The organism is Providencia sp. PROV209 (assembly GCF_028479485.1).
Lineage (GTDB): Bacteria > Pseudomonadota > Gammaproteobacteria > Enterobacterales > Enterobacteriaceae > Providencia > Providencia alcalifaciens.
On sequence record NZ_JAMPNR010000006.1, the window covers coordinates 1 to 115,343 of the forward strand.

General features: G+C 42.8%; 99 protein-coding genes and 1 pseudogene. 65 read left to right on the top strand and 35 right to left on the bottom strand.

The window, feature by feature from the left end; all coding sequences use genetic code 11:
• From PR795_RS06040 to PR795_RS06070, 7 genes are all read left to right on the top strand, one after another.
• Window positions 1-510 (top strand): WYL domain-containing protein (locus PR795_RS06040; RefSeq protein ID WP_272516725.1); only part of this gene is annotated, 510 nt, incomplete at its 5' end.
• Window positions 511-687: 177 nt separating this feature from the next.
• Window positions 688-1,161 (top strand): hypothetical protein, encoded by a 474-nt coding sequence (locus PR795_RS06045; RefSeq protein ID WP_272516726.1) that lies wholly within the window; start codon window positions 688-690, stop codon window positions 1,159-1,161.
• 150 nt (window positions 1,162-1,311) lie between these two features.
• Entirely contained in the window at window positions 1,312-1,800 is a 489-nt protein-coding gene (locus tag PR795_RS06050; RefSeq protein ID WP_272516727.1) for a hypothetical protein, read from the top strand.
• 64 nt (window positions 1,801-1,864) lie between these two features.
• Window positions 1,865-2,317 (top strand): IrmA family protein, encoded by a 453-nt coding sequence (locus PR795_RS06055; protein WP_272516728.1) that lies wholly within the window; start codon window positions 1,865-1,867, stop codon window positions 2,315-2,317.
• A 360-nt stretch (window positions 2,318-2,677) separates the two neighbouring features.
• Window positions 2,678-3,397: an HNH endonuclease gene (locus PR795_RS06060; RefSeq protein ID WP_272516729.1), complete on the top strand. Its 720-nt coding sequence runs from the start codon at window positions 2,678-2,680 to the stop codon at window positions 3,395-3,397.
• 309 nt (window positions 3,398-3,706) lie between these two features.
• Window positions 3,707-4,375 carry a hypothetical protein gene (locus PR795_RS06065; RefSeq protein WP_272516730.1) on the top strand — a complete coding sequence of 223 codons (669 nt, stop codon included), beginning with the start codon at window positions 3,707-3,709 and terminating at the stop codon, window positions 4,373-4,375.
• A 302-nt stretch (window positions 4,376-4,677) separates the two neighbouring features.
• Window positions 4,678-5,595: a hypothetical protein gene (locus tag PR795_RS06070; protein WP_272516731.1), complete on the top strand. Its 918-nt coding sequence runs from the start codon at window positions 4,678-4,680 to the stop codon at window positions 5,593-5,595.
• 882 nt (window positions 5,596-6,477) lie between these two features.
• Here PR795_RS06070 and PR795_RS06075 read toward each other — a convergent pair.
• From PR795_RS06075 to PR795_RS06090, 4 genes are all read right to left on the bottom strand, one after another.
• On the bottom strand, window positions 6,478-6,822 hold the full coding sequence (locus PR795_RS06075; RefSeq protein ID WP_006662462.1) for a cell envelope integrity protein TolA: 345 nt from the start codon (window positions 6,820-6,822) through the stop codon (window positions 6,478-6,480).
• Between the two features lie 354 nt (window positions 6,823-7,176).
• Window positions 7,177-8,430 carry a DUF4225 domain-containing protein gene (locus tag PR795_RS06080; protein ID WP_181480343.1) on the bottom strand — a complete coding sequence of 418 codons (1,254 nt, stop codon included), beginning with the start codon at window positions 8,428-8,430 and terminating at the stop codon, window positions 7,177-7,179.
• Between the two features lie 97 nt (window positions 8,431-8,527).
• On the bottom strand, window positions 8,528-8,929 hold the full coding sequence (locus tag PR795_RS06085) for a (deoxy)nucleoside triphosphate pyrophosphohydrolase (RefSeq protein WP_006662465.1): 402 nt from the start codon (window positions 8,927-8,929) through the stop codon (window positions 8,528-8,530).
• A complete protein-coding gene (locus PR795_RS06090) occupies window positions 8,926-9,762 on the bottom strand; it encodes an HNH endonuclease (protein WP_220128206.1) in 837 nt (278 codons plus the stop codon). The genes PR795_RS06085 and PR795_RS06090 overlap by 4 nt, the downstream gene beginning before the upstream one ends.
• 449 nt (window positions 9,763-10,211) lie before the next feature.
• Here PR795_RS06090 and PR795_RS18095 point away from each other — a divergent pair, with 449 nt between their 5' ends.
• Together PR795_RS18095 and PR795_RS06095 are read left to right on the top strand one after the other, a co-directional pair.
• Window positions 10,212-10,508 (top strand): ankyrin repeat domain-containing protein, encoded by a 297-nt coding sequence (locus tag PR795_RS18095; RefSeq protein ID WP_071992055.1) that lies wholly within the window; start codon window positions 10,212-10,214, stop codon window positions 10,506-10,508.
• A gap of 32 nt (window positions 10,509-10,540) precedes the next feature.
• A complete protein-coding gene (locus tag PR795_RS06095; protein WP_181480342.1) occupies window positions 10,541-10,852 on the top strand; it encodes a hypothetical protein in 312 nt (103 codons plus the stop codon).
• 131 nt (window positions 10,853-10,983) lie between these two features.
• Here PR795_RS06095 and PR795_RS06100 read toward each other — a convergent pair whose 3' ends face one another.
• Entirely contained in the window at window positions 10,984-12,387 is a 1,404-nt protein-coding gene (locus PR795_RS06100; RefSeq protein WP_181480341.1) for a cytochrome c peroxidase, read from the bottom strand.
• 687 nt (window positions 12,388-13,074) lie between these two features.
• Between PR795_RS06100 and PR795_RS06105 the strand changes: the two genes are divergently transcribed.
• The 13 genes and pseudogenes from PR795_RS06105 (at window position 13,075) to PR795_RS06165 (ending at window position 28,588) form a co-directional block, all read left to right on the top strand.
• Window positions 13,075-13,692 (top strand): 4Fe-4S dicluster domain-containing protein, encoded by a 618-nt coding sequence (locus PR795_RS06105; RefSeq protein ID WP_272516732.1) that lies wholly within the window; start codon window positions 13,075-13,077, stop codon window positions 13,690-13,692.
• Between the two features lies 1 nt (window position 13,693).
• A complete protein-coding gene (hyfB, locus tag PR795_RS06110; protein ID WP_181480340.1) occupies window positions 13,694-15,709 on the top strand; it encodes a hydrogenase 4 subunit B in 2,016 nt (671 codons plus the stop codon).
• Between the two features lie 11 nt (window positions 15,710-15,720).
• Window positions 15,721-16,671 (top strand): respiratory chain complex I subunit 1 family protein, encoded by a 951-nt coding sequence (locus PR795_RS06115; RefSeq protein ID WP_269749723.1) that lies wholly within the window; start codon window positions 15,721-15,723, stop codon window positions 16,669-16,671.
• Window positions 16,672-16,684: 13 nt separating this feature from the next.
• Window positions 16,685-18,127 carry a hydrogenase 4 subunit D gene (locus PR795_RS06120; RefSeq protein ID WP_006658443.1) on the top strand — a complete coding sequence of 481 codons (1,443 nt, stop codon included), beginning with the start codon at window positions 16,685-16,687 and terminating at the stop codon, window positions 18,125-18,127.
• A gap of 12 nt (window positions 18,128-18,139) precedes the next feature.
• Complete coding sequence (gene hyfE / locus PR795_RS06125) at window positions 18,140-18,790, top strand: hydrogenase 4 membrane subunit (protein WP_006658444.1); 651 nt, start codon at window positions 18,140-18,142, stop codon at window positions 18,788-18,790.
• A 4-nt stretch (window positions 18,791-18,794) separates the two neighbouring features.
• A complete protein-coding gene (locus tag PR795_RS06130) occupies window positions 18,795-20,375 on the top strand; it encodes a hydrogenase 4 subunit F (RefSeq protein ID WP_036976190.1) in 1,581 nt (526 codons plus the stop codon).
• A gap of 1 nt (window position 20,376) precedes the next feature.
• Complete coding sequence (locus PR795_RS06135) at window positions 20,377-22,110, top strand: hydrogenase large subunit (RefSeq protein WP_006658446.1); 1,734 nt, start codon at window positions 20,377-20,379, stop codon at window positions 22,108-22,110.
• 12 nt (window positions 22,111-22,122) lie between these two features.
• The gene (gene hyfH, locus PR795_RS06140; protein ID WP_006658447.1) at window positions 22,123-22,674 is read left to right on the top strand and encodes a hydrogenase 4 subunit H; all 552 of its coding nucleotides are present in this window, start codon (window positions 22,123-22,125) and stop codon (window positions 22,672-22,674) included.
• A complete protein-coding gene (locus PR795_RS06145) occupies window positions 22,671-23,453 on the top strand; it encodes an NADH-quinone oxidoreductase subunit B family protein (RefSeq protein ID WP_006658448.1) in 783 nt (260 codons plus the stop codon). The genes hyfH and PR795_RS06145 overlap by 4 nt, the downstream gene beginning before the upstream one ends.
• A pseudogene (locus PR795_RS06150) lies at window positions 23,446-23,850 on the top strand (formate hydrogenlyase maturation HycH family protein); the annotation flags it as partial. The gene PR795_RS06145 and the pseudogene PR795_RS06150, both read left to right, overlap by 8 nt.
• 120 nt (window positions 23,851-23,970) lie before the next feature.
• Complete coding sequence (gene hycI, locus PR795_RS06155) at window positions 23,971-24,423, top strand: hydrogenase maturation peptidase HycI (RefSeq protein ID WP_226890348.1); 453 nt, start codon at window positions 23,971-23,973, stop codon at window positions 24,421-24,423.
• Window positions 24,424-25,303: 880 nt separating this feature from the next.
• Window positions 25,304-26,752: a class II fumarate hydratase gene (fumC, locus tag PR795_RS06160; protein ID WP_006662476.1), complete on the top strand. Its 1,449-nt coding sequence runs from the start codon at window positions 25,304-25,306 to the stop codon at window positions 26,750-26,752.
• Window positions 26,753-26,794: 42 nt separating this feature from the next.
• Window positions 26,795-28,588, top strand: coding sequence for an NAD-dependent malic enzyme (locus PR795_RS06165; RefSeq protein WP_181480339.1), 1,794 nt, complete (start codon window positions 26,795-26,797; stop codon window positions 28,586-28,588).
• Between the two features lie 127 nt (window positions 28,589-28,715).
• Here the strand turns inward: PR795_RS06165 and hybG are convergent, their stop codons facing one another.
• Genes hybG through hydN form a run of 3 tightly spaced genes read right to left on the bottom strand, consistent with a single transcriptional unit; the run spans window position 28,716 to window position 29,907 of the window.
• Window positions 28,716-28,988: a hydrogenase maturation factor HybG gene (gene hybG / locus PR795_RS06170; RefSeq protein ID WP_006658452.1), complete on the bottom strand. Its 273-nt coding sequence runs from the start codon at window positions 28,986-28,988 to the stop codon at window positions 28,716-28,718.
• Window positions 28,989-29,006: 18 nt separating this feature from the next.
• Window positions 29,007-29,348, bottom strand: coding sequence for a hydrogenase maturation nickel metallochaperone HypA (gene hypA, locus PR795_RS06175; RefSeq protein WP_006658453.1), 342 nt, complete (start codon window positions 29,346-29,348; stop codon window positions 29,007-29,009).
• Window positions 29,349-29,358: 10 nt separating this feature from the next.
• Window positions 29,359-29,907: an electron transport protein HydN gene (gene hydN, locus PR795_RS06180; RefSeq protein ID WP_181480935.1), complete on the bottom strand. Its 549-nt coding sequence runs from the start codon at window positions 29,905-29,907 to the stop codon at window positions 29,359-29,361.
• 511 nt (window positions 29,908-30,418) lie between these two features.
• Here hydN and PR795_RS06185 point away from each other — a divergent pair.
• On the top strand, window positions 30,419-32,014 hold the full coding sequence (locus tag PR795_RS06185) for a sigma 54-interacting transcriptional regulator (protein WP_272516733.1): 1,596 nt from the start codon (window positions 30,419-30,421) through the stop codon (window positions 32,012-32,014).
• Window positions 32,015-32,387: 373 nt separating this feature from the next.
• Here the strand turns inward: PR795_RS06185 and fdhF are convergent, their stop codons facing one another.
• Complete coding sequence (gene fdhF / locus PR795_RS06190) at window positions 32,388-34,535, bottom strand: formate dehydrogenase subunit alpha (protein ID WP_181480337.1); 2,148 nt, start codon at window positions 34,533-34,535, stop codon at window positions 32,388-32,390.
• A 305-nt stretch (window positions 34,536-34,840) separates the two neighbouring features.
• Between fdhF and PR795_RS06195 the strand changes: the two genes are divergently transcribed.
• The 4 genes from PR795_RS06195 (at window position 34,841) to PR795_RS06210 (ending at window position 40,197) form a co-directional block, all read left to right on the top strand.
• Complete coding sequence (locus PR795_RS06195; RefSeq protein ID WP_272516734.1) at window positions 34,841-36,562, top strand: lysophospholipid acyltransferase family protein; 1,722 nt, start codon at window positions 34,841-34,843, stop codon at window positions 36,560-36,562.
• A gap of 171 nt (window positions 36,563-36,733) precedes the next feature.
• A complete protein-coding gene (locus PR795_RS06200) occupies window positions 36,734-37,486 on the top strand; it encodes an ABC transporter ATP-binding protein (RefSeq protein WP_006662482.1) in 753 nt (250 codons plus the stop codon).
• 14 nt (window positions 37,487-37,500) lie between these two features.
• Window positions 37,501-38,481, top strand: coding sequence for an ABC transporter substrate-binding protein (locus PR795_RS06205; protein ID WP_409372368.1), 981 nt, complete (start codon window positions 37,501-37,503; stop codon window positions 38,479-38,481).
• A 30-nt stretch (window positions 38,482-38,511) separates the two neighbouring features.
• The gene (locus tag PR795_RS06210; RefSeq protein WP_232373733.1) at window positions 38,512-40,197 is read left to right on the top strand and encodes an ABC transporter permease; all 1,686 of its coding nucleotides are present in this window, start codon (window positions 38,512-38,514) and stop codon (window positions 40,195-40,197) included.
• 42 nt (window positions 40,198-40,239) lie between these two features.
• On the opposite strand, the gene PR795_RS06215 is transcribed toward PR795_RS06210, so the two are convergent.
• Entirely contained in the window at window positions 40,240-40,716 is a 477-nt protein-coding gene (locus tag PR795_RS06215; protein WP_272516735.1) for a carboxymuconolactone decarboxylase family protein, read from the bottom strand.
• A 58-nt stretch (window positions 40,717-40,774) separates the two neighbouring features.
• On the opposite strand from PR795_RS06215, the gene PR795_RS06220 reads away from it, so the two are divergent.
• The 3 genes from PR795_RS06220 (at window position 40,775) to PR795_RS06230 (ending at window position 42,330) form a co-directional block, all read left to right on the top strand.
• A complete protein-coding gene (locus PR795_RS06220; RefSeq protein WP_036967549.1) occupies window positions 40,775-41,260 on the top strand; it encodes a MarR family winged helix-turn-helix transcriptional regulator in 486 nt (161 codons plus the stop codon).
• Window positions 41,261-41,300: 40 nt separating this feature from the next.
• Window positions 41,301-41,684 carry a VOC family protein gene (locus PR795_RS06225; protein WP_181480335.1) on the top strand — a complete coding sequence of 128 codons (384 nt, stop codon included), beginning with the start codon at window positions 41,301-41,303 and terminating at the stop codon, window positions 41,682-41,684.
• Window positions 41,685-41,772: 88 nt separating this feature from the next.
• Window positions 41,773-42,330 carry a DUF6630 family protein gene (locus tag PR795_RS06230; RefSeq protein WP_154601370.1) on the top strand — a complete coding sequence of 186 codons (558 nt, stop codon included), beginning with the start codon at window positions 41,773-41,775 and terminating at the stop codon, window positions 42,328-42,330.
• Window positions 42,331-42,436: 106 nt separating this feature from the next.
• On the opposite strand, the gene glgP is transcribed toward PR795_RS06230, so the two are convergent.
• The 6 genes from glgP to PR795_RS06260 all read right to left on the bottom strand — a co-directional run bounded on the left by glgP (window position 42,437) and on the right by PR795_RS06260 (window position 53,568).
• Window positions 42,437-44,881, bottom strand: coding sequence for a glycogen/starch/alpha-glucan family phosphorylase (glgP, locus tag PR795_RS06235; protein WP_036963323.1), 2,445 nt, complete (start codon window positions 44,879-44,881; stop codon window positions 42,437-42,439).
• Window positions 44,874-46,361, bottom strand: a complete 1,488-nt coding sequence (glgA, locus tag PR795_RS06240) for a glycogen synthase GlgA (RefSeq protein ID WP_272516736.1) — start codon at window positions 46,359-46,361, stop codon at window positions 44,874-44,876. The genes glgP and glgA overlap by 8 nt, the downstream gene beginning before the upstream one ends.
• A 10-nt stretch (window positions 46,362-46,371) precedes the next feature.
• Window positions 46,372-47,682 carry a glucose-1-phosphate adenylyltransferase gene (gene glgC, locus PR795_RS06245; RefSeq protein WP_272516737.1) on the bottom strand — a complete coding sequence of 437 codons (1,311 nt, stop codon included), beginning with the start codon at window positions 47,680-47,682 and terminating at the stop codon, window positions 46,372-46,374.
• A gap of 9 nt (window positions 47,683-47,691) precedes the next feature.
• Entirely contained in the window at window positions 47,692-49,623 is a 1,932-nt protein-coding gene (gene glgX / locus PR795_RS06250) for a glycogen debranching protein GlgX (RefSeq protein WP_272516738.1), read from the bottom strand.
• Entirely contained in the window at window positions 49,610-51,616 is a 2,007-nt protein-coding gene (glgB, locus tag PR795_RS06255; protein WP_442959998.1) for a 1,4-alpha-glucan branching protein GlgB, read from the bottom strand. The genes glgX and glgB overlap by 14 nt, the downstream gene beginning before the upstream one ends.
• A gap of 278 nt (window positions 51,617-51,894) precedes the next feature.
• Entirely contained in the window at window positions 51,895-53,568 is a 1,674-nt protein-coding gene (locus PR795_RS06260) for an alpha-glucosidase (RefSeq protein WP_272516739.1), read from the bottom strand.
• A gap of 204 nt (window positions 53,569-53,772) precedes the next feature.
• Between PR795_RS06260 and PR795_RS06265 the strand changes: the two genes are divergently transcribed.
• Genes PR795_RS06265 through PR795_RS06280 form a run of 4 tightly spaced genes read left to right on the top strand, consistent with a single transcriptional unit; the run spans window position 53,773 to window position 57,464 of the window.
• Window positions 53,773-54,771: a siderophore ABC transporter substrate-binding protein gene (locus PR795_RS06265; protein WP_006658470.1), complete on the top strand. Its 999-nt coding sequence runs from the start codon at window positions 53,773-53,775 to the stop codon at window positions 54,769-54,771.
• Between the two features lie 3 nt (window positions 54,772-54,774).
• Complete coding sequence (locus PR795_RS06270) at window positions 54,775-55,737, top strand: ABC transporter permease (RefSeq protein WP_006658471.1); 963 nt, start codon at window positions 54,775-54,777, stop codon at window positions 55,735-55,737.
• Window positions 55,724-56,707, top strand: a complete 984-nt coding sequence (locus PR795_RS06275; protein ID WP_006658472.1) for an iron chelate uptake ABC transporter family permease subunit — start codon at window positions 55,724-55,726, stop codon at window positions 56,705-56,707. Before PR795_RS06270 ends, PR795_RS06275 begins: the two co-directional genes overlap by 14 nt.
• 1 nt (window position 56,708) lies before the next feature.
• Window positions 56,709-57,464 (top strand): iron ABC transporter ATP-binding protein, encoded by a 756-nt coding sequence (locus tag PR795_RS06280; RefSeq protein ID WP_006658473.1) that lies wholly within the window; start codon window positions 56,709-56,711, stop codon window positions 57,462-57,464.
• Window positions 57,465-57,501: 37 nt separating this feature from the next.
• Here PR795_RS06280 and PR795_RS06285 read toward each other — a convergent pair whose 3' ends face one another.
• The 10 genes from PR795_RS06285 to PR795_RS06330 form a co-directional block, all read right to left on the bottom strand.
• Window positions 57,502-58,968, bottom strand: coding sequence for a hypothetical protein (locus tag PR795_RS06285; RefSeq protein ID WP_006658474.1), 1,467 nt, complete (start codon window positions 58,966-58,968; stop codon window positions 57,502-57,504).
• 195 nt (window positions 58,969-59,163) lie between these two features.
• A complete protein-coding gene (locus PR795_RS06290; protein ID WP_006658475.1) occupies window positions 59,164-59,667 on the bottom strand; it encodes a RidA family protein in 504 nt (167 codons plus the stop codon).
• An 84-nt stretch (window positions 59,668-59,751) separates the two neighbouring features.
• Window positions 59,752-61,170, bottom strand: a complete 1,419-nt coding sequence (locus PR795_RS06295; RefSeq protein ID WP_006658476.1) for an NAD(P)/FAD-dependent oxidoreductase — start codon at window positions 61,168-61,170, stop codon at window positions 59,752-59,754.
• Between the two features lie 987 nt (window positions 61,171-62,157).
• Window positions 62,158-63,630, bottom strand: coding sequence for an FGGY-family carbohydrate kinase (locus PR795_RS06300; protein ID WP_181480331.1), 1,473 nt, complete (start codon window positions 63,628-63,630; stop codon window positions 62,158-62,160).
• Window positions 63,631-63,640: 10 nt separating this feature from the next.
• Complete coding sequence (locus PR795_RS06305) at window positions 63,641-64,510, bottom strand: L-ribulose-5-phosphate 3-epimerase (protein ID WP_006658479.1); 870 nt, start codon at window positions 64,508-64,510, stop codon at window positions 63,641-63,643.
• Between the two features lie 16 nt (window positions 64,511-64,526).
• Window positions 64,527-65,561 (bottom strand): ABC transporter permease, encoded by a 1,035-nt coding sequence (locus PR795_RS06310; RefSeq protein WP_006658480.1) that lies wholly within the window; start codon window positions 65,559-65,561, stop codon window positions 64,527-64,529.
• Window positions 65,562-65,574: 13 nt separating this feature from the next.
• Window positions 65,575-66,564: an ABC transporter permease gene (locus PR795_RS06315; protein ID WP_006658481.1), complete on the bottom strand. Its 990-nt coding sequence runs from the start codon at window positions 66,562-66,564 to the stop codon at window positions 65,575-65,577.
• Window positions 66,557-68,062 carry a sugar ABC transporter ATP-binding protein gene (locus PR795_RS06320; protein ID WP_006658482.1) on the bottom strand — a complete coding sequence of 502 codons (1,506 nt, stop codon included), beginning with the start codon at window positions 68,060-68,062 and terminating at the stop codon, window positions 66,557-66,559. The genes PR795_RS06315 and PR795_RS06320 overlap by 8 nt, the downstream gene beginning before the upstream one ends.
• A 152-nt stretch (window positions 68,063-68,214) precedes the next feature.
• Entirely contained in the window at window positions 68,215-69,207 is a 993-nt protein-coding gene (locus PR795_RS06325; protein WP_036963394.1) for a substrate-binding domain-containing protein, read from the bottom strand.
• 215 nt (window positions 69,208-69,422) lie between these two features.
• Entirely contained in the window at window positions 69,423-70,235 is an 813-nt protein-coding gene (locus PR795_RS06330) for a DeoR/GlpR family DNA-binding transcription regulator (protein ID WP_006662495.1), read from the bottom strand.
• A gap of 473 nt (window positions 70,236-70,708) precedes the next feature.
• On the opposite strand from PR795_RS06330, the gene araD reads away from it, so the two are divergent.
• Entirely contained in the window at window positions 70,709-71,407 is a 699-nt protein-coding gene (gene araD, locus PR795_RS06335; RefSeq protein ID WP_006658485.1) for an L-ribulose-5-phosphate 4-epimerase, read from the top strand.
• A gap of 240 nt (window positions 71,408-71,647) precedes the next feature.
• Entirely contained in the window at window positions 71,648-73,000 is a 1,353-nt protein-coding gene (locus PR795_RS06340) for a polysaccharide deacetylase family protein (RefSeq protein WP_181480330.1), read from the top strand.
• Between the two features lie 84 nt (window positions 73,001-73,084).
• Here the strand turns inward: PR795_RS06340 and PR795_RS06345 are convergent, their stop codons facing one another.
• Window positions 73,085-74,731, bottom strand: a complete 1,647-nt coding sequence (locus PR795_RS06345; RefSeq protein ID WP_006658489.1) for a fumarate hydratase — start codon at window positions 74,729-74,731, stop codon at window positions 73,085-73,087.
• Between the two features lie 814 nt (window positions 74,732-75,545).
• Here PR795_RS06345 and potA point away from each other — a divergent pair.
• From potA to potD, 4 genes are all read left to right on the top strand, one after another.
• Entirely contained in the window at window positions 75,546-76,655 is a 1,110-nt protein-coding gene (gene potA, locus PR795_RS06350; protein WP_181480329.1) for a spermidine/putrescine ABC transporter ATP-binding protein PotA, read from the top strand.
• Window positions 76,642-77,505, top strand: coding sequence for a spermidine/putrescine ABC transporter permease PotB (gene potB / locus PR795_RS06355; protein ID WP_006658492.1), 864 nt, complete (start codon window positions 76,642-76,644; stop codon window positions 77,503-77,505). The genes potA and potB overlap by 14 nt, the downstream gene beginning before the upstream one ends.
• The gene (gene potC / locus PR795_RS06360; RefSeq protein ID WP_006658493.1) at window positions 77,502-78,305 is read left to right on the top strand and encodes a spermidine/putrescine ABC transporter permease PotC; all 804 of its coding nucleotides are present in this window, start codon (window positions 77,502-77,504) and stop codon (window positions 78,303-78,305) included. The genes potB and potC overlap by 4 nt, the downstream gene beginning before the upstream one ends.
• 117 nt (window positions 78,306-78,422) lie before the next feature.
• Complete coding sequence (gene potD / locus PR795_RS06365; RefSeq protein WP_006658494.1) at window positions 78,423-79,472, top strand: spermidine/putrescine ABC transporter substrate-binding protein PotD; 1,050 nt, start codon at window positions 78,423-78,425, stop codon at window positions 79,470-79,472.
• A gap of 70 nt (window positions 79,473-79,542) precedes the next feature.
• On the opposite strand, the gene PR795_RS06370 is transcribed toward potD, so the two are convergent.
• Window positions 79,543-80,100, bottom strand: coding sequence for an NADPH-dependent FMN reductase (locus tag PR795_RS06370; protein WP_006658495.1), 558 nt, complete (start codon window positions 80,098-80,100; stop codon window positions 79,543-79,545).
• 315 nt (window positions 80,101-80,415) lie between these two features.
• Between PR795_RS06370 and PR795_RS06375 the strand changes: the two genes are divergently transcribed.
• The 18 genes from PR795_RS06375 to PR795_RS06460 all read left to right on the top strand — a co-directional run bounded on the left by PR795_RS06375 (window position 80,416) and on the right by PR795_RS06460 (window position 95,383).
• Window positions 80,416-80,988 (top strand): TetR/AcrR family transcriptional regulator, encoded by a 573-nt coding sequence (locus tag PR795_RS06375; protein ID WP_006662497.1) that lies wholly within the window; start codon window positions 80,416-80,418, stop codon window positions 80,986-80,988.
• Between the two features lie 42 nt (window positions 80,989-81,030).
• The gene (locus PR795_RS06380) at window positions 81,031-81,870 is read left to right on the top strand and encodes a transcriptional regulator (RefSeq protein ID WP_006658497.1); all 840 of its coding nucleotides are present in this window, start codon (window positions 81,031-81,033) and stop codon (window positions 81,868-81,870) included.
• Complete coding sequence (locus PR795_RS06385) at window positions 81,870-82,388, top strand: FidL-like protein (protein WP_006658498.1); 519 nt, start codon at window positions 81,870-81,872, stop codon at window positions 82,386-82,388. The genes PR795_RS06380 and PR795_RS06385 overlap by 1 nt, the downstream gene beginning before the upstream one ends.
• A 625-nt stretch (window positions 82,389-83,013) precedes the next feature.
• The gene (locus tag PR795_RS06390) at window positions 83,014-83,292 is read left to right on the top strand and encodes a BMC domain-containing protein (RefSeq protein WP_004249182.1); all 279 of its coding nucleotides are present in this window, start codon (window positions 83,014-83,016) and stop codon (window positions 83,290-83,292) included.
• Between the two features lie 17 nt (window positions 83,293-83,309).
• Window positions 83,310-83,594, top strand: coding sequence for a BMC domain-containing protein (locus tag PR795_RS06395; protein WP_006658500.1), 285 nt, complete (start codon window positions 83,310-83,312; stop codon window positions 83,592-83,594).
• Between the two features lie 15 nt (window positions 83,595-83,609).
• A complete protein-coding gene (locus tag PR795_RS06400) occupies window positions 83,610-83,888 on the top strand; it encodes a BMC domain-containing protein (protein WP_006658501.1) in 279 nt (92 codons plus the stop codon).
• Between the two features lie 69 nt (window positions 83,889-83,957).
• Window positions 83,958-85,589: an acetaldehyde dehydrogenase (acetylating) gene (locus PR795_RS06405; RefSeq protein WP_181480328.1), complete on the top strand. Its 1,632-nt coding sequence runs from the start codon at window positions 83,958-83,960 to the stop codon at window positions 85,587-85,589.
• 25 nt (window positions 85,590-85,614) lie between these two features.
• A complete protein-coding gene (locus PR795_RS06410; protein WP_006658503.1) occupies window positions 85,615-85,878 on the top strand; it encodes a EutN/CcmL family microcompartment protein in 264 nt (87 codons plus the stop codon).
• A 7-nt stretch (window positions 85,879-85,885) separates the two neighbouring features.
• Window positions 85,886-87,016, top strand: a complete 1,131-nt coding sequence (locus PR795_RS06415) for a 1-propanol dehydrogenase PduQ (protein ID WP_006662500.1) — start codon at window positions 85,886-85,888, stop codon at window positions 87,014-87,016.
• Window positions 87,017-87,075: 59 nt separating this feature from the next.
• On the top strand, window positions 87,076-90,507 hold the full coding sequence (cutC, locus tag PR795_RS06420; protein ID WP_112859995.1) for a choline trimethylamine-lyase: 3,432 nt from the start codon (window positions 87,076-87,078) through the stop codon (window positions 90,505-90,507).
• An 84-nt stretch (window positions 90,508-90,591) separates the two neighbouring features.
• Window positions 90,592-91,542, top strand: a complete 951-nt coding sequence (gene cutD / locus PR795_RS06425; protein ID WP_272516754.1) for a choline TMA-lyase-activating enzyme — start codon at window positions 90,592-90,594, stop codon at window positions 91,540-91,542.
• 13 nt (window positions 91,543-91,555) lie between these two features.
• Entirely contained in the window at window positions 91,556-91,948 is a 393-nt protein-coding gene (locus tag PR795_RS06430; protein ID WP_006658507.1) for a BMC domain-containing protein, read from the top strand.
• The gene (locus PR795_RS06435; RefSeq protein ID WP_006658508.1) at window positions 91,945-92,589 is read left to right on the top strand and encodes a phosphate propanoyltransferase; all 645 of its coding nucleotides are present in this window, start codon (window positions 91,945-91,947) and stop codon (window positions 92,587-92,589) included. The genes PR795_RS06430 and PR795_RS06435 overlap by 4 nt, the downstream gene beginning before the upstream one ends.
• Window positions 92,543-93,310 carry a hypothetical protein gene (locus PR795_RS06440; RefSeq protein WP_226890343.1) on the top strand — a complete coding sequence of 256 codons (768 nt, stop codon included), beginning with the start codon at window positions 92,543-92,545 and terminating at the stop codon, window positions 93,308-93,310. Before PR795_RS06435 ends, PR795_RS06440 begins: the two co-directional genes overlap by 47 nt.
• A gap of 52 nt (window positions 93,311-93,362) precedes the next feature.
• Window positions 93,363-93,776 carry a DMT family transporter gene (locus PR795_RS06445; protein ID WP_006658510.1) on the top strand — a complete coding sequence of 138 codons (414 nt, stop codon included), beginning with the start codon at window positions 93,363-93,365 and terminating at the stop codon, window positions 93,774-93,776.
• Between the two features lie 18 nt (window positions 93,777-93,794).
• Window positions 93,795-94,121 carry a DMT family transporter gene (locus tag PR795_RS06450; RefSeq protein WP_006658511.1) on the top strand — a complete coding sequence of 109 codons (327 nt, stop codon included), beginning with the start codon at window positions 93,795-93,797 and terminating at the stop codon, window positions 94,119-94,121.
• Window positions 94,122-94,281: 160 nt separating this feature from the next.
• Window positions 94,282-94,617, top strand: coding sequence for a tRNA-binding protein (locus tag PR795_RS06455; RefSeq protein WP_006658512.1), 336 nt, complete (start codon window positions 94,282-94,284; stop codon window positions 94,615-94,617).
• Window positions 94,618-94,687: 70 nt separating this feature from the next.
• Window positions 94,688-95,383: a helix-turn-helix transcriptional regulator gene (locus PR795_RS06460; protein WP_006658513.1), complete on the top strand. Its 696-nt coding sequence runs from the start codon at window positions 94,688-94,690 to the stop codon at window positions 95,381-95,383.
• A gap of 13 nt (window positions 95,384-95,396) precedes the next feature.
• Here PR795_RS06460 and PR795_RS06465 read toward each other — a convergent pair whose 3' ends face one another.
• The gene (locus tag PR795_RS06465) at window positions 95,397-95,765 is read right to left on the bottom strand and encodes a DUF1992 domain-containing protein (protein ID WP_006662505.1); all 369 of its coding nucleotides are present in this window, start codon (window positions 95,763-95,765) and stop codon (window positions 95,397-95,399) included.
• 455 nt (window positions 95,766-96,220) lie between these two features.
• Between PR795_RS06465 and PR795_RS06470 the strand changes: the two genes are divergently transcribed.
• From PR795_RS06470 to PR795_RS06500, 7 genes are all read left to right on the top strand, one after another.
• Window positions 96,221-97,792: an AbgT family transporter gene (locus PR795_RS06470; RefSeq protein ID WP_181480327.1), complete on the top strand. Its 1,572-nt coding sequence runs from the start codon at window positions 96,221-96,223 to the stop codon at window positions 97,790-97,792.
• Window positions 97,793-98,432: 640 nt separating this feature from the next.
• The gene (gene ugpB / locus PR795_RS06475) at window positions 98,433-99,746 is read left to right on the top strand and encodes a sn-glycerol-3-phosphate ABC transporter substrate-binding protein UgpB (protein WP_181480326.1); all 1,314 of its coding nucleotides are present in this window, start codon (window positions 98,433-98,435) and stop codon (window positions 99,744-99,746) included.
• 68 nt (window positions 99,747-99,814) lie between these two features.
• Entirely contained in the window at window positions 99,815-100,702 is an 888-nt protein-coding gene (ugpA, locus tag PR795_RS06480; protein ID WP_272516740.1) for a sn-glycerol-3-phosphate ABC transporter permease UgpA, read from the top strand.
• Complete coding sequence (gene ugpE / locus PR795_RS06485; RefSeq protein WP_006658519.1) at window positions 100,699-101,544, top strand: sn-glycerol-3-phosphate ABC transporter permease UgpE; 846 nt, start codon at window positions 100,699-100,701, stop codon at window positions 101,542-101,544. The genes ugpA and ugpE overlap by 4 nt, the downstream gene beginning before the upstream one ends.
• A 2-nt stretch (window positions 101,545-101,546) precedes the next feature.
• Window positions 101,547-102,617, top strand: a complete 1,071-nt coding sequence (locus PR795_RS06490) for a sn-glycerol-3-phosphate import ATP-binding protein UgpC (protein ID WP_006662509.1) — start codon at window positions 101,547-101,549, stop codon at window positions 102,615-102,617.
• On the top strand, window positions 102,614-103,357 hold the full coding sequence (ugpQ, locus tag PR795_RS06495; RefSeq protein WP_006658521.1) for a glycerophosphodiester phosphodiesterase: 744 nt from the start codon (window positions 102,614-102,616) through the stop codon (window positions 103,355-103,357). Before PR795_RS06490 ends, ugpQ begins: the two co-directional genes overlap by 4 nt.
• A gap of 209 nt (window positions 103,358-103,566) precedes the next feature.
• On the top strand, window positions 103,567-104,538 hold the full coding sequence (locus PR795_RS06500) for an Rpn family recombination-promoting nuclease/putative transposase (RefSeq protein WP_036976352.1): 972 nt from the start codon (window positions 103,567-103,569) through the stop codon (window positions 104,536-104,538).
• Window positions 104,539-104,596: 58 nt separating this feature from the next.
• Here PR795_RS06500 and pta read toward each other — a convergent pair whose 3' ends face one another.
• From pta to PR795_RS06530, 6 genes are all read right to left on the bottom strand, one after another.
• A complete protein-coding gene (gene pta, locus PR795_RS06505; RefSeq protein WP_036976130.1) occupies window positions 104,597-107,830 on the bottom strand; it encodes an autotransporter Pta in 3,234 nt (1,077 codons plus the stop codon).
• Window positions 107,831-108,294: 464 nt separating this feature from the next.
• Window positions 108,295-109,665, bottom strand: coding sequence for a class-II fumarase/aspartase family protein (locus PR795_RS06510; protein WP_006662512.1), 1,371 nt, complete (start codon window positions 109,663-109,665; stop codon window positions 108,295-108,297).
• 11 nt (window positions 109,666-109,676) lie between these two features.
• Window positions 109,677-111,233: a PTS transporter subunit EIIC gene (locus tag PR795_RS06515; protein WP_181480324.1), complete on the bottom strand. Its 1,557-nt coding sequence runs from the start codon at window positions 111,231-111,233 to the stop codon at window positions 109,677-109,679.
• A 281-nt stretch (window positions 111,234-111,514) separates the two neighbouring features.
• A complete protein-coding gene (locus tag PR795_RS06520; protein ID WP_272516741.1) occupies window positions 111,515-112,255 on the bottom strand; it encodes a MurR/RpiR family transcriptional regulator in 741 nt (246 codons plus the stop codon).
• 312 nt (window positions 112,256-112,567) lie between these two features.
• A complete protein-coding gene (locus PR795_RS06525; protein WP_006658527.1) occupies window positions 112,568-114,013 on the bottom strand; it encodes a glycoside hydrolase family 32 protein in 1,446 nt (481 codons plus the stop codon).
• The gene (locus PR795_RS06530) at window positions 114,010-115,275 is read right to left on the bottom strand and encodes an MFS transporter (RefSeq protein WP_006658529.1); all 1,266 of its coding nucleotides are present in this window, start codon (window positions 115,273-115,275) and stop codon (window positions 114,010-114,012) included. The genes PR795_RS06525 and PR795_RS06530 overlap by 4 nt, the downstream gene beginning before the upstream one ends.
• Window positions 115,276-115,343: the final 68 nt, after the last annotated feature.

The window sequence follows — 115,343 nt, forward strand, 5'->3', positions numbered from 1 at the left end:
TCCATCAATACACTAAAAGCTTATCGAGACAAAGATGTTCTTACCTTTGTGAAACAGATTGGGATGACTCGGTTGTTTCCGGGGCTAGATAGCCGCTTACTCGGGTTACTGTTAACCCAGCAGCCCCATGCGCCTTGTTTGATTTGGCATCATGCCCATAAGATTTCGGCTTTGCATGCCGACCATTTCTATCAATTGGTGTATGCCATTACCAGTAAGCAATCCATTAGCTTACTCACGCCTGAGCGTCGTTTTAATCCACTACAACCTTATCAACTCATTTATCGTGAAGGCCAGTGGTATTTATTGGCGGAATACCACCAGCAAGTACATGTCTTGTTGTTGGAGGATATCCAGCAAGTTCAATCACTCAATACCCCCTTCACACCGAAACACGCAGTGATGCAACTGTCACAACAAAACAGTTTTATCGCGGCATTACCGCATTTTAGATTGATATCACAATTACTTACCTCTCTTCCATCACACAAAGAAAGGAGCCGACCATGACGCTATTAACCCCACCAGCATCGCATCCAACACATTGTCCGCACTGTTCTTCTGAGCAAGACATCATTGCATGGGGCTCGGGCTGGATATGTCGCGATTGCGGTCACGAATGGGCCATGCCCATTCAAAGTCACCATCACACTGTGAATTCATCATCACATAAGGAAGCTTAAAAATATGAACACCATTTCACACTTACAACGGGGTTTAGAACGCATCGCTATTGTTATCAGTATTTTGTTATGCCTTTGGATCACTGGCGTATTGTTAACACACTTCCAACTTATCGCTCTCATCATGAATCCGTATGGGATCACATTGATGTACTTCGTTTTATATCTCTTAGCTTTGGTTACCCCACAACTCTTGGCGCAATTAGACTTATGGGTTTTGAGTGCTTTTAAGGGGATTGACTATAAAATCCATTTCAATCCCAAATTAATTGCCATTATCTCGTCCATCATTATCGGATTAGCCCTCTCTAGCCTACTGATTATCATGTCATCCGGTTGGCTATACGGTTTTACTGAAGGTATCGCCACCACGATATTACTGGTTGATTTGCTTATCGCCACTGGTATTGCCTTTTATCTTCATCGGCGAATTCGTCACTGGATTTTAGTGCGACTAAACCGTCAGTCATCACATTAAACATGATCAGCAATTTTTGTTGTGGATACCTTATTCACCATTCACCCGATAACCATCGAATACGCCATATCAGGGAAAACCAAGCACCCATTAGACGGTGTTCATCAAGCGTCAATCTGACGTTTCTATTTATGTTGATAGGAATTTATAATGAAAAGATATGTAGTTGTAACTGTATTGGCCTCACTGTGGTTGATGACATCATCTGCCTCTGCCACCAGCCAGCCCCCTAAAAATACCATTTGGGAATATAAAGGCGATGGCGGTAAAACCTTATGGCAAGTGTGTGGAAGCCAAAATAGTACTTGTAGGATTGTTGGTTCAACCAAGCACTATGTTGCTATATTGAATCATAAATCTGCGTCAGGTTGCGCATTTGGTGATTTTTATATCGTGGCAAGAACTGACGGAAACTGGCAACAACGTGATACAGGCACTTGTAGCCCTAATGCTTATGTCCAAAAAGGATACATTAATAACGGGCAATATTCGTCAGTTGACATTGGTGTCAGCGGTACTATCGTCAAACGCTATCCGATAGGTTATTGGAACCAGCAAAAAGAATTATCAGGCAAGAACCGACCGCGCTGGAAAGAAAAAGACCGTACTAAAGGTGGATTGCAAACCAATCAACAATAAATGACATTCTCGCTACCGTCACTTGCTGTAGCGAGAATGATAAAAGATAACTAAAGGTAACGTAATGAATAAGATAAAGAGCATTTTTGCGATGAGTTTATTGGCAGTCAGTACATTTAGCTTGGCTGCAGAACAACAGCGTTATGCGAGCATCACACATACCAGCTCAAATTTTATTAACCAAGGCTATTGTGGTTACTCATTTACCCTCGATAATGGCGGTAACCATATGGTTTTAGACCATGCGGAGTTTGGAGCACTTGAACTAACGCTGCGAATGAAAGATGGAAAAGGAAAAGTATTAGGGGATACGATACTGGAAGTGGAACCTTTTGGCGATTCTAGCGCCACTCGTGCCACCTTTACAGGATTGGAAATTCCTTGCGAGGACGTCGCTGAGTTTGAAGTGGTTAAAGCGGTGGAAGATCAGAACGGGCGTAAGGTTGAATTACCGTTATCGATCTTTGAGGCAAATAACCCAGAGTTGGCGAAGATGTCGGTGGCTGGGAAAAAATAATTTTAGTTGTATGCACTCTTTCCTTAATGGAGATCGCTGCAGTCAGCTTTTTATATTGAGTTAGTAGTCTGACTTGATAGTATCAACATCATCAAATCAATTTTTGGTAGTGAAAACTAATATACATATTAGCTCAGATTTGATTTAGTTGTAACGCAAAAAAATCTACAGACTCAAAGCGGACATTGCTAGCATCAATCTGTGTTAATTAGCAGGAAATAGCTCTCAAGTTCACTCTGCATACTTAAACTACACGCTGGCTCTATTTCTTTAGCCGTTTAGAAAAAGGTAAATTAGAGGTTAACTCTTATGTTTAACAATCATTTCAATAAACCTAACTTGACTAATTAAAGGTTTCAGATGAATAGAAAAGAATTCATTCAGTCGCTCGGAGCTACTTGCAAAAACTGGACATGGAGCTGGTCGTTTGTTAACCATGATAAGAAGGTAGTTATTTTTGGTTCTTGGGATGTTGAGAGAGATCAGGAACGCTCAGTAATTCTCCGAGAGAAATGGGAATACAACTTTAAGAATAAAAAGCAGCCTGGCTACACGCAAGCACTCGAACATATCAGTTTAGTCCACGCAGGATACGAACTTTTTACTTTCAACATGGTTTTTTCAGAACATCCTGATAACCCTGAGATTGCAGTAATAAAAGATTTTGAGCGTAAATTACATAAGCGTTATCTTCGAAAAGAACGGGATGTATGGTACGCGGATTTCCTACCGAATCCATTTCCTCATGAAATCCCATCGGCTGAAAGTTTTATTGAAGGGGCTAAGACACTGGTTACAGTAAACCACTATGAACGTGATCCTAAGGCGCGACATGCTTGCATACAATATCACGGCACTACGTGTAAATGCTGCGGTTTCAACTTTGAGATGGTCTATGGAGAACATGGTAAAGGGTTCATTCATGTACATCATATTAAGCCACTGCATACGATTGGCGAAAACTACGTTATAGATCCAGTAACCGATCTGGTTCCCTTATGCCCTAATTGTCATGCGATGATTCACCTTGGTAGTAAAGTTCTTCTTGTTGAAGAATTAAAAAAGAAATTGATGCTCTAAATAAGTAACCAGCGTTATACATTGGTGTACTTCATGAGAGCATGCTTCTAAACCAGCATATGGGGAATCTAGGAAACATAGATAACCCGGGAAACCTTAGCAGTCACAGTAATCTGATGGGTACGCAATTATGGATGTCCAGATGCCTCAATACATTTTTAGCCAGTAGAGATGACATCAATTGCTAATATCTGTTTTTTGATCATAGCGGAATTAGCTCCATGTCAGTTCGCTCTGTGCCAAGAGCGGACATTTGTATAATCGAAAAATTACTATCTAACGTTAGCTAACTGCTGAAGGAGGATTCAAATGTTACTAACCGCACCTGAATTGACGGCAATTATTGCAGTCGCTGGCATCGCAGTTCAGTTCTTGATTGCTTATTTAGCTCGGCGACAGATTGCGAGGCAACTCGATCTCCAGCACTTGATTTCACATCGCACTACAGCTTCTTTCGTTGCGGACAAACGCCAGAAGTGGATTGATGAACTGCGAACAGACATGGCCTTCCATCTGGCCTTATCGCAGGAGATCATCTGGAAGTGGGATTCTATGCGCCAACGTGCGGCTCTACGCATTAAGGAAGACGCCAGTAATATTGATGGGACGGTTGACCAAGTGATGGCCGGTAAGATTTTACAGGAAATTGCCGATAAGTTCTCACTGGAGAATGGAGCGCGTGACCGCGAGCATCAGGAACGACACACCCGAATCATGTTCCGGCTAAATCCAAAGGAGGAGTTGCACATCAAGCTTCGGCAATGCCTTGAGTGCATCCGGGTCGGACTTAGCAAAACTCAAGGTGCGAAAACACGAGCCGAAGCTGATGAGCAACTTAACGAAACGATTCGACTGATTGCTAAAGCACAAGAACACACGCAAGACATCTTAAGAGCCGAGTGGCAGCGAGTAAAACAGGAAGTTGCTTACCCTGAAGCGCTGATTTCTACAATTCCCAAGCCTGACTCGAGCAAGTAGTGAAAGTGGTATATACGTTCCTGATGCTAGCAACCAATCACTAATCGGGTTCTGTTTGTTGGCCAGTGCTCATTTTACTTTCCCCAATTTCTGGAGGATAGTGCATGACATTGGATTTTATTTAAGTCCAGCAAGACATCCACATACTGCTAATTCACATAGGTTGTCAGTTTGAGAACCGTCCACTTCTCGCTCCTAGCTGACCTTCAATTAAGCTCGCCCGCCCGTTCAGTGCCATAAGCCGCGGTGGCGTATATAACAGAAGGTTAATAAACTGTGCAATTTTAGAAGAATAGATAAAAATGACATCAAATAATTATGGAAATGAGGATTTTGAGGCATATACATATCTTGACTATCATAACCTTGCTGTATCTTGGAATATAGCAAGAGGCTCTTTTTGTTCTCCTTCAGAATTCCCATACGATGAATATTATGACAGTATTCTATCCGTCGCATTCACTGGAATGTTAGCAAATTCAACGCCAGAAAGGCTTTATAGCGAATTAGCTATAGATAAAGTTAGAGCATTATTGTTCCCTGATTGTGTGTCAAGATTGAGAGGTTTTTTTGTTTTCGATGAAATCGATTCAATATCTAGATTTTGGAACTGCAATTCTTGGGGCGGGCATTTTTCTGATCAATATTTATCTGATGTAGGTGTTGCTGCAACTAGATCTACTAGAGTTGATTCCAATTGGATATCTCATATAGTTGATGTGAATGGTAGACTGAAAAAGGGTTGGTATGAGAATGCAATTAATTATTGGCGTGGAGACATATTCCCTGACGGTGAACCTATATGGGAAAGAATCGTCGAAGGTTACCTGACTGTTTGGAGTCACAGTGTTAGGACAGAAGCAGTATTGGAAATAGAAGCCGTTTGGCCAAACTCATTGAAACTATTGCAATATTCTTCCTTTTGCGCAGCGTATGGCTCCTTGGATGGAATGATTTTTCCATTATTGAATAAAAAAGATAATGATCAAATTGAAGTTATATATATGTCTAGAATGGTTCATGCTAATGATGAAGATTTTATTGAAAAAATTATTGAGCACGCAAAGAAAAAGGCTACCCTTGATATTAATTTGAACGATACAACAACTACAGACGAAGATATCAGTACACCTGATTTAACCTTTTTGAATGTCTGTTTATCTTCTGACGATAATTGTGCCTTTTCCGACTTTGTTCAACTTGTGAGTAGTTCTCAATGATTCTGAGTTATTCGTGAGTTTGTTATGAATGTATGAATCACCTATTGTAAGTTCAATGTCCATTTTTCGCTCAAAACGGACAGTCAAGCCTGCTCCAGAAGATATCCTCTTCTCAAGTAAAATTGTATTAGTTACTATCTCTTTTTATTATTTCGAACTAGCTACTAATAAAGATCAAATTAACTTTTTTAATATTCGAGAAGGAGAGAATATATTGATGTTACACAGACACTAATATCTGATAACTTATACAGAACCACCAGCATCACAATTATCTGTATTAGATAACCATCAAAAAAAGTAAGAATTTCATCTGTTGGTACATGTGTTGGTATAAATAAATTTATACTTTTATATTTTAATTTAGATCATAAGGTTAAGTATTATGTGCGAGTCCGGCCTTCGCACCAAAAATCAGACGCTTAGAGCGTCTTTTTTTATGTCTGGAATCCTAGCTTTATCATCCTTCTCTCGCGTTTTAACTTTACTAATTCAAAAAACATCAAGTTCATGAGCTAAAAATTCGTTTATATCACACAGAGTATTTCTTTGAAGAAAAACGCCAGTCTAAGCGTGATTATTTAACCTTTACTCCGGAAAACACTGAGCTCAATAGCTTTTATAAATCAAACTTCATCTGTTTCTTTTTTACCAAACTTACGTAGGTTGATATTAACTGTCTAGAATATACCAATCTTTGGCATTAGCGGTTTTGTTTATCGCTTTGATGAAGAATATTAAATAAAATAAGGCGCTGTGGGTGATGACTGAAAAGATGTGTGAGCATTTTGGCTGTAGTTAGTTTACTTTAGTAAAACTTTATTAGTGGGCAGGTTACGGATGTTAGCGGATTAGCTAACATCCTGTTTAACTTCATGATTTTTATAGTCGAAAGAGAATAAAGAATACATTTTTATCTGATGTTAAGTTATCTTCTGGGGTAGGCAGAAATTGAGTGTTTTCAATTAGCTCTATACCTCGAATGCAAAGCTTTTTGTCATTGTTACTATTTTTATCATGGGCAATAGCTGAAATTAATTTGCCGTTATTATCGAGAGTGATCTTAATTTCACACTCTTTTCCCTTATAAAGGTCTGTATCATAAAACCGGCTCTGAATAGATTTTTGGACATTCAAAGCATAGATATCCATTAGATGCTTGTCGGTTGGGGCTGCACTTAAATGCCCAGTAAAAAGAATGCTAAAAAATAAAAAGCATTTTTTCATAAAAAACAACCTCAGGTTTATATTCCTAATTTTTCTTTGAGGATTTGGTAATGCATGATTAAAAGTAATTTATTTTCAGTTAGTTACGTCTCTGTATTGCTTCAAGTCGCCAGATAAAAAAAACAAATAAAAATAGCATAAAGATTGATAAAAAATGAAATATAGTATTTTCAGTACTTAGTGTTTTTTCTACTGTTAGATTGATGCCACTATATATCGCAATGAAATAAAAGAATAAAATAGCTGATTTTCTTTTTACATTATAAAGTTTATCTGATCGTAATTGTTTTTTTAGATTTTTCCTTATAAAGAAAAAAACTAAAATACCCAAAAATACAGTTAGATAATAAGTTATTACCATTCAGGGATCTCCCTGTCTTTATATTTATTTCCATCAGTATCCGTACATTCAACATAGCTTGGTTCATCGCCTCCAAATACGAATACATACTTACAGTCTTCAACGATTTCTTTTACATTTTGTATTTTTTCAGGTTCACGAATGACTAATGTAGTTTGACCTGTATCCTTATCATAGACCATCATACTTTTGACATCATCCCTAAGCTTTGAAATAGAGATTGCATCACTAATCATTTCAAATACTAGAAATTTACTGCTCATTTGCTTATAAGCATACTCTAGATCTTTTTGTGCGTATTCTTTAAAGAATAAGTTTTTCTTTGGATTTCCATATTCATTTAGTTTAGGAATTAGCTTTAATTTTCCTTTAACGGAAATACCAAAATCAACAAGGTCATAGGCTAAATTGCCAACAGATTCTTTAAACCCTAGAGCTTTAGCTGCTGACTTATAACCTTCACGTAATGGACCCTGAACATCACTATTGCCTTCATAAAAGCCAATACCACCTTCATAAATACCATTCGCACCATGAGCGATTAAAGGTGCTCCAAGCATGCACCCCATACCTGTAGAACATAAAGCGATGCCAGCACCAACCATAGCCATACCGCCAAGTATTGATAGACCATTTAAAACCCAATCGGCGGATTGCTGGTATAGATCTTTTTCTTCTTGCTTTAATTCGGCAGAACCTTGTTCGTAGCTTTTTTGACCAGATTCAACCTGATCAACAATTTGATAAGCAAAATTTTCAACATCGCTTTTAAATTCACTCTTTACTTCAGGATAATAGAGATGTTTTTCACAAAGTTCATCAGCACAATCAATTAGGTGTTGCGCATCAATTCTAATTTTATTGTCATTGGCAATAATAGGGGGAGCGTAATGATTACTTGGTTGGCTAATTGGTTGCTGAATAGGAGTCTCGGTAGCTACAGGGTTATATGCGCGAGATATCGGCTCATCTTCTTTGCTGTAGCAATCAGTGATGGAGTTTATCAGTCTTGCTTTGCATGGACAGGAGCTAAAGCTATCCAGTGTTCCTGCCATCATTCTACCATTACCCCATACATTGCTAACGCCACCAAGTATGTTGTAAGTCCCAGAATGCTTTCCACAGGTAACCAGATCGCCCTGACGTGCAGCAGATCTTCCATGAAATATAAAAGTATTATCTCCAGTTAAAATCTGACCACCACATATTGTTTTATCGCCAATTCGTAAAAAATATCCTATAGCCATATTTATCACCATTCCTTTGGTTAACTTAAGTTAAATTTTATTTTATTTATTAATAGCCAATTAACAAGTTATTTTTTATGATTCGGAATAAATTCACTCAGAATATTGTTAGAATTTTTTCTACCGCAGGAATATCGGCAGATGCCCAATCTACTGTTCTTAATTCTTCTTTAGAAAGCCAAAGAGCATCAATATGTTCTGTAAGTTCTATTGCTCTATTTGGTAATTCAATTACAAAGCAATGCATTTTGATATCAAAGTCGGGATAACTATATTCGATAGTTAACAAAAATTTGGGGTTGGTAACTGTAATTTTTAATTCTTCATTTAGTTCTCTGGTAATTGCTTCAACAAGAGTTTCGCCTGCTTCCACTTTACCTCCAGGGAACTCCCATTTATGGCTTATATAATCAAGCTTTGAGAAGCCTCTTTGCACGGCTAGAAACGTATTTTCATTTTTCAGTACAGCGGCGACGACTTTAATATGTTTTCTAATCATTGGTTATTCGCTTCTAATAATTCTTTACTTCGATTTTTTAGAGTCTCAATATCTTCTTCATTATTAACTATATGCATTTTCTTGTGGCAGTTAGGGCATAAGGCTACAGTATTTTCACAGGTATCATCACCACCTTTGGAAAGCCAAATAATATGATGTGTTTCCAGATAAGGCTCACCTTTGGTATTTTTAAACGGTGCGGGTTGAAGGCAAAGCTGACATTGTCCTTTTGCTAACCTTTTAGCCAACTCAGCGACCCAAATATTTCTCTCATAATTTGTGGATTTTTGTTGATAACAAGTCGCTACTTTTCCACTTCCAGCTGCTAATTCTTGAAGTTCCTCGATAGATAATTTTTTTGCTTTACGGGCTCTAATGTTATCTATGTTGTCTCGATCTTTCTGCTGAACTTGTCGTTCACCTGAAATTAGCGTTAACGGGAATATATATACTTTTCTAAGCTTTCCTTGTTCATCAGGTTGTGTTTCTGGATATGGAGTACCATCAAGAATCACTTCACCCATATAGGTGTACTCTTGGTCTTTAAATACCTCAAATAGGTGAATGGAAATTCCGTTAGTACCTGATCCTGCCAAGGTTTTATTTTGTTGAAAGCTTAGGCTTTGATCGCCTTTAGTACCCATGCCAGTATAATGAAGCACATTGTTGGACCATCGGTCATCGTAGATAGATTTGATGTGGTTTGAGATAATAATTAAAGTATTGGTTTTGTGTGCACGCCGCATACCGCCTTGGGGGCTACATCCAAATATTTCACAGAGCTCAGCGTTGTTAAGTTTTGTGCCTATTTTTAGATCATTATATTTGTACACAATATTTTTCTACTCCATTCTTAGCATATTCAGCGTTAACAAACCCTGAATAATTACTAGCTCAATTAACTGTCATACTTTACAGGTGATAATTGATCATTGGAATATGTGTATGTTTAATTTTGCAGAATATCTTAATGTCTTGGATGGCATGTTCACATGTTTTTTGATGTCTGATGTTAGTTATGTTGACTCTCGATGTTTACATTGAATTTTTTTAAAGAGCTTTTAAGTGGGTGCTGAAGTTTATTAACTAAATAAAGAGTTTAATTGAGTTAAGAATAGATTGTTAAATGAGCTAATATTATAAAAAATCGTGATTCATCTTTTTCAGCTGGTTATATGAAAGCTAAATTCTTTTCTAATTTATAAAATATTTTCATAGTTCCCAAATATTTTTCGTCATTGTATCGGACTAGCCCCAAACTTATCCTTAAATATTTGCCTAAATGTCACGGAGGATTGAAAGCCTGCTAATTTGTCCACGCGTTCAATTTTGCAAATATGAGAATATCTCGAACATTGAAGCAATGATTGCAGATGTGTTTGATATAGATGCGGAGGATACGCAGGGTATTACAGGGTTAATAGTTGCTGCAGCAGAAAATAGACCCGATGTTGTAAAACTTCTGTTAAAACACAAAGCAGACTCGAATATCAAATCGAAATTAGGTGTATCAGCCCTCATGTTTGCGAGCGCTCGTGGTAGCGATATAGAGATAGTTCAAGCGCTAATAGTGATGTGAATTTATCCATTACTGGAAAAGAAACGGTACTTATGACCGCAGTTTCTCAGGGGGAACAAATTAGCGAAGCGTATTTACCTATCATTGAATTACGTAAAACAGGCAGTGATGAACAGAGCGAGATTCAATTTGAGCAAATGTTATCCGTCATAATAGATCACAAAGATAGGTTTGGTATGGATAAAAGGTATGCCAAGGTAAGGTGCCAAGGACTCGGTAGCATGGCGTTCTCTTTAGGCGAGACGAGATTCGAACAAACTGAAAAAGTATTTTTGGAAAAAATCTGCAGTGTAAGTTTGATTATAATCGATTTAACTGTATTGAAGTTATCAACTCCTAAATAAGATTCATGGCTAGTGCGATAAACACTAGCCATTGATTTATATGCAAAATAAATAGTAATTAACCGCTACATAATGCATTTCAATAAATACTCTGATTGCATGGCGCTATGCAAAGATAACTCAATCAATCATTATTGTGCTTCGTTCTGTGAGACATACGGCGTGTAAACACCCGTTAAGCTCTTCAGAAAGGCGACAATATCGTCGACATCTTTTTGTGGTAACTCTTTACCCACTTGATAACGCAACATTTGTTTGACTGCTTCATCTAAGGTAGCCACATCACCACGGTGAAAATACGGTGCGGTTAACTCAACATTGCGCAGAGTTGGGACTTTTTGGCGCAGTTTATCGCGTTCTTCAGAGGTGACATTCATACGCCCGATGTCTTGTGCGGTGACTTCACCGAATTCATAGTCTTTCTTCAAACCTAACGGCTCGAAAGAACGACCACCGAGGATCACGCCGCCATGGCAAGTTGCACATTTATTCTCTTTAAATAATTGATAACCATGCTGCTGTTGCGCTGTGAGTGCAGCACTATCGCCGCGTAACCAATTATCGAATGGTGAATCTGGGGTGATTAGGGTTTTTTCGAATTCTGCGATAGCATCAGTGATGCTGTCGCCTGTAAACCCTTCAGGGTAAACCGCATTGAAATCCTGTTTTAATACCGGGTCTTTATCCAGTTTTACAATGATTTCATCCCATGATTTGGATGCCATTTCGATTGGATTTAATGGCGGACCGCCTGCTTGTGCTTGTAAGTCAGGGGCACGACCATCCCAGAATTGCTCGACGTTAAACACAGAGTTGAACACAGTGGGTGCATTGATTGGGCCAACGGCACCGCCAACACCGATGGAGGTTTTACGACCATCAACCCCACCAGCATTTAGCGCGTGGCAGTGAGCACAAGAGATGGTGCTGTCTCCAGATAAGCGAGCGTCATGGTACAGGCGAAAGCCTAACGCCACTTTCTTATCATCCACTTCCAGTGATTTTGGAATTGGCTGGATTGGCTCATTGCGGTGCTCTACCGCAGTGTCCTCGGTGGCATAATGCTCTGCGCGCTGCTTCGCAATCCAACCGAGTAATTTATCGCGTTCTTCGTCACTCACACTACTTGCCCAGTGCAGTGCAACATAACGTGTTGGTGGCATGGTGTGATTCTGCATCACCCACTCAATTTTATTTAATTCGCTCTGAGGAACTGGTTCTCCAGCAATTAACGCAGCGCGAGCGGCTTCAAGGTTAAAGGACTTATAACCTAGTTGAATATCGTACTCCATCAGTTGTTTAGCAATTGGAAATGAGGCATAAGCAGGTAAGTCAGTTGACGGCGTGTGACAGTAATCGCATCCTTTTTCGGCAAAGAATTGGAGGACTTGATTATTTTCTGCAATTTTAGATGTCTGAATGTCACTATTTTGTCTTCGTTGATTATCGTGGTACCACACATATCCAGATAACCCAAAATAACCGAGTAAAAGCAAAAATATGGTAGCGACCGTAATGCGAGTAAATTTTTTCATTACACTATCCTTGGAAGATTGCGGTCAAATATAATTAAATATTTTTATTTAATATAATTCTATGGACGGACTATTATGGGTAAATAAAGCACAATGGTTTTTGATTTTTATCAATGATAGCCATCGGTTTAATCGATTGATGAAATAAGATTTGCCTATTAATAAGAATGAAATATATTTTTATCGTTTTTTTATTTTCATAATCATATGATTTTATTTGGTTATTGTTGTTTTTTACTTGAAATTATTATTTATTAATGACTGGTCATTAATGATGATTTTGCCGTTAATTAAAATAAATTTATAAAATTTCTATATAAGTTAAGTCAATATTTATGTTTATTGAAAAATAAATGTACTTTTAAAATGAAAAAAATAAAAAAGCGTAAATTAAAAATAATAATGTAAAAATAGCGAATTATTTTTATCTTATTACCGCGAAATTGTAAAAAACAATTCAGTTAGTAAATTCCCTTTGAAATTCATTTCCCCTGAAAATATTTTGTGATGTAGCTTCGTGTCGATAATGGCTACTTGCCGCCCTAATTTTATCGTCATTAGTGTCGATTTTTCCATGTGATTAAATTAACCATTTGATAAATAACAAAAATAATCATGGCATGAAATATGCTAATACAACTCCATCAATATTAATAATTCGATCGATTTGATTGGAGGGGAAAGCGAATGAATCGCTTTGTAATTGCAGACCCACAACTGTGTATCGGATGTAATACCTGCATGGCAGCGTGCTCAGAAACGCATAAAGCCCAAGGATTACAAACACATCCGCGACTAAAGGTGGTCAAAGTTGGCGAGCTCACCGCACCGATGCTCTGTCGTCAATGTGACGATGCTCCGTGTGCGCGCGTGTGTCCGGTCAATGCCATCACACACGAAAATGGCATGATTGTGCTGAACGAAAGCCTGTGTATCGGGTGCAAACTGTGTGGACTGGTTTGCCCATTTGGGGCTATCACGCCATCAGGTAGCAAACCGGTGGATACGCCTGATTTCTTTGAACAATATGTACCAAAAGAGATGCTGTTAGATGTGCCCGATAGCCTCCCAACCATGAACCCCTTCCTTGCGTGGAACGCCGGAATTCGCAACGTTGCTGTGAAATGTGACCTATGTGATTTCAGTGACGAAGGACCGGCTTGCGTCAAAGTCTGCCCGACCGATGCCCTCCATCTAGTGGAAGAAAATCAACTCGAAAACGAAAGTGCCAAACGCCGTAATGCCTCTGTCGGTGTCATGCCGCCAGAGTTCGACATTTTTGTTGCTGATCGGGAGAACCCATAACATGACACCTCTTCAGTTACTTTTATGGTCAGTCATTTTCTATGCGGTAGGGGGTTTTGTCTCGTTGCTCTTTAAACGACAAGAAAAGCTCGCCATCTATGTCGCGGGAATTACTGCCATGATCGGGGGCGCGCTTGGATTATGCAGTGCTATCCCTGTCTTAATGAGTGGAGATGTTCTCACTTACCTATCACAAGGTCCGTTCCCATTCGCCAATTTTGCTGTCAGATTCGATAGCCTTGCCGCTTTTATGGTGATGGTCATCTCCTTGTTGGTGACGGTTAGCGCCTTGTACTCCTTGAATTATGTTCAGGAATATTGCGGTCGTGGCGCGTGGAGCATGGGATTCTTCCTGAACCTGTTTATCGCCTCGATGGTCGCCTTAGTGGTGATGGATAATGCGTTCTACTTCATTATCTTATTCGAAATGATGTCACTGGCTTCTTGGTTCCTAGTCATTGCCGACCAAGATGACAAATCCATCCGTGCGGGTCTGCTGTACTTCTTTATTGCCCACGCCGGTTCGATTTTAATTATGATCGCCTTCTTCTTAATGTGGCGTGAAAGTGGCAGCTTAGATTTTGATTCATTCCGCCAGCTCTCGCTCTCACCGGCGATGGCATCGGTGGTGTTTTTATTGGGATTTTTTGGCTTTGGTGCCAAAGCAGGGATGCTCCCATTACACAGCTGGTTACCGCAAGCTCACCCCGCAGCACCGTCTCATGCATCGGCTTTAATGTCTGGCGTGATGGTAAAAATCGGTATTTTTGGGATCATCAAAGTGGGTATCGACCTACTGGGTGCGACTCAAGGCTGGTGGGGGATCGTGGTCTTGGCATTCGGGGCAGTGTCTTCCGTCTTGGGCGTTATGTATGCGTTGGCTGAGCATGATATCAAACGCTTACTCGCATGGCATACCGTCGAAAATATCGGGATCATCCTGATGGGGGTGGGGGTCGCGATGGTTGGTATGGCGAACAATATGCCAGTGTTGGCAACCATCGGCCTGCTCGGTGCGATATATCACTTACTCAATCATGCGGTGTTCAAAGGCTTATTATTCCTCGGCGCGGGCGCAGTGATTTACCGTGTGCATACCCGAGATATGGAAAAAATGGGTGGGCTGGCGAAATTAATGCCACTCACCGCAACCGCGTTTTTAGTCGGCTGTATGGCGATTTCAGCGCTTCCTCCTCTTAACGGTTTTGTCAGTGAGTGGTACACCTACCAATCTCTGTTCTCTATGAGCCACGAAGGCACTTTCATTATGCGCATCAGCGGTCCAATTGCCATTGTGATGTTAGCCATCACCGGGGCGTTGGCAGCGATGTGCTTTGTGAAAGTCTACGGTGTGAGTTTCTGCGGTGGTGCGCGTAGCGAACAAGCGACGCATGCTCGTGAAGTCCCTTGGACGATGACCGCTGCAATGCTGATCCTTGCCGTTATCTGTGTGATTTTAGGGGTTGGTGCGACTTACATCGCACCCGTTCTGGCCAATGTGGCAATGTCTCTGACGCATGCGACAGATATCACCGTGGCACAAGGTGCAATGCTCATACCAAACAGCGCCTCTCAAGCGATGATCTCCCCAGCCATGACGCTGATTTTATTGCTGGCTCTGCCAATCATCCCGCTGATTATTTACATGGTGTTCAAAGGCAAACAGTTGGAAGCGCGTCGTAAAGGCGATGCATGGGCGTGTGGCTATGCATGGGAAAAAGATATGTCGGTGTCAGCGGGTGGTTTTACTCAACCGCTACGTTCTATGTTCGCACCGTTATATCGCCTGCGTACCCAGCTCGATCCGTCTGCTCGTCTAGCGCAAGCCCTCGAAGTCACCAAAGAGGGGGCAGGGAAGGTTGAACCGTTCTGGGATGACAAGATTATTTATCCATTGGTTCGCGTGATTAACCGAATAGCAAAACGAATGCAATGCCTACAAGGTGGGGACTTTAGACTCTACTGCCTATATGTTGTTGCGGCCTTGATCGTGCTGCTTGTTGTGATTGCGGCGTAAGGAGAGAAACCATGTCGATTCAAGAAACACCCACATTGATGACAGGGATCTTCGCCATCATTCAAGCGGTTGTATTGTTATTGCTAACACCGTTATTTACGGGGATCTCTCGTCAAATTCGCGCCAAAATGCATTCCCGCCAAGGGCCTGGAGTTTGGCAAGATTATCGGGATATTGCCAAGCTGCTGACTCGCCAGTCGGTTGCTCCCCGTGATTCTGGCATTATCTTTCGCATCATGCCGTACGTGCTGCTCGGCAGTATGTTGTTATTAGCGATGACATTGCCAGTGGTGACTCACACATCGCTGTTTAGTGGCGCAGCCGACATCATCATCGTGCTGTATATCTTTGCACTATTCCGCTTCTTCTTTTCACTTTCCGGTCTCGATACCGGAAGCCCATTTGCCGGTATCGGCGCAAGCCGTGAATTAACACTTGGCGTACTGGTAGAGCCGACGTTATTCCTCGGTCTGTTGGTCGTTGCTCTGATAGCAGGTTCCACCAACATTGGCACTATTAGCGCCACGATGAGTGAAGGCTGGGTATCCCCAACTGCCACTTTATTAGCGTTACTGGCTTGCGGCTTCGCAACTTTCATTGAGATGGGCAAAATCCCATTCGACGTAGCGGAAGCAGAGCAAGAGCTGCAAGAAGGTCCTTTGACGGAATACTCCGGTTCTGGACTGGCGTTAGTGAAATGGGGAATAGGGCTCAAACAAGTGATTGTGGCAGTGCTATTCCTGTCGATTTTCTTCCCATTTGGTAATGCAAGTGCCTTTACCGTTGGCAGCGTGTTGTTAGCGATGGGATTACTGCTAGTGAAATTATTGGTGATTTTCGTGCTGGCGTCGCTGGTCGAAAACAGTCTGGCTCGTGGTCGTTTTTTATTAACGCACCATGTGACTTGGTTAGGATTCGGTGTTGCGGCACTTGGATTCGTCTTCTACCTCACCGGTCTATAAGGAGCGACGAAGCATGTTAGAAAATATTGCACTAGCAACCTTGGTAATCCCGTTCATCGGGGCGTTGCTGGTCAGTGTGCTACCCACCCGTCTAGCACCGTGGCTAAGTACCTTAGTGGCGTTGCTAGCGTCTTTGGGAACAGCGGCACTGGGCTGGCTCTATTTAGACGGTGGTAAGGTCGCCACCACACTGGAGTTAATCCAGACAGGTGATGTGGCGCTATTCGGTTTTACCGTGGATGGCGTGAGTACGCTGATTGCGTTTGCGGTGGTATTCCTCGGCTTCTTGATTTGCCTCTATTCAACGGGGTATCTCACTGAAGGCAATCGTGAACACGCTCATGGACCGACTCGTCGTTACTACGCCTTTTTACTGATCTTTATTGGGGCGATGGCGGGTGTTGTTCTCTCCTCAACCATTTTAGGGCAGTTAGTGTTTTTCGAAATTACTGGCGGCTGCTCTTGGGCGCTGATTGGTTACTACCAAACTGAAAAGTCGCAGCGTTCGGCGATGAAGGCGCTATTGATCACCCATGTGGGTTCACTCGGCTTATACATGGCGGCAGCAACGTTATTTATTAGTACAGGAACGTTCGCACTGAGTGCTATCGACCGTCTAAGTGAATCGCAAAGCTTGATTGTGTTTGGTGGCATTTTGTTTGCCGCATGGGGTAAATCAGCGCAGTTACCACTGCAAGCCTGGCTTCCCGATGCGATGGAAGCCCCAACCCCAGTTAGTGCTTACTTACATGCGGCCTCCATGGTGAAGGTCGGTGTATATATCTTTGCGCGTGGCTTGATGTCCTCTACCCATGTGCCAGAAATTATTGGTTGGGTGGGTGTGGTGATGGCAGTCATCACACTGGTGTATGGATTTATGATGTACCTGCCGCAAAAAGACATGAAACGTCTATTGGCATGGTCAACCATCACACAACTGGCATACATCTTCTTAGCGTTATCGCTGTCAGTCTTTGGTTCGAAAGAGGCGTTCGACGGCGGGATTGCTTACATCTTTAACCATGCTTTCGCCAAAAGTTTGTTCTTCTTAGTCGCGGGCGCACTGAGTTATAGCTGTGGAACACGCATGCTACCGCGCTTACGTGGTTTGGCAAAACGTTATCCTCTACTGGGTGTTGGCTTTTGCGTGGCGGCACTGGCAATTGCGGGTGTTCCTCCACTGAACGGTTTCTTCAGTAAATTCCCTATCTTTGCAGCGGGTTTCGCCCTTTCAGAACATTTCTGGATATTAACGCCAATCATGGTGTTAGTGCTGATTGAATCTGTGGCGAGCTTTGCATGGTTGCTGTACTGGTTCGGTAAAGTGGTTCCAGGTGAACCAAGTGAAGAGGTGGCAAACGGCAGCGCAGTTCCATGGGCAATGCAGTGGGTGATTGGCTTACTGATAGTGATGTCCTTCTGTTCTAGTGTTATTGCCGTCATCTGGCTCGGTTAAGGGAGAGAAAGCATGACTGGTTCAATGATAGTGAATAATTTGGCAGGGCTGATGATGATCACGTCGCTGCTGGTGATCGGCGCGAAAAAGCCGGTGGTGTCTTGTTGGTTCTATGCGTTGCAGTCGCTGGTGTTAGTGGCGATTTTCGGCACGTTATCGTACACCCTCAACGCCCCTGAATTGGCAATGTGGGCAGGGACAGCGTTTGCCACCAAAGTGGTTTTAGTGCCGCTGATTATGGGTTACGCCTTCCGTAAATTATCTGACCCAACCGCTAACGGCGGGGTGATTAGCCCAGCATGGTTGATGCTTGCCGCAGCAGTAATCGTGGTGCTGTGTTGGTTCGTGGTCGAGCCAATAAAACTGCCACTGGCGGCGGATTTAAAACCCGCTTTAGCAGTTTCTTTGGGGCACTTTATGCTGGGGCTGCTGTGCATTGTTACGCAGCGCAATATTCTCAAGCAAGCCTTCGGTTACTGTTTAATGGAAAACGGCTCTCATCTGACCTTAGCTCTGCTGGCGTATAAAGCCCCTGAGCTGGTGGAAATTGGTATTGCCACAGACGCCATTTTTGCAGTGATTATTATGGCGGTATTGGCTCGCAAAATTTATCGCACGCTCAACACACTGAACGTGGATCAACTGACCGCGCTGAAGGGGTGATGAGATGAGTCAAACAATGTTATTAACCTTATTGATGGCAACTCCGCTGGTGATTTCACTGCTGGCGTTCGCATGCCGTTTACTGGGTAATGGGGCGAAAGCCCTCGTTACGGTGATCCACTTCGTAGGTATTGTGGTGCTGCTCGTACTTTCTTTGTGGATGGTTAGCACCATTGATCAGGTCGGTGATCTACTCATGGCAGGTAACTGGGTTCACCTTGATAGCCTCGCCGGATTATTCCTCGCCATTTTAGGTATTGTCGGTTTCCTGACTGGCTTGTACTCCATCGGTTATATGAATCATGAAGTGCATGAAGGTGAAATTAGCGTAGGAACCTTATGTAATTACTACGGTTTCTTCCATTTATTTCTCTTTACCATGCTACTGGTGATCACCAGTAATAACCTGATCCTGATGTGGGCTGCGGTAGAAGCCACGACATTAAGCTCGGCTTTCTTGGTGGGGATTTATGGTCAACGCTCTTCGCTAGAAGCTGCGTGGAAATACATTATTATCTGTAGTGTCGGTGTGGCGTTTGGTCTTTTCGGCACCATTCTCGTGTATGCCAATGCGGTGAACGTGATGCCGAATCCGGAAATGGCGATCTTCTGGACGGAAGTCCTAAAATACACTGACCTTCTTGACCCAACCTTGATGCATCTTGCCTTTGTCTTTGTGTTAATCGGTTTTGGTACCAAAACCGGCCTGTTCCCAATGCATGCATGGTTACCGGATGCGCACAGTGAGGCACCAAGCCCAACGTCGGCGTTGCTGTCTGCGGTGCTGCTGAACTGCGCACTGCTGATTATCATCCGTTACTACATTATCGTCACGTCATCGATTGGCGGCGAATTCACTCAAACCTTATTGCTGGTGTTCGGATTAATGTCCGTAGCGGTGGCTGCATTCTTTATCTTGGTACAAAAAGATATGAAGCGTTTGCTGGCGTACTCCAGTGTGGAAAACATGGGGCTAATTGCGGTCGCATTAGGGATTGGCGGACCTTTAGGCGTGTTGGCTGCATTACTGCACACCTTGAACCACAGTTTGGGTAAAACCTTACTGTTTTGCGGTTCCGGTAACGTTCTTCTGAAATATGGCACGCGCGATATCACTGTCGTGAAAGGGTTACTTCGTACAATGCCATTCACTGCGGTTGTGTTTGCCGGTGGTGCATTAGCGCTGGGTGGCATGCCTCCTTTCAACGTATTTTTGAGTGAATTTATGATTGTGGTAGCAGGGCTGGTTGCCAATCATTTCTGGTTAACCTTGCTGGTGCTGATCCTGATTACGATCGTACTGGGTGGTTTGATCCGCATGATCTCAAAAACTTTATTCGGTGAACAGCCTGAGTGTGTAGCACGGGGTGAGTTAGGTATTTTAACTACGTTACCCATGGCAATCTTGATTGTCCTCATGTTGGTAATGGGAACCTATATTCCTCAACCGGTTAGTCGCTTACTGGAAAATGCCGCCACGATTGTGCTGAAAGATAGCGCGACATTCGACCATCAAATTACCACTTTACATTACCAATGGCCGTGGGGTGTTAGCACCTCCGAACCTTCATTGCAGGAGAAATAACGTGAGCTATCAGAATTATACAGATACCCTTCAGGGCGTTCGCAAAGGCGCGGGCTATCTGGCAAAAGTGCGCGAGAAATTTCCTCATGCCATGCTGGAAGAGGAGTGGCAAACCGCTAACCAAGTTACCATCACAGTAAAAACCGAGATGCTACCGGAAGTGGTGGAGTTTCTTTATTACGGCTGCGGCGGTTGGTTGCCGGTGCTGTGGGGGAACGATGAGCGTCCTCTAAATGGGCAGTTTGCAGTGTATTATGCGCTGTCGATGGAAGAGGGGGAAAAATGTTGGGTGACGGTGAAAGCGTATGTCAGCCCAATCACTCAAGAGTTCCCATCTGTAACGCCACGGGTGCCTGCGGCTGTGTGGGGTGAGCGTGAAATCCGTGATATGTACGGTTTACGCCCAGTGGGCTTGCCGGATGAGCGTCGTTTAGTATTGCCGGATGACTGGCCGGAAGACCTGTATCCACTGCGCAAAGACACCATGGATTATCGCCAGCGCCCAGCACCGACTACCGATACAGAAACCTACGAGTTTATTAACGATAGCAAAACCCAAAGCCGCGTGGTGCCAATTGGTCCTTTGCATATCACGTCGGATGAACCGGGACATTTTCGTCTGTTTGTTGACGGTGAGCGCATTGTGGATGCGGATTACCGTATGTTCTATGTTCACCGTGGGATGGAAAAACTGGCTGAAACCCGCATGGGTTACAACGAAGTCACTTTCTTATCTGACCGTGTTTGCGGTATTTGCGGATTCACTCATAGCGTGGCATATACTACCTCCGTGGAAAATGCGCTCGGTATTTATGTGCCTCAGCGCGCTCATACCATTCGCAGTGTGTTACTGGAAGTGGAACGTTTACACAGCCATTTGCTGAATATCGGTTTAGCGAGCCACTTCACCGGTTTTGATACTGGTTTCATGCAATTTTTCCGTGTGCGTGAAAAATCCATGACCATGGCGGAATTACTGACAGGCGCCCGTAAAACCTACGGTACCAACTTAATTGGCGGGGTTCGCCGTGACTTCTTAAAAGAGCAGCGCGTCAAAACTATTCAGCTGGTTAAAGAGATGCGCCAAGATGTGACTCAGCTGGTGGATATGCTGCTCAGTACACCAAATATGGAGCAACGCACCGTCGGTGTTGGTCGCCTCGATCCACAAGTTGCCCGTGATTACAGCCCTGTGGGACCGATGATCCGTGCCAGCGGCTTCAAGCGCGATGTGCGTTTCGACCACCCATTTGCGGATTATGGCAATTTACCAAAAACATTATTCACCTTAGATGGTTGCGATGTTTATTCCCGCGTGATGGTGCGTATAAAAGAGACGTTGGATTCCCTGTCGATGATTGAATATGCCCTCGACAATATGCCAGAAGGCCCAATTCTGACCGAAGGCTTTACCTATCAGCCTCATAAATTTGCACTAGGCTATACCGAAGCGCCGCGAGGTGAAGATGTTCACTGGAGCATGCTCGGCGATAACCAAAAACTGTATCGCTGGCGCTGCCGCGCTGCCACTTACGCGAATTGGCCAGTGCTGCGTTATATGCTGCAAGGCAATACTGTGTCCGATGCACCGCTGATCATCGGTAGCCTTGACCCTTGTTACTCCTGTACAGACCGCGTCACGCTGGTGGATGTGAAAAAACGTAAAGCCAAAACCGTGGCGTACAAAGAGCTCGAACAGTACAGCATCGAGCGCAAACACTCGATTATGAAATAACGGAGGGACATCATGTTTAAACTTTTCAAAACCCTTCGTAATGCGGGTACTGCAACGGTGAAATACCCGTTCAAACCGTTAGAAGTGGCGCATGGTTTTCGCGGAAAACCCGAATACGATCCGCAACAATGTATCGCGTGTGGCGCGTGTATTTCTGCGTGTCCAGCTAATGCATTAACGATGGAAACGGACTTAGAAAGTGGTGAACGCCGCTGGCAGCTGTTTTTAGGGCGCTGTATCTATTGCGCGCGCTGTGAAGAAGTGTGCCCGACTCGCGCCATCCACTTAACGGAAGAATTTGAAACGGCGGTAATGAATAAAGCGGATCTCTATATGAAAGGGACGTTTCGCTTACAGCATTGTCGCCAATGTGGTGAAGCATTTGCACCGAAAAAATCGGTGGAATACGCCATGGCATTGCTGGCGGCATCGGGCATAGAAGAAGCTAGTATTGAGGCATTGCGTCCGATGTATGAAACCTGCCCATCCTGTAAGCAAAAAAACAACTTATTGAATAATGATCGTCAGAACTTCCGTTTGCATATTCAGGGAGATAAATCATGAGTTTGCCAGATATCCCCGTTAATCATCATGTTAGCCAACCTATCGTTCTTGATGAGCAGGTGGCAAAACTGAAAAGCACCTTGCTGAAAGATATTAAACGTTCGGCATATGTGTACCGTGTGGACTGTGGTGGCTGCAACGGATGTGAAATTGAAATTTTCTCGGCGATTACACCCGTTTTTGATGCGGAGCGTTTCGGTATCAAGGTTGTTGCCTCTCCGCGCCATGCGGATATTTTGCTGTTTACTGGTGCGGTCACCCGTGCGATGCGCATGCCTGCACTGCGAGCGTATGAGTCAGCACCAGATCCTAAAATCTGTATTTCGTATGGCGCTTGCGGCTGTGGTGGTGGGATTTTCCATGATTTGTACTGTGTGTGGGGAGGCAGTGAACATATCGTGCCGATCGATGTGTGGATCCCTGGCTGCCCACCAACTCCAGCTGCAACGATTTATGGTTTTGCGGTGGCATTAGGGTTATTGAAACAGAAATTGGTGGGACAGGATCACCGTGAAGCCGACGGGGAAAAAGTGGAGCTGTTGTTGCCATCAATCCCTCTGGCTACTCGCGTGATGATCGAGCGTGAAGCTCGCCGCCAAGCAGGGTATTTCCAAGGTCGTGAAATCAGTGATCGCTTCTTGACGCTATTGGATGGGGCAACCCCAAGCCAAGTGAAAGTCACCATGCAAGCATGGATGGACGAGGAGCAAGACCCACGGTTGCGTGAGATTGTGAACCGCTTGGTGACCGTGCTGCAACAAGGGGGCATCAATGAGTGAATCATCCATAGAAACGGGCAAAGTGATATTTTGGTCACTACGCCAAAAGTTCGTCGATAGCGATGATGATATTCCCGAAGACGCGCAGCAGGTGATGTATTACTCGCTGGCCATTGGGCACCATGTCGGCATGATTGACTGCTTAAAAACGGAATTGGAATGTCCATTGGATGGTTACCAAGCATGGGTGAATGCGCTTCCTGAGGGGGAGGCGCGGCGCAAATTACAGGGCTTGATCACCTTTGGCGAGATTAATATCGATTCCACCCACACCAATATGTTGGCGTTAGCATTAGATGATTTTGCTAAAGACAGTGACTCGCCCTATCAGGCATGGAGCGCCACACTAATTCAATTGCTCGGGGAAATTGAGCAAGAACCCGCAATTTATTTGATCGTGAAAAGGCAGCCGATGAGCGATGTCGCCAGACAAACTCAACCGTCTTTTTCAATGGAAACAGAGTCTTCAACAGAAAATTTATTACCTTCAGAAAACCCATCACCCGTGCAAAATCTGATGTTGGCGGTGGGCAATAGTATGATGGGGGATGATGGCGCAGGTCCGATGCTATTTGACCTCATGCAACAGACCCCGATTGATGGTTGGGTCGCTATTAATGGGGGAAGTAGTCCTGAAAGTGTCTCTCATCAAGTTCGAGCCTTAAAACCTCAACGTTTGTTAATTGTCGATGCGGCAGATATTGGTTTAGCGCCGGGGGAAATTCGGGTTATCGACCCCGATGATATCGCTGAGATGTTTATTATGAGCACGCACAATCTGCCCCTTAATTTTCTTATCGACCAGTTAAAAGCGGATGTTGGAGAGATTATTTTCTTAGGCATTCAACCTGATTTAGTCGGTTTTTACATGCCAATGAATGACAAAGTTATCGCCGCTGTCGAGCAGGTTTATCAAGCTTTACCAACGTGGGAAGGATTAGGGGGATTCCGATTATTTGAGGGTGAGTAACAACAGACTGGAAGCCTTTAGTTAAAGGATAAAATTTTAAGGAAATAAATAGACCGCGCTACAGGGATGCAGTGCGGTTTTACTGAAAAATCACGGTATCGCACCCTGCAAGTTCGGCAATTTCTCCAAAATTGTCTAAACCCAGTGTTTAATATGGCATCGATATGATTATTAAACTCAGCACTCGTTTTATGCGTGGAATTGGGTTCAGTGACCAATCAAGGTGGGAGTGATCACTATTATCGAGTGCTTCTCTTCAGTATTATTGAGTTGTGATGACTTTTGTTTTTGTATAAGCATAATTAAGGATGATTTTTTTGGAATTAATGCGTATTAAATTAAAGAGAAACTCAGTGGGGATATCGCCTTGTATTTTAAATGAATAACATGGTTTTAGCTCTATTTTATAATGTTATGTATATTAAATGATATTATTTGATTTATATTTTAGTGACTATTTTTGTTTTATTAATTTATTTTAAGACTCAAGTTTCATTAATTTAAATCTTTTACTCAATACATGTGTTGTTTATTTTTGATATCAGTGTTTTAATGATTTATTTATGTATTTAAATTTTTAATTTAATTGAGTTGTCATTAAAAGATAATTATCACAATATATAATATTGTTTTTCAGTATATCTTAATACTTTAGTCTTTATCTATTTTCCTGTATGAAATTGACCGTCTATTTCTGATAATTTAAATTTATAAAAAATTACAAATTAATTTATCGCTTATATTTTAAACTGAATTTTAATTATATATATAATGATGATCTCTTATTTTAATGTATTTGCAGTATTTGATGTTTAATTAATCTATTTAACTTAGTATGGATATTGGTCATGTGTTTTATATTTATAAGGGAGTTATTGTAATGACTGATTATATTCTAAATAAGAGCATCCCTATTGGTATTAATGAAACAGGCTCCCGTGAAGAATTCGATAGTATGGGAAAAGTAAATGTTCCTGCAAATCGTTATTGGGGGGCACAAACTCAACGTTCATTACAGCACTTTAATATTGGCGATGATTTAATGCCAAAATCGGTTTACCACGCGTATGGCTATGTAAAAAAAGCCTGTGCGTTGGTTAACTGCGAAGCAGGTCGGTTAGCACAATGGAAAAAAGAGGCGATCGTTATCGCCGCTGATGAAACTATTCAGGGTCGATTGGATGAGCATTATCCGCTTTATGTATGGCAGACGGGATCTGGTACACAATCTAATATGAATGTGAACGAGGTCATTTCTAACCGCGCAATTCAATTATTAGGTGGCACATTAGGAACCCAATTACCGGTTGGACCGAATGATGATGTCAATATGGGGCAGTCGTCTAATGACACATTCCCCACCGCTATGCACATTGCTGCCATTTTTGCACTTGATGAACAGCTGATTCCAGCTATTGAAGATTTAATTCAACTTATTGAAAAGAAAGCTGACTCATGGATGTCGGTAGTTAAGATTGGTCGTACGCACTTAGAAGATGCGGTACCGTTAACGGTCGGGCAAGAGTGGCACGGTTGGGCGGGTCAATTACGTGATGCGCTCGATGATATTAAACGCAGTCAGCAAGACCTGTATAAACTCGCCGTTGGCGGTACTGCAGTTGGCACGGGGTTAAATGCGCCAAAAGGCTTTTCAAAAGATGTCGCAGATAAGATAGCGGAATTAACCCAAAAACCGTTTATTACTGCGCCCAATAAATTTACCGCTCAAGGCTCCCTTGATGCGTTAGTACGTACACATGCCGCTATTCGTGGATTAGCTGTCGCACTTATCAAAATTGCGAATGATATGCGCTGGTTAGCTTCGGGTCCTCGTTGTGGCTTCAGCGAGTTAATACTGCCATCGAATGAACCTGGTTCATCTATCATGCCGGGCAAAGTGAATCCGACGCAATGTGAAGCGATGGTCATGATTGGCATTCAGGTTATGGGTAATGATGCTGCGATTGCAATATCGGGTAGCCAAGGTAACTTTGAATTAAATGCGATGAGACCGGTAATTATTAATAACCTCCTGCATTCTATTCGTATTATTTCTGATGGCTGTCGTAAATTTATGGAATATTCCGTAGAAGGCACTGAATTAAATAATACGAAAATAACCGAGTATGTGGACAATAGTGTCATGTTAGTAACGGCATTATCTCCAATTATTGGTTATCAAAATGCCGCACATATTGCTGAGAATGCAATCGCTAAAAATATCACGCTAAAAGAATCCGCAATCGCTTCTGGGAAAATAAGTGAAGAAGATTTTAATAAATATGTCAATCCGATTGATATGACCGGAAATGGTTTATCTGGCGCGTAGTTTTCCTTGAATATAGAATATTTAAATTATAAGGTATTAATTATGTATAATCGACAAGCTAAAGTTGTTGTGGAAAATAATGTTCGAAAAATTAAAACGACGGCAAGAGGATATGAAGTATTACGCGATCCATCTTTAAATAAAGGAACCGCTTTTACTGAAGAAGAACGAAAAGCGCTGGATTTAAATGGTATTCTTCCTCCTGTTGTGACTGAGGATATGGAAACACAATTAAACCGCGCTTATCACGCTTACCGTGGATGCCATTCTGATTTAGATAAGCATATTTATATGTGGCGCTTGCATGATAATAACGTGACATTATTTTATGCGTTATTACAACGTCATATGCTGGAAATGCTGCCAGTCGTTTATGACCCAGTTGTTGGCGATGCCATTGAAAACTATAGCGAGATTATTACTCGTCCTCGCGGGATCTTTCTCAGTATTAATGAACCTGAATTAATCGAAGAAAAGCTGCGTGCATTCGGTGCTGAAGGTGGTGATATTCGACTGATCGTGACCACTGACGCAGAAGAAATTTTAGGCATCGGTGACTGGGGCTCCAATGGTATCGATATTTCAGTCGGTAAGCTGGCTGTTTATACCGCTGCCGCTGGTGTTGATCCTCACAGTGTTATTCCTGTGGTTCTTGATGTCGGGACTAACAATGAAAAACTGTTAAATGACCCATCCTATGTGGGTAATCGTCATGAGCGTATTCAAGGCAAAGTCTATGACGATTTTGTTGATGCTTATGTCAAAGCGGCAAGAAAGCTATTTCCAAATGCGGTTATGCACTGGGAAGATTTCGGTTCAACAAATGCGCGTCGCATTTTGGATAAATACAGAGCGAATTTCGCGACATTTAACGATGATGTGCAAGGCACGGGTGCCATTGTATTGTCGGGCTTATTGAATGCGGTGAAATTAAGTAAAACGCCTTGGACTGAGCAAAAAGTGGTTATCTTTGGTGCCGGAACTGCGGGCTGTGGTATTGCAGACCAAATTCGTGACCAAATGATCCGCAGCGGTCTGTCTCGTGAAGAAGCCATTTCTCGTATTTGGTTAATTGACTTGCCGGGGTTACTGACAACCGACATGGTAGACAGCTTACTGTATTTCCAAAAAGATTATGCGAAAAACAGCCAAGATGTTGCCAATTATCCAAGAAAGATGGTTGATGTTTCTGTTGAAGCACAAACCCGCTGGCCGGATATGGCAGATATCCTTGCGAAACAGAATAAAGCGAAAGGTATTATTGAGTTAGCTACGGTTGTCGAGAATGTAAAACCAACGATTTTAATTGGTACATCAACAACACCGGGTGCTTTCACTCAGGATATCGTTCGCAGTATGGCAAGCCATGTTGAGCGCCCAATTATTTTCCCATTATCGAACCCAACATTACTGCATGAAGCAACACCACAGCATTTAATTGAATGGACTGACGGCAAAGTGTTTGTGGCTACAGGAGCACCATTTGATGATGTGGTTTATAACGGTGTTTGCTACAAGATTGGTCAGGCGAATAACGCGGCACTTTATCCGGGGCTAGGTTTCGGTGCCATTGTCTCTAAAGCGACGAAAATCACAGATGAAATGATTTTTGCTGCGGTACAGGCGGTAGCAAGCCAAGCAACATTAGGCTCAGAAGGTGCGTCATTATTGCCATCGAATGAAGACTTACGTATCACTTCAAGTATCGTTGCTCTTGCGGTTTTACGTATGGCGAAAAGCCAAGGTGTATCGGGTGTTAATGCTAATGACTCCGAAGTCGAAATGGTGAGAACACAATCGTGGTGGCCGGTTTATGTGCCAGTTGAAGCTATCTAATTACGGTCGATGACTGATAATTTAACTGGGTAAGATAGGTTTAATTAAGCCTGACACACAGTGGTGTGTCAGGCTTTTACTTTGGAGAACGGGAGACGAAATCAGTTGTTGTAATCAATGAGCGCTATCACGCATTTCCCCGTAAAAAATACCCTACATCTTCCTCAACTTCTTCCATTGCCATTAACGCTTCTAAGGTATCTCTCGCTTCTTTTTCATCGAGAATACTCATGGCAAAACCGACGTGAACGAGTACCCATTTACCAACCATGCTTTCAGTATCCCCTTCACAAACGAGGGCAATATTGACTTCCCGTTTTACACCACAAACATCAACTTGGGCGCAATCCATTGGGGTTTTACCAACGGCTACAACTTGACCAGGGATGCCTAAACACATAACTGACTCCTAAACGAGTTATTCAATTTCAATCTGTTTCACTTGCATGGCACTGGTGCTATCGACAATTAAATTTTGGCTGCCACAGTGGGGACAGCCAGCACCAAATTGAGTTATTTTTACCTGATGCTGACAATCTCTGCATTGCGCTTGCGCAGGGGAAATTAAGATATGTAACTGTGCGCCTTGGGCGAGGGTGTTGCGGCAAATGATATCGAAGCAAAAATGTACCGCAGACTCTTCCACGCAAGATACGGCACTGAGTTCTAGCCACACGCCAGTGACTCGCCGAGCATGGTTTTGCTTGGCATGTTGCTCAATGATCTCAAATGCGCTTTGGCATAAGGCAACTTCATGCATGGGTTATCCTTTAAGACAAAATATCTGCTGGCATTTCAAAGGCAGCACGGCGACGACGCTCTTTAATGATTTCATCCATTTTATTTCTGTCGACAATCATTAAGGCTTCCGTCGGGCAAACTTCGACACATGCAGGTCCGCCTTCTCGGGTATGGCATAAATCGCATTTGTGCGCTTCGGCACGATACTGTGGAATGGTATTAAGAGCCGTGGTTTGCTGGGTAACAGGGCGGCTAATAACCTCCATTGTGCCGTAAGGGCATGCGATAACACAGGTTTTACAACCAATACATTTTGACTGGTCCACATACACAAAATCATCTTTGCGGCTGATGGCTCCGTTAGGGCACACATTGGCACACGGAGCGTCTTCACATTGGCGACATATCACGGCGGTACTGATGGTATAGCCTTTTAAGACATGAATACGCGGGAAAAATTCATCTTTTACCACGGTCGCAATACCGGTTTCTTGTTCTTGATGGGAAACCACGCAAGCCACTTCACACGTGTGGCAGCCAATGCACTTCTTTGGGTCTGCAATGATGAAACGGTTCATCATATTCTCCTGAATGATCGTAAACGGGCGTTCCATTCGGTCTATTCCGGTAGCCTCGTCTTATGCTGACAATACTGAGAGATAAGCATGGATCGTGCCAAATCCACCAAATAAATTAATTCTTAAAAATCAGTTTGTTAACTATTATTGAATAATCATGAAGAAATGAGATTTTAATATTCGACATCGTTTTCGTCATTATTGTCGATAGGCATGAAAACGATATTAAACGAATATTGAGTTAAATTATCTAATATCTAAAATAGGTGAATGGATCAAACTTAAATCAGACTACGATATTATTTTTTCAAATAATGACTACAATATTGGTATTAAATCTAAAACAGCAATTGCATTAATCACACTATTAAACTTTTTTATTTTTATTATTGATAAATAAGTCGTTTATAAATGAAAATTTTAAACTCTAACTAATTCTCATTATTGTTAGTTATTTGAATAAAGATGATAACTGAGCAATGCAGCAGGTTAGGACGAGATTGGAGATTTTGTGAGCATATCCGAAACCACCGAACAAATTCGTCATGAACGAGACCAATTCAGGATCCTTGTAGATATCACGAACTCAGTGCTTTCTCACCTTGAAATGGATGGGTTAGTGGCTGAAGTTTCACGCGAAATATACCGCTTTTTTGGTATTAGCCAAATCAGCGTCGCCCTTTGCGATAATGTCAGTTCAGCGGTTTATCTTTGCTATTCAAGCCATTATCAGCGCTCAAAGCCAGTTAAAAAAAGCCAATATCCGCTGAATGAATTACATGCTGACCTCGCTCAAGTATTAGAGAGCAACAAACCTTTGCGTTTAACGTTGGATCAACAGAGCCAAGATTTGTTATATCAAAATTTGTGTGCAGAAGGGATGACGGAAACGTTATTGTTACCGTTAGCATTTAACCATAAGCCATTAGGCGTTTTGGTGTTATCCCATGAAGATGACCATCTTTTTACCGAAGATAGCTGCAATTTACTGAAACAGGTGGCGGCGCGTTTTGCCATTGCCGTCGATAACGCCGCGGCTTACGGTGAAATTACGCGCCTTAAAGATAGTCTGAAAAATGAAAATTTATGGCTGAATGAGCAGATCCAAAATATCAATAACTTCAGCGAAATTATTTTCCAAAGCCAAGCTATGCGTGAAGTCCTCGAGCAGGTTGATTTAGTGGCTCGTAGCAATAGTACGGTATTGATCTTGGGAGAAACGGGAACAGGTAAAGAATTAATTGCTCGAGCCGTTCATCAGCTAAGCGACCGCCATCAGCGTTCATTGATTAAAATGAACTGTGCCGCAATCCCGACAGGGTTACTAGAAAGTGACTTGTTTGGGCATGATAAAGGCGCATTCACTGGGGCGACCTGTACGCATATTGGTCGTTTTGAAATGGCAGATAAAAGCACGTTATTTCTAGATGAAATTGGCGATATGCCATTGGATTTACAACCAAAATTATTGCGTGTTTTGCAAGAGCGTGAAATTGAGCGTATTGGTGGGAATAAAGTGATTCCGGTGGATGTGCGCTTAGTGGCAGCAACCAACCGTAATCTTAAACAGATGACGGAAGACCGAGAGTTTCGTGAAGATCTCTATTATCGTTTAAATGTATTCCCAATCGTGATCCCGCCATTACGAGACCGACCTGAAGATATTCCATTACTTGCGACCTATTTTACCCAAAAAATGGCGCAGCGAATGAACCGTAAAATTGATTGTATTCCTCGTGATGCACTGGCGCAGTTATCACTGTATCCATGGCCCGGTAATGTGCGGGAATTGGAAAATGTAATTGAGCGAGCGGTGATTTTAACCCGTGGAAATACACTGAATATTCAGTTACATGAGTTAAATATTCCTAAGCCATCTCGTATTAAAGACGCGCTAAAAAAGCCGAGTTCTTTAGAAAGAAAAATGCAGACTGATGCGCCAGAGAGTGACGACGAAGAGCGAAACCGCATTATTGAAGCGCTGAAAGCGACGAATGGAGTGGTTGCAGGCGTAAGAGGGGCGGCAGCTCGTTTAGGGTTAAAACGCACGACGTTACTGTCGAGGATGCAACGATTAGGGATTAATGTTCAAGACCTCTTCCAATAATCTCGTCATACTTCACGCTGTGGCGTTGTTGGCTATCCTTACTAACCCTAGTCACATACTTATGTATGCTCCTAGGGCTTAGCTGCGTCTGCCGCCTAGCCACAACGCGAATTATTTAGAGATTGGTAGAAAGGAATAAAGATAAAAGAAACACCTTTTAAATAATGAAAATAAAGGATGTTAATTATTTTGTTGGAAGGTTGTTTTTTTATTAAATAGTTTTTAATGGCGATTAATATTTTATTTTAATCGCTTGTTGAATAGCGATGTTTATTATCGTTATGTGATTTTTAATATAGGTAGCTTTTAATATAACTTGCACTGTAGGTTTGCTTTAAATACGCATTCCTACAGTGCAAAGAGTCAAAATAAACTATAAGCCTTCAGCTGCCTCGCGAAGCCTACGCTTGATCCCCGTATACTCCTGAACCACATAATGCTCAGCTTTATGTTGATCCGCGATTGGCTCAACACGCACCGCACAATATTTGTATTCCGGTGTTTTGGTTATCGGGCTTAAGTTTTCTGCGACCAGCTCATTACACGCGCCAATCCACCACTGATAGGTCATGTACACCGCGCCTTTATTTGGGCGATCACTGACATTAGCACGAGTGATGACTTTACCTTGTCGTGAACACACCCAGACCAGTTCCTGATCTTTAATCCCTAATGCTTTTGCATCTGCGGTATTGATTTGCACAAAACCTGGTTCATCAGCAAGGGAGGCTAAAGCTTTACAGTTACCCGTCATCGAGCGGCAAGAGTAGTGACCCACTTCGCGCACCGTTGCCAGTACCATTGGGAATTCCGCACTCACTTGATCGATGGGTGGACGCCATTCGCAAGTAAAGAACTGACCACGACCATTTGGCGTATCAAAATTTCCACCTTCATACAGGTACTCAGTGCCTTCACTTTCTAATGTATGGCATGGCCATTGAATATACGCCAAGCCTGCCATTTTCTCGTAAGTCGCACCAAAATAAATTGGGCAAAGCTCGCGCAGCTCGTCCCAAATCTCTTTGGTGTTGTTGTAGTGCATTGGGTAGCCCATTGCTGTTGACATTAAACTGATGATTTCCCAGTCAGTTTTCACATCACCCACTGGTTCCACGGCTTTATAAAAACGTTGGAAACCACGGTCAGCAGCGGTATACACACCTTCATGTTCTCCCCAAGATGTTGCAGGGAAAATGACGTCAGCAATGGATGCGGTTTTCGTCATAAAGATGTCTTGAACAATCAATAACTCAAGTTTGTCGAAGGTTCGGCGAATTGTCGCTAAATCTGGCTCAGTTTGTAGTGGATCTTCACCCATGACATAGTGTGCTTTCAGAATGCCTTCATCGATAAAGTGAGGAACTTCACTAAGAGGAATACCATTTTCATCCGGCATTGCGTCAATGCCCCAGAATTTGGCAAATTTCTCCAGTGCAGCTTTATCCGAAACATACTGGTAGCCCGGTAAAGTATTTGGCAGAGCCCCCATATCGCAGGCACCTTGCACGTTATTTTGACCACGTACAGGACCTACGCCCACATGTGGCTTACCAAGGTTACCCGTCAGTAATGCCAAGCTAGTTAGAGACTGAACAGTTTCCACACCTTGGTAGAACTGAGTCACACCCATACCCCATAAAATGGTGGCGGTTTCCGCTTTTGCATACATCCGCGCTGTTTTACGAATATCCTCGGCTTTGATGCCGGTGATCTCTTCAACTGATTCAGGTGTATACGGTGTGACTAATACGCGATATTCGTCGAACTTGTCGGTATGAGCATCGATAAAGGCTTGGTCATACAGATTTTCTTCGATGATTACATGAGCAAACGCATTCAATAACGCAATGTTTGAACCGTTTTTCAGTGGTAAGTGAATATCTGCAATACGCGCGGTTTCAATATAACGCGGGTCGCAGACAATAATTTGTGCCCCTTTTTCTTTCGCTTTTAAAATACGGCGAGCGACAATAGGGTGTGAGTCCGCGGCGTTATAACCGAAGACAAAAATACATTTGGTATCCTCAATTTCAACAATTGAGTTGCTCATTGCGCCATTACCGACCGAACGCTGCAGACCTGCAACCGAAGGGCCGTGTCAGACACGAGCACAGCAGTCGATATTGTTACTACCGACTGCTGCACGAACAAATTTTTGCATCACAAAGTTAGCTTCGTTACCCGGACCGCGGGAAGAACCCGTTGTCATGATGGCTTTTGGACCATACTTTTCTTTTATGGCTAGTAAACGGGAGCTGGCAAATTCAATGGCTTCCTCCCAAGAAACAACCTCTAATTTGCCACCACGTTGACGGCGGATCATCGGGTTTTTTAAGCGCGGCGTTAAAATTTTAGTGTCATGAATGAAGTCCCAGCCATAATAACCTTTCAGGCAAAGTTCTCCTTCATTTGTGTGACCATTTGCGCCTTCAGCGCCAATGATCTTCCCGTTCTCCACCTTCAGGTTGATTTTACAGCCTGAGGCGCAATACGGGCAGACGGTGATGACTTTTTCCATCAACATTGCTCCTCTATTTTTGTGTAGCGGTTTCCCGCTCTTTCATAAGAGCTAATGCAGGGTTTGTGCCAGTTTTTTTAGCCTATAATGAATTTGTAATTAGCTGAATAAAAAGAAAATATTTTTAATCGAGAAATAAACAAAAGCTAAATGGAAGTGAGATCGTCAAAAGTGTCGAGAATTTATCGGACAATGTCGCATAGGTTTTAAATAATTTATTTCATAATCTTGTCACAAAATGGATATTTATTAGTCATTATTGTGACTTAAATTTGCCAATAACGCGCATGTGAGAGGATTTCATTATGTTTAGTGTTGATGCTTTACTGGAAAGTGCTTTTCCGCAGCAAACACTGCCCGCTTGGAAACGGAAGCTATTAAAGCGTTTATTACATGAAAAAGATTTCCAACAGCTTGCTGAAGATTACCCGCACTTAAAAGGGCTCGATCTTGTTGAGCAATTTATGAATGATTTAAATGTGCGTTGCGAACTCGGTGAGGGAGATTTAGAAAATATTCCCAGCCAAGGACCCGTGCTATTCGTGGCGAATCATCCCATTGGATCCCTTGATGGACTCGCGATTTTACGTGCGGTTGCAACGGTAAGACCGGATGTTAAAATCGTCGCCAACCAAATGCTCAGTTACCTTGAGCCACTGCAAAACTTATTTATTCCTGTTGATAATGTTGGTAATCGCACCAACCGCCAGCAAGTGGTTGGCATGCAATCCCACTTGGATAACCAAGGGGCTTTGGTGGTTTTCCCTGCTGGGGAAGTGTCTCGATGGGGAACTAAAGGCATTCGCGATAGCCATTGGCGTACGGGATTTTTACGTTTAGCCGCCAAATCTCGCGCACCGATCGTTCCTGTTCATGTCCAAGCGCGTAACAGTCTGTTGTTTTACACTACCTCCTTAGTTTATAAGCCATTGTCAGCATTGATGTTGGTGAACGAAATGTTCAAACAGCGCAATAATCTCATCAAATTGCGGATCGGCGGGCGAATTCCCTTCTCGCAATGGTATGACGGGCGCACCAACGATAATGAACTGGCAGAGCGTTTTCGTCGCGATGTCTATCTCTTGGGGAAAGGTAAAGCGGGGTTATTTACGTGTGAAGCCCCCATTGCACTCCCTGAAGATCGTATCGAGCTGAAAAAAGCGTTAGCCGCTTGTGAAAAGCTAGGGGTGACGCCAGATGGCAAAATTATTTATCTCTACCAGCGTCAGCAAGAAGAGCGAACACCGATTCTACGCGAGCTAGGACGCTTGCGGGAAATCGCGTTTCGCGCGGTTGGTGAAGGTTCAGGTAAACGCCGCGATCTCGATAGCTTTGACGATGATTACTACCATCTTATTTTATGGGATGAAGATGATTTAGAAGTGGTTGGCGCTTATCGATTTGTGCCGACAGAGCAGCAGTTATCGAAAAAAGGATTAGAGGGAATTTACAGCAATAGCCTGTTTCACTATAACCAAGACATGATGCCTATCTTGGCACAAGGTATTGAATTAGGTCGCAGTTTTATCCAGCCTACTTATTGGGGAAAACGTGGTTTAGATTACCTCTGGTTAGGTATTGGTGCGTATTTAGCTAAGTACCCTCAATATCGTTATCTATTTGGTCCTGTGTCTATCTCTGGCAGCATGCCGGTTGCTGCGCGTGATTTGTTGATTGCGTTTTACCGTCTCTATTTTTCATCTGAGCTCGCGATGGCACAATCCCGCAAGCCATATCCAGCTTCGCTACCTCAGGTGCTAGCGCAGTTCGATGGCAATAATTACCAAGAGGATTTGGTGAAGCTAAAAAGTTTACTGAGCAATATTGGCTGTTCTATCCCGACGCTGTATAAGCAGTACACTGAATTGTGTGAGCCAGGAGGCGTACAGTTTATTGATTTCGGGACTGATCCCGCCTTTAACGACTGTATTGATGGTTTGGTTTTGGTGGATTTAAGTCGCTTGAAACCACAGCGTTATCAGCGTTATATTGCCGTACACCAAGCCCACAAGCAGACTGAAGAATAAGTTGATGAGGAGGGTGGGGAAACTCACCCTTTCTTATTGAGTTCGTGACTTTATCCATTCCAATCCAATTATTCGTCTTGTCATTATTCCATCACAAATTTGTCATCTCTCTGACCCATTCCTTTCGTAGCATCCTCGATAACGATTAAGTCCCAAAGAGGATAACAATGTATGTTAAACACACTCTCTTCATTGAATGGGAGTTCGGATGCTTTTCAACATGCTAGCGTGGCAAGTACACAATTAGCACTGCGACGTCCGATGATTTCCATTCATCAACTTTCTCAGGTTTTTGCCCATCAAACCGTACTGGACGGCATCGATTTGACGGTGATGAAAGGCACTATCTTGGCGCTACTTGGTCCATCGGGTTGCGGTAAAAGCACGTTATTGAAACTGTTAGCAGGGTTATTGCAACCAAGCTCAGGCGAGATTTTCCTGAATGAAAAGCGGGTAGCGAGTGCTCAGCATCTTGTACCGCCAGAACAGCGTAATCTTGGGATGGTCTTTCAGGATTATGCACTCTGGCCTCATATGACGGTATTTCAAAACGTCGCTTTTCCCTTACGCATGCGTAAAGTTGCACGCCAAGAGATCGAAGAAAGAGTTAATCAAGCACTGGAACGTGTTGGATTGGCAGGGTTTGCTAAACGTAAACCTGCGGATTTATCCGGTGGTCAACAACAGCGTGTCGCGTTAGCCCGCGCCATTATCGCGGAACCCGAAATTTTATTGTTTGATGAACCCCTTTCTAACCTTGATGTTGCCTTACGCTGTGCTCTGTGTGATGAGATGGCGCAGCTACTTCGTGCACTAGAAATTACTGCCGTTTATGTCACTCATGATCCCGCTGAAGCCCATGCATTGGCGCATCAAATCGCTCATATGCAAAACGGCAAAATAGACAGTTTGACCACCTTATGAAGAGAGACTCTGTTATGCAAAAGCTGATGTTATCAAACCATTTTTCCATGAAAGGTATCGCAATGAGTTTAGGATTATCCTGTGCACTATTCTCCGTTTCTTCTCAGGCATTGACCGTCTATACCGCGGGTCCGGGGGCGATGGCAAAACAGCTAGCCGCAGGATATGAAAAGCAAACAGGCGTGAAAGTGGATGTTTTTCAGGCAACCACGGGTAAAGTGATGGCGCGCTTAGAGGCAGAACAAGCTAATCCTCGTGCCGATGTGTTGATTTCTGCCTCATGGGATACGGCATTGGATCTTCAGCAAAAAGGGTGGCTATTGGCCTATGAAAGTCCGAATGCCGAAAAGGTGCCTGCGCAATTCAAAACACCATACTATGTGGCGCAAGGGATCTCCGCATTGGGGATCGTTTGGAACAGTAAAAGTGGTACGCCAACACCAACAGATTGGGCAGATCTAGCTCAGCCAGCTTTTAAAGATAAAGTGACGATGCCCGATCCTGCGTTATCTGGAGCATCTTTAGATCTATTATTGGGCTTACAAAATGCAAAACCAGAAGCAGCATGGACACTATTTTCTGAATTAAAAGCCAACGGCATGGTGATTTCAGGACCGAACGCTCAGGCATTGACGCCGGTATTACAAGGTGCAAAAGCGGCTGTATTTGGTGCCGTGGATTATGTGGCTTATGGCAGTATTGCTGAGGGAGAATCTATCGAGGTGATTTTCCCAAGTAGTGGAACGGCAATCGCACCGCGTCCAATGATGATTTTAAAGAGCAGCAAGCAGCAAGAAGAAGCGAAAGCATTCATTGATTATGTACTTTCCCCAGACGGTCAGAAAATTGTGGCAGATGCATGGTTAATGCCAGCAAGAACGGATATTGCAGGGAAACGCCCTGATTTCTCGACACTAAAACTGTTACCTGAACCGACAACTGACAGTACAGAGCGCAGTAGCGTGTTATCTCGCTTTAGCGGCATTTTCCGCTAACGGTTTTTTCTTTCTCGCCGCTGGGTGGCAATGAGCGACCCAGCAGGAGCTGATTTACTGATGATTACACGTCGTTTATTGCCATTTTCGGTATTAATCGCTTTGGCGATTTTAGTGGTTATTCCTTTGATTTTTATTGTGTTACAAGCGCTATTTCCGCATTTTGGGCAAGGGGATTTCAGCCAGATTTTCCAGCCGATTACCCATCTATTTAATGAGCCGGAACTGGCAAGCTTGTTACAAAATACCTTTTTATTGGGTTTAGGCGTGGCGCTGGTGAGTGCTGTTATCGCCATCCCATTAGGGGCTGTGCGTGGCTTATTTAATCTGCCTTTTGCTCGTGTTTGGGATTTACTGTTTTTGATTCCATTTTTAATTCCGCCTTATATCGCAGGGCTTTCATGGATGTTAACCCTGCAACCGAATGGTTATTCTCAACAATTGTTTGGCATTAGCCCCGGTAGCGCACTGTTTTCCCTTGGGGGAATGGTGGTGATTATGTCATTGAATTTATTTCCTGTTCTCTACTTTGCCGTCTCCCGCAGTATGGCGGCAAATGGCAACCGTCTGGCGGATGTGGCACAAGTTCATGGCGCATCCGCATGGCAGGCATTTCTACGGGTGACATTGCCGCTCTCTTTGCCTTCGATTGCCGCAGGTTTATTGCTGGTTTTCACTTTAGCGATTGAAGAATATGGGATCCCCGCAGCAATTGGCTCACCGAATGGTATCCGAGTTTTGACAACCGATATTGAACAACGTCTTGCTGATTGGCCGATTGATTTACCGGGAGCGGCATCGCTGTCGTTGGTGTTAGCCAGTTTGGCGCTATTGGCCTATACACTGCAACGCGCCTTAGTGTCTGGGCGTAATGTGGCGACTAATACGGGCAAAGCCGCGGCATTGGTGACACGCTCTCTGGGTATTTGGCGCATTCCCGCTGTATGTTTGTTTTCTTTCGTAGCGCTTTGTGCGGTTGGTATGCCATTACTCGCCATGTTGGGCACGGCATTTTCCAATACGGTTTCTGGTGGATTGACGCTGGATAACCTAACACTCCGGCATTTTTCTGGGTTGTTAAATAGCCATACGGAAGCCCTCGATGCATTATTGACGAGTGTCTCTCTCGCCACGGCAACCGCGATATTAACGGGGATATTGGGCTTTTTATGTGCATGGCTGGTCGTCGCGCAGCGGATCCGTGGTGCTGCCTTGCTGGATGGGCTCTCGTTACTGCCGATTGCTATTCCAGGCATTGTGGTTGCTGTTGGGCTTATTCTTGCCTGGAATCAACCGTTTTGGCCTGTCTCTCCATACCATACGTGGGGGATTTTATTGCTGGCTTACAGCTGCTTATTATTGCCTTACCCTGTACGTTATTGCAGTGCAGCATTGACGCAAATTAGCGGTAGCTTATCCGATGCGGCACGGGTTCATGGCGCGGGAGTGATGCGCTCACTCAGATTAATTTTGTTTCCGTTAGTCTTGCCAAGTCTCGTGGCTGCGATGATGTTGGTGTTTGCGGTGGCATCGCGAGAGTTAGTTTCCTCGCTGTTACTGGCTCCTGCGGGCATGCAAACGGTATCGATTTTTGTGTGGCGTCAATTTGAGCAAGGTTCGATTGGTAGCGGCATGGCGATGGCATGTCTTGCTGTACTCATAAGCTTGGTCTTGATGCTATGCGCACAATATATTCAGCAGCGGTATAGCCGTTAATTAACCATCCCAAGGGCGATATTCACCTTGGGATGCATGATTTTACAAACTCGATTTAGGAATTGGTGGCGCGAATTGCAGCGCACCCGCGATACGGTTCCAAGCATTAATCGCCCCAATCGCGGAGGTTAGAAACGCAATTTCGGATTCAGCAAATTCATTCTGCAGTGCTTGGTAAACATCATCAGAAACATGCTGAGCAGCCATTAGCGTTAGTGATTCTGCCCAAACGAGCGCAGCTTGTTCGCGAGGCGTATAAATACCGGCATCACGCCAAGTTGGCAAGAGATCCAATTTGGCGGCTTCAATCCCCAATTTACGGGCTAAGTTTAAGTGATATTGCAGGCAAAACGCGCAACCGTTGATTTGGGAAACGCGTATTTTCAGTAACTCAGTAAGTGGTTTTTCAAGCCCTGAATTGCTAACGGCTTTTCCCAGTTCTCCCATCGCTGCAACGACGTCAGGGGCGATTTTTTCAAACTGGTTCCAATCACTTCTTCCAATAATTTCAGGTTTCATTATGTGCTCCAAACGGATAATATAAGAACTCTGATAATAATATTCGAATTCTTACATTATGCGCAAGTCAAAAGTTAATACATCGATGATCCCTGAAATAGGGGAAGGCAAACGTGGTGAATCAGGTCATATTGGCTATTTACTGCGACAGGCTCATGCGGCTCATCGCATTCGCATGGAGCAAGTTTTGCAGGATGTGGGAGTAACGCTTCCTCAATTTTCTGTGTTGTTAATGGTTGCAGAATATCCTAAAGCCTCAGGGGCTGATTTAGCGAGGCTATCATTATTAACGCCGCAGACTATGAGTGTGATTGTGAAAAACCTCGAAAAGGCGGGAATGATCTCTAAGTTGCCGCACCCTGAGCATGGGCGGATCCAAATTATTGAAATAACCCAATTAGGGGAAGCATTATTACGTCAATGCAAAGGGGTTGTTAAGTCCACTGAAAATAGGTTATTAAGTGGAGTGAGTGAATCTGATGAAAAAGTGATCCGAAAATGGCTGGTGGATGTCGCCAAGCAATTTGATATCGACAAAGCCTAATACTCCCTATCTAATACTTCTTATGACGTGAGAGAAAATAATGAAATTCAAATACGCTATTTTGTATGTCGAGAATGTTGAGAAAACCCTCGATTTTTACCAACGAGCTTTTGGTTTTAAAAAATCGTTTCTCCATGAAAGTGGTGATTATGGGGAGCTGGATACTGGCAGCACGACAATTTCTTTTTCTTCGTTAGCATTGATGAATCAACTCGGTAAAGGCGCGGTCGCACCTAACCCTAGCGCCCCGGTTTTTGAGCTGGCTTTTGAGACCGATGATGTCCCAAAAGCGTTGCATCAAGCCGTGAACGCAGGTGCGGAGTTAGTTCAATATGCGCAAGACATGCCGTGGGGGCAAACCATCGGTTATGTGCACGACCTTAATGGCTTCTTGATTGAAATCTGCACCCCGATACAGGGTTAACTCACTATAAATATCGGAATTAGTCGATATACCGAATAACCTATTTTAGTGAAAATACAGCTAATTACGCTAAAAATAAGGATCCTCTATGCAGGGCATGAACCCCGAAACTGTCGACCACTATAATGACATTATGCCAATGATCACCAAGTTGGCTGCACTGTTAAATCCCCATTCAGCAGAGAATGCTGCCACGGATATCTCTTCGTTTGAGGAGGAACTCAACGAGTGGATCAGCGAAGATGAGGAGGGATTTGTGGAAAGTATTGAAGAGGGTGAGGTTGGCTATTTAATGGCGGACCTGATTGTCAGATCAAATATGGGAAATAGCTTTTGGATCGACTGGAAAGACAGCGAGTCTGCGGTGGGTTTTTTGGACAGCGCGCTTGAGTGTGAAGGATTGGATATTCAGTTAGATTTTGCCGTTAAAGACCCTAAAAACGATTTAAGACCAGACCAAATTTTTGTTCGCGCTAATCAGCAATTACAAGGTTTTGGTTACTATTTATTGGGTCTGACTTCCGGTAACGATGCTTACCATGAAATATTAATTCCTTCCGGCATTTTCGAGCCCTTTATGGATATCATGGAACATTTCGACGTGATGGTAGAGCTAAATGACGAGGAAGTCGATTACAGCGAATAACCATAGCAACAAGGGAATACTGTTCGTATTCCCGCCATTTCTGCCTTCTCGTTAAGGTTGATATTTTCACCATTTCCGCGCATTTTCCCGTGTGGCGGTGCTTTTCTTATGAGTTTGGTTTCATATCCCATATTTTCTCGACATATTCTTTGATGGTTCTATCGGAAGAGAAATAGCCCATATTGGCAATATTGCACAGGGTTTTTTGAGCCCATAAGTTAGGTGTTTGATATAACTTATCAACGGCATCTTGGGCTTGGACGTAGGAATGATAATCGGCGAGAAGTTGGTAATAATCCCCGAAATTAATAAGAGAATCGTAGAGAGCATAATAGCGATTTGGATCATTTGGACTGAAAACGCCGGAGACTAGCGAATTCAGCACATCATGGAGATCTTCGTGTTCTTGGTAAATTTTACGAGGGTCATAACCTTGCGCACGGAGTGCTTCAACTTGTTTTGCGGTATGTCCAAATATAAATATATTTTCTTCGCCGACATGTTCGCGGATCTCAATATTAGCGCCGTCTAATGTCCCGATCGTCAGTGCTCCATTAAGGGCAAATTTCATATTGCCGGTTCCTGACGCCTCTGTGCCTGCAAGGGATATCTGCTCAGAGAGATCCGTCGCGGGAATAATGAGTTCGGCTAAGCTCACGCTATAATTCGGAATAAAAATCACTTTTAAGCGATTTTTGATGCGAGCATCATGGTTAATCACTTGTGCGACATCGTTGATTAATCGAATAATCATTTTAGCGTTAACGTAGGATGAGGCTGCTTTTCCCGAAAAGATCACCACGCGAGGCACCCAGTTTTTTTCAGGAAGTCGCAACATACGGTGATAGCGCCCGATCACTTGTAAAATATTGAGTAGCTGACGTTTATACTCATGGATACGTTTGATTTGCACATCAAATAAGGCGTGAGGATCAACGATAATATTTAAGTGATTCGCGATATAACTGGCGAGAGCTACTTTGTTCTCTAACTTGCAGGTTTTTAATCGTTCAATAAATAACGGGAAATCGGTACGTTGTTGTAAGCGTGAAAGTAAAGTGAGATCTGCTCGCCAGTGCTCGCCGATGGTTTCATCTATCAGGCTGGCAAGCGGTTTATTGCATAGCGCGAGCCAACGGCGCGGGGTGATGCCATTGGTGATATTACAAAAACGTTTAGGGAATACTTTGGCAAAATCAGCAAAGATCTCTTGGGTCATTAGCTCAGAATGCAGTTGAGAAACGCCATTCACTCGGTAGCTGCCAACAACGGCGAGCCATGCCATGCGTACATAGCGTCCATGGGATTCATCAATCAAGGAAAGCCGAGTTAATAATTCTGGATTATTAGGGTAACGCTGTTTAATTTTAGTGAGAAAATGGTCGTTAATTTCAAAAATAATCTGTAAATGTCGGGGAAGCAAGCGCCCAAGAAGATCTACAGACCAGCGCTCTAGCGCTTCACTCATCAATGTATGATTCGTATAAGAAAAGATTTTTTCACTCATTTGCCATGCGGCTTCCCATGTATATTCATGCTCATCAATCAGTAAGCGCATTAATTCAGGGATGGCTAAAACAGGATGTGTATCATTGAGATGGATAGCGATTTTATCCGCAAGATTATGCAAGGTGCCATGGACTCGGTAATGAACATCAAGGATGTTTTGTAAGGTAGCCGAAACTAAAAAATACTCTTGCCCAAGGCGTAAAATCTTGCCTGATTCTGTCGAGTCGTTGGGGTATAACACGCGAGAGACATTCTCTGAAAAATTTTTATCTTCAAATGCCGCGGAGTATTCCCCTTGATTAAATTTGCTGATGTTCATTTCATTTGTGGCGTGGGCTGACCACAGCCGTAGGGTATTTGTGGCGTCACAGCCGTAGCCCATCACGATTTGGTCATAGGCGCGAGCGAGTACTTCTTCGGTTTCTATCCAGCGAGTCACCTTGCCTTCTTGCTGGAGACGCCCCGCAAAGCGAACTTTGTAGCTAAGGTTGTAGCGGGGAAATTCCCATGCATTTCCGTATTGTAACCAGCGGTCGGTGGACTCCACTTGTTGTCCATCAATAATGTTCTGTTGAAACATGCCATATTCATAGCGAATTCCAAACCCGACCGATGGGATCTTTAAGGTTGCCAGCGAGTCTAAGAAACAGGCGGCAAGACGTCCTAGACCGCCATTTCCCAAACCAGGGTCATCTTCCTCTTCCAAAATGGCATTCAGTTCAAAGCCCATTTTCTTCAAGGCACCAGCAACATCGTCATACATGCCTAAATTTAATAAGGTATTAGAGAGGGTTCGACCTATTAGATATTCCATGGATAGATACGCGACGGCACGATCCGATTGGGACAGTGAACGACGAATGGCACGTAACCAACGGTCGACCGTTAAATCGCGAATGGCGTAGGAAATCGCATTGAGCCAATCATGTTGTGTCGCAATAATCGGATCTTTACCAATCATAAACTTTAATTTAGTTTGAATTGAATCGACGAGGGCATTGATTCGTTGTTCGCGATTTTTGATGATAAATGGGTCATTCATTTTCCGATCCTCCTACCTGTGGGGCGATTAAACTTTGGTACAACGCAAGGTATTTTTGGGCAGAAGCGTGCCAGCTAAAGTTCATTCGCATGCCTTGGCGACGAACGCGCTTCCAACGAGTGGGTTCATTCCAAAGTGCAAAGACACGGCGAATAGCATCATGGAGTTCGGTGGTTTTTCCATGGTGAGAGCGATAACCGTGGTAGTCATGGAACACAAAACCTGTCGCCGTCCGGTCGGCTAAATTTTCGAGGGAGCAATCTGTGACCGTATCAGCTAGCCCACCTGTGTGGCGAACGAGTGGTAAAGCCCCATATTTCAGGCCGTACAGTTGAGTGAGTCCGCAAGGTTCGTAGCGGCTGGGAACCACCATCACGTCAGCTGCTGCAATCAGTTTATGCGCATGAAGTTCATCGTAGCCAATCAAGACAGAAACCTGTTTGGGATATTGACGGGCTAATTGTTCAAATGCGAGTTGTAAATTGGTATCGCCACTGCCTAATACCGAAAGTTGCCCGCCTTGGTGTAATAGGTCGGGGATCACCTCTAGCAACAGATCAAGTCCCTTTTGGGTACTTAGACGGCTAACGACGCCAAAGAGTGGCACTTTGTCGGTGACGCTGAGCTGATTTTCACGTTGATGAGTCATTTTACAGATGGCTTTACCCAGCATGTTTTGACGACCGTAATTGTGCGGGATCAGAGGGTCAAGTTGAGGATCCCAAACTTGGTAATCCACTCCGTTTAAGATCCCCAAGATACTCTCTTGAGATTGTCTTTGTTTGAGTAAACTGGCAAGCCCGTAACCATATTCAGGGATCGTCACTTCTTTTGCATAGGTGGGGCTAACAAAGGTAATTTTAGAAGCGTAGAACAATCCCGCTTTGAGGTAAGAAATTTGCCCATAGAACTCTAAGCCTTCGGGAGAATAAAACGTATGAGGTAGCTGCAATTCTGGAAAATGGTTGGCAGAAAATAGCCCTTGGTATGCCAGATTATGTACCGTGAAGACACAGGGCACAGGGTAATTTCTGGCGGCGAGATAAGCCGCACAAAGCCCTGCATGCCAGTCATGAGCATGAATAAGTTCAGGTCGCCAAGTGACATCAAATCCACAGGCAAGTTCGCTGCTTATCCAACCTAATAGGGCAAAACGTAAGTAGTTGTCTTGATATTCATGCAGGTTGTTATCGTGGTAGGGGCTTCCTGCCCGCTGATATAAATGAGGCGCATCAATTAAATAGATGCCTACACCATCATAGGTGCCAAAATGTAATGTGATAGGACCAGCAAACGTGTGGATTTGACTACCCACTACTGTGTGAGGAATGGCATCGAGTAACGCAGGAAAACCGGGCAAGACGAGGCGCACATCGGCGCCCTCGGCGATTTGAGCTTGAGGTAGTGCACCGAGCACATCTGCTAAACCGCCCGTTTTGAGCAGCGGAAAAAGTTCTGAGCCAGCATGCAGTATGCGCATAAAACCTCCTTTAGGCTGCAAGATTGTCAAGCATTTCTTGGGTAATCAGGACCACGCCTCCTTCCGAACGATAGAAATGCTGAGCATCCCATAGTGGGTCTTCGCCAACGATTAACTGATTTGGCAGAATACAGCCACTATCGACAATGCAGCGTTGTAAGCGGCAAGCATGCCTGATAGAGACATCAGGCAGGATCACACAGGCATCGAGTTGGCTGTGAGCGTTGATGCGGACATTTTGAAAGATCACTGAGTTAGTTATCTTGGCATCCTCCACAATGGATCCTGCATTAATCAATGTGTTAATAAGCATGGGTGAATGGTGTGTTTCTCCCTGAATAAATCGAGCAGGGGCAAGGGAAGAATGACCTGTTTGAATAGACCAATTAGGGTCATACATATCAAGGGCGGGTTTGGCAGAGACTAAATCAATGTTGGCTCTCCAATAGGCATCGATAGTGCCAACATCCCGCCAATAGGGGGATGCGCCTGCATTAAAATCAGAGTAGACACAGGAGCGACTAAAGGGGTGTGCCCAAGCTTTACCTTGTTGTACCGCTTTTGGGATCAGGTTTTTGCCAAAGTCATGTTCGGTGTTCTGTTGGTCTTGCTCTTCAGCGAGTAGTTGGTACAAATATTGAGCATTAAAGACATAAATCCCCATGCTAGCTAGCGCGGCATAAGGTTTACCCGGAATAGAAGGGGGAATTTGAGGTTTTTCAATAAAATTAAGGATTTGCTCGTCGTCATTAATATCCATAATGCCAAATTCAGAAGCTTGGCTACACGGGATTTCAATACAGGCAACGGTGCATTGGCTGCCTTTTTCGACATGGTCGAGTAGCATGCGAGAATAATCCATTTTATAGATATGATCTCCCGCTAATACAATGATGTATTTGGCTTGGTAGTGACTAATCACATCTAAATTTTGAAAGATGGCATCTGCAGTACCTTGATACCAACCTTTGGTGTGCTGTTTTTGCTGTGCAGGAAGGATTTCAATAAATTCATTGGGTTTGCCATGGAGGAATGACCAATTGTGTTGAATATGCTGAATTAAAGAATGGGAATAGTATTGTGTGAGGATACCCACTCGATAAATACCTGAATTAATACAATTGGATAAAGTAAAATCAATAATTCGAAATTTCCCCCCAAAATGAAGTGAAGGCTTGGGTTGTTTTTGCGTGAGGGCTTTGAGGCGAGTTCCTTTACCGCCAGCCAATATGAGCGCCACAGTATTGTTAGGGAGCTCCTTGGCTAACCATTGACGCGGTATAGAGTTTGGGTAGGAATAAAATGGCGTATTCTCAGGCATATCACTTCCTTAATAAGCGCTTGGCAAAAATCTGTGGCGTTGCATAACCACGAAGGTTTTTGGGGGAATGGGGCTGAGTGAATGATGATGAAAAGGGGCAACAATTTGCCAATCCCCTTGGGGAAGCGTCATCTCATGAGGTTGTTCAGTAAAATTTATGAGTAACAGCCATTGCCCTGACAGTAATACTTGTAGTGGATACGAGTGCTGCCACTGCTCAAGAGTGACCGGCATACCTTGTGCATTCAGCCATTCAACGGTTTTGTTGGGAGCTAAAGAGTGCCACCATTCCCTTGATATAAGTGCGGGAATTTGTTGACGTAAGGCGATCAATTGAGTCGTAAATGCCATCAGGTTCTTATCGGCTTCTTGCCAATTGATCCAACTGATTGGGTTATCTTGGCAATAGGCGTTATTGTTGCCTTGTTGGCTGTGCCCTAGTTCATCTCCTGCGCGTAACATGGGGGTTCCGAGTGACAATAAAAGCAAGCTTAACAAATGTTGCTGACTCTGTTGGCGCTCAACAAGAATCTCCTCTGGGGCATTGAGCCCTTCAAAACCATGATTGTGACTGTTGTTGTGGTCGTGACCATCTTGATTGTTTTCATGATTAGCCTCGTTATGCTTGTGATTGAAACTGACAAGATCCCGTAGCGTAAAGCCATCGTGTGCGGTGATGTAATTAATGGAGACAAAACTAGAATGGTGAGGTTGAAAAAAGCAATCCCGTGAACCGGCTAATCGGCTTGCCAAGATGCCAATAGGAACATCCTGATGCAAAACAATGCGTCGGATATCTTCGCGAAAGCGGTCGTTCCATTCAGCAAAAGGGCTGGGAAATTGACTCAATTGATAGCCATCACTGGCGAGATCCCACGGCTCAGCAATCAGTTTCAGCTGATTGAGTATAGGGTCTTGAGTGATGGCATTGAGTAATGAAGCGTGTGAGTTAAATATTGGTGTTCTTCCAAGCACGCTGGCTAAGTCAAAGCGAAATCCATCAACATGGCATTCAATAGCCCAAAAATGCAGGCAATCCAACACCCATTGAATGGCAGCGGAATGGTCTAATTTCAGGGTATTGCCGCAGCCCGTCCAATCGAGATATTCCCCACGATGATTTAACCAATAATAGGTGGGATTATCTAATCCCCTAAAAGATAAGCAGGGTCCTGAGTCATCGAGTTCGGCAGTATGATTAAAGACGATATCGAGGATAACTTCGATACCTGCGCGGTGTAACGTCTTAACCATATTGCGAAATTCACTTAAGGGTGTAGAGCCTTCGAGCCCAGACCAGTATTGAGGTTCAATGGCAAATGGTGCGAGAGTGTTATAACCCCAATAATTCGTTAATTGACGGGCTTGTAAATGGGGTTCATCAAGATGAAATTGCACTGGAAGTAGTTCAAGTGCGGTGATCCCGAGATTCGTTAAATGCTGAATAATGCAAGGTTGAGCAATCGCGGCGTAGCTACCACGCAATGTTGAGGGAATATCAGGGTGTAATTGCGTGAGCCCGCGAACATGAGCCTCATAAATGACGGTGTTAGACCACGGGGTGTTGGGGCGAATATCATCTCGCCAGTCATAAGGCTCGTGATTAACGATGGAGTAAGGGGATTGCTTATCGGTTAGGGCTCGGCTGTAAGGATCAATCAGTAGGCAATGATGATTGAAACGTAATCCTATTAGCGGCACCCATTTTCCTCTGGCGCGGTACCCATAATGCAGACCCGTTTTTGCTCCAGCTAAATAACCGTGCCAAATGTGGTTATCCCCTTGATGGAGAGGATATCGAGTTTCGTCGCCGAAAGGGTTCAATACACAAAGATCAATGTGTTCTGCATGCTCGCTGTATACCGCAAAATTCACACCATGCTCATCAACATGGCTACCAAGAGGGTAAGGCTGACCTTGGTGAAAATTAAATGTCGTCATTAGTCTGCTCCCGTTTTAAGTACAAGGTGGCGAGAGGAGGGAGAACTAAATTCAGAGAATATTCTTTGCCATGAGAGGCAATTGCTTGGGTTGAAATGGCGCCTCGATTACCCACGTTACTGCCGCGATAATAATGGGAATCTGTATTGATGATCTCTTGATAATGGCCCGGATGGTGCACGCCAATACGATAATTATGTCGAACAATCGGGGTGAAATTTGCCACAACCAGAATTTCATGGTTGTTGGCATCTCGGCGTATGAAAGCAAATACAGAGTTTTGATGATCATCAACGACTAACCATTCAAAACCCCATGAAGAATAATCGAGCTGGTGCAGTGCGCGATAGCGGCGATAGCAATGGTTTAAATCACGAACAAGGCGTTGTACACCCGTGTGCCAGCCATCATGTTCGGGCTCTAATAGGTGCCAATCAAGACCTGTGTCATGGTCCCATTCTCGCTCTTGTGCGAACTCGCCTCCCATAAACAACAACTTTTTACCCGGATGCCCCCACATAAACCCGTAATAAGCTCGTAGATTGGCAAACTTTTGCCATGTATCACCGGACATCTTGTTCAGCAGTGACCCTTTTCCATGTACCACTTCATCGTGAGAAAGGGGTAAAACGAAGTGTTCATTGTGGGCGTAAAACATACCAAAGGTCATTTGTTGGTGGTGGTATTGGCGGTAGATTGGGTCAAGGGACATATAGCTGAGCGTATCGTGCATCCAACCTAAATCCCATTTAAAATCAAAACCTAAGCCCTGTTTTTTTACGGAACTAGTGACGAGGGGAAATGCCGTCGATTCTTCCGCTATCATTAGCGCATGAGGGCAATTTTCTTTGATGATTTGATTGGTATAGCGTAAAAAATCGAGAGCTTCGAGGTTCTCTTTCCCTCCCCATTTATTAGGAATCCATTCTCCCTCTTTGCGGCTGTAATCTCGATAAATCATCGAGCTAACCGCATCGACACGTAACCCATCAATCCCAAAACGTTCAATCCAATACAAGGCATTACCTGCCAAAAAATTAGCCACTTCATAGCGGCTGTAGTTATAAATCAGCGTATGCCAATTTTGATGAATGCCTTCACGAGGATCAGCGTATTCATAGAGTGCAGTGCCATCGAATTGCACTAATCCATATTCATCCGTGGGAAAATGCGCAGGTACCCAATCAAGAATGACCTTGAGGTGATATTGGTGAGCAGTTTGAATCAGATAGAGAAAATCATCCACGCTGCCAAAACGGTAAGTTGGGGAATACAATCCAATGGGCTGGTAACCCCAAGAGCCATCAAAGGGATGTTCGCTGATAGGCAAAAACTCAAGGTGGGTAAAGCCCATTTCGGCGACATAAGGAATGAGTTGTTCCGCCAATTGTCGATAGCTTAGCCAGCCATTATTGTGCTTGTGTCGACGCCATGAGCCTAAATGAACTTCATAAATAGAAATTGGTGCTGATAATGGTGCTGATGCCAAGGTCGACTGTGGCTGAATATATTTTTTAGGCAGTAAGGTCACCACGGATTCTACATGGGGAAACAGCACACTTTTTATCGCGTAAGGGTCTGCTTTTATTCGCCGATAGCCTCGGCTATCTTGCAGTTCATATTTATAAGATTGCCCAATCTGAGCCTCTGGGATGAACCGTTCCCAAATCCCCACCTCATGACGCAATACCATTGGATGAATATGTCCATCCCATTGGTTAAATTCTCCAATAACAGCAACACGTTGAGCATTGGGCGCCCAAACAGAAAAAATCACCCCATCAACACCGTCGAAGTTGATAGGGTGGGCACCAAGACATTCATAGGGACGTAGATGGGTGCCTTCTGCCAGTAGCCAACCATCTATGTCTCGAATGAGTGTGCCAAAGCCATCAGTGTGCTTGTGAATTGTTTGGGTCTCTGCGTCTGAAATATTCGCAGTACGACACCGTGAAGTTATTCTTGGAATAACGTCATAATTTTTATTTGGCAAATAAATAACCTTAAAAAAAGTAAAGTGAGCTGTTTAGACTTTACTTAAATTATTTAATTTGTATTTGATAGGCTTCACATATTTAGCTTTGGATTGAATTTAATTCCTTAAATAACAATGATTTAATTTGTTTTTTAATAGTATTATTAAGTTATCAATTAATAATATTCACCGTAATTAAAATCATTATTTTAGATATATCACCCGACTATGCGCTATTTCAAATTTACGGGTGAAAATATATCTTTAATTACACTGATTATGAGTGGGGTATTTAATTATTCACTTTTCTCTACCTCAAAAATTATTGATTGATAGGGTTGTAAGATAATTTGCTGATTGTGGTCGCTAATTGTCGCCATGTTATTTAAATGTACCTTAGCGTAATTTTGGCGAATAGGCTGAGGCTTATCACTAAAATTACAATAGATATCAATCGAGTGCGAATTTAGCGTTCGACGATAAGCTATCACGGATGCGGGGGCATCAATCGCTGAAAATTCACCGTCTACTAAAATGGGGCTAATGACGGAATGGCGGCGAAGGTGAATTAACTGTTGGTAAAATGCAAACAGTGAATCCGGCTCCTGTTGCTGAGCTGCGGCATTGATTTCAGGGTAGTTAGGATTGACTTTTAGCCATGGGGTTCCCGTCGTGAATCCAGCCTGTGATGCGTTATTCCATTGGAAGGGAGTTCGTGCGTTGTCACGGCTGCGTTGGTCAAAATACCTCATCATAGTGGGCTCGCTGTACCCTTGATGCTTGCCCCATTGGTAAAGTTTGAAGAGGTGGAGGTCATCGTGCTCATCTAAAGTCATTGGGCAGTTAGTCATGCCAATTTCTTGCCCCTGATAAATGAATGGTGTTCCACGCTGAGTCAGTAAGAAAGTGGCCAACATTTTCACCGCAAATGGATTTTTAGCATGCTGGTTTAGAAACTTATTCAGTGAGCGTGGCTGATCATGATTTTCTAAATAAGGCGCACCCCAGCCTACTTGCTGAGTTGTTAGCTGGCTGTTGAAAAATACGGGTTTTAAACGCTCAGCGGTGATTGGAGAAATGGAAAAAGGAGGCTGCTTTGCAATATCGAGGTCTGCAATACTAAAGTCGAATACCATGGAAAATGCGCCATCTTCACCGATATAGTCGACTAAGTCATGTGGAGGAACATCAATTTCGGCAACGGTCATGACATTGGCGGGATGGAACGTTTGGCAGGCGAGTTCCTTTAAAAAATCATGGATCCCTGGCTGATTGACGACCCAAGGAACTAAAGAGGCGGAACCATCTTCGCGATCTGCAGGGAATTGATGAGGTGAAAGTGCTTCAGTGGATTTTTTAATATTTCCAATGGCATCAATACGGAACCCTGCAACACCTTTGGCTATCCAACGATTAATCATCTGAATAATTTCTTTGCGTAATTGTGGATTTTCCCAGTTGAGATCAGGCTGCTCAGGACCAAACGAATTAAAGTACCAGCGCGTGCTATTGGGAACCTGCGTCCAAACAGGGCAATCAAAATACGTCCGTAAATTATTCGGAGGTGTAGGATGATCCCACTCGATAAATTGATAGTAACCTGCATACGGGCTTTGAGGATCGGCAAGTGCGGCTTTAAACCACGGGTGTTGGTTAGAAGAGTGATTGAGCACCAAATCTAATAGTATTTTAATCCCTCGCTGCGCGGCTTGACGTATCAGTTCATCAAGGTCGTCGTTATCGCCAAAAATGGGGTCGACACAATCATAGTTAGCAATGTCATAGCCATTGTCTTTCATTGGCGATTCAAAAATAGGGCACAACCAAATGACGTTAGCGCCCAAGAATTGGATGTAATCGAGCTTGGCGGTGATACCCGCCAGATCGCCGATGCCATCGCCATTATAGTCATAAAAGCTTTTTGGATAGATTTGGTATACCACAGCGGATTTCCACCATGCTTGAGTCATTTGCGTTCTCCTTAATCAAAACGAGGTAACAGTAAGGTGATTTAAATATAGGCAATGTGTGTTTTTGTGCGATACATCATTGTTTTTCGAAATGCAAATGCAAACTAATATCATTAGCGCTATGTTTCATGTAAGATATTCGCCATCTTCGGGTCATGGGTAACGTGGCTAACGATAATCACATTGAAAGGTGGAGGAATTTAGATGTTCGCAAAATCATTAGTTTCAGGGTTTGCCTTATTATCTGTTGTTGCATTAGCTGGCTGTGATGACGCTAAGCAAACACAAGGTGCGGCACCAACAACTGAGCAGCAAACAACAGAAAAGCAATCAACTGAAAAACAAACGATTGTCGTAGAACATGCTCAAGGCAAGACTGAAATTCCTAGCCACCCACAACGTGCATTTGTGATGAACATGGAAACGCTAGATATCATTGATGCGCTAGGTATTCCGGTAATTGGTGTCCCACAAACTAACGCCCATTTTCCTAAATTTTTAGAAAAATATAGCACCTCAGAATATGTTAATGGTGGAAGCTTATTTGAACCTGCATATGAAACGATCAGCAGTGCAAAGCCTGATGTGATCTTAGGTGGTAGCCGTGCTCGTGATGCTTACGATAAATTAAACGGTATCGCACCAACTATTTCTTTGGATATTGATAACAAACATTTTATTGATAGCCTGATTGAACGTACGACTCTGCTGGGTTCTTTATTTGGTAAAGAAGCCGAAGCGGATAAAGTCGTGACTGACTTCAAAAACAAAATTAATGATATCAAAGGTAAAGCCCCAAGTGCGGGTAAAGCCATGGTGATCTTAGTCAGTGGCGGTAAAATTTCTGCTTACGGTCCAGGTTCTCGTTTTGGCTTTATTTTTGATGTATTAGGTTTTGAACCAGCTTATGTCTTCACAGAAGATACTGGTCGTCACGGTAATATCGTGAATTCAGAATTGTTATTAAAACTGAACCCAGACTGGTTATTTGTGATTGACCGTGATGGCGCTATCGGTGCAAAAGATGCACAACCTGCTGCGGATGTATTAGACAACGCATTAGTGAGAAAAACGTCTGCATGGCAAAAAGGACAAGTAGCTTATTTAGATTCCTCATCAGTCTACATTGCGGGTGGTATCCAAACTTATTCCCAGTTAATGGATGATGTAAACAAAGCTTTAGAGAAGAACAAAACGAATTAATCAATGAAAACGCTTTATCTTTCTTTTGGTATTCTCGCGTTATTGGTATTAGCGGTATTAAGCTTGTTTATTGGAGCGGGTGACGTGTCACCCGTTTCGCTTTTCACCGATCCCGAGATGCAAGATATCTTTTTTGTGAGCCGAATTCCTCGCACTGCCGCGCTGATCCTCGCTGGGAGCGCCATGAGTGTCGCGGGGCTCATTATGCAGTTACTCACGCAAAACCGCTTTATTGAACCTTCCCTTGCCGGTACAACACAATCCGCAAGCCTTGGCTTACTGTTCGTGATGATCCTCTATCCAACGGCCTCTATCATGACCAAAATGGTGGTTGCGAGTGGTTTTGCGTTGTTAGGTACCGCATTGTTCATGCTGATTTTACGACGGATTATTCTGAAGTCCGCCCTGATTGTCCCTTTAGTCGGCATTATGCTTGGGGCTGTGATCAGCGCACTCACTATTTTTACCGCGTATTATTTTGACTTGCTTCAGTCTCTTAGTGCATGGATGAGTGGCGATTTCTCTAGTATTTTGCAAGGTCGCTATGAGCTGCTATGGCTGGTTGGTGGCTTGACACTGGCTGCTTGTTTAATCGCAGATAGCTTCACTGTGGCAGGTATGGGGCGTGAGTTTTCTGTTAACGTCGGCTTAAATTATCAAAAAGTCATGACCATCGGGTTATCTATCATTGCATTGATCAGTGGTGTCGTGGTGGTGGTGGTTGGCGCATTACCTTTCTTAGGATTGATCGTACCGAACCTTATCAGCTTAGTGATGGGGGACAATATTCGTAAAACTATCCCATGGATCTGCTTAGCTGGTGGTGGACTGGTGCTGTTATGCGACATTATTGGTCGCTTAATTCGCTATCCGTTTGAAATCCCTGCAAGCGTGATTCTAGGTGTTGTGGGTGCGGTTATCTTCCTTTATCTCTTGTTAAAGCATCAGCGTTATGGAAAAAGTTAATTCATTAAGTTTGCCCGTGAAGAGAACCTTCTCACCCATGCAGCGTATTGGTCTTTTGGCTGCGCTGTCGGTGCTGTCGATCATTCTGTATATGACCATTAATTTGGGCAGCAATTTAGCTTACATTCTGCCTCATCGTGGTTATATCGTACTGACGATGATTATTGTGGCGTTTGGCTCAGGTGTTTCGACGGTTCTGTTCCAGACTATCGCGAATAACAAAATTCTTACCCCGTCTATTATGGGTTTAGAGGCACTGTTTATTCTGCTGCAAACTATCTTTGTGTTTTATACCGATAGCTTCCCGGCATCATGGTTATTGAATATTGGTAAGTTTTTGCTGGAATCGTCGCTGCTCGTTATCTTCTCTGTGCTGCTGTATCGCTGGTTATTTATCTCCGTCAAAATGAATATCAACCTTGTTTTGATGGTGGGGATTATTCTCGGTACGCTGTTTCGTAGTGTGGCGACGTTGCTACAGCGCTTAATGGATCCTAATGAGTTTTCCATTCTACAAAGCCGGATGTTTGCGACATTCACTAGAGGTACGCCTGAGCTGATTCTCTTCACACTCGTGATTACGGTGATTGTGGGAATTCTACTCTGGCGCATGCGTTACTGCTTCGATGTGTTAGCACTGGGGCAAGCCAATGCGGTGAACTTAGGGATTAACTATCGCCAGCAAGTCACGGTCATTTTATTGCTGATTTCTGTCTTAGTGGCGATTTCTACCGCGCTAGTGGGACCACTAACATTTCTCGGGTTGATGGTAGCAAACTTGGCTTACTATATTGCAGGTAGTAGTCAGCATCGTTATTTACTGCCCGTCTCTTTCTTGCTGGGTGTCATCGCTTTAGTCGGTGGGCAGCTGGTTCTTGAATATGGATTAAATAAAGCCGGAACTCTGTCTGTGGTGCTGGAGTTTGTTGGCGGAATATTCTTTATTTATATGGTGTTAAGAAGGTTTTAGTATGATTGAAATTCATCAGATATCGAAAAGTTATCAAGATACTAAGGTCTTAGATAACGTCACTGCCAGTATTAAAAATAGTGGTGTTACTTCAATCATTGGTCCAAATGGTGCAGGAAAATCAACGCTATTATCGATCATTGGTCGCTTATTATCGGCGGACCATGGTTATGTCAAAGTAAACGAACTCGATGTGTCGACAACACCTAGTGACAAGCTTGCAACCTGCTTATCGGTGCTTCGCCAAGAAAACCAGTTCGCTAGCCGTTTAACGGTGGAAGAGCTGGTGGGTTTTGGGCGCTACCCATATACCAAAGGGCGCCTAACTCTGGATGATAAAAAGAAAATCGATGAGTCTTTGGCGTTTTTGAATTTAACCGAATTTCGTCATCGTTACCTTGATGAGTTATCGGGTGGTCAGCGCCAGCGTGCTTACGTGGCGATGGTATTATGCCAAGATACGGAATATGTGCTGCTAGATGAACCGCTGAATAACTTAGACATGAAGCATGCGGTGATTATGATGAAATTATTGCGCCGTGCTGCTGACGAGCTGGGTAAAACCATCATTCTGGTGATCCACGATATTAACTTCGCTTCCGTTTATTCGGATTATATTGTGGCGCTGAGAAATGGGCGTTTATCTTATCATGGTGCACCGGAAGAGATCATGAAGTCTGAGATTTTAGAGGAAATTTTTGATACGCCTCTTGAAGTCAAAGAGCTCGATGGGCAACGTATCGCACTGTATTACTAGTGATATCCGCTCCAATAGGCGATATTGGAGCGGTGTTTTATTGTGGCGGAATAGTAATATCTTCGTCGCTGTCTAATTCATCAAGTGGCTGAAGAATTTCCAAGCGTTTGATGCCATCTGCATTTACCACTAACCGAGCCAGCTCATTGTAAGCTTTTTTATTCATGATGACGCGGCGGCAAAGGTAGATATGGTAAACCTTCTCGCCAATGATGGCTGGCTCATCATCGTTAACCATTAACTCTTCATAGCTAATATCGATATATTTCAGGAAATCCGAAATATTGACCCGCGTAATATCCACAATGGAAGATTGAGTCTGCATAAACGCCGCGGAGTGGCTGTGCAGGGTTACATCTTTTCGATAATACAAAATGTCTTCAACCCGCTGCACATTGATCAAATTTACCCAGTGGGATTTTTGGCGCATCTCGTGAATGTCGGGTGAGAGGGTGCTCTCTTTTAGAAAACGGAATGACTCTTTACATATCCCGACGGGCTCTTTGACGCCTTCACGATAAATACGTAGCTGGCGGTCGGGTATCCAACGTTGGAACAAACGATACAGTTGTTCACGTCCAATCTCTTTTAAACGGTCTTTAAAGATATAACCAATGACCATTGCCAAGAATAAATTCGCGCTAAGTGCCCCATATTTTCCTTGCCACATAAATGCAATAAATGTAGCGAATACCATCGAAATTGCGGCGGCGATACCATAAATTGAGTGTAAAAGTAGAGGGAGTCCTCGCTTATGACGAATGTCTAAATAGAGGTAGCGGTTAATATATTTCTTCAGCAAATTGCGCCGATAGGTCACCATTTCTGCATCATTTTCATCGTGAGGAAAGTTATCGGGAGCCAGCTTTTTCAGATAACGCATTTCTTGATACCACAGATGACGAATTTCATCGCGCAGAGGAAGTTGTTTCTCTTTTAATAAATCGTGCAAGTAAAACAACGTGTAATGAGACATAAATTCATCGCAATACGCGAATGCGTTAGAGTGAATAATATTTTCAATCGGAGCGGTGTAAGTACTCAGTTCACGATAGCGCTTAAGCCCATGCTCAATGTCGGCTAATAACCCCGTTATGTACTCTTCAGTTTGCCTCTGCGCGTTTTGAGCGACCATTTTTAGCGTGAGTCTGACACTACGCTTAAAGGTAAGCGCGAAGCGTTTTAGGTGGTTTTCGTATTCATCTAATGTTGGGGGTAATTCTGGGTCGAGTCGCTCTAACCAGCTTTTTAATTCATCGACTAATCCATTCTCTGCGGGGATAGAGGACAATTGAACCGTAGGTGCCCGTAAACGAATATAGTTTTTTAAACTGCGCTGAAGGTTTGAGGCAGTGTAGAGATCAGGGTTAACTTGCATCGATGCAGGAAGAAAAAAGAAAGTCTCAACTTGGTATCGGATCTCTTTGGATTTTCGAGGAAAAAAAACCTGCTGTTTGATTTCAAACTGTTTTTTTCCATGGATCTTCAGAGATTCTTTAATCATATTCTTCCTACTGGTGCTCAGTATGCCCTAACTGTAAGTATATAGGCGGTGAATTCGATATAAGTATTTATCAAAGAAGAATAATAGTAATGGGAATAAAAGAGAAAGGAAACAAAAACGGCCGCTAAGGTTTACTTCCAAGCCAAAGCGGAAATAAATAGTCGGCCGTTTTAGGAATTCGTTGTCAGTTAAAAATTATTTTTTAGCTGCTGGACGAACTGCTGTAACTTCAATTTCCACTCTCCAAGCTGGGTTAGCCAGTTTAGCGACTTGGAAGGTAGAGCGAGCTGGCAGATTAGTCACTTTTTCAGTTTCATAGAACTTGTTGTAGCCAGCCATGAAGCCAGCGAAGTCCATAGTTCCTTTAGTTTCGTCACCACCCACTAAGAAAACTTGCATTTTAACAACGTCATTCATAGTCAGACCCATTTCTTTTAGGTTTGCTTGAATTTGGTTCAGGACGCTGAGTGTTTGCGCTTCGGTATTACCGTAAGATTCTAAAACGCCTTCTGGAGCATCTTTAGAGATTTTAGCAGGGACTTTTCCGCTCAGGAAGATGATGCTGTTACCTGCGCCGATTTCTACGGATTCAGCAATTGGAAAACCTTTAACTGGAACACGTTTCACATCATCTGCTGCATTTGCAGTTGCTACACCTAAAACTAAAGGTAAAGAAAGCAGTAAAGTTTTGTAGCTCATAATAACTCCATTATATATGTGAATAAGAACCTATTAAGACTGTTAAGTATTTAATAGGTTCAATTTAATAGTGTTTCGTCTTAATTAGTTAAAACGAGACAGTTTATAAGGCGTCGGATCGATAAAGGTTTTTTCATCCATTAACAATTCAGCCGTTAATCGACCAGCCGCCGGGCTTTCAGTCATACCCCAACCAGTCGCGGTATTGATAACCAGACCTGGGTATTGTTCAACTTTAGAAATGATTGGAATCTCATCATCAGTCGGAGAAACAGTGCCACCCCAACGCTCGACAACTTTAGATTCTTTAAATACTGGGAACTCTTTTCTCAGTCTTTCCAGCACGCCATCTAAATGTTCATTGTTTGGTGTGTTGGTTGCTGTACGGAACTCTTCAAATGGTGTTTTCTCGTCTAAGTTCCAAGATGTTGCCATTGTGAATGAGTTGAACAGGTCTTTACCAAGAGAGAATTCTAATGGTAATTCACCACCGCCTAATACGTGCAGGAATCTTGGCCCTAACAGGAAGCTGTCTTTCACGATAGAGCTGGTGAAGATACGTGGTGCAACTGCGTAAGTACCGTCTGCTTGTTCACGGAAGTGGATACCGTTTGGCAGGTGAACGTTACCTTTTGGTGCGCCTGGAACACCAGTAATACGCTGTTGAGACAGGTAAACGTTCAGAGTAGGGACATCAACACCTAAGTTACCCATGAACAGACGTGACCAGATACCACCAGTCAGAACGACTTGAGAGGTTTTGATTGCGCCTTTTTCAGTCACAACGTCAGAAATTTTACCGCCGGCGGTTTCTAAGCCACGAACTGCGCAATTTAGGTAAATTGGAATGCCAATTGATTTTGCGTAGTTAGCCATTGCTGGGGTAACAGTTTCTGGGTCAAGACTACCAGAATCTTCTTCAAAGCCACCAATTTTCCATGGAGTTTGAGCATCAACCAGACGATTAGCCAGTTCTTGACCTTCGATCATACGGGTTCTCAGCGGGGTATCGAAACCTGGGTTTTCAGACGCAGATTTGATCCACGCTCTTGAAACTTCCAGATCTTCTTCGCTTGAAGGAACTTCAACACGACCTTGAACGCGGTAGCTGGTATCAGCGCCGATTTTTTCGTTCATGCCGAGCCATTGAATTTTTCCGTAGTGGTGTAAAGGGAAAATAGCTGGGGAGGTTTTGTAGCTGATGATTTGGCTATATGCACGGCCAGATTGTTCACCGCCCACAACACCTTTTTCACAGATAACAACGTTTAAGCCACGTTCTTTCAGGTTAATCGCAGTCATGATCCCTTGAAGACCCGCTCCGATAACTACTGCATCAGCTGACGCAGGTAATTTACCTTCTGTACCAGCAACCGCAGGTACGCGAGACTGAGTAGATTCAAAACGACCTTCTCTGCGGATCATAGGGACAACAGCTGCGCCCCCAGCAATCACACCAGCAGCACCAACCCCTAATAATAGTTTTCTTCTCGAGATTTTCATCTATAACCTCAATAACAATCTTGTTTTTTATATAGTAAATAATTTCAAATTGAGATAATGATCTTATCATATATTTTGAAATTGTTAAGTATGGTTAGTACTTGTTAATAAATTTGAGTGAAATGTATGAATGAATTATTTGATCTGGTCAGTGTTGTTGGGGGTTTGTCGCAATTTGGCTTATTTTTTAAATAGCATAAATAGTGAAATTTAATTGTTAATGTCAGAAAAAGTGTACAGGTGTAAATAGATTTATTTTAGATAAGTTAATTATTTCGTTGGGTGGGTTGGAAAAATATTAAATAATCATTCTTAGTTGATTATGCTAAATTTTGATTAAGTCAGATTATTTTTTTTGAGACATAAAATAAATATTAAGTTAAATTTTTTAGTTATTTAATCATCACTTGATGTATTTTCAACCAATTAATTTATTTTTAATGAAAATGCATATTAACGACTCTTCTTCAGTGATTTCTTTTTTTTATGATATTTTTTGTTTGTATCTATATGAAAAATTTAACTTTAAATTTAAGTGCTCATTTTTTAGCACAATCGGTCAAATATATGTTAGATATTTTTACTGACTTTCCAGACTTAATCAAAATATGGAAAAAATCCAATTTCTGAGCATTTGGTTGCTAATTAATCACGTTTAATTTGGGATTATTGATCTGACTCACAGTAATATTTTTTTATGCGTAATTTCTGCATTTTCATTTTTTATATTGAAAGGAAATTTATTTTTCTATTTCGATTATTATTTGGTCGAATAAATTAATTAGGAAAATTTCGCTTTATTTCGCTATTTAACATTTGAGTACTTTTTAAACTTACAAAAAATTAGTTAATAAAATGTTAAATTGGTAAATGAAATTTTGAGTAACGAAATAATATATATAAGAGGAGGTGCCATTGGAGGGCTTATGGCAGGTAAAAATACCTCCTACCTTCGTCATGTGACGAATTTGGGAGGTATTTTTGACGTTATTGGCTCAATGCATCTGCTACCGCTTTAAAGCGGGCAAACTTATCCCGTAACTGTACGTGAGCCGCTTGGCTTGGCTGATATGCTGTGATTTTTGGGGTGCTGGATGAAATCGCAGCATCAAATCCAGTGTAATAGCCGGAGCCGACAGCGGCACATAGTGCTGCCGCTTGGCAACCTGATTGCTGAACATCGACAACTTCTAGTGGTAAATTGCTTGCATCACAGAACATCTGCATCCACAGCGCAGAGTTAGTCGGTCCGCCAGTAAAGCGGATAGCTTGAGTGCAATTATCGATACCTACAATACGATCTTGATGCAGTAGATGAGAGAACACTATTCCTTGGTAAATCGCGTAAGCGATATCCCCCTCAGTGTGATGAGAGCTTAAACCAAGCAATCCACCATGCAGGTTGCTGTGATAATTGGAACCATACAGCCAAGGGAAAAACAGGATGTCATTCTGCCGAGTTGCACCTTCCGCAACACATGCGTTAAGCACGTTATAATCCTGCAAGCGTTGGTTGAAAAAATGTCGTGTAAACCAAGCTAGATTACTGGCGGAGGTTGGGCTTCCTTCGTGGACAAAATAGGTGCCTGGAATACAATATTTTCCCCAAACATAAGGATAATCAGCAGGCATAATTTTGTCGAAAACCCGTGTTGAAATAGTCCAGGTTCCCGCCACTGCGCTCAGCTTATCTTTTTGGCTGACACCGGATGATAACGCCGCACCGACCACATCAAAGAAACCACCAAAAACGGGCGTGCCTTCTTGTAAACCGCAATCTTTGGCTGCTTGGGTGGTGACGCAACCCGCCGATTGTGCGGAGTTGATAACTGGTGCTAATTTTTCATTAGCTTCTTCAATGCCAAACAATTCACACAGTCTAGGGTCATAGCTGGATGTGGTTGGGTTATATAATTGGCTACCTGAAATATTGGTTTCTTCACAAGTGAGCTGGTCAGTCAACCGGTAACGAATATAGTCGTGAACCATTAAAACGTAGCGGCCATCACGGTAGCTATCGGGCTCATGTTGTTTTAGCCAATTCAGCAGTGCAACTGGGTGCGATGCCCACAGTTGCTGCAAGCTGAGTGGGTATGCTTGCTCTGCGGTGCCATTTTGATGCCATTGGTCAACAATCGCCTGTGCGCGGGAATCTGAAGAAACGATCCCGTTCCTGACGGGTTTTCCATGCTTGTCTAGCAAATACAACCCTTTGCCGTGAGAGGAAAAGCTCACTCCCGCAATTTGTGAGGCATGCAGCTGGCTTTTGACTATGGCCTCACGGATCACGCCGCAGGTGACTTGCCACAGTGTTTCCATATTGCGTTCACTGAACCCAGCTTGTGGGCTTTCTGTTGGGAAAGGATGCTCAGCCACGACAATCTCTTGACCATCAGGGCTGTAGATCCCCGCTTTGATAACGGTGCCTCCGAGGTCAACACCCATGAAAAATGTGCTCATTGTGTGCTCCTTAATTTCCCCAGCCCGCTTGTTGCATTTTATCTTCAATCCAATGGCGCGCCTTGATGATCTCAATCAGCGGTTCATCGGCTTTTTCCGTCCACATTTCAATTAAGAAGGTGCCACGATAATTGAGCTGCTTAAGCTGTTTGAACAGTGCTACAAAATCCACGCACCCTTCGCCGAATGGCACATCACGGAATTGACCTTTGCAACTGTCTGTTACGGCGTAGGTATCTTTCAGATGCAGAGCAACAATATTTTCGATGCCTTTGGTTAACTCGGCAGCCACATCACTACCCCAAGCGGTTAAGTTACCGACATCGGGATACACTTGGAACCATGGTGAGCGAATTTTATCGGCAAGGGCTTGCCATTTAGTAATCGAATTCATAAATGGTGTATCCATGATTTCGACGGCGCACATCACCTGAGAAGCCGCGGCAATTTCAGAGACCCATTTCATGCCTTCTTCAAAGCGGGCAATGGTGCCTTCATCTTGTTCTTCGTAATACACATCATAGCCAGCCAATTGAATAGTACGAATACCAAGGTCTTGTGCCAATTTGATGGCTTTTGTCATTAATTCACGAGCTTTTTGACGCGTATTTTCATCATGGCTACCAAATGGAAAACGGCGGTGACCAGATAGACACATAGTTGGAATGCGTACCTGTGTTTTCTGGATAGCGGCGACAATTTCAAGGCGTTGTTCCAAGCTCCAATCTAAACGCGCTAAACGCTCATCCGTTTCATCAACAGACATCTCAACAAAATCAAATCCAGCGGCTTTCGCAATAGCTAATTTTTCGCTCCAGCTGCTGTGCTTTGGAAGGGCTTTTTCGTAGATACCAATCGGATTTTTTCGTGAAGTATTCATCTGTATTCCCTGTCAGTTAATTTTGTACGGATGCTTTGTTGAGACGCTGATTACGTGTCATTGCACGCTTAGCGCTCCATTTTTCTTTAAAGAATTTGAAGGCGAGTGCGAGGATTAAGGTGATGCCCCAAACGGCAAGGTTGAAGTGTAAGCTGACGCCTAGCAGGCTTAGACCCGTTGCTATCACTTGCAAAACAAGCAGTGCACAGAATACACGGCTGACTTTTCCGACGCCGCCAAACGGGTTTGTACCGCCCAAAACAATGGCTAAAATAGTCAGCAGTAAATAAGAGTCACCGTAGCCCATACGCGCGGAGTTAAAACGCGCCATCATGATCAGCCCTGCTAACACGCACAGCAAACTGGAAATGGTATAGATGGCAATCATTACGCGGTCGGTACGCACACCACTGAACCAAGTCGCATTGATGTTGCTGCCGCTCATGTAGATATTTTTCCCAAGGCGTGTACGTCCTAAGAAAAGCGCTAAAATAATCGCCGTCACAATGAAAATAATCATGGCAATAGGCATCCCGAAGACAGTATCAGAGCCAATTGCGCGAACGATTGGGGGCATGCCGCTAAGCGCTGCGCCTTTTGTGAGATAAACCCCAATACCACTGATAATCGTCATCGAGCCGAGAGTCACCAAAATAGGGTGCGCCCCAATATGGGATATCATCAATCCAGTGAGGCAACCAATGATCACCGCAATGACGGTTGCACCGATTAACGCAAAAACCAACCACATTAGCTGTGTGCCCGTACCCGCATCAACAGGCAGGTAGTTGATAAACACCCAAGCCATAAATAAGCCCGTTAAGTTGGCGGTGCTAATAATGGCGAGGTTTAGCCCACCGCTTAGCATTGGAACAAACATGGCGAAGGTCAGAAGACCTAACTCTGGCAATTGAAACGTAATACTTAAAAAGGTATTTTGTGTAAAAAAGTGCCCTGGCATGGCGATACTAAATGCCGCAATCGCGATAAGAAAGATTGAAAGCAGTCCGATAACAGAGCCATCAATTTTAAAAAAATCTTGTTTTTTCATGGTGATATTCCTGTTAAACAAAGCCTACGTCCGTCTCTTTACGCTTTTTGTAGTGAGTAATACAAATGGCGATAAGAATAACCATCCCGATAACGATATTGACGAAGTAGTTAGAAACCCCGATCAAGTTCAGACCGTTTTTCAATATACCGATGAGGAAAACGCCCATGAGGGTGCCTATCACACTCCCTCGGCCACCGGATAAACTTGCGCCCCCTAATACCGCCGCTGCAAGTACATCCAATTCCCCACCAACCAGTGCACTTGGAACAACTTCACTCATGCGGTAGGTTTGCAACATGCCGCCAATCGCCGCCATAGCACCAAGATAGCCGTAAGCAAACAGATAGATAACCCAAACACGGATACCAATACGTGAAGCCGATTCTTGGCTACCACCAACCGCGTACAGTTGGCGCCCAATGTGGGTTTTGTTCATGAGAATCCACGTTAAAAACGCGATGCCTAGCATCACCACGAGCGGTAAGCCTATTTGGTAATATTCACCATCCACTTCAAAAGGCAGGATGGTCACAGGATCCACCCACCAATCCGGTAAGTCGTAGATACTGTGCCCGTTGGTTAGCCACATCAGCATACCGAACAGTAAAGATTGCATACTGATGGTGATAATGATCGACACTACATTGAGGGAGTAGATCAAAATTGCATTGATCAAACCAAAGGTAATCCCGATCACGATGGCGAGAGCAATGCTAAGCGTTGGGCTTTCGAGTAAACCTTGTAGTAAAAAAGTGGCAATCACATATTGGACAACCGAGGCAACGGCGGCGAAGGAAATATCAATTCCTCCGGTGACCAGTACCACGAATAGACCTAGCGCAAAGATGCCCGTGACCGCATAGCTTTCACTTAAGTCGAGCAAGTTTTGAATGGTAAGAAATTGTGGGCTCATTAAGGTGAAAAATACCACCATCACGAGGATCACCCAGATTAACCAGCCTTCAACAGACTGTGGACGAAGTTTTTGCCAATTAGTCATTGATGATTTCCTCCAATTGTTGCTCAGTCATGGAATCCGTCACAATTTCTTTGACGATAGATCCTTGCTTCATATGTAAAATGCGATCGCAGTTGTAAAAGGCTTCGGAAGCTTCATCCGTGATCAACAAAATGGCGATCCCAACCCCAGAAAGGCGATGGATCAACTTATAAATACTGTCTTTTGCACCAATATCGACTCCCACGGTTGGGGCATCGAGGATCAACACTTTGGGGCGAGTTAGGATCCATTTAGCGAGCACCACTTTTTGCTGATTTCCCCCCGATAAGGTGGAAAGGGCATTGTTGGGATCCGTGACCTTAATATCTAAATCCGCAATCCACTCTTGAACGATTTGTTGGCATTTTTGCTCGTCAATTAGATGCAGAGGGGTTTTCAAGCGATCTAAAATGGAAATTACCATGTTATCGGCGATTGACTGCTGCAAAATGGCACCAAGGGTTAGCCGGTCTTCAGAGACATAGCCAATGCCATGCTTGATAGCTTGGGCATTGCTTTTGAAGATAATCGGTTTGCCTTCTACTCTCATTTCGCCGCTATCGGGGCGCGTGATCCCAAAGAGAGATAGCGCGAGTTCAGTTCGACCAGAGCCTAATAACCCACATAGTCCAAGCACTTCACCTCGTTTCAGCGAGAGGGAAATATTCTGATATTGCCCTTTACGGCTGAGGTTCTTCAGCTCTAGAACCGTATGAGTTTCTTCCGCGTTATTCGGTAACTTACGTTCATGTACAATGTCGAGTCCCGTCATCAACTCAGTGATTTTTCGGGTGGTGAGATCCTCTGCTGGCCACGTCCCCATTTTTTGTCCATCGCGGATCACTGTGATGCGATCTGAGATTTCTTTCACTTCTTCTAATCGGTGACTCACAAAAACGACGGTGATGCCCTTATCTTTTAAATAATTCACCGTGGAGAGAAGTTGATTTACTTCTGTGCGTGTCAATGAGGCAGTTGGCTCATCCATAATCACTAAGCGAGCTTCTGCCACGAGCGCACGGCAAATAGCGACTTGTTGGCGCTGTGCGATAGGGAGGAACTGTACTGGTGTGTCTGGGTCGATCGTAAATTCAAGTTCTTTGAGGATTTGTAGCGCTTTTTCCCGAATTTTTCCCTTTTGGAACCAACCAAAATAACCGTTTAGGTTTAGCTCAAAAGCGATGTTTTCAGCCACCGTTAAATTAGGGAATAGAGATAAATCTTGGTAGATAACTTGTACGCCAAGCTCTCTGGCTTTGTCCGGCGTTAAACGGGTGTAGCGCTTGCCATCGATTTCAATTTCGCTACCTTCATCGGGAGCGTAAACGCCGCTGATGGTTTTGATTAATGTGCTTTTTCCGCAGCCATTGGTGCCCGCTAAACAGTGAACTTCACCTTTGTTCAGCGTTAAGTCGATATTGCGTAATGCACGATGACCACCAAAGCTTTTGGAAAGATCCCGTAATGTGATGAGAGGGGAGTTTTTTTCGGCTGTCATAGTGGAGTCCTGGTGTTGACTGTGTCGTCATATTCAGAGCGACAACAAACGCCATAACTGACCTAAAGGGGGAAAAGTCACGACGTTGTTGTCACTTAAACTATGTGGAACAAAAGAATACTGTTATCGTATTTTTATTATGTAGAGCGAACTTACAGACCGACTTCAACCAGCTTTTTGGTGTTTTCAATATTTAGGTTAACGGGCTTATCACTGAGGATCGTGTTGCCACTGACTTTGATCTCACCCATATCACCAATGCTCACGCCATCTTTGATCTCTTGACCATTCATCATTGCGGTAGCCACTTGAACGAAGACTTGACCGGCTACTTTCGGGTTAGAGATATAGCCTCCATCAATCGCACCCTTTTCTAATAATTTAATGCCTTGACCTGGAGTGAACGTACCAAATACACAGGTTTCTGCATTTTTACGGCGTTTGTCGATAGCACGTCCTGCACCGATAGGACCTTGTGAACCAAATGACATGATGCCTTTCAGGTCTTTATGCTTGGAGAGCAGGTCGTTTGCAGTACGCATGGAGTCATCAACGGATTCTGCAACCCCGAAACGATCATCGACCATTTGCATTTTTGGATAGTGTGCTTTTTGGTAAGCGATAGCAGCATCAGCCCATTCGTTCACTAATGGCACTGTTAAGCTACCAACGAACATGGCGTATTTACCTTCTTCACCCATGCATGCAGCCATATCTTTCATATGGTTAGCCCCCATGCTTTGGGTATCTAATAATTCGAAATCCCAATCTGCATTTTTTTGATTTGGTGATTCGTGAGTGATCACTTTGATGCCTGCTTCTTGGGCACGTTTTAAAACAGGCTCAAGCACTTTTGCATCATTAGGAACAACACCGATGACATCGACTTTCTTCGCGATCAGATCTTCAATTGCACGAACTTGTTCAGCAGGGTCGGCGGTTGTTGGACCAACTTGAAATGCATTAACACCCAGTTTTTGACCTTCTTCGGTGATCCCTTGTTCCATTACGTTGAACCAAGGAATACCACCAACTTTCACCACGACACCCATAGTAAATGGCTTCTGCGCTTTCTGAGATTCAGCCATTGCCACGTTGGAAAATAGTGCTGCGCCCATTAAGCAAGGTAAAACTAATTTTTTCATATTCATCGTTATATTCCTCAGAGATGATGCGCATATGTAGCCATGCTCATCAACATAGGGTTAATGTTTTGTTTAATTAGATAGATATAATTAATTTCTATTAATCGTTAATTTAATTAATAGGTTTTTTTGCTGCCTGGTGTAATTCATTTATTTAAAATAAAACAAAATGCTTAATTCACTGACTTACGCTGCTACTATGATGTATATAAAGATTACTTATCACATTCAATAATGTTTAATTTTGGAAATGTTTGCTTAAAGTTTTTGTCATTTAGTTTATTTGTGATTAACACGTTAATATCATTTAAGGTACAAACTTGGCTAAATGCATATTGGTCTAATTTATTATTATCAGCTAATAACACACAGTTCTCAGAAACCTGAATCATAATACTTTTTAATTTGGCATTTATTTCGCTACCATCGCGCACGCCAGTCTCTATATTGAATCCTTGGCACGATAAAAATAACGTTTTAATTTGAAAACTACGGATAATACTTTCCGATATTGGACCATGAAAATCATCATGGCGTTCTGAGTATTCCCCACCAATTCCAATGACTCGGACGCGATCTCGACACGCAAGAGCTTGAATAATTTTGACGGAATTCGTAACCACCGTAATATCGATATCCGGTATTTGCCTCGCGAGAAACCAGCAAGTGCTGCTGTTATCCATCATGATGCAATCACCGGGTTGGATAAATTTCAGTGCGGCTTTTGCTATTTTCATTTTCGCATCCGGATTCTCTTCCGTTCTTTTGCGAAACGATTCTGCGCCATCCACCATTTGACTGAGTTTGACCGAAGAAGGCATGACACTCAGTACTGGAGTTTCATCTTGTTCAGTAGCAACGGCACCGCCGAAGCTGCGGAGCAGACGTTTTTCTCGTTCAAGCGCCGTTAAATCACGACGAATAGTTTCTTGAGAAACGTGACAAAGCAGGGCTAAATCGCGCACTAGTGCTGAACCATGCTGTGAAACATGAGAACAAATTAATCGATGGCGTTCAGCTTGTAACATCTCAAGACTCCTATTCTTTCCATGATATGCATTGTGCCTGCGTTGATTTTTTTTTGTCGTGACTCGACTCATGTAACGGTGGAGAGAAATAAACAAAGCTATTTATAGAGATATAAGTCACCTTTTTAATGAAAGTTAATTATATGCTTTCATTAAAATGGTTATTTAGATCACCAAATATAGCGATGTGTAGGCAAAAACCAGACGATGCTTTAATCAACTTCATCAAACTCGGTCATTTTTACTAGGGCTATTTTTGTTTTAGTTTGACTGAGTATGACCGACTGTGACTGAAATTCATGGTTTTGTTAATGATTTGTAAAGTTACGAGCTTTTTAATTCGGCTAAATCTGTTTACCTTAATACCAGAACATCCTCTGTACATCGGCAAAAAAAGAGACAACAAAATAAGTTTTTGTCGTTGATATTCATAGCTATTTTCAAATTTTATTTTCACACCTGGGGAGGTAATCATGCTGGAGAAATTAAAACAGCAAGTTTTTGAGGCTAATCTTGAATTACCAAAACATAAACTGGTGACGTTTACTTGGGGTAACGTTAGCGGGGTAGACAGAGAAGCAGGCTTAATGGTGATTAAACCTTCAGGGGTGGATTATGAAACCATGAAAGCGGATGACATGGTCGTTGTGTCATTAAGCTCTGGCGAAGTGGTTGAAGGTAAATATAAACCGTCATCCGATACTGATACCCATCTAGCGTTATATCAAGCATTTCCAGAGATTGGTGGCATTGTTCACACTCATTCTCGTCATGCGACTATTTGGGCTCAAGCGGGGCTACCACTGAGTGCCTTAGGTACAACACATGCCGATTATTTTTACGGTGAAATCCCTTGTACCCGTAAAATGACCGAAAGCGAAATTGCTGGGGAATACGAGAAAGAAACAGGGCATGTGATTATTGAAACATTTAAACAGCTCGGTGTATCTGCAAAGGATATTCCAGCAGTATTAGTGCATAGTCATGGTCCTTTTGCTTGGGGTAAGGATGCCCATAATGCTGTTCATAATGCAGTGGTATTGGAAGAAATTGCCTACATGAACTTATTTACTCGTCAATTGACACCTCAAATTGGTGATATGCAGCAAGAGCTGTTAGATAAACATTATTTACGTAAGCATGGGAAAAATGCCTATTACGGGCAAAAATAGTTTTTATTTTTAAATTGATAATTTAAAAGAGATTCTTTTTATTGTTAATTGATTGCTAAAGTTGTTTTTCATTTAATTGAAATTTTAGCTCATTCATTTTTCATCTGTTCACCATGCAAAAAGCCACGGAAATATTTTCGTGGCTTTGTCGTGCAAAAAATATTTTTATCGGGGTATAGGGTTAAATTGTAAGTCGGTTTAAACTGGCGCGGTGTATTGGTGACACTGAGTGGAAAGGACATGTCTAATCGATTACTTTTTCTATTTTTGACCTTTTTCGTTAATCTTTTTTCTGTTTCACATGCTGCAGATATAAAAAATAATAATTTAATCATCAGCGGTTCAAAAGCTATCAATCTTGATAATTGGGAGCTTGTGGATGTACCGCCTAAATTGATTCAGACAAAAGTCCCAGAAAATATCTTTGCTGTTGTTGGTGGTCAAATGCGAGTTGTAGGGGAAATTAATCCGGATACGGGTTTTTACGCCTATAGCCCGAATGGCGACTATAATGCTTTACAGTTTGGTAATGATTTTGCCTATGTAAAAAACACCCAAATATCCAAAAAGAAACCTCGAAATATTCCTGAGGATGACCGATTAAATGACTTAAAGAATCCGGTCTATGACTATTTGATTACAAGCCAAAAAACACCAGTATACAGCGCAACTGATGAGAATTCTCGGCAGATAGCCTCGTTATGGGAAAACTTACGTTATCCGGTACTCGCGCGGATGATCAAAACCGATGAAGATGGTGATAAAACATCGTGGCTAACGATTCGTATAGGTGATCGCCTTGGGTATGTCCGTTTAGATGATGTTGCCATAGATAAAGGCATTCCTATTTTAACCTACCACCATATTCTCAAAGATAGCGAAAATAAAAACTTTCGCCATACATCGACGACCACCTCTGTTGAGGCATTCCGTGAACAGATGAATTACCTCAAAGAGATGGGATACCAAACGCTATCTTTAGACGATGTGGAAGGGTATTTAAATAAGAGTGCAAATTTGCCGGGGCGAGCAGTGGTATTAACGTTTGATGATGGACTGAAATCAGTGTATCGCTATGCGTTGCCTATTCTAAGAGAAAACCAGCAGCAAGCGACGCTGTTCGTGATTTCTTCCCGTATTAAAACACAGCCACAAAAATGGGACCCAGATTCTCTGCAATTTATGAGTAAGCAGGAAATTAAAGAGAGCCAAGATGTGTTTCATATTCAGTCTCATACGCACTTTTTGCATCGCTTAGATAACCGTAATAATCCGATTATCTTTAGTCGTAAAGAGCATACGATAATGTTGGATTTTAAGCGTTCAATGAAAGCTCTTGCTAAGTTTGAACGAGACCAGCGTTATTTAGCCTATCCATTTGGCGCTTATAACCAAACGGCAATTGAGGCAGCGAAAGAGGCAGGTTTGCATATTGCGGTATCAACTATTCAAGGCAAAGTTAAACTTGGCGATAACCCCTACGCATTAAAACGATTATATGCCTATAGCACTGACCCTATTAGCAAATTTGCATTGATGGTAGGCAATAGCGAGCAGGATGTGGTGAATAAGAACGTGGTCGTTGATAAGTAGAGAATCGATAAGTAGAAAGCTGATAAATAACGATTGGTTAAGATAACAGGGTGAGCAAAATGATTATTGCTCACCCTTTTTTAATTATTTAACACATTTCTTGCAAGAGTCATTTTGGACAATATCAAAGAAGTTATTGCCTTTATCATCCACTAGAATAAATGCAGGTAATCCTTCCACTTCCATTTTCCATACGGCTTCCATACCTAGCTCTGGGTATTCGAGACAATTTAAGCTTTTCACAAATTCTTGCGCCAAAATCGCCGCAGAGCCGCCAATGCTACCAAGATAAAAACCGCCGTGTTTTTTACACGCATCGGTGACTGCTTGAGTTCGGTTTCCTTTTGCTAGCATTAACATGCTGCCGCCATGGGATTGGAAGAGGTCAACGTATGGATCCATACGGTTTCCGGTGGTTGGACCTAAAGAACCTGACACCATGTCCTCAGGTTTTTTCGCAGGGCCTGCGTAATAGACCATATGATCTTTAAAATATTGTGGTAGCTCTTCACCATTATCTAAGCGCTCTTTGAGCTTGGTATGGGCGATATCGCGAGCGATGATCAGTGGACCACTGAGGGATACACGGGTCGACACAGGGTGTTTACTCAACTCGGCCAAAATATCTTTCATTGGGCGGTTGAGGTCGATATGAACCACGGTTCCTTCTGTCTGATGACGCATCGATTCAGGGATATATTGCGCTGGATTATGCTCCATTTTCTCCAGCCACAAGCCGTCTTTAGTAATTTTTGCTTTGATATTGCGGTCAGCGGAGCAAGAAATAGCTAAACCGATCGGACAAGAAGCGCCATGGCGAGGCAAGCGAATGACACGCACATCGTGGGCAAAGTATTTACCACCAAATTGCGCACCAAAGCCAAGATGGCGTGACGCTTCTAATAACTCATTTTCTAGCTCAATATCACGGAACGCACGACCATACTCATTACCTGTCGTTGGCAGGTTATCATAGTATTTTGCTGAAGCCAGTTTGGCTGTTTTCAGCGTGGTTTCTGCAGAAGTACCGCCGATAACGAATGCGATATGATAAGGTGGGCAAGCGGTTGTCCCTAAGTTTCTCATTTTCTCAATTAAGAAGTTTTTCAACTTAGCTGGGGTCAGCGTTGCCTTAGTTTCTTGATAAAGGGCGGATTTATTTGCAGAGCCGCCGCCTTTGTTAACAAACAAGAAATGGTATTCATCACCCGTGGTGGCAAAAATGTCAAATTGCGCTGGCAAATTCGTGCCTGTATTGACTTCGTTGAACATATCCAGCGGGGCATTTTGCGAAAAACGCAGGTTTTCGCGTTGGAAAACGTTATAAATACCTCGAGAGAGGTATTCTTCGTCATCACAGCCAGTCCAAACTTGTTGACCTTTTTTCCCGACTACGGCAACAGTTCCCGTATCCTGACAGTTTGGCAGAATACCTTTCGCAGAAATCTCGGCGTTACGCAGTAATTGCAGGGCGACATACTTGTCATTCTCGCTCGCTTCAGGATCGTGCAAGATAGCCGCTACTTGTTTTTGGTGGGCTGGTCTTAAAAAGAACTGGGATTCATAAATTGCATGTTCAGCAAGAAAGGTTAAAGCCTCCGGCTCAATTTTTAACATTTGCTTCCCAGCAAATTGCTCTACAGAAACATATTTATCAGAGACTTGGTAATATTCGGTTTTATCCTCAGATAACGGATAAGGTTCTTGGTAAAAAAACTCTTTATTAGCCATTTTGCTCACTCACATATCAATTTTAGCGGAAAATATAAAAAATAAATTATTTATAGGCTTTTTGTTCTAAATGCCGCTTGTTTTGTCAGGCGGGATAATCGTTTATAGGGATAATAGTCTGAATGCAATTAGAATAATTACCCATTATATTCAAAGGGATGTAAAAGAAAATATGACTTTGGTTAAACTTTTCCGAGAAACTCAAATTCAAATTCAAAGTATGAAGTTAATCACATAATTTAATTATGGGTATTAGATTTAACTATTTGTTATTCATGTTATATCTAGGGTGTTAATTTAGATTTTATGCATTCAATTTTTCCATAAATATCATGCTAGGTTAGCTGATTCATTAATCATTCATGGTTTATTAGCATTTAGAAAATAATAAATAAAATGCAGCACAAGGATTAAATAAAAAAGAGTGATTATTATTACTTAGATAAGTTATCTTAATCATCAATAAGCTCGGTAATTAATATAACCATTTGAATGCATTGTGTTTTTATGGTTTTATTATTTTAATTCTTATAATGAAAAATGATAGTTAAGCGGAAAGCTATGAAAAATAGGGCAATGTCACTTATTTTCATCATAAATCGCTTTTATTTGTTTTAAATTCATAATGAAAGGCAAACAAAGTGTTGAAAATGGCTTTCAATTTTCATTAACAGTGTTTATTATGCAGCCCTTATAGTTTTATTAAAATGGCGCTACTGGTTTTGGGCTTTGCTGGGGATCTTCCTGGGGGCTTAACAGTCTTTAACGGTGGCGGTTCTATCTGCATTATTCCTAGGGATAGAGTGTATTATAAATGACTGAGACAACTTCTCTCACACCACTCGTCGAATTAAAATCTTTAAATAAAGGTTTTGATGGCAAACAAATTATTTCTGAGCTTGATCTCACCATCCGAAATGGCGAATTCTTAACCATTTTGGGACCTTCTGGTTGCGGTAAAACGACAGTTTTGCGTCTGATTGCTGGATTAGAAGATGTAGATGACGGTCAAATTATTCTTGATGGTCAGGATATTACAGATATTCCTGCGGAACAGCGTTTCGTGAATACTGTATTCCAAAGCTATGCATTATTTCCTCATATGACCGTATTTGAAAATGTCGCATTTGGCTTGCGTATGCAAAAAACGCCGAAAGCTGACATTCAAAAACGTGTGGAACAAGCCTTGCATATGGTGCAATTGGCTGATTTTGCAGAGCGTATGCCGAATCAACTTTCCGGTGGTCAACAGCAACGTGTGGCAATTGCCCGTGCAGTCGTGAATCGCCCGAAAGTACTGCTTTTGGATGAGTCCTTATCGGCGCTGGATTATAAACTGCGTAAACAGATGCAAAATGAACTGAAAGCCTTACAGCGCAAGCTCGGTATCACGTTTATTTTTGTGACCCATGACCAAGAAGAAGCACTCGCGATGTCTGACCGTATCATTGTGATGCGTGAAGGCAAAATTGAGCAGGATGGCACGCCTCGTGAAATTTACGAAGAGCCAAAAAACCTGTTTGTTGCTAAATTTATCGGTGAAATCAATATTTTTGATGCAAAAGTATTGCATCGTATTGATGAGCAAAGAATTCGTGCCAATGTTGAAGGGCATGAATGTGATATTTTTACCGATTTATCGGTCACCGAAGGTCAGCATTTAAACGTTTTACTGCGTCCCGAAGATTTACGTGTCGAAGAAGTTAACGATGCCGATAATCATCCTGGGCTGATTGGTTACGTACGAGAACGTAACTATAAGGGTATGACGTTAGACTCAGTGGTTGAGATGGAAGATGGCAAAATTATTATGGTCAGCGAGTTTTTCAACGAAGATGATCCTGATGTCGACCACTCGCTTAACCAAAAAGTTGCAGTGACTTGGGTTGAAAGCTGGGAGGTAGTTCTGGATGATCATTCGTAAGCATAAAATCTTGCAGAATGTGATTATCACCGGCGTTGTCGCTTGGCTGCTACTCTTTGTTTTTCTGCCAAATTTAATGATTATTGGTACCAGTTTCTTCACACGCAGTGATACGAATCTGGTGGATTTGGTCTTCACTTGGGACAACTATATCCGCTTGTCGGATCCGATGTATGCCCAAGTGATGCTACATTCATTAAATATGGCGTTAATCGCCACATTTTTCTGTCTTGTGATTGGCTATCCTTTTGCGTTTATTTTGGCAAGGTTGCCTAAACGCATCCAGCCGTTAATGCTGTTTCTGCTGATTGTGCCATTTTGGACTAACTCATTGATTCGAATCTATGGGTTAAAAGTCTTTTTAAGTACCAAGGGGTATTTGAATGACTTTTTACTGTGGGTTGGCATTATCGATAAGCCGCTGAAATTAATGTATACCCCAGAAGCGGTGGTATTGGGCTTAATCTATATCTTATTGCCATTTATGGTAATGCCGCTCTATTCCAGTATTGAAAAGCTGGATAAATCCTACTTAGAAGCGGCGCGAGACTTGGGCGCCAATAAATGCCAAACTTTTGTGAAGATTATTATTCCACTGACCATGCCGGGAATTATTGCGGGCTGCTTATTAGTGTTGCTGCCAGCAATGGGGCTGTTCTACGTGGCGGATTTAATGGGCGGGGCGAAAAACCTGCTGATTGGTAACGTCATTAAGAGCCAGTTCTTGAATATTCGCGATTGGCCGTTTGGGGCGGCAACCAGTATTTTCCTCACGGTGATGATGGGGCTGCTACTGTATGTGTACTACCGAGCTGCTAAGCTTTTGAATAAAAAGGCGTATGAAGAATGATCGGACGTATTTTGCGTGGTGGCTTTATGACCACCATCTACGCGTATCTTTATATTCCAATCATTATTCTGATTGTGAACTCATTCAATGAATCGCGTTTTGGGATCCAGTGGCAAGGCTTTTCGACTAAGTGGTATGAGTTACTGAGCAATAATGACAGCTTGCTTGAGGCGGCTGGGCATTCATTAACAATGGCGGTACTTTCAGCGACATTTGCGACAATTATCGGCACATTAACCGCTGTGGCACTCTTTCGTTATCGTTTTAGAGGCAAGCCTTTTGTCGGCGGAATGCTGTTTGTGGTCATGATGTCTCCTGATATTGTGATGGCAATTTCGTTGCTGGTGCTGTTTATGATCCTTGGGGTTTCATTAGGTTTTTGGTCACTGCTATTTTCACATATTACTTTCTGCCTGCCTTTTGTGGTGGTGACGGTGTACGCCAGATTGAAAGATTTTGACGTGAAAATGTTAGAAGCCGCCCGAGATCTTGGCGCTGGGGAATTTACGATTTTACGTAAAATCATCCTGCCATTAGCATTACCCGCCATTGTTGCTGGGTGGTTACTGAGCTTCACTTTATCGATGGATGACGTGGTGGTCTCTTCCTTTGTGACGGGTCCAAGTTATGAAATCTTACCGTTAAAAATTTACTCGATGGTTAAAGTGGGGGTCTCCCCTGAAGTGAATGCATTAGCAACGGTCTTGTTATTAATGTCGTTGATTTTGGTGTGCCTCAGCCAGTGGGTGATGCGCGACAAACACGGTAAAAATGCGGTGGCTAAGCCATCAAAACGTTAAGTTGTACTTGGTGGGTGCTGTCAGCACCCAATTTTTCCATGCCATCAGGCGAGAGGGTAGGCTTTAGCGAAGCCTATTAAGATAGATAAAAAGCACTTTGTTGAGGGAAAATCAGTGATGAAAAAATGGTCCTATCTGCTAGCCGCAGGTTTAATGGCTGCAAGCATTGGCACGGCAACAGCCGCTGACGATAACAAAAACGTACTGTATTTCTATAACTGGACAGAATATGTTCCCCCCGGTTTATTAGAGCAATTTACTAAAGAAACTGGCATCAAGGTGATTTACTCCACCTATGAATCAAATGAAAGCATGTACACTAAATTGAAAACCTACAAAGAAGGGGCTTACGATTTAGTGGTGCCATCGACTTATTTTATCGACAAAATGAGTAAAGAAGGCATGTTACAAAAGATTGATAAGTCACAACTGCCTAACTTTAAAAACCTCGATCCAAACCTTATCCACAAAGAGTTCGACCCAAATAACGATTACTCAGTACCTTATATTTGGGGGGCAACGGGTATCGGGATTAATGGTGATGCGGTTGATCCGAAATCTGTTACCTCTTGGGCGGATTTTTGGAAGCCGGAATATAAAAATAGCTTGTTGATGATGGATGATGCTCGTGAAGTGTTCCAAGTCGCGCTGACAAAATTAGGCTATTCCGGTAATACCACTGATCCAAAACAGATCGAAGAAGCGTATAACGAGCTGCAAAAATTGCGACCAAACATTCTGGCGTTTAACTCAGACAACCCTGCGACTCCGTACATTGAAGGGGAAGTGGATGTGGGTATGCTGTGGAACGGCTCCGCATTTGTCGCGAGACAAGCAGGGTTACCGATTGAAGTTGTGTGGCCAAAAGAGGGGGGTATTTTCTGGATGGACAGCCTAGCGATTCCGGCGAATGCTAAAAACGTAGAAGGGGCTCATAAGCTTATCGACTTCTTATTACGCCCAGAAATTGCGGCACAAGTAGCGGAGTCTATTGGTTATCCGACACCAAACTTAGAAGCGAAAAAATTACTGCCTACGGAAATCGCCAATGACCCATCTCTGTACCCATCGGAAGAGGTATTGAAAAAAGGGGAATGGCAAAGCGATGTGGGGAATACCAATATTCTGTATGAAGAGTATTTCCAAAAGCTGAAAGCAGGGCGCTAATTTCGGTTCTGTTTGGAAATGGTCAGAGGCATCACCTTGGTGATGCCTTTTTCATACATAAAATCAGTGATTAACGCGCACTATTATGGATAACAAATTTGGCAAAATTATCTGCCCAAGGTTGTAAGAAGTCCTTACTTTTTGGTGAAATATTATCGTGGTCATCAACCATGCCGTCATACCATTTTAAATAACACTCAGGTTGATTCATGGTAGGCATATTTAAAAATGCGAGGCTATTACGTAAATGCTGCTGGGCGATTGCCGTACTAATATTACCAATAGAAACGCCTAATACTCCCGCAGGAATGCCATCCCATGAGTTATCACCCCAAGGTCTTGAACCTTGGTCAATCGCATTTTTTAATACACCAGGCATTGAACGGTTATACTCAGGTGTGGCGAAAATAATACCGTCAGACGCTTTTATTTGGCTTTTAAAATTAGCCACTACCGCAGGAACATTTTGGTCGGCTTCTTGGTTATAGAGAGGTAAATCGGCAATGTTGATAAATTTAAAGGTGAAATTAGATGGGAATAATTTGGTGATGGCTTTAGCGACTTTTAGATTGTAAGAGTCAGCACGTAAACTACCGACAACCACACCGATATTATACTGATTGGACATAATCAAAACCTCTTCTTATGTTGTGAAAATACAATGAATTCGCATATTTTCTTTGGAATAGGAATGTCTTTAATAATTTAGCATAATAAAATTCACTAAAGCTAAATTAAGTTAAATTTAATTTTGCCAATGATAAACCGTCGATAATTCATTGCAGTATTTGTTTATATTTTAAAATTAACTTTATGTTTTTTAACTATTAAACAGAAATACTGTGAAGTTAATTACACTATTCATATTTAATTCCTCTCAATATTCTCTTCATTGATACGAGTCAAAATAGAACATACCGACCAGTCGGTATTATTCATCCCCATGAACACACTCGCGCATCCAAGAAAAAAAGATCCAATCAAACGACAAGAAGAGCTGCTAAACGCAGCTAGGGTAATCGCTGGCCGAGAAGGTATTGCGGCGCTTTCACTCAATGCGGTTGCCAGAGAAGCCGGTGTGAGCAAAGGGGGGCTAATGCATCATTTCCCCAGTAAACAAGAACTGATTCATGCTTTGTTTATCCAGCTATTAGACATTATGGATGTGCGTATTGCCGCCATTATGGCGAATGATTCTGATCCTTATGGGCGATTTTCTCGCGCCTATTTGCACTATGTTGGCGAGCTAAAAGACTCCGATGAAAGTTTTCAGCTCGCACTTTTATCATTGGCGATGCCGACAGAACCTGTTTTGCGGAAATGCTGGCGTGATTGGATGCTAGGGCATTTAGCCCAAGGTGATGCGTTTGATAATGGCTATTTGGGGGCTTTAGTGCGCTATGCCGCCGATGGATTGTGGCTATCCGCGTTAACGGAAGGTCCTACATTATCACGTCAAGAGCGTGATGCAATCATTCAACGGTTAACCCAAATTTCATTTGAAGAGATGCATTAGTTTTCCAAGGGAAAGTACGTCTAAAAATAGAATGAGGCGATAATGAAATATAAGATCAATGCCTTCATTATTTATGATGCCGTTGATGGCACTTTATCTTTAAAAAAAGATGAGGTGGATACTCAGTTATCCATCACTGCAAATGCCCTGTTATTCTATATGATCCAAAAAAAAGGCGTCGTTTCCCGTGATGAAGTGCTTAAAGCTATTTGGGATGATAATGGACTAGTGTCTTCAAATAGTAATTTAAACCAATACATTAGCTTGCTTAGAAAAACGTTTCGACAATACGGCATTGAAAATATCATTGTCACCGTCGCGCGTGGGCGATTAGAGTTTAACTCTGAGGTTTTGTTGGAAGTACTTGATGAAGAAACGCTCAATACGACCCACTTGTTAAATAGCTTAAGTCAAATACAAAAAGCGGAAGTGATGCTGGCTCCTTCCTCAGAAACTAAACCTACCGAATCGCCTTCAGATCCATTACCTCATGCAATATCAAAACAAAAACGGGAAATTTGTTGGTATTTAGCCAGTGCCGCTTTTTTGTGTTGCGCCATTTTGTTGGCGACGATGAGCTATTTTTCATCTCAGCCTTCTGCTCCCATGATTTTGCCAACATTAGAACACGCCAGCTGTGATGTGTTATCGAATGAGAAAATGATCAACGGTGTTGTTGCAGATAACTATGTTCAAAACTTTGATAAAGTTAGAAAAAATTTAAATCTCGTATGTAATGATAAAGAGCGTTTTGTCTTCTTCTACGGGGACAAATTACAAAAAAATGGGTTGGGTAGGGTCTTTCTTGCCCACTGTGCGGCGAATGAATCTAATCCATTTAGTTATTGTGATAATTATTTTTATTATTCTTGGAAGCCATAATGAAAATATCCGGAAAATTATTATGTGTCTTGAGTGCGCTAATTTTTACAGGTGTGGTGATTTATACCCAATCGGTTGTGCTATCCAATAAAAATTCCGGTGAAATGGCATGTTCAACGAAAGGCATTATGCGCTTTGAAAATATGAAGGATGAAAACGTTAACGGGAATATTCACTTTAATTTTGGTGCAAATGGCGAAGGCTCAATTGTTGTTGAGGGCTATACGACGTCCAGTGCAGGATGGCTTTATTTACAACGATATGTGAAATTTAAATACACCAGCAAACGCATTTCGCCGACTGAGCGGCACTATAATATTAGCCACTGGGAAGCCAGTGCTTCCTCGATTGATGAATCCCCCGATGTGATTTTCGATTATTTTATGCGAGAAATGTCTGATAGCCATGATGGCTTATTTATTAATGCCCAAAAACTCAATGATAAAGCACTGCTTTTGAGTTCGATTAATTCCCCCCTGTTTATCTGCACGCCTAAGTTAGGTAGCAAGTTTAATTGATAACCTACGTAGCTAGGGTGCTTATCTACACATTTCCCCTCATCGGTTTACCACACCATTTTCTCTAACACGCTGCGACAGTTTTTACTGCACGAATAACAACGTTACTGCATGACATGGAGTGTTAACATCCAGCCACACGTTGTGGAATACAGTGATTCTCCCGTTCATCTTCTGTTCTTAGCCCCTATTTACCATTGACCTCTGGTCCCCGCGTGAGGCAAACCACACTTATTATTGACCAAATTACCTTCTAGCATCAGCTCAATCATATCTTGTTAACAATCTCCTCAATAAACCCACCAAGTGTATTTATCGCTTTTTTTCTTACCGGACGGAAACGTGAATTTTCTCATTTTTCAGCATAGACGTGTGAATTTTTAAGCTAGAAATTATGGATTATAGTTTTTTATTCTAATTATCTTCATATCATGGATTTATATTTTGTTTTATTTTTTGGGGATTATAGTGATTTTGAAGCCAAAAGCTGCGTTCAATTAATCACCACGCAGACTCAATTGGCATAAATGTTTACTCACAGTTAAGAGGCATCAGCATTTTGGGGAATGGCTCTTAGGCGCTGGGAGTAAAGAAAAACGTAACGGCTTCCTTGGAGGAAACAACAATGGGTGATGCATTAGGACTTATTGAAACAAAAGGTTTGGTGGCTTGTATCGAAGCAGCTGATGCGATGTGCAAAGCCGCTAACGTCGAGCTTATCGGCTATGAAAACGTGGGTTCTGGTCTCGTGACTGCCATGGTGAAAGGTGATGTTGGCGCAGTAAAAGCGGCAGTCGATTCAGGTGTTGAATCAGCACAGCGTGTTGGTGAAGTGGTGACGTCGTTAGTCATCGCCCGTCCACATAACGATATCAACAAAATTGTGATTAAGCATAAAGCATAGCGTTTTCGGGGGAAATCATGGGTGATGCATTAGGTCTTATTGAAACACAAGGATTAGTTGCTTGTATTGAAGCCGCTGATGCGATGTGCAAAGCCGCAAATGTGGTGTTGATTGGCTATGAAAATGTGGGCTCTGGGTTAGTCACCGCCATGGTGAAAGGGGATGTTGGTGCGGTGAAAGCAGCCGTTGATTCTGGCGTTGAATCTGCATCTCGCATTGGCACGGTAGTGACCTCTCTGGTTATTGCCCGTCCACATAGCGACATCCAGAAAATTGTCTCTCAGTATAAAGTCGCAGAATAAATAGGAAATTTACTTATGAAAGAAGCTCTTGGCTTAATTGAAACCAAAGGTTTAGTGGCATGTATTGAAGCTGCTGATGCCATGTGCAAAGCCGCCAATGTTGAATTAATCGGCTATGAAAATGTGGGTTCAGGGCTTGTGACTGCCATGGTCAAAGGCGATGTGGGCGCAGTTAACGCAGCGGTTGAGTCTGGTGTAGAAGCGGCGAAACGTGTCGGTACAGTGGTTACGTCTCGAGTGATCGCAAGACCACATAATGATATCGGCAAAATCGCGCAGCAACACAAAGCTTAATCATTAGAAGCATTAGAAAAAACAACAAATTAGTAAGTTTAATCTTTTGACTCCGGTACGGGGGAAGACATGGTTGCATTAGATAAAGATCTGCAATCCAGACAACTGGCAAGAGAGCTAGTTAGAAACGCGAAACAAGCGCAAAAAACTTTTGCGACTTTTTCGCAGGAGAAAATTGACAGTATTGTTAAACACATTGCAACAGAATCTGCGCGCCATGCAGAAGAGTTAGCAAAAATGGCGAACGAAGAAACAGGCTTTGGGAAGTGGCAAGATAAAGTCCTGAAAAACACGTTTGCATCAGTTCGTGTGTATGAACATATTAAAGATCTGAAAACAGTTGGCATCATTAATGATGACAAAATCAATAAAGTGATGGATGTGGGGGTTCCGTTAGGGGTGATCACGGCATTGGTGCCTTCGACCAACCCAACGTCAACCATTATCTATAAAACATTGATTGCCTTGAAAGCGGGTAATGCCATCGTCTTCTCCCCTCATCCTAACGCGAAAGCGTGTAGCTTCAGAACTCTGGACATTGTTAAAAAAGCCGCTCTGGAAGCTGGCGCGCCAGCGGGCATCGTAGATGGTGTCACCATGCTGACATTGGAAGCGACAAAAGAATTAATGCACAGCAAAGACGTTTCGTTAATTCTGGCAACGGGTGGTGAAGGCATGGTACGTGCTGCTTATGCATCGGGCACACCCACAATCAGTGGCGGTCCGGGTAACGGTCCTGCTTTCATTGAACGCAGTGCTGATATCAAAAAAGCCGTCAGTGACATTATTACCAGTAAAACCTTTGATAACGGTGTGATTTGCGCATCTGAGCAATCCATCATTGTTGAACGTTGCATTTACAACGATGTTCACCGCGAGTTATTAGCTCAAGGTGCTTACTTCATGAATGAAGATGAAGCAAAACGGATGGCTTCAATGCTGCTCAGAGCGAATGGCACCATTAACCCTGATGTCGTGGGGAAAGATGCGATTACGCTGAGTCAACGTGCAGGTTTTAGTGTTCCAGCTAATACGAGAGTATTAATTGCATTACAAGATACTGTCTCACCGAAAAATCCGTATTCACGCGAAAAACTGTGCCCAATCTTAGGGATGTACGTTGAAGAAGATTGGCGCTCTGCATGCCACCGCGTTGTCGATTTGCTGACAAATGAAGGCTTGGGGCACACGCTGGTGATCCACACGCAAAATGAAGATGTTATTCGTCAGTTTTCCCTCGAAAAACCCGTAAACCGTATTTTGATTAATACCCCAGCGGCATTAGGTGGTATTGGGGCAACCACCAATATTACGCCAGCGCTGACATTAGGATGTGGGGCGATTGGAGGAGGTTCAAGTTCTGACAACGTCGGTCCAATGAATTTACTCAACATTCGTAAAGTCGGTTATGGCGTCCGTTCTATTGATGATTTGAGACAACCAGCACCGGTGAGCACGCCAGCGTATTCAACATCGCCAGTAACTCATGGATGTCAGTCGTCGGTCAGTATTCTGGACGATGATCGTTTCCGTCAGTCGCAACCAGCAAAAATTCAAGGTCATTCAAGCGCTACGGATAACCGGTTTGCTAACACGGTGAGTCATGCAGATGTCGCTGAAGCGGTTGCGACTCATGGCGATATCACGGAAGAGAATGTTGAGCAGATTATTAAGGCCGTTCTCGGACGCCTAAATAAGTAATTCATTGAGATAAGGCGGGTAAATCATGATTTTGGCAAAGGTAATTGGACATGTTGTCGCAACGCAGAAATGCCAAGAGCTAAGTGGTAGTAACTTACTGATGATCACGGCACTTGGCGATGATCTGAATCCGTTGAAGGATAAAACGTTTGTTGCGGTGGACAGTGTTGGCGCAGGGATTAATGACCTTGTTTTGGCGGAAGAGTATTTCGCTTTGAACAAAGACAAATACAAAGCCATGTCCGTGGTTGCCATTGTTGAAAAAGTGTATCGAGACGGCAGGGAGTAAATAACGCATGAACCAGTTTTTCATTAAGCCAAGAGTGCAATTCGGTGCAAACGCTTTGGATTATTTATCTCAAGTGAATGCCCAGCACGCGTTTATCGTGACCGATAAAGCGATGGTGAAATTCGGGTTAGCCGATGAAGTGATTCGTCGATTAACCCAGCAAGGTATCTCATTTTCTTTGTACGATGATGTGGTGCCAGATCCAGAAATTTCATCCATCGTGAAGGGTATGAAAATCATGGATAGCCAATACCCAGATTTAGTGATTGCACTGGGTGGTGGCTCGGTTATTGATGCTGCGAAAGCGGTTATTTACTCCTTATGGCATACCCGCCAAGACAGTCATAGAACCAAACCTCATTTTGTGGCAATCCCCACAACCAGTGGAACGGGTTCTGAAGTCACGGCTTTTTCGGTGATTAAGTCTCACTCAGAAAAACTGGTATTGGTTGATGAGTTTATGTTGCCCGATGTGGCAATTTTAGACCCTGTATTAGTGAAATCTGTTCCTGCCGCTATCACCGCAGATACGGGAATGGATGTGTTATGTCATGCCATAGAAGCGTATGTGTCACGCAGTGCTTCTGATTTTTCAGATGCACTTGCAGAAAAAGCCGTTCAGTTAGTTTTTGCCCACCTCATTGATTGCTATCGCGACGGCAGCAACTTAGTGGCTCGTGAAAAAATGCATAACGCATCGTGTATTGCGGGAATGGCATTTACCAATGCATCTCTTGGGATCACCCACAGCTTAGCGCATGCACTAGGTGGTGTGTTTCATATTCCTCATGGTCGTGCCAACGCAATATTGATGGCGCAAGTGGTGGCATTTAACGCAGGACTGGAAGGCTGTTGTGAAACGACTGCGGCTAAGCGTTATGCCGAATTAGCGCAAAAACTTAATTTACCAGCATCGAACGTACGTGAAGGCGTTGAGAGCTTAATCATGGCAATCAACGTACTGAAAGATGAAATGAATATGCCGAAAGGCATCCACGCGACAGGCGTCAATGAAACTGATTTTAATGCCCGTTTAGGGGAAATGGTTGGACAAGCATTGCGCGATAGTTGCACTCCGACTAATCCACGGGACGTAAATGAAAAGCAGCTAGAAGCACTGTACAGACAGTCTTTTTAATAGTTAACGCTTTTTATGTGATGAATAACGAACGAGAAAGAACATCAGGAGAGGCTAACATGGCCAAATATGCTTTGACCCCACGAGTAAAAACACTGGCTGAACGTTTAAGTGCTCGTAATTGCTCAATCATTACCGAACGTGCCAACATTCTTGAAACCGTGAGAAACCAACTGACGGGTGCGCCACAAGCGATTAAACCCGCTCAACAGTTTTATGAATTTATTCGTCATTTCCCTGCGTTTATCGCACAAGATGAATTGATCATTGGTAGCCAGTCTTCAACGCCGCGTGGTGCTATTTTTCATACGGAAGACGAAGTGCACAGCCAGAGTATTTATGAGTTTTTAGCCGGTGATAGTGCCATTGCCGCTCCCGATTATTTAGTTGTGTTAAATGTGGGATTCGCCGAAATTAAAAACCAGCTGGAAAATCGCGTCAGAAATATTGGTAGTGCGGTCAGTCGTAACAGTATTGATGAGGCAAATAATTGCCGTGCGGCGATTTATGCCTGTGATGCTGCTATCCATTTTGCCCAATCTTTAGCGTTAAGAGCTGAAAATCTCGCGTCAACAGAGGCGAATTCATATCGTCGTGCTGAGCTGCAAGAGAGTGCAGAAGTATTACGCCAAGTACCCGCAAAACCCGCGCAAACCTTTAAAGAAGCTTGCCAAGCATTCTACTTATTACAACTGATTTTGCATTTAGAAAATGGCAGCTATGCCATCAATCCAATGGGTTTCGACAAAGCGGTTTATCCATTCTACCAGCGCGACATTGAGCAAGGTCGCTTAACGCCACAACAGGCTTATGAGATTGTTGAAAGTCTATGGTTGAAACTGGCTGAATTGTCGGAAGTCCGTGCAACTCGCGCGATGGATGGTTATCCGATGTTTGATGCGCTTAAAGGCGGTATCTATCTTAATGATCCGCAAGTTTGCATCAACGAACTTTCCGCGATGATGCTTTCGGCTCATGAAAATATCAGCGCAATTAATGCTGGATTAAAAGTCCGTTTATATTGCGGTCAAGCAAGTACGCAGCCTCAATATTCTGCGGCTTCAGCGAGTTATGTCGCACCAACGGCTCAACAAGATAATGAATTCAAAGTGATGGAAGGGTTAACGCCGCGCTTACAGCGTTTGCGTAACCGTTATCTAGAAGCGCGTCCAAGCGTGTCTATCTATCGCGCATTAGCCTTTACGGAAGTGGTAAAGAATAATCCAGGTTTACCGCCGATTTTGTTGCGTGCAAAAGCGTTCCGTCGTGCGTGTGAAACCGCACCTATCTTGATTCAACCTGAAGAGCTGATTGTCGGTCACCCATGCGGTAAAGCCCGCGCTGGGGCATTTTCTCCTGATATCGCATGGCGCTGGGTGGTAGACGAACTCGATACAATGAGCACTCGCCCACAAGATCCATTTGTGATCTCTGAAGAAGATAAAAAAGTGATTCGTGAAGAAATCGCGCCATTTTGGGAAGGCCGTTCTCTGGATGAAATTTGTGAAGCGCAATACCGTGAAGCGGGGGTTTGGGAATTCAGCGGCGAAACCTTTGTGAGTGACTTGTCCTATCACCAAATCAATGGCGGCGGCGATACTTGCCCAGGTTATGACGTATTACTTTTCACTAAAGGCATGAATGGCATTAAAGCGGATGCTCAGGCAAGACTGGCTGAGTTAAGCATGCAAAATCCAGAGGACATCGACCGCATCTATTTCTATAAAGCCTCGATTGAAACCTGTGAGGGTGTGGTGGCTTATGCGCATCGTATCGCTGAACATGCTCGTGAACTGGCTTCTCAAGAGACAGATCAGAAACGTCGTGAAGAGTTACTGACAATTGCTCAAGTGAACGAAAATGTCCCAGCGAACCCACCAAAAACATTGCAAGAAGCGCTGCAAAGTATTTGGACTGTGGAATCCTTGTTTGAAATTGAAGAAAACCAAACTGGATTGTCATTAGGTCGTTTAGACCAATACTGTTTCCCAATGTATGAAAGCGATATTCAATCGGGTCGTTTAACCCAAGACCAAGCACTGGAAATGATGCAGGCGTTTATCATCAAATGTGCGGAATTAATGTGGATGTCCAGTGAGCTGGGTGCTAAATATTTCGCTGGATATCAGCCGTTTATCAATTTAACTGTGGGTGGCCAAAAACGCTCGGGTGGTGATGCATGTAACGATTTAACGTACTTAATTATGGATGCAGTCCGTTTCGTTAAAGTTTATCAGCCATCATTAGCATGCCGTATTCACAACCAATCTCCGCAAAAATATATGGAAAAAATCGTAGATGTGGTGAAAGCCGGTATGGGCTTCCCTGCCTGCCACTTTGACGATTCCCATATCAAAATGATGCTACGTAAAGGCTTTGATTTCGAAGATGCGCGCGACTATTGCTTAATGGGTTGCGTGGAACCACAAAAATCAGGTCGAATTTATCAGTGGACATCAACGGGTTACACACAATGGCCTATTGCGATTGAATTTGTTCTGAATCGTGGTCGGATGGTGCTGTTTGATAGCCACCAAGGCTTAGATACCGGAGATCTGCGTAACCTGAAAACCTTTGAAGATTTCGATAACGCGGTGAAAGCGCAAATTGCCCATATTGTTCGCCTATCTGCGATTGGTACGGTCATCAGTCAGCGTGTTCACCGTGATGTCGCGCCAAAGCCATTGATGTCTTTGCTGGTGGAAGGCTGTATGGAGAAAGGGAAAGATGTTGCGGCGGGTGGTGCAATGATTAACCACGGCCCAGGGCTGATTTTCTCTGGTCTAGCAACTTACGTTGACTCAATGGCGGCTATTCGCAAAGTGGTTTATGAAGAGGGTCGCTATACCTTAGAGCAAGTGCGCGATGGCCTGCTTGCCAACTTTGAAGGTTATGAAGAGTTACGTCGTGATTGCCTGAATGCACCTAAGTTCGGTAATGATGACAACTATGTTGACCAATATGCTTTAGACATAACTGAATGGACTGAACGTGAGTGTCGTAAATACGACATGCTGTATTCCACATTGAGTCACGGCACATTATCCATTTCTAACAACACACCGATTGGCGAGTTAACTGCCGCGACTGCGAATGGTCGTTTGGCGTGGATGCCGCTGTCAGATGGGATTAGCCCAACTCAAGGGGCGGATAAACAGGGCCCAACGGCAATTATTAAATCTATCAGTAAGATGAACGTGGAAACGATGAATATCGGGATGGTGCATAACTTTAAGTTCTTAAAAGGCTTATTGGATACGCCAGAAGGCCGCAATGGATTAATCACCTTGTTAAGAACGGCATCCATTTTGGGTAACGGTCAAATGCAGTTCAGCTACGTTGATAACGAAATGCTGAAAAAAGCACAGCAAGAACCTGAGAAATATCGTGACTTAATCGTTCGTGTTGCTGGTTACAGTGCTTACTTCGTTGAATTGTGTAAAGAGGTTCAGGACGAAATCATTAGCCGTACCGTGATTGAGAAGTTCTAAACCCAATCTGGGTGGGGATAGATAGCTATTCCCTACCCATCATAATAAAAACAATAAGTTTGAAACTGTTTTGGAGATGCAATGATGAACACAGCGGCAGAAATCAGAGGGCGGATATTTAATATCCAGAAATACTCAATTTATGACGGTGATGGCATTCGTACCCTGATTTTTCTCAAAGGATGCAATATTCGTTGCCCTTGGTGCGCTAACCCTGAAGGGCTCAGTAGCCAATTTCAAGTGATGTTTTCCCACGACAAATGTGTGGGATGTGGGAAATGTGTGGATGTCTGCCCGACAGGTATCCATTACATGACAACCAATGAACAAGGGGAAGCTGTCCATCGCGTGAATCGCAGTATTGACTGCATTGGCTGCCGTAAATGTGAGGAAGTGTGCATTTCTGATGCATTAGACATTATGGGAAAAGATGTCACGGTTTCTGAAATGATGGACATCATTATGCAGGATTACGATTTTTATATTTCCTCTGGCGGTGGTGTCACGATTGGTGGCGGTGAAATGAGTTTACAGACTGACTTTGCTGTGGAACTTCTGCGTGAATGTAAAAAGATGATGATCAATACAGCCGTTGAAACTCAAGGAACAACGTCACTCGCCAATTATGAAAGGTTAGCCGAAGTTGTCGACCTATTCTTGTTCGATGTGAAGCATATCGATACCGTTGAGCATAAAAACTTGTTTGGTATTGGTAATGAAAATGTGCGCCGTAATCTCGAAAGATTAATGGAGTTGGGGGCAAATGTGGTGATGCGTATGCCTTTAGTTCGCGGATACAACGACTCTTTTGATACCATAACTGGCGCAATTGAGTACGCCATGGAATTGTCGAAACGCGGTAATTTAAATCGAATTGATATCTTACCTTATCACCAGCTTGGTCGTGGGAAATACGACAAGCTCGATATGATTTATCCCATCAAGAAAGATCCAACCTACAGCGTTGAAGAGTTAGATCAATTAGAGGCTTTCTTTAAAACATTCGATTTTGATATTCGACTGGTTCGTCACTAAGTAGGAGAGAAAGATGAAAAGTTTAGGTGTCATTGAGACTTACGGACTGACATCGGCAATACAAGCTGCCGATGCGGCATGTAAAGCGGCAAGTGTTGAGATTGTTGGTTATCGTAAAATTGGTTCTGGCTTAGTTTCTGTCTGTTTTCAGGGGGAAATTAGTGCAGTAAGAACAGCGGTTGATCATGGTGCATCGGTTGTCAGCCATCAAAATTTATTAAAAGGTACGCTAGTGATTGCTCGCCCTGAGGAGAGTGTGATCACTCAACTGTTATCTGCCAAGAATACCGCGAGTGAAATTGAGCAATGTCGTGAAGCGTCAGTGCGTGAGTCTTCTGTAGAAACGCTAGAAAATCATGTTGTTGTAGAGCCAAAAGCGGAAGTTCGTAAAGGGAAGAAATCATGATAAACCAGCAGCTAATGGGGAAAATTCTGTCTCGCTTAGCAGTGCCAAACTCTGCTGCAATAATGGAGAGTCCTATCGCTATTCCGGTGGGCGTTTCTAACCGTCATGTTCATCTTTCGCAAGAGGACGTCACCGTTCTTTTTGGTGAAGGTTATCAACTCACGCCATTTAAAGATTTGAAACAACCGGGACAATTTGCGGCAAAAGAGTGTGTGATGGTGGTTGGACCTAAAGGGTCGATCAGTAAAGTGCGAGTATTAGGACCAACAAGACCCAAAACTCAGCTTGAGGTCTCGAAAGCCGATTGTTTTGCGCTTGGCATTAAAGCACCAGTGCGTGAGTCTGGGGATCTAAATGAGTCAGGAAATGCGCTGTTAATTGGTCCGGCTGGGTACGTTAATCTCTCGGAACAGGTGATTTGTGCCCAACGCCATATTCACATGAACCTGATGGATGCTCGCGCGCTCAATGTCGTTAATGGACAGCGGGTATGTGTGCGCACTGAGGGTGAGCGTAGCCTCGTATTTGATGAAGTTGTTATTCGAGTCGATGCACGATTTTCTCTGGAATTTCATATTGATACAGATGAAGCGAATGCAGCAGGGTTACGCAATAATGACAGTGTTTTTGTTGTCAGCTAAATACTTAGCGAACGGTGGCAAGATGAACGAAAAAATAATTGAGCAGATAGTGTCACAGGTACTGCAACAGCTGAAACAGCGAGTATTAGTGGTATTGTCCCCTAGCCAAGCTTATCAACAGGCGGTGTATCAACGTTTATTGTCGTTATCCTCGATGTCTTTTTCTTTCTATGCCACCAAGGAAATGTTAACGCAATCGACAGGAAACCAATCGACAGGGAACCAATGGAAAGAAATCGGACAACAATTTGATATTAATACCTTTAGTGTAGACAAGCTGGCTGAATTCCATTGTGTGTTTTTACCTTTTCTGGGAAGTAAGGTCGTTAGTGAAGTTGTGAATGGATTATCCGTTAGTGAAGAAAGTGAAATTATCTTACATGCACTCTCTCAAAATATTCCTATTTTGGCGCTGAAATATCATTGTTGTCCTGATAGTGATTTAAACCAGATATTAGGTTTGAATAAAAATGAACAGTATAACGACCTAATTAAAGAGAATATAAATAAGGCTATCTCATTAGGTATTCAATTCGATACATTTAATAATATTGAAAATAAAATACTCATTAGAAATGATGAGGCATCGAGTGAAAATAAAGTTAATCAGAATCGCTATATTACTTTGAACGAAGTAATGAATGACCCAAAGGAATACTCTCTAAATAAAAATAAATTAACAGATTCAGCAATAGATTATTTAAAGTCTCTAAAAAAATAGATTTCATTTCAATTTAATATTTTAAACGTCTATCTATGTAGGAGTATTATCTATGTCTTCTAAAGCAAAATCATGGCTTTGGATGCTGGCGGTGATTATTTCTGAAACCTCAGCAACATCCACATTGAAAATGTTCGATAATAGTGAAGGAACAACCAAATCATTATTATTAGGTCTGATAGTGATTCTGTATGTTATTTGTTATTACTCTCTTTCTCGCGCAGTGAAATATATTCCAGTTGGATTAGCATATGCCACTTGGTCAGGCACGGGCATTTTAATGGTTTCTACCTTAGGTATGCTTTTTTATGGGCAGCATCCCGATATGGCGGCAATTATCGGAATGGGGGTCATTGCGTCTGGCATCGTGATTATGAACTTGTTTTCTAAGATGGGGGCTGATGAGGCTGAACCAGCTGAAAATTCAGAAGCGTCACTGTCTTCAACTAACAACGTCGCTCATTAATAAGAAGAGAGGAATAGTATGTTTACTGGATTTTTATGGTTGGCATTATCGATTGGTTCGGAGATTACAGGAACATCGATGATCAAAAAAACCAACAGTTTTAGTAAATTAGGTCCATCCATTTTAGTGATTGTGGCTTACTGTTTGTGCTATTTTGCGTTAACTCGTGCAATGGGATATATCCCTGTGGGTGTTGCGTACTCTTTATGGTGTGGGTTTGGTATTGTTGGTGTAACGTTAGTTTCGATGATTTTATATAAGCAGAAACCCGATGTGCCTGCTGTCTTCGCGATGGGATTAATTATCTCTGGCGGTATTATTATGAACACCTTCTCAACGATGTAATCTCCGGTTTTATCTCTCGTATACCCATTGATTATTGCCTGTTTTTTCAGGTGATAATCAATGACGGTTTCACAACATAAAATGAATGTTTAACGCTAAGAGTCATTGTCTATCCTATGCTAATTTAACGTATGACTATCGTTTAATTTAGGAATGAGATATGCAAATTATTGAGTGGGATGACTTTACGAAAGTTGAAATGCGTATTGGCACCATTATTCGTGCGGAAGTGAACAGTAAAGCGAAGAAGCCCGCTTATGTCATGGATGTGGATTTAGGAGAATTAGGCATTAAACGCTCAAGTGCACAAATTACGGTGCATTACACTCCCGAAAGTTTAATTGGAAAACAGGTTTTATGTGTGTGTAATTTTGAAGTTAAACGTATTGCTGGCATAAAATCTGAAGTGTTAATTACGGGAGCACCAGATGAAACAGGGGCGATTGTATTAGCGGAATTTAATTTACCCGTGCCGAATGGTTCTCGTCTTGCTTAAGCCGTAAGGCTGCATTTTCTTGATTAAAACCGTTATACTCCTACTGTATGCCACCCAGTAGGAGCTCACCTTGTTATTACCTGAACTGCATTATCGCCAATATTCTCAAGAGGTTATTTCTCATCAACATGATGGGCAATGGCAGGTGGTATTTGCCGTATCTGGCGCGATGGAAATCAATATGCATCGCCAACACTGGCTATTGAATGCGGGTCAGGGGGTGGTGATCCCTCCGAGTGTGAGTCATGCCTTTAGTGGGCAAAAAGGTAATCAAAACTATGTATTGGAAATGCCAGCAACAGCACAGTGGGCATTAAGTGAGCGAATGACCCACTTCGCGCTCACGCCTGCTGCGATAGGGTTATTGAATTGGTTACAGCATTTTCCTCAAGCACCTGAACAGAACTTTGCCGTCGCACGTCTATTATTAGCCCAGTTAACGCCTGAAAATCGTTGGATTGATGAATTGACTCACTGGATTGAATTACGTTTGCATTTACCCATAAGCTGCGAGGATATTGCCTCTGCATTTTATATGTCTGTCAGTACATTACAGCGTAAGATGAAAGCAGAGACTGGGGGCACAGTCATGCAGTTTCTATTACAAAAACGGATGGAAGCTGCTGGAAGTTTATTATTAACTAATCAAACCATTGAGCACGTTGCCACTCTTGTCGGGTACGATTCCCATTCAGCGTTTAGCCACGCATTCCGTAAATTTTACGGTAAAACACCGTTGGAATATCGCCTAAAATCCCTGATATGATGTCTAAATTATGTCATTTAGACTCTAAGTGCTGCGAAATTGTCGCGGAGTACTCTCCGTATAAAAAATCGGTGTTGATATTGGCTTGTTTGAGTTTTAACTCAAGTAATGCCAGCTGTTTGTTGATAGCCACATAATTAGGGTCATCGGCAGAGAGTTGCTGTAACATATGGCATAAATTGAGCGCTTCTTTTTTCTGCTGTAATTCAGCAGGTAGATATCCTGAATTTTTGAGAATACGATATCCCGCCCTTAATTCCTCAGGAACGAGGCTATCATCATCAAGCTGCAAAGGCTTACCCTCACCATTGAGATTGGATAATTCTCCCTTGTTTAAGGCGTCTTGAATATGGCGCTCGGCCCAAAGATCAATTACAGACATGCTTGTTCGCTCTGTTGTCAATAAGCATGAATTATAACGTTGATTAGTGTGAATGAGAAATGCACATTAATCTGGCTAATGGTTTTTTTTAGGGGATGAATGACACAGATTTTGAGGTATTGTAAAAATGTGCATTAGACAAATTAAATGAAATAAAACCGACTAAATTTGATACTTTGATAGTGTTAAATAATAAAAAATGGCACCTTAATATTATTAAAATGTTAACTTGACCACATTTTTTATATTTACTGATATTTAATTTTTATAAAATTTGATTATTACATAAATAAAATTTAACAAAATTAATGCTGTTATTTTATTATCCATCTAGTAATTATTAGTTTATGTATTCAAATTGTATCAAATTTGTTGGTTTGAAATTGTGTATTTGTGATTAGGTGAAGCAAAAAATATTGTGTAATGTCCATTTCTCTTGTTTATAAGGAGAAAATATGGAGCAAAAAAAACAAGAGGGTAGCCGTTTTTTACGTACGGTTGAGTGGTTGGGTAATGCCTTGCCACACCCTGTCATTCTATTCATTATCTTAATTGGGATTTTATTAGTCTCTTCAGCAGTCGGTCAGTATTTTGGTATTAGTGTTCCTGATCCTCGTCCTGAAGGCGCGAAAGGTCGCGCTGAAGACGGAATCATTCACATTGTGAGTTTATTAGATGCTGAGGGTATTCGTAAAATTCTCTCCAATGTCGTGACCAACTTTACCGGATTTGCTCCATTAGGTACGGTATTAGTGGCATTGTTAGGTGTGGGGATTGCGGAACGTGCAGGTCTATTATCCGCTGCAATGCGTCTAATTGTGATTAAAGCGCCTCGCAAATTAACGACTGTTGCAATTGTGTTTGCTGGAATCATGTCGAATACTGCCGCAGAGTTGGGATATGTGGTGCTGATTCCTCTTGCCGCAATTATTTTCCATTCATTAGGTCGCCATCCACTTGCAGGGTTGGCAGCGGCATTCGCTGGCGTATCCGGTGGGTATTCCGCAAACTTATTGTTAGGAACAGTTGATCCGTTATTGTCTGGGATCACACAGCAAGCCGCACGAATTATAGACCCGACGTATATCGTCGGTGCAGAAGCGAACTGGTATTTTATGTTCGCCAGTACGTTCTTGATTACTATTTTGGGTTACTTCATCACCGAAAAAATTGTTGAGCCACAGTTAGGTCCCTATCAGGGCGGTGGTGTTGATGAAGATGAAGATAAGCTCAGAGCTTCAGCTGAAGTGACGCCGCTTGAGAAAAAAGCGCTGTTCTGGGCATCGGTGACTTTCTGGGGATTAGCGGCAGTATTAGCCTTAATGGTGGTGCCGGAAAGTGGAATTTTACGTAATCAAGAAACTGGGTTAGTGAGTAATTCACCTTTCTTAAAAGCGATTGTGGTATTTATCTTTATTTTCTTTGCGGTTCCAGGGATTGTTTACGGCTATATTGCAAAAACCATGCGCAGTGATAAAGATGTGGTTGATGCGATGGCAAGCGCAATGAGCACCTTGGGTCTCTATTTAGTCATCATTTTCTTTGCAGCACAGTTCGTTGCATTCTTTGGATGGACAAATATCGGGCAAGTTATTGCGGTCAAAGGCGCTAATTTCTTAAATAGCATTGACCTACACGGTGGAATATTATTTGTTGGCTTTATTCTGATATGCGCCTTTATTAACTTGATGATTGGATCAGCTTCTGCTCAATGGGCGGTGACTGCGCCGATATTTGTTCCGATGTTAATGTTGGCAGGCTATTCCCCTGAAACTGTCCAAGCTGCATATCGTATTGGTGATTCTGTGACAAACATTATTACGCCAATGATGAGTTATTTTGGATTGATTATGGCAATCGTTGTCAAATATAAGAAAGATGCTGGAATTGGTACCTTAGTTTCAATGATGTTGCCATACTCCATTATTTTCTTTATTGGATGGTCACTGTTCTTTATTGTCTGGGTATTTATTTTGGGGCTGCCAGTAGGACCAGGTTCACCAATTTATTTCACGCCGGGCAGTTAGTTTCATTATTAAACTATTAGATTGCAAGGGTAAATAGCTTTCTATTTACCCTTTTTACTTCTATTGATATATGTATTTATAAGTAGTTATAAAATGACCATCATTAGATGGCTTGTTTGGTAGGTTATTATTGGTTTATTGATTTTATTGTATTAAATATTTGTTGTTATTTCATTATTACCCTAAAGTTAAATGAGAAATTAAATTTATTTGCATGATTACGTCAAGAATAGACTTGTTCTCAAGTTTGTTTTTATTTATGTATTATTTTAAATAAAAATAAGGGTGATTAATATGTATAGAATGACAATTTCCGCAAAATTATTCCTCGCATCTTTTTTTACTTTATTATTCATGTTTCCTATTTTTTGTTATTTGGTCATTATTCAATAATCAAAAACAAATGCTTTAAATTACATCGCGTGTTTATTTGTAATATAGCGAGAAAATAAAACACGTCGATTGTCATGTAAACGTCATTCGCAAGAGATATGGCTGTCATCTGTCTGTCATGTATTGGCGATATTTCTGTCATTTCTCGGTGATAAATTCTCTCTCGAACATAAGCTGCGTGAATTCGCACATTTCAGTGTAAATCTCAGCGAATAAATTTTAGTCATCATAAAAGAGAGAAATTGGCATGGCATCGATAAAACAGTCGGCTCTAGCACTGATGCTTGGTTTTGCGTTTAGTAGTCAGGGAATAGCAGCCACCACAATTCCATTTTGGCATTCAATGGAGGGGCAGCTTGGTGAAGAAGTGAATGACCTTGTCACTCGCTTTAATGAAACGCATCCTGATTACAAAGTGGTTCCTACCTATAAAGGGAATTATGAACAAAGCCTTGCTGCGGGAATAGCCGCATTTCGTTCCGGTAATGCCCCTGCTATTTTGCAAGTTTATGAAGTGGGCACGGCAACGATGATGTCATCTAAAGCCATTAAGCCAGTATATGAAGTCTTTAAAGAGGCCGGCATTGCTTTCGATGAATCCCAGTTTGTTCCTACCGTCTCCGGTTACTACAGCGACGCAAAAACAGGTCACCTGTTATCTCAACCTTTCAATAGTTCTACGCCGGTTCTCTATTACAACAAAGAGGCTTTCAAAAAAGCAGGTTTGAATCCAGATGAGCCACCAAAAACATGGCAAGACCTTGCTCAATACACTGAAAAATTACGTGAGTCGGGAATGAAGTGTGGCTATGCGAGTGGCTGGCAGGGATGGATTCAAATCGAAAACTTTAGTGCATGGAATGGGTTACCTGTTGCAACGAAAAATAATGGGTTTGATGGTACGGATGCAGTTTTGGTATTTAATACACAAGATCACGTAAGGCACATTGAACTGCTACAAGACATGAATAAGAAAGGGACGTTTAGTTATTTAGGACGTAAAGATGAGCCAACCGAAAAATTCTATAACGGGGATTGTGCCATTATTACGGGGTCTTCCGGTTCTCTTGCCAATATCCGTAAACACGCCAAGTTTGATTTTGGTGTTGGTATGATGCCATACGACGCGCAAATTCCAACTGCGCCACAAAATGCCATTATTGGCGGTGCGAGTTTATGGGTGATGGGGGGCAAAGATCCCGCAACTTATAAAGGCGTTGCGGAATTTATGAAGTTCCTTGCTGAGCCTGAGAATGCCGCAAAATGGCACCAGAATACGGGGTATTTACCGATTACCACGGCGGCATATGAATTAACCCAAAAGTCGGGTTTTTATGACAAAAATCCCGGTGCAGATATTGCCACGCGTCAAATGCTCAATAAGGCACCTCTCCCTTATACCAAAGGATTACGCTTAGGGAACATGCCACAGATTCGTACCATTGTGGATGAAGAGTTGGAATCAGTATGGTCCGGCAAGAAAACCCCACAGCAAGCATTAGATGCTTCTGTTGAACGGGGTAACCAATTATTACGCCGCTTTGAAAAATCCACTCAGTAATGAGTCCTTTCGCCCCTCTGATGGCATGCAGAGGGGCGCTGCATCACATCTGATTTATTGGGTTGCTTATGTCATCATCTCGTCCCGTATTTCGCTCCTGCTGGTTGCCTTATGTCCTCGTGTTGCCGCAATTAATCATTACGGTCATTTTCTTTATTTTGCCCGCAGGGCAAGCCCTATGGTACTCCCTACAACGTATTGATCCTTTTGGATTATCCAGTGAATTTGTGGGATTGGAAAATTTCACTCAACTCTTTAGCGATAGCTATTATGTCGACTCTTTTTATACCACGATGATTTTTAGTGTGTGGGTCGCGGGGTGTGGGTTAGTGGTTTCACTTTTTTTTGCTGCGTTAGTTGACTATGTGGTGAGAGGGAGTCGTTTTTACCAAACATTGATGCTGTTGCCTTACGCAGTAGCTCCCGCTGTGGCGGCGGTGTTATGGATGTTTCTCTTTAGCCCAGGAAGAGGATTAATCACCTATGGTTTGGAGGCGATTGGGTATGATTGGAACCATGCACAAAACAGTGGGCAAGCCATGTTTTTAGTGGTTCTAGCGTCAGTTTGGAAACAAATTAGTTATAACTTTTTGTTTTTCTTTGCTGCGTTGCAGTCGATTCCTAAATCTCTGATGGAAGCCGCTGCAATCGATGGTGCGGGTCCTATTCGACGCTTCTTTAAAATATCTTTACCACTGATTACCCCTGTTAGCTTCTTTTTACTGGTCGTGAATTTGGTGTATGCCTTTTTTGATACCTTTCCGGTGATTGACGCGGCAACGGGAGGGGGACCTGTACAAGCAACCACAACACTCATTTATAAAATTTATCGTGAAGGTTTTTCGGGACTCGATCTCTCTTCATCCGCAGCACAGTCAGTCATTTTGATGGGATTGGTGGTCATCTTAACGGTAGTTCAATTTCGTTTTATCGAACGTAAGGTGCGTTACCAATGATTGAAAAAAATCGAGGGTTGAGCCTATTTAGTCACTCAATGCTGATACTTGGAATTTTGGTGATTTTATTTCCACTGTATGTGGCGTTTGTTGCCGCGACGCTGGACGATAAAGCGGTTTTTGATACTCCGATAACGCTGATCCCTGGTACCCATTTATGGGAAAACCTGACCTATATCTGGAATAACGGCGTCGCAGCAAACAGTGCACCATTTTGGTTAATGCTGGTGAATAGCGCCATTATGGCGCTGGTAATTGCGATAGGAAAAATCACGATTTCGATGCTATCAGCGTTTGCGATTGTTTGGTTCCGTTTCCCATGCCGTAGTCTATTTTTTTGGATGATTTTCATTACGTTAATGTTGCCTGTAGAAGTCCGTATTTTTCCTACAGTAGAGGTCATTTCCAGCCTAAACATGGTGGATAGTTACTCTGGGTTAACCTTACCGTTGATGGCATCAGCCACTGCCACTTTTTTGTTTCGTCAATTTTTTATGACGTTGCCGGATGAGTTAATTGAAGCCGCACGTATTGATGGTGCCTCCCCAATGCGTTTTTTCCGCGACATTGTATTGCCATTGTCTAAAACAAACTTATCCGCACTATTTGTGATCACGTTTATCTACGGTTGGAATCAGTATTTGTGGCCGATTTTGATCGTCGCAGATCCGAGTTTAGGAACAGCAGTGGCTGGGATCAAAGGCATGATTGCATCTGGAGAAGGGACAACACAATGGAACCAAGTGATGGCAGCAATGTTGCTGACACTCATTCCTCCTATTCTTGTTGTATTAGCGATGCAGCGTGCTTTTGTACGTGGCTTAGTCGATAGTGAGAAATAACCATGGCAGAATTAAAGCTTCAAGCCGTCACCAAAAGTTGGGACGGAAAAAATCAAGTCATTAAGCCGCTTACGGTAGATGTCGCCGATGGCGAATTTATTGTTATGGTGGGACCTTCAGGGTGTGGAAAATCCACGTTATTACGCATGGTGGCAGGGCTAGAGCAAGTGACCAGTGGGGACATTTGGATTGACCGAAAACGCGTGACGGAATTGGAGCCAAAAGAGCGTGGTATTGCGATGGTTTTCCAGAATTATGCGCTTTATCCTCATATGAGTGTTGAAGAAAATATGGCGTGGGGATTAAAAATTCGCGGGCTTGGGAAAGAAATCATTCGTCAAAAAGTACAGGATGCAGCCCGTATTTTAGAACTTGATGGTTTATTAAAGCGCCAGCCTAGAGAGCTCTCTGGCGGTCAACGTCAACGGGTGGCTATGGGGCGTGCGATTGTCCGCGATCCTGCGGTATTTTTGTTTGATGAACCGCTTTCTAACCTCGATGCAAAATTACGCGTGCAAATGCGCCTTGAGCTACAGCAACTACATCGACGTTTAAAAACTACCAGTTTGTATGTCACGCATGATCAGGTGGAAGCGATGACATTGGCTCAGCGAGTGATGGTGATGAATAAAGGCATCGCAGAGCAAATTGGTTCACCAGTCGAGGTGTATGAACGTCCTGCTAGCCGTTTTGTGGCAAGCTTTATTGGTTCCCCCGCGATGAATTTGTTGGAAGGAAAAATAAGTACTGATGGCGCATGTTTTGAATTAAACGGTGGAATGCAATTACCTCTAGAGAGAACATATTTACAGTGGGTAGGGCATGCGCTAACGTTAGGTATCCGACCGGAACATTTGCAATTAGGCTCTGAATCATCAGGGGGGATTCCCCTTGAAGTCGACACACTCGAAATGTTAGGTGCCGATAATCTTGTGCATGGTCAGTGGGCTGGACAAAAAGTGATTGTACGTCTTGGTCACGAACATCGACCCCAAGTAGGTACAACACTATGGCTTCATCTTCCTGAAGCCCATCAGCATTTTTTTGATACTCAATATGGACACCGTTTATGAATCTTTGGCCTTATCCTAAAATTGTTGCTCATCGTGGTGGTGGAAAATTAGCCCCTGAGAATACCCTTGCCGCCATCGATGTCGGAGCAAAATATGGTCATACGATGATTGAGTTTGACGCTAAATTATCCCGCGATGGTCAAATTTTTCTGCTTCATGATGATACCCTTGAGCGCACCAGTAATGGGCATGGTATTGCGGGGGATTTCGATTGGAGTCAGTTAATCAAAATAGATGCGGGAAGCTGGTATAGCCAAGAGTTTGCTCATGAACCCTTGCCATTGCTGTCACAAGTCGCGGAGCGTTGCCAGCAACATAACATGATGGCAAACATCGAAATTAAACCCACAACGGGCTTAGAAACTGAAACAGGAACTGTGGTGGCTCTCGCTGCTCGTCAATGGTGGCAGGGGCAAACAGCGCCATTACTCTCTTCATTTTCAATTGAATCCCTTGAAGCGGCTCAGGCCGCTGCCCCCGAATTGCCACGCGGTTTACTACTCGAAGAGTGGCGTGAAGATTGGAGAGAACTCACGGGGCGCTTAGATTGTGTGTCTATTCATTTGGATCACATTTTACTGGATAAAGCGCGAGTTGATCTTTTGAAACGTGCTGGCTTATTTATTTTGGTGTATACCGTGAATGACCCTGATCGCGCTAAATTATTATTAGACTGGGGGGTGGATGCAATTTGTACCGATCGTATTGATCTAATCGGTCCAAACTTCCCTGTAAAGTAGAACAGCAATCCCTTTGTTTTTAAAGCTCCCCCAATAAGCCTATTGCTTATTGGGGGAGCTTTTCCATTGTGTAAATAAGTAATTTATTCAATTAAAAACAATGAGTTAGTTTGTCAAGTGATTATCGGTAATTAGGATTAACTTTTTTCCTTTTTCTTGAAAATATTGGTTAGTATCTCGTCATCACACGGATAAGGATGGCAGTAGATATGACAATGCAGCTCATTGCTAGACCCCATGATTCGGCTTTTAAAGGTTTTATGAGCAAAGTCGATAATGCGCGAGATTTCTTTGAAATCTATCTTCCGAACCGCATTAAACCACTTTGTAATTTGGATACACTGAAGCTAGCGAGTGCTTCATTCATCGATAAAACCTTGCGGTCTCGTTTTTCAGATATGCTTTATTCTGTTCAAACTCTCAAGGGAAAAGGGTATTTCTACCTATTAGTTGAACATCAATCTACCCCCGATAAGCTGATGGGATGGCGGCTTATGCACTATGCATTCTGTGCAATGAACCAACATTTGCAGCAAGGAAATAACGCATTACCACTGGTGGTACCTATCTTGTTTTATCATGGGAAACAGTCGCCTTATCCCTATTCACAGGTATGGACTGATTGTTTTCCGTGGGCAGATTTAGCCTATGACCTCTATTGCAATCCATTGCCGCTGGTGGACGTGACGGTAGCGAGTGACGATGAAATTGTGAATCACCGAAAAGTTGCTGCAATGGAGCTCGTGCTTAAACATTCTACATTGAGGGATGACCTGATAGTGCTATCCGAGCGTTTAGCTCAGGTGATTAGTGAGAATGAAAACCACCGTGATGATGTGATTTTAATCATTAACTATCTGTTTAGTGTGATGGATACCCCGACATACACTCAGATAGTCAAAACATTAATTGAACAAACCGAAGGGTATCAGGAGACTGTCATGACGATTGCTGACCGTTTAAGAAATGAAGGGTTAGAAAAAGGCTTAATAAAAGGTAGAGAAGAAGGAAAAGCAGAAGGAAAAGCAGAAGGAAGAGAAGAAGCTCGGCAAGAGGAGCAAGCGATAGCTAGACAGCGAACTTACACTCAAGTTATTACCAGTTTGGACCTTGGCTTAAGTATTGACATTATCAGTAAAATTACAGGGTTACCACATTCTGAAATACAAGCTATGCGCTAAAATAATACAGGGCAGAGTTAACGTAACAGTGAACTCTGCCCTTTTTCAATCTATTGTATTAGAAGTTAATTTTTAATGTCGCATTCACACCACTTGAGTTGACATCACTGTTGTATTGACCTTGGTAAGATACGCCGAGAGTCGTCGATTTGTTAAGTTGAGCATCAATACCTAAGCCAATTCCAAACAGATTATCCAGCTTACCGCCACGGATTTTGGCTTCACCAGTATCTGATAAGAACAGCATGGCTTCAGGGCGATTATCACCAAATAAGTGGCTGGCTGAAACATCGCCTTTCAGGGCTAAATTAACGTTACCCGCGGCGAATGGGTAGCCACCACGTAAACCGACAGTACCAACTTGGATATCTTGGTTGTCAGTTTTAGTGGTGAATTGCATATTACCCACTTGTTCATGCAGATTGTCACTGGTGACATGTAACCAGTTAAATCCAGCATAGGGTTCAATCGAATATTGATCATTATTCAATTGGGTATACGCACCTTCCACGAAGAGTTGAGTAATTTTCGCATCATAGCTGCTGGAGTTGTAACCTGAATCTTGACCAACCCATAATGTGCGTTTCGCATCACGATCTTGGTTAGTATGTGTGACACCATAATTAATGGCAGCAACATTCTGGATATTAGATACACCGTAGGCACCGACATGCAGGTCATTGCTGTCAATTTTACCGTACTCATGGGCTTTATATTTAGATGAGCCTGCCCCGAAGAACAGCCCCGCTTTGGTATGTGAGGCAACATCAATTTCTGCACCGACTAATGCCGCGTAGAAATCGGTATCCATATTGCTGTAACCATAATCAAGGTTGCCCCATTGACCAACACCTGTCATCCAGATGCGTGCATTGCTATTTTCAAGGTTAGCATAGCGACCATGACCGATCCCGATTGCCTGATCTTTCACTGTTCGAGTTAGACCTAAAACGTTAACCACACTAGCCGTGTTAGCATTGAGGTACATATCACTACCTAATGATTGATAGGTATGACGAAGATCTTGTGCGCTCATTGGTAGCGTTGCATCAAATAGCTGACCTTTAGCGTTATTTTCTAGTACGTTAGCAATTGAACGACCATTTTCATTATTGGCAAATGAAGCAAATGAGGTATCCGCTTTTTTGCTCAGAGAGCCCGTAATGGTGTTGTCTTTGACGGAAACCTCTTTTTGGAATAAGGCATAGTCATTATTTACTGCATTAGGTGCGGCATTCGCGAGCATTTTTGACTTAGCACGGTTGTCAGCTAAATTATCAGCATTCACAGTACCTTGTACGGTATTGTCATTGAGATAAACGTCTTTCAGTTGCCCAATGTTATCCGCAGCAATATCCAGTTTAGCCCCTTGATTTAAGGTCATATTCCCAACATTTACATTGTGACCTGCGGTGACTAAATAGGTACCGTTGTCGTTGATGTTGATATTGGCTTTATGGCTTTCATTGGAGACTAACTGACCTTTTTGAGTAAACTGGTCATTATAGTGATTGAGTACGCTAATTGTGCCGCCATTGACGTTCACATCAGCCGTGCCAAATGACTCAGTGAAACCGAACAGTGAGCCTTGTTTAACTGTTGTGCCGCCACGGTAGCTATTGTCACCCGTCATTACCAGCGAGCCTTCACCCGTTTTGACTAAAGAACCATCGTATAAACCCGCATCGATTTTTGCTTGAATAGCATCGGCACGTTGTTGGTAATACTCCTGACGCCATTTTTTAGCCTCTTCTTTGTCAATAATATGCGAGGTTGGATCTGGATTACCGTCATTTACCACAAAATCGGTACCCAGATTGTAATCGCCACCTGCATCAATGCCATTGGCTTTATAGTCAGCGAGCCAAGCCAGATCTTCTTGCTCACGTTGATCAAGCGCTGCTTGGGTAATGTCATTGCTCCACACATCAAGTGGTACGGCATCTAACTGGTATTCGAATTTACCTAAGAACTGACCCGGACCATACATGCCTTTTTCTAAGTCAGGGGTACCCCAACCATAGCGCTCATCGGGTACGCCATCAGCGGATTTCCAGTCTTTATAGAGGCTACCATCTGGGTTATAACGGTTAGCGGTCGTGAACATGACATCACGCACTTGCAGAGCATTCATGGATTGGTAGCGGGACATCAAAACGCCCATGGCTCCCGTGACATGTGGTGCAGCCATTGAGGTGCCACTGAAAGTATCCCAACCTGGATTACCATCGGCATCGACGACACTGGAATAGATATAACGACTCGGTGCAACCACGGTCCACCATTTGGCGTTGCCCGCTTCGTTGAACATACCTTCAATTTCATAACCGGTCTTATCTGCGGTCTGTTTTAAACCCGCAACGGCAATCCAATGTTTCTCAGCTTGTGGATTGAAATAAGGGTAGAGAGGGCGGTAGTACGGGTTTTTGAAATCACGGTTACCTGTCGTGAAGACTTGTACCACATTGGTATCTTTCACTGCATCATAGGCGGCATCCACAAAGGATGGATTATCTCCATAGATTTTTTTGAAGTAAAAATATTCGTATTCAGTTTGTTGAGTGGTATCTACGGGTAAATGCACGCTAGTATTACCACCATCCGGTCCGACGGTTTTACCAGCATCAATAATTCTTGGGTTAGTTCCCCAGCTGTTATTGATGACTTGAGCGCCCGCATCGACCATGGCTTTCCAGCCAGTATAGAAATATTGGTAGTCTTGATAAGGTCCGTAGTTGTTGCTATCGGTAGCGCCGGTATTGCCCACATAGACATCCGATCCCCATGCAACTCCATGCATGCCTTCACCATCTCGATTCGCGCCAACAGTACCTGTAACGTGTGTGCCGTGAGTATCATTCACGCCTTTGATCCAATCGCCAGTCACATCGAAGGCTTGGCCTTTTTCATAGTGACCGCCTAATTCTTGTGGGTAACGCATACCTGTTGAGCCGTACTCACCTTTGGCTTTAACGGCGTGGAAGCGGGAACCACTCAGTTCTTGGTGAGATAATAACGCACCGGAGTCCATGACTCCGATTTTAGCGCCTTGTCCATGATATCCCAGCGCGTATGCACTAGAAGCATTCATGGCGGCTAAGCCCCAATCATTTTTATATTCTTGGCTTTCCCAACTATTTTTATCACCGAGTTGCCCAGTTTCAGAGTAAGCCAGTGTATAACCAGAAAATAATAGAGCAGAGGTAATAATCGAGAGTTGGAAAATATTTTTATTTATTACAGCTTTATTTTTATTGCGTGAAGATACAGCGAATTTTTGTGCTTTGTTCATTCTGATACCTTTATTATCAATAAATAACCATCATTAAGAATCAAAAACAGAATCGCTGAGATAATCTATTTTTTCTAAAAATAAATACTTGAGCGTCATCGCAAAGTTTTATCATTTATCCATAAAGTAGATTTATTGACTGGCTAATCACAATAAAACCAGATTAATGGTACGTAAAAAGAACAAATAAAATGACAATTTCATGTGGGGAATTAAACTAACTTCTGCTTTTTCATCATGAAATTAAAATTTGAATATATTTTTTTAGAATAAATCAAGAGTGGCAACAATTTAGCTTTATTTATTAACAGGCGTTTTTTATTAATGGATTTAAGTACGACTACTTAATTAAGGGTAATTAATTATTTTCTATTATTTAGCAATATTCATATTTTTATAACCAAAAAAAGCCCCCATTTTTTCAAATGAAGGCTATCTTTAAAATAAAATTAGGAAGCTAATAATTACTTATAAAGCTTTTTAATTTCTTGTGCGGCTGCAAAACCACGTTTTGCTTCTTTTTCTGCAATTTCAACGGACAGACCAATGTAAGAACGAGGGTCTAGCATGGCTTTGATTTCATCATTGCTAAAAGCGTCTGTGATAGTTTTGTTTTTGGTCAGGTTAGTATAAAAATCCTCACCATCCGCCGCAGTTTTGATGGCTTCTTCATACAGTAATGAGTGCGCTTTATCTTTACCCAGCTTCTCTGCCATTTTCATCATCACGTATTCAGTATTATCTAACCCTTTGTTTCTAAGAACGTTGTGTAACATTCTCTCTTCATGAGGCACTATCGTTCTAGAAAGCTCTTCAGTTCTTAACAGAATTTCCGTCGTGAGCTCAAGTGCTTCTTCGATGAGTCCATCAAATAGCATGTAAGAACTGCTATCACCTTCATACGGTCTAACTGCGGAGTACATTCCAACACTCGGTAGTGAATACAATTTCTGGGAGTTAGCAATAATCCCTTTCGCCAGTTTCGGGTTGATTTTGTGTGGCATGGTGCTGCTGCCCACGGTACCTTTGGTGAAGCCTTCAGACACTTCCGCAATTTCTTCCAGTGTCGTGCTATAAACTTCTTCCCCGATTTTATGGCAGATATTCGCCATCAGCGCTAAGTTTGCCATGTACTCGAGTTTATGGGTACTTAGGTTACGCGATGGTACTTCCATTGCGTGCATGCCGGTCAGTTCAGCAACGCGTTTTTGCACTTCTAAACCAATGCCCGGCATAGAGTTAAATGCACCTACAGCACCGCCCATCATGATGGTAAATACGCGCTTTTCACACTCTTTCATTCGTTGGTAGCAGTCGATGAAATCGCTGATCCACACGGACACTTTGTACCCGTAAGTAATTGGGATAGCGTGGCGCCCATGGGTTCTACCCGGCATCACCATGTGTTTCGTTTTTTCAGCAAGACCTGATAAGTTCTCGATGATCTCACTTAACAGCAGCATAAATTTATTATGGACTGTTTTCATCATGTACAGCTGCGAGCTTTGCTGAATATTTTGAGTGGTAATGCCGTAATGGATGTATTTACCACTCTCTTCAGAACATGCATTCACCAATACTTTTAAGAAGGGAACGAAGCCGTGCCCAATTTTTTGGTAAATGCGGCTCATCTCTGCAAAATCAATGTTCTCAATAACCGCTTTTTCTTTAATTTCATCAGCCGCTGACTGGGGGATGAACCCCGCTTCAGCTTGCGCTTGAGCTAACATGGATTCAAACATCAGCCAAGTATTGTATTTGGCTTCATCCGATAACAGGGCTTTTATGCCACGGTCATCGATAGTTTTACTCTTAGAATCATATAAGGCTCTCATCATATATCCTTTTATTTCTTCATGAACTCATCAACAGCGTTGCGAACAAATTCAACTTTCGGTCCATACACTACGTGGACGTGGTTTGCCGATGGAAAGAAGAATGCGGTACATCCTGATTCCAACATTAAATCTTTATCAATTTTATTCACTTCTGCGACATCAATACGCATACGGGTAATACAGTTATCTACGTTACGAATGTTCTCTTTACCGCCTAAGGCTTCAACAAGGATCTCGGCGATTTCGCCATAACGTTTTTCTTTAATTAAAGTATTTTTCAGGTTGCTAGACTCTTCACGACCTGGGGTTTTGATATCAAATTTGATAATCGCCCAGTAGAAGATGAAGTAAGTCACCACGGCTAAGCCGCCACCAATCAGCACTAAGAATATCCAGTTAGTGTGTTCGTACAGCAGGCCGAAGATAGTGAAGTCAAACACGGTTCCACGGATATACCCGATAGCAACGCCAGCGAATGACAACAACACTGCACCAATACCGACGATGATGGCATAGATTAAGTACAGCAGCGGTGCGATAAACACGAAGGTAAATTCGAGCGGTTCGGTAACGTTACCGAGCATTGCGGTGAGCACCATGGTCACCAACATTGATTTAACTTCAGCGCGGTTCTCTTTTTTCGATGTTTTATAGATAGCTAATGCAATGGCAGGGAATAGGAACAGCGTCACCAGCATTTGTTGCTGCGCCATAAAGCGCGTCAGGCTTGGCATCATTGCCCAGTATTCACTACTTGGACCTTGCTTAAATAACACTTCTGTTAAGGCTGGAACGACACCGACAAAGGTCTGTCCATCAATAACATAGGTACCACCAGCTTCGGTAAATCTAAACAGAACGTTCCAAACGTGGTGTAACCCGAATGGAATAAACAGACGTTCACCCCCTGCGGTAAAGAATGGACCGACAGGACTTAGGAAGACGGCAGAAAGCTTCATCAAGCCTTGAACTAATACTTCCCAGATAAACGGTAATGTTCCACCGACCATGATCATTAAACCGACCATGATAATCGCAACCGATTTTTTACCTGAGAAGAAAGCGAAGGCGGTTGGCAGCTCGAGGTTATAGAATTTATCGGTGGCCCATGCACCAATTAACCCTGTAATAATTCCCCCAGCGGCACTGATGTTTAAGGTTTGAATACCTAAAACCTTAATCTGTCCTACTTGACCCATAATCGCCGGATCCGCCAGTTTACCGGTGAGCACCAACCAAATATTCATGGTGATGACCAACGAAAGGTAACCCACAACGGAGGCGAAGACGGCGATTCCTTTATCGCGCTGACTCATTCCATACGCGACCCCCATGGCGAACAGTAATGGAATATTGTCGAAGATAACGCCCGCAATAGAACGGATACTGACAAGTAATGCGTTAACGGTTTCATTGCCGAGGAAAGGGAATCGAGCAATCATGTAGGTTTGAACTAATGCACCACTGATCCCCAGTATCATACCAATTGGAGCCAGAACCCCGATTGGCAGGAGCAGTGTCCTACCAAAGCGCTGGATTGACTCACCAAACTTTCTTTTAGCCATATTTTTTCCTAATGACGAAGAATTATTGAAATTAACTGGAATACTAGCACTGGGTTTTTTAAATGAAATGATGTTACGGTTTTAAATATTATCTCAGGTCATGCTTTAAGACCTAGGTCATTTAAATAAAGTAAATCTTTAAAAATCATGTTGATAATGATTTTCTTATCAATGTATTAGGGATTTTTTAAATAAATAATTATTTTAAAAATATCAAAAATAATTGAGTGAGGCGTAATTAACTAACTTTAAGCTAAATAAAAGAGAATAGAGGAACGTATTTACAGTAGATTTTCTAATTCATTAATAAGTAAATCTACCAGAATAAAAAATCCGGTTCTCGATTTTGAATCATCGCGTTTGGTGTCATAACTGTCGGCAAAGCAGAAAAGCGTGTTATTCGCATATGCGGTGAGTTCATTGGTATGAAAGGCGGTCATACTGATGATATTGGCTTCTTTCAGTTGAACGATTTTGGCGGTTTCGATGATCTTTTTCGTACCGCCTGAAAGAGAAATAAAAATGACGGTATCATTTTGGTTAACCAGACGAGTAAAGGAGTCAGAAAGGTTGTAATCATTGATAAAAAAGCAATGTAATCCGAGGGAGAAGAGTAAATGCTCGAGATAATAGCCGACGGCTTTACTGGTTCCTCGTGCCACTAGGAAAATATTTCGTGAACCGTGCAATATTTTCGCACAGTCCCGAATTTGGTCTTCATTAATCAGCGTGAACGTTTTATGAATATTATTTTCGAGCTGCTTTTTATATGACGTTGGATTTTTTTTCTCAGCTTTATTCTGTGAGAGTATGTGATTATTAATTTGGAATTTTAGTTCTTTAAACCCACTAAACCCTAATTTCTGGGATAAGTTAATAATGACTGTTTTAGATACAAATGTTTTGGCAACTAATTCATTAATATTTAAGTAGGGAATATCGGCAATGTTATCGGTAAGATATTTTAATACTTTTTTTTCACTGACGGTTAAGTTGTCATAATTCTTTAGAAAATCCAGCATATCTCACCTGATCAATAGAGTATCAAAAGCCCATTTTAGTCTGGGTTCGCGTGTTATTTATGATGATATCGACACTGTGTGAAGTGAGCACAAGCTCAACAGCGTTGATTATACGTTAAAGCCGTATTTTATGCAGGTTTTCCGAGAGTTTTTTTGATGTGAATGACTTATAAGGTCGATAATAATACTTATCTATTTAAGCTAAGAATATAAAAATGAGACGGACCTCAACCAGAGTCTAAAAGATTAAAAACGCCTTGTGATAAAGCACATCACGAGGCGTTTTTGTTTATCCTAATTCCTGCTCAATCATTATTTGAGTTGCCAAAGCGTTCCTTCAGAAATAACCGCGCTGCCATGAGAAGCAAATAACATTAGCTTGCGCGCATTAGGCTGGGGATATATACGGCTAGACATTGTGGCGTCACCATCGTTGACAAAGACTTCAACGGAGGAGCGGTCAATAAAAATACGCAATGAAAGTTTATCGCTCGTAGGTAATGGAATGCTGCGATAACCGTCCAACTCATATTCTGGGTAGTGCCGCCAGAGCACTAAGCGTTGAGATTGGCTATCAATATACAGCTCTAATCCATCGCCAACTTTATTACCTAGCGCTATGCCATATCGTTCTGCATGGCTTTGGCGTATATCCCAAACGAGTTCTAACTCGATGGCGCTGGAATGGTCGAGTAACACTTCTGTTTTACTGAACGAGTGCGGCTTAATGGGTTGGCTCTGTTGGCGCAGTGAGTTGGCTTCAATCACTGGGCGTTGGCATAAATGCCCATCTCGTTCAAATAACTCGCGTGGTAAGGTTAAGCAGCCCGCCCAGCCTTCTTGTTTTGATGGCATTACTGATTCCCACATATCCATCCAAGCCATAATGACACGGCGACCATCCGCTGTAGTGAAGGATTGTGGAGCGTAGAAATCGTGCCCGTTATCTAGTTCAGTCAATTTTTGGCTTTGTATAAATGCACTTCCTGCTTGCCAATGACCTTGGATCACTCCTGATTGGAAGCGGTTACGATATTGATAGCCTTTGCTTTGTTGAATGCCTTGTGGGGAAAACATCAAATAGTGGTGGCTGCCACAAGGGAAGAAGTCTGGGCATTCCCACATATAGCCGCCATCCAGATCCGCATGTGCGAGGATCCTATCGAGCTGCCATTCTCGCAATGAACGACCTTTATATAGCAGCGTTTGTCCACAATTAGCGGCATCTCGAGCCCCCACCACCATCCACCAAGTGCCATTTTCTTGCCAAATTTTTGGATCGCGAAAATGCATAATGCCTTCAGGGGGAGTGAGAATAACACCCTGTTTTTCAAAGTGAATACCATCAGTGCTTGTTGCCAAGCATTGAACTTCGCGGATTGCGCTATCATCGCCTTCTTCTTTGAGCCATACATGTCCGGTATAAATCAGCGAAAGTACTCCGTTGTCATTCACGGCACAGCCCGAAAAACACCCATCACGATCATAGTCATCACCCGGTGCTAAAGCGATAAGTTGGTGCTGCCAATGGATCATGTCGTGACTTGTTGCATGACCCCAGTGCATAGGTCCCCAATCTGCACTCATTGGATGATGTTGATAAAAAGCATGATATAAGCCATCAAAATAGATTAAACCATTTGGGTCATTCATCCAGCCAGCAGGCGGGGCGAGATGGAAGTCAGGGTAATAAGTATTGCCACGCTGAGCTTTAAGTTGCTCGAGAGCAAACTGTGCTTGCTGAAGTTGTTGTTTCATAATTCCACCGTTTTTTTCGACGTTGTCATGGGGTTGCTGACGGTTGATGTGTTTTCTGATTGCAGAAGTACGCTAGAGATTATCGTCATGGAAATGACGATGGCGGCGAGGATCATATAAGTATCGGCGAAGCCTAATGTGTCATAGCCGTACCCTGCTAACGGGGATAAGAATGAAGCACACAGTGACGCCGTAAACTGGAAGCCGACTAAATAGATGGTTGCGGATAAGCGTTTATCAAATACAGACGTAATGTATTTAAATAATGAAATTAAGAGAATAGGAAGTTCAACGGCATGCAGTAGCTTCATGAATGAGATAGTGATGGCGTCATCGGCAAGTCCTGAACCCAAAATACGTAGCGCCATGATCAAACCACTTAACAATAGACCCCGTTTAGCACCGATACGATTTACAAGGAAAGGCGCTAAAAACATCCCGCCTGCCTCTAAAAAGACCTGAAGCGAATTTAAGTAGCCGAACATCTCATTGCCTTCATTTTGATTCGCAAACAGGGAGGCAAAATAGACTGGAAATTGTTGGTCGTAGACGTTATAAACACTCACACCACAGACAAATATTACTAAAGACCAAAATGAGCGCATACGTAAAAGTCCCAGCGCATCAGAGACAGTTAGCGATTGAGTTTTACCGAATTCAAGTTCGTTCATAGTATGAGGACGAACGTTACGTAAACGCCATAACAGAATGATAAACAGCAGTGCGCTGACAGACCCCATGGCGAAATTTAAGTTGGGATCAATATTAAATAACAGCCCAGCAAAGAAAGTGGCACCCGCCCAACCCAGCGATCCCCACATACGGGCACGCCCATATTCAAAGCTCGCGATGCGGCTAACCCGTTCAGTATAGGATTCAAGTGCACCGATACCAGCAAAGAACGTCGCCCCGACATAAATCCCTAACGCTGCGGCACCCGCAAAAATGTTCCATTTTAATAACGGAGTACAGACAAAAATAAACCAAGGTCCACTGATTAATAACAACCCACCCAGAAACCATAATAAATTTTTGCGTAAACCGAGTCTGTCCTGAATAAATCCATACAGAGGCTGTGCACAAAAAGCCGTTAGACTAATGACTGAAAAAATAATGCCGGTATCAGTACCCTTTAAGCCAATTTTTTGGCTGAGCCACAGAGAGACTAAGGAAAACACGGATGACCATGTCCAAAAGAATGTAAATAATAAGCCGCTTAATGTGAGATAGGCATGTATGTTAGCGCGTGTTTTTTTGCCCATAGCTATTCTCCTACTGTCAGAATACCTATATTGTTAATGTTAACATCAGCATTAGAAAAGAAGGCATT

Excerpts from the sequence above, each read along its gene's own strand:
- PR795_RS06045 (WP_272516726.1), top strand. The coding sequence starts at position 688 with ATGAACACCATTTCACACTTACAACGGGGTTTAGAACGCATCGCTATT.
- PR795_RS06050 (WP_272516727.1), top strand. The coding sequence starts at position 1,312 with ATGAAAAGATATGTAGTTGTAACTGTATTGGCCTCACTGTGGTTGATG.
- PR795_RS06055 (WP_272516728.1), top strand. The coding sequence starts at position 1,865 with ATGAATAAGATAAAGAGCATTTTTGCGATGAGTTTATTGGCAGTCAGT.
- PR795_RS06060 (WP_272516729.1), top strand. The coding sequence starts at position 2,678 with ATGAATAGAAAAGAATTCATTCAGTCGCTCGGAGCTACTTGCAAAAAC.
- PR795_RS06065 (WP_272516730.1), top strand. The coding sequence starts at position 3,707 with ATGTTACTAACCGCACCTGAATTGACGGCAATTATTGCAGTCGCTGGC.
- PR795_RS06070 (WP_272516731.1), top strand. The coding sequence starts at position 4,678 with ATGACATCAAATAATTATGGAAATGAGGATTTTGAGGCATATACATAT.
- PR795_RS06075 (WP_006662462.1), bottom strand. The coding sequence starts at position 6,822 with ATGAAAAAATGCTTTTTATTTTTTAGCATTCTTTTTACTGGGCATTTA.
- PR795_RS06080 (WP_181480343.1), bottom strand. The coding sequence starts at position 8,430 with ATGGCTATAGGATATTTTTTACGAATTGGCGATAAAACAATATGTGGT.
- PR795_RS06085 (WP_006662465.1), bottom strand. The coding sequence starts at position 8,929 with ATGATTAGAAAACATATTAAAGTCGTCGCCGCTGTACTGAAAAATGAA.
- PR795_RS18095 (WP_071992055.1), top strand. The coding sequence starts at position 10,212 with ATGTCACGGAGGATTGAAAGCCTGCTAATTTGTCCACGCGTTCAATTT.
- PR795_RS06095 (WP_181480342.1), top strand. The coding sequence starts at position 10,541 with ATGACCGCAGTTTCTCAGGGGGAACAAATTAGCGAAGCGTATTTACCT.
- PR795_RS06100 (WP_181480341.1), bottom strand. The coding sequence starts at position 12,387 with ATGAAAAAATTTACTCGCATTACGGTCGCTACCATATTTTTGCTTTTA.
- PR795_RS06105 (WP_272516732.1), top strand. The coding sequence starts at position 13,075 with ATGAATCGCTTTGTAATTGCAGACCCACAACTGTGTATCGGATGTAAT.
- hyfB (WP_181480340.1), top strand. The coding sequence starts at position 13,694 with ATGACACCTCTTCAGTTACTTTTATGGTCAGTCATTTTCTATGCGGTA.
- PR795_RS06115 (WP_269749723.1), top strand. The coding sequence starts at position 15,721 with ATGTCGATTCAAGAAACACCCACATTGATGACAGGGATCTTCGCCATC.
- PR795_RS06120 (WP_006658443.1), top strand. The coding sequence starts at position 16,685 with ATGTTAGAAAATATTGCACTAGCAACCTTGGTAATCCCGTTCATCGGG.
- hyfE (WP_006658444.1), top strand. The coding sequence starts at position 18,140 with ATGACTGGTTCAATGATAGTGAATAATTTGGCAGGGCTGATGATGATC.
- PR795_RS06130 (WP_036976190.1), top strand. The coding sequence starts at position 18,795 with ATGAGTCAAACAATGTTATTAACCTTATTGATGGCAACTCCGCTGGTG.
- hyfH (WP_006658447.1), top strand. The coding sequence starts at position 22,123 with ATGTTTAAACTTTTCAAAACCCTTCGTAATGCGGGTACTGCAACGGTG.
- PR795_RS06145 (WP_006658448.1), top strand. The coding sequence starts at position 22,671 with ATGAGTTTGCCAGATATCCCCGTTAATCATCATGTTAGCCAACCTATC.
- hycI (WP_226890348.1), top strand. The coding sequence starts at position 23,971 with ATGTTGGCGGTGGGCAATAGTATGATGGGGGATGATGGCGCAGGTCCG.
- fumC (WP_006662476.1), top strand. The coding sequence starts at position 25,304 with ATGACTGATTATATTCTAAATAAGAGCATCCCTATTGGTATTAATGAA.
- PR795_RS06165 (WP_181480339.1), top strand. The coding sequence starts at position 26,795 with ATGTATAATCGACAAGCTAAAGTTGTTGTGGAAAATAATGTTCGAAAA.
- hybG (WP_006658452.1), bottom strand. The coding sequence starts at position 28,988 with ATGTGTTTAGGCATCCCTGGTCAAGTTGTAGCCGTTGGTAAAACCCCA.
- hypA (WP_006658453.1), bottom strand. The coding sequence starts at position 29,348 with ATGCATGAAGTTGCCTTATGCCAAAGCGCATTTGAGATCATTGAGCAA.
- hydN (WP_181480935.1), bottom strand. The coding sequence starts at position 29,907 with ATGAACCGTTTCATCATTGCAGACCCAAAGAAGTGCATTGGCTGCCAC.
- PR795_RS06195 (WP_272516734.1), top strand. The coding sequence starts at position 34,841 with ATGTTTAGTGTTGATGCTTTACTGGAAAGTGCTTTTCCGCAGCAAACA.
- PR795_RS06200 (WP_006662482.1), top strand. The coding sequence starts at position 36,734 with ATGTTAAACACACTCTCTTCATTGAATGGGAGTTCGGATGCTTTTCAA.
- PR795_RS06205 (WP_409372368.1), top strand. The coding sequence starts at position 37,501 with ATGCAAAAGCTGATGTTATCAAACCATTTTTCCATGAAAGGTATCGCA.
- PR795_RS06210 (WP_232373733.1), top strand. The coding sequence starts at position 38,512 with ATGAGCGACCCAGCAGGAGCTGATTTACTGATGATTACACGTCGTTTA.
- PR795_RS06215 (WP_272516735.1), bottom strand. The coding sequence starts at position 40,716 with ATGAAACCTGAAATTATTGGAAGAAGTGATTGGAACCAGTTTGAAAAA.
- PR795_RS06220 (WP_036967549.1), top strand. The coding sequence starts at position 40,775 with ATGCGCAAGTCAAAAGTTAATACATCGATGATCCCTGAAATAGGGGAA.
- PR795_RS06225 (WP_181480335.1), top strand. The coding sequence starts at position 41,301 with ATGAAATTCAAATACGCTATTTTGTATGTCGAGAATGTTGAGAAAACC.
- PR795_RS06230 (WP_154601370.1), top strand. The coding sequence starts at position 41,773 with ATGCAGGGCATGAACCCCGAAACTGTCGACCACTATAATGACATTATG.
- glgP (WP_036963323.1), bottom strand. The coding sequence starts at position 44,881 with ATGAATGACCCATTTATCATCAAAAATCGCGAACAACGAATCAATGCC.
- glgA (WP_272516736.1), bottom strand. The coding sequence starts at position 46,361 with ATGCGCATACTGCATGCTGGCTCAGAACTTTTTCCGCTGCTCAAAACG.
- glgC (WP_272516737.1), bottom strand. The coding sequence starts at position 47,682 with ATGCCTGAGAATACGCCATTTTATTCCTACCCAAACTCTATACCGCGT.
- glgX (WP_272516738.1), bottom strand. The coding sequence starts at position 49,623 with ATGACGACATTTAATTTTCACCAAGGTCAGCCTTACCCTCTTGGTAGC.
- PR795_RS06260 (WP_272516739.1), bottom strand. The coding sequence starts at position 53,568 with ATGACTCAAGCATGGTGGAAATCCGCTGTGGTATACCAAATCTATCCA.
- PR795_RS06265 (WP_006658470.1), top strand. The coding sequence starts at position 53,773 with ATGTTCGCAAAATCATTAGTTTCAGGGTTTGCCTTATTATCTGTTGTT.
- PR795_RS06270 (WP_006658471.1), top strand. The coding sequence starts at position 54,775 with ATGAAAACGCTTTATCTTTCTTTTGGTATTCTCGCGTTATTGGTATTA.
- PR795_RS06275 (WP_006658472.1), top strand. The coding sequence starts at position 55,724 with ATGGAAAAAGTTAATTCATTAAGTTTGCCCGTGAAGAGAACCTTCTCA.
- PR795_RS06280 (WP_006658473.1), top strand. The coding sequence starts at position 56,709 with ATGATTGAAATTCATCAGATATCGAAAAGTTATCAAGATACTAAGGTC.
- PR795_RS06285 (WP_006658474.1), bottom strand. The coding sequence starts at position 58,968 with ATGATTAAAGAATCTCTGAAGATCCATGGAAAAAAACAGTTTGAAATC.
- PR795_RS06290 (WP_006658475.1), bottom strand. The coding sequence starts at position 59,667 with ATGAGCTACAAAACTTTACTGCTTTCTTTACCTTTAGTTTTAGGTGTA.
- PR795_RS06295 (WP_006658476.1), bottom strand. The coding sequence starts at position 61,170 with ATGAAAATCTCGAGAAGAAAACTATTATTAGGGGTTGGTGCTGCTGGT.
- PR795_RS06300 (WP_181480331.1), bottom strand. The coding sequence starts at position 63,630 with ATGAGCACATTTTTCATGGGTGTTGACCTCGGAGGCACCGTTATCAAA.
- PR795_RS06305 (WP_006658479.1), bottom strand. The coding sequence starts at position 64,510 with ATGAATACTTCACGAAAAAATCCGATTGGTATCTACGAAAAAGCCCTT.
- PR795_RS06310 (WP_006658480.1), bottom strand. The coding sequence starts at position 65,561 with ATGAAAAAACAAGATTTTTTTAAAATTGATGGCTCTGTTATCGGACTG.
- PR795_RS06315 (WP_006658481.1), bottom strand. The coding sequence starts at position 66,564 with ATGACTAATTGGCAAAAACTTCGTCCACAGTCTGTTGAAGGCTGGTTA.
- PR795_RS06320 (WP_006658482.1), bottom strand. The coding sequence starts at position 68,062 with ATGACAGCCGAAAAAAACTCCCCTCTCATCACATTACGGGATCTTTCC.
- PR795_RS06325 (WP_036963394.1), bottom strand. The coding sequence starts at position 69,207 with ATGAAAAAATTAGTTTTACCTTGCTTAATGGGCGCAGCACTATTTTCC.
- PR795_RS06330 (WP_006662495.1), bottom strand. The coding sequence starts at position 70,235 with ATGTTACAAGCTGAACGCCATCGATTAATTTGTTCTCATGTTTCACAG.
- araD (WP_006658485.1), top strand. The coding sequence starts at position 70,709 with ATGCTGGAGAAATTAAAACAGCAAGTTTTTGAGGCTAATCTTGAATTA.
- PR795_RS06340 (WP_181480330.1), top strand. The coding sequence starts at position 71,648 with ATGTCTAATCGATTACTTTTTCTATTTTTGACCTTTTTCGTTAATCTT.
- PR795_RS06345 (WP_006658489.1), bottom strand. The coding sequence starts at position 74,731 with ATGGCTAATAAAGAGTTTTTTTACCAAGAACCTTATCCGTTATCTGAG.
- potA (WP_181480329.1), top strand. The coding sequence starts at position 75,546 with ATGACTGAGACAACTTCTCTCACACCACTCGTCGAATTAAAATCTTTA.
- potB (WP_006658492.1), top strand. The coding sequence starts at position 76,642 with ATGATCATTCGTAAGCATAAAATCTTGCAGAATGTGATTATCACCGGC.
- potC (WP_006658493.1), top strand. The coding sequence starts at position 77,502 with ATGATCGGACGTATTTTGCGTGGTGGCTTTATGACCACCATCTACGCG.
- potD (WP_006658494.1), top strand. The coding sequence starts at position 78,423 with ATGAAAAAATGGTCCTATCTGCTAGCCGCAGGTTTAATGGCTGCAAGC.
- PR795_RS06370 (WP_006658495.1), bottom strand. The coding sequence starts at position 80,100 with ATGTCCAATCAGTATAATATCGGTGTGGTTGTCGGTAGTTTACGTGCT.
- PR795_RS06375 (WP_006662497.1), top strand. The coding sequence starts at position 80,416 with ATGAACACACTCGCGCATCCAAGAAAAAAAGATCCAATCAAACGACAA.
- PR795_RS06380 (WP_006658497.1), top strand. The coding sequence starts at position 81,031 with ATGAAATATAAGATCAATGCCTTCATTATTTATGATGCCGTTGATGGC.
- PR795_RS06385 (WP_006658498.1), top strand. The coding sequence starts at position 81,870 with ATGAAAATATCCGGAAAATTATTATGTGTCTTGAGTGCGCTAATTTTT.
- PR795_RS06390 (WP_004249182.1), top strand. The coding sequence starts at position 83,014 with ATGGGTGATGCATTAGGACTTATTGAAACAAAAGGTTTGGTGGCTTGT.
- PR795_RS06395 (WP_006658500.1), top strand. The coding sequence starts at position 83,310 with ATGGGTGATGCATTAGGTCTTATTGAAACACAAGGATTAGTTGCTTGT.
- PR795_RS06400 (WP_006658501.1), top strand. The coding sequence starts at position 83,610 with ATGAAAGAAGCTCTTGGCTTAATTGAAACCAAAGGTTTAGTGGCATGT.
- PR795_RS06405 (WP_181480328.1), top strand. The coding sequence starts at position 83,958 with ATGGTTGCATTAGATAAAGATCTGCAATCCAGACAACTGGCAAGAGAG.
- PR795_RS06410 (WP_006658503.1), top strand. The coding sequence starts at position 85,615 with ATGATTTTGGCAAAGGTAATTGGACATGTTGTCGCAACGCAGAAATGC.
- PR795_RS06415 (WP_006662500.1), top strand. The coding sequence starts at position 85,886 with ATGAACCAGTTTTTCATTAAGCCAAGAGTGCAATTCGGTGCAAACGCT.
- cutC (WP_112859995.1), top strand. The coding sequence starts at position 87,076 with ATGGCCAAATATGCTTTGACCCCACGAGTAAAAACACTGGCTGAACGT.
- cutD (WP_272516754.1), top strand. The coding sequence starts at position 90,592 with ATGAACACAGCGGCAGAAATCAGAGGGCGGATATTTAATATCCAGAAA.
- PR795_RS06430 (WP_006658507.1), top strand. The coding sequence starts at position 91,556 with ATGAAAAGTTTAGGTGTCATTGAGACTTACGGACTGACATCGGCAATA.
- PR795_RS06435 (WP_006658508.1), top strand. The coding sequence starts at position 91,945 with ATGATAAACCAGCAGCTAATGGGGAAAATTCTGTCTCGCTTAGCAGTG.
- PR795_RS06440 (WP_226890343.1), top strand. The coding sequence starts at position 92,543 with ATGCAGCAGGGTTACGCAATAATGACAGTGTTTTTGTTGTCAGCTAAA.
- PR795_RS06445 (WP_006658510.1), top strand. The coding sequence starts at position 93,363 with ATGTCTTCTAAAGCAAAATCATGGCTTTGGATGCTGGCGGTGATTATT.
- PR795_RS06450 (WP_006658511.1), top strand. The coding sequence starts at position 93,795 with ATGTTTACTGGATTTTTATGGTTGGCATTATCGATTGGTTCGGAGATT.
- PR795_RS06455 (WP_006658512.1), top strand. The coding sequence starts at position 94,282 with ATGCAAATTATTGAGTGGGATGACTTTACGAAAGTTGAAATGCGTATT.
- PR795_RS06465 (WP_006662505.1), bottom strand. The coding sequence starts at position 95,765 with ATGTCTGTAATTGATCTTTGGGCCGAGCGCCATATTCAAGACGCCTTA.
- PR795_RS06470 (WP_181480327.1), top strand. The coding sequence starts at position 96,221 with ATGGAGCAAAAAAAACAAGAGGGTAGCCGTTTTTTACGTACGGTTGAG.
- ugpB (WP_181480326.1), top strand. The coding sequence starts at position 98,433 with ATGGCATCGATAAAACAGTCGGCTCTAGCACTGATGCTTGGTTTTGCG.
- ugpA (WP_272516740.1), top strand. The coding sequence starts at position 99,815 with ATGTCATCATCTCGTCCCGTATTTCGCTCCTGCTGGTTGCCTTATGTC.
- ugpE (WP_006658519.1), top strand. The coding sequence starts at position 100,699 with ATGATTGAAAAAAATCGAGGGTTGAGCCTATTTAGTCACTCAATGCTG.
- PR795_RS06490 (WP_006662509.1), top strand. The coding sequence starts at position 101,547 with ATGGCAGAATTAAAGCTTCAAGCCGTCACCAAAAGTTGGGACGGAAAA.
- ugpQ (WP_006658521.1), top strand. The coding sequence starts at position 102,614 with ATGAATCTTTGGCCTTATCCTAAAATTGTTGCTCATCGTGGTGGTGGA.
- PR795_RS06500 (WP_036976352.1), top strand. The coding sequence starts at position 103,567 with ATGACAATGCAGCTCATTGCTAGACCCCATGATTCGGCTTTTAAAGGT.
- pta (WP_036976130.1), bottom strand. The coding sequence starts at position 107,830 with ATGAACAAAGCACAAAAATTCGCTGTATCTTCACGCAATAAAAATAAA.
- PR795_RS06510 (WP_006662512.1), bottom strand. The coding sequence starts at position 109,665 with ATGAGAGCCTTATATGATTCTAAGAGTAAAACTATCGATGACCGTGGC.
- PR795_RS06515 (WP_181480324.1), bottom strand. The coding sequence starts at position 111,233 with ATGGCTAAAAGAAAGTTTGGTGAGTCAATCCAGCGCTTTGGTAGGACA.
- PR795_RS06520 (WP_272516741.1), bottom strand. The coding sequence starts at position 112,255 with ATGCTGGATTTTCTAAAGAATTATGACAACTTAACCGTCAGTGAAAAA.
- PR795_RS06525 (WP_006658527.1), bottom strand. The coding sequence starts at position 114,013 with ATGAAACAACAACTTCAGCAAGCACAGTTTGCTCTCGAGCAACTTAAA.
- PR795_RS06530 (WP_006658529.1), bottom strand. The coding sequence starts at position 115,275 with ATGGGCAAAAAAACACGCGCTAACATACATGCCTATCTCACATTAAGC.